Consider the following 115,343-nt stretch of genomic DNA (forward strand, 5'->3'; position numbering starts at 1 on the left):
CCAGTTTTATGCGCCAAGGCACTGGACAAACAACCGATGCGGGCAACTATGCACTTGAAGCCCTTTCCAAAGGACATGACATCGTACCCGGACGTTATTGGGTGCATGTTCAAGCCAATTCACAACCGCTTGAACAGCAACAGATCAATTTCCTACTAAGCGAGGATGGCGAAACACTCAAACCTTGCTTGCCTGCAGCATTATTGACGTCAATTGGCATTAAACCGGACAGTGTGCAAGACCCTGCCTCCTTGAAAGCTGCCTGTGTGGATCTTTGGGCACTGATACCGGGCGCTACAACAGATTTTGACAGTGCCAAAATGCTGTTGGACATTTCTATCCCGCAAATTGCATTGCGTCGTGATGTCGCGGGGCATGTTGAACCAAAACGTTGGGATACCGGCATCAATGCTGCATTCATTAACTATCAAGCATCTGCACAGCAAAGCTCCAACCGTTACAGAGGCCAGAGCAGCAGCCAGGATTTATTTCTCAACAGCGGGATAAACCTGGGTGAATGGCAATTTCGCACCAATCACGTACTCCGTCGGGATGACACCGATAACGATCAGTGGACGCGCTCATTTAGTTACCTGCGACGAGATGTGCCGGGCACTAACGCGAATTTGACGCTGGGTGAAACGTCAACAGAAGGAGATATTTTTCGCAGCGTGCCTATTCAGGGAGTCCTGCTTCGTTCGGATCCAGGGATGCTGCCAGACGTGCTGCAAAGTTACGCACCCATCATTCGAGGCGTGGCGCTGACCCGAGCCAAACTCGAGGTGCGGCAAAACGGGTACCCCATTTACTCAACCTATGTCAGCGCCGGTCCTTATGAAATCGACGACCTGAGCACTGCTGGTGGCAGTGGTGAACTGGAAATAGTACTCACCGAAGAAGACGGTCAGATAAGACGGTTTACTCAGCCCTACGCGACCCTGAGCAATCTATTGCGCGAAGGTGTCTGGCGCTACAGCGCTGCTGCGGGACGTTATAACGCGGCAGGCCACCTGAGCGAGCCGATATTATGGCAAGGCACTTTAGCGATGGGCACCGCCTGGAACTCAACCCTCTATGGTGGCCTCATGGGGAGCAACTTTTATCAGGCTGGCACATTTGGCATCTCTAAAGACCTAGGTACATTCGGCGCCCTGGCGCTTGACGCAACCCGTTCCAGCGCCCAGATCGATTGGAATGATGTGCAAAGTCTGCAGGGGATGAGCTACGCCGTTAAATACGGCAAATCTTTCAGCTCGGGCACCAATCTTCGTTTTGCCGGTTATCGCTACTCCACCTCAGGCTATCGAGACTTTGATGAAGCGCTGCGCCAACGCAGCCAGGACTCCACGTTCTTTGGAAGCCGCCGTAGCCGGATAGAAGCCTCTGTTTATCAAAATTTAACGACTCGCAGCTCCTTAAACTTATCGCTTTCGCACCAAGACTACTGGGGGACGAGCTACAAGCAGCGTCAATTCCAGTTCAGCTTCAACACTCAGTTTCAGGACGTCACGCTTAACCTGTTTGCCTCGCAATCGTTAAGCGATAAGTACGCCAGTGATAGACAAATAGGTCTGAGTATTTCAATGCCACTGGACTTTGCCCGTGCCAGCAATGTCACATTTGACCTGCAAAAAAATGCCGACTACTACAGTCAGCGCACCAGCGTGAGTGGCAGCGCCTATGGCAATCGTCTCAATTATCGGGGCTCATTCAGCCACACCGAGCAACAGCAAGAATCCGCTACGTTATCGGCCAACTATCAAACACCCTATGCCAGCCTGGGCAGCGGCATTACTGTAGGACGTGAATACCGCAGTATGTCGGTGAACACCACTGGCGCGATCATGCTCCACGATCAAGGCATCGAGTTAAGCCCTTATTTGGGGGAAACCATGGCCTTAATTCAGGTGCCCGACATTGCCGGGGTTGGTGTCGCCAATACGAGCGCCATACGCACCAATGAAAAAGGTTTTGTACTGGCTCCTTACCTGCGCCCTTATCGGGTCAACTACCTTGAGCTCAATACTGACGATCTGGGACCAAATATCGAGATCGATAACGCTACTGCTCAGGTAATACCTCGACGAGGCGCGGTTGTGAAAAGCGTGTTTCCTGCCCGAAAAGTGAACCGAATCCTAATAACCGGTACCACAATCGATGGCCAACCGCTGCCTTTTGCTGCACTGGTAACCACAGTTACAGGTGAACAAAAGGGAATCATCGGCCAAGCCGGGCAAGTGCTGTTATCGACAACGCTTCAGTCGCAAACTCTGAACGTGGGCTGGGGTCCGGAACCAGAGCAAAACTGCAAAATGCACACAAATCCGGACACGATGCAACAAATCAACGGGTTTCATTTGCAGGCTCTGGTTTGCCAATAAATCGCCCTCTATAAGGGTGGTATTCAATATACCCCCCGGCCAATCTGGAATGACTCAATGAACACGTTTTCTCAACGGCTAGTGTGCCTGATTGGACTTGCTCTGTGCTCTAAGATGTCTATCGCTTTCGGCGCAGATGATGTGAACACTTGCTACTGGGTCAGCGGCTCAGGCCCTGTAACTTTTACTCCCGATGTAGGCGCTGTTTATATCCCAAGAGATGCGCCCTTGGGCAGTGTGATTGGGATTGTAAATGATCTGTTTCCGCAGAATCCTGAGAGAGGCTACATTGGTTGCGCAAACGACGGCAAAACGGTACTGAGCTTTAACGCCATTGCATCTGCCCCTATTTTCATAGGCCCCCTGCCGCCGACGCCGGGCACAATACTGCATTCCAACATTCCCGGAGTGGGGGTCAGAATTGAACTGCAAAGACCCTTGGTTAAAGAGTTTTCAGAAGACAACTCATTCACAGCCCTCAATGGCCCTTACGTGCCAATGGACAGCCAACACACAGGCGCAATGGGCAGTGCCAACTTCGGTTTGGGGAACTTACGTCATCGACTCACGCTGATCAAAATAGGCAAAATCGCACCCGGCCTGCACACACTGAATGGCGCTCAGTTGTTCAGTGGTCATTTCAGCGGCATAGGCAAGGCGTTTTCTTACGGTGTCACTGGCACCGTAATACAAGCGCAATGCAGTTTGTCAGGCAACCCTGTGAGTGCAAATCCGGTAAATCTGGGTGATTGGGACAACTCGCACTTTACTAAACCGGGGGATGTAACAGATGCGGTGGATTTTCACATCAATCTGATCGACTGCGAAGCAGACCCTGCAGACGCGAATATCGCAACGGCAAATATTCGTCTCGAAGGGGCCAAGGGATCGACGGTATTTGATGCTGCTAAAGGGATATTTACTCTGACTTCAAGCGCCACGGCAAAGGGGGTGGGAATTCAAATGCTCAGCGCCGATGGCCTGACTCCAATAGCTTTGGGAGTGGAAGTACCCGTGATCGCCATTCAGCCGGGTAACACGGTGCTGGACTTCAAGGCACGCATGTATCAGACCCATCCAGCTGACCAAGTTGAGTCCGGGTCAGTGGAAGGAGCCTTAAACTTCACACTTACCTACAAATAAATGCTCCCCCCGCTTTCGCAATATAAAAAAGCGGGGAGACACATATTTAATTGGTCAGATTAGCTCGCAACGCCCTGAAGCCATACCAATAACCCTTATTATTAAAAGTCACCTGCCCTTCAAAATAAATATCGATGCCTACTTTGAATTTTAAAAATTGCTCTTTAGCGACTGTCACACTGACCTTCTTATCCGCTACTTCCTCGGCAGTCACTTTATGCTCAAAGAAAACCACCTCTAAGTTTTTACCATCCTGCCCCAAACCTACCAGCTTGAATTTGATATATTGATCGTCTGCCATAAAAGGCCACACACCAATACTCACCTCAGCTCCTGACCCAGGCACGCTGGAAAGGCTCAAAATATTCCCGTTCACGTGCGAACACTGCATGGTCGGATAGTTAGTTGCCAATATATCTGAGAGGGTCAAGCCATAGATACCCGACGTCGCAAGCACTTCAGAGCTACTACCGTCGAGCACCTCATAATAGACGGGAATATAGCGTGCTCCGTCGACCAAACTGCTGACCATGTGGGCCGCAATATTTTTTCTGGGTACATTAAATAGCAAGGGAGCATCAGGATCGGCGCTGCTCAGCGTAATTGCATTAAACGCCAGAGGGTCAGCCCATTGAAGAAGAACCTTCTCGCCCTCATAAATATCACTTTCTGGAGGGATATTCACAGTGATACCGTCTCCAGGGCCCTCCCCTACAGAATCGATATTCAGTTTCCCAAATTGAGATGAACCGCTGGCGCCTGTAACTTTTACGTAGCCGAGAGAACGTGGCGCCATGTCCACTTCAATGGGCACTGACTCACTCAACGGGCTGCTATTTCCTGCTTTATCGATAAGTTGGTACTCGGCATAACACTCACCGTTCAGCGCGGCCTCAATCTGCGCACGGGTATAGATTATTTCTCTATTGGTCGCCACCGGTGTCCGACCAATAAGTTGACTACCCGTACGGGTTCTCCAAAAATAAACGACTTCATCACCGTCTTGATAATCGGCATATTCTGGTATGACACAGACAAATTTATTGTCATGAGCCTCGAAGAAAGGAATAGTAATTTGCGTGGCGGGAAGGATCAGTGTGCTGGGTTTTAGATGCTTATACGGAGGCGTACGATCAATAACCAAGGGGACAATGTTTGATTCACTCTCTCCTCCCCCATTATGCCCAACGACCACGTATCTAAAGTCAAAAGGCCCTTCCTCGTAATCTAGCTTCCCCGCATCAATACTAAATGACATAGGAAAATCACTGTCAGCAAGCGGCCCTACAACGTCATAGGTTTGCATTGTATTAAATGCGTTGGAGGTATTCTGCCTGCGCCATTGAAATGAGAGTTTATCAATAGCGTTTTTTGGCGGGAGATTAACCCATGCTGCAACGTCAACGATTAACGGATCATCAAGCGCCGAAGCCGGTAGTAACCCTGCCGGGAGCCCCGGCAAAACGCCTACAATATCGGGCTCTTGCAACAAAAGGTGCAGGGACGCAAGCGCATTTATATTCGCCGGGCCTTCAGTGGGTTTTACATTTTTTCTGTCATCAAAATCGGCCATTACTATCACTCACTAAACTTCAATTTAATTGAAACTTAACCTGACGTGTACAGTGGACTCCCACTGTGCACGTAAAGCACGTCAAGTATATTTAGCACGCTTTTGATCGATCGGTTACTAGCAAAACTACTAGCACCCGACCTCTCAGCTTTAAACAGCCCTATTATTTTTCGTACACTTAAAACTTACCAACTATAATAAACCCCCACTGAGCCACCCAACGGCTGTTCAATACCGTCGCCTTTGCTGTACTCCACATCAGCATAGACTTTTATTTTTTGAGTCATGGTCATCGTCATACCGGCCCCCAACTTACCTCGCGAACCGGACAAGTCATTATTAAAGACATTGTCGTTAACTTTGACTTCATTGTTTTTCGAGAACTCATGCACGTAAGCGGCTCGCAGGTAGGGTTGTACGACCTGACCGCCCGCCAACTCAATATTACGCCCCACCGTAGAGCCAAGCTCACCCAATAATGAACGCGTGCGGTCACCTTTAGCACGTAACCCATTGTCCAGATCGTAATCCTTGCCTTGGATAATAACGCTTGACACTTGAGCATACGGCTCGACAAAGTAGCCCTCATCAAGCTTTATATGACGCCCAAACTCTGCAGAGGCACCAACACCATAATTGCTATAACTGCCTTTTGTGCTCGTGTTATCACTCAAATTCACATCTGATTTATTTTGAAAACGGTTAATCTTGACGACACCATCAAAGTAATAACCGGTTTGCGCATCAAGCCAGGTGGTATAAGCACCAGCATAATAACTGTCTACCGTGCCGGAAGTGCCACGATCGAGGTCAAGATCTGACTGGCTATAACCCGCCATCAAACCCGCCAGCCACTGACCATCACCGATCGGCAACGGTGCATCCGCACCGAATGTTAACCCCTGCTGGCTTTGCTTATAGCCCACTCCGGTAGAAGCAGACACTGTGTACTTATTGCCATAGGCCCTGACCCATGCGCCGGACTGCCCCGAACCGATACGCAACTCCCCCATACGTGTGCGCAACGTGGTCAACTCTCCATACCAGATAGTAGGTGCCGTATTAAACAATGCCATGGCCGACTGAGTGCCAGGGCTTATGGTTCTGTTCTCAGGGTTCAAGTACCAGTCGGTTGCGCCTCCATCTTCACTGTTTGCCAATTGATAGGAATAAGCACCAAGGTCAATTCGGTCATTCAGCAACGAAAACTTTGCATCCCCTGCGGCTGTGTGCACGAGGTAAAGCTTGTCTGCATTAATCGGATCAGCACCGGAACTGGCCACTACCAGTTGGTGACTGCCCGTAGCGGTGCCCGTTACGTCCAGTTTGTCGGTCTGACCGGTCGAAAAATCTGAAGCCATATAGAACGTACCGCCCGCTCCGCTCAAGTTACTGACCGACAACGTGTAGTAAGCGGTGGGTTCACCAAATTTGATCGAACCTCCATTCATGGATAAGTCGGACACTGTACCGTCTTCAACCATTACCCATTGTGCCTGGCTATTGATTGCCAGGCCCGAGAGGTTTTCAAGGCGCCCGGTCAAGGTGGCCTGAGTATCAAGGATCACATTGGCAGTAGCACCTGACGCAGCAATCACATCACCCTTAAGTTGGGTATTGCTGTCGCTGACTCGCAAGGTGGCTGTGGATGTGCCGTTAACCTCCAGTAAATTGCCATTACCACCGGTGAGTGTAGAGCCATTCATCACATTGATTTGTGTATGAGCGCTCCCGGAATCGTAGTTTTCTACAAGGATCGCCGCCCCAGTCCGCCCGGTCACGGTAGTACTGTCTAGATCAATAACTGAATCTTCGGGATTGATGTAATCAATAATCTGTATGCCATTCAGCCCCCCAACAATCGTGCCTCTCACGGCTGAGGCGTTGCCGTTGAACACCTCAAGGCCGATACCCTCAGCAGCGTTGGCCAACAAAGTAGTGTCGGTCATCTCCAGGCGGCTCAAATGAGACACTGTTGCGCCACGGTTCATACCCGTGATGGTACTACTCTGTACCTGTGCAACAGACCCTGTATTGGTATCAGCTGCGACTCTAAGAGCGATCCCATTACTGGTAAGTGTGCTGCCAGTAATGGTCGCATTACTGCCATATAAACTCACACCGGGTTCTGTACCGTTTCCATTTACAGTTGACCCGTTCAACACCAGATTTGACTTATTGACCTCAATATTTTGTGCGGTCGCTGCATTGGCCGTCAGCGTCCAACCATTGAAAACTCTATATTTATTCAGCGGATCACTCAAAGCACTAATAGACTCGTCACTAAATCTGACCAAAACTGTTTCGGCATTTACGCGTTCAGCGATGAACAAACTGGAGCCTACCGCAACAAGAAACATACAATGAGAAAGTGGCGAACGTTGATAGGGCATGGTCATTTACCTGTTAATCGGATACATTTTTATGCAAAGAATTACCTTAGGTCTCTCTAAGCATATTCATACAAAGCCGACGCATGCTACGCACATTGTATAAACCGCAATGTAGGAAAAACCCTACGCAATCGTAGGGCGCCTCCCAAATAATGTTGCATGCCCTGATAAATCTATGGACTTGGGGGGATATTGCACGTCCCTGCTGAGGTATACATACCTATGTCCACTGTCGCCTCTCCAGGTTCTTCTTTACCCTGAATAAGCAGTGTGTATTCAACTTTTCCACTGCCTATATTGTCACTGTCTGCACCATAGATGGGCAGAAAGTAGGTGTCATAAGGTCTAACCCACCAGATAAAACCTTGCTGTTCTTGCTCCTTACTCACCGTCAACTCGCCACTTTCAAGTGGGTCACCTGGAATCGGCGTTACGGTGCCTTCATCAATAAAACTAGTCCATTTAAGTTTTATTTTTGTACCCTCGACCAAGTATCTGGATACCGGAATATAAACACGAATCCCATAGGAACCATCATCAGTCAGTTCCAGAGAAGGGCAATTCAGCCAGTTCCAAGTCGTGTCAATAGTTGGAAATTCAGGGGGAGCCAAAACAATAGGAACTCCCGAAACCGCCACCGGTTTGGGCTTTGATTTTTCATCGTTGATAAAGTCGTCATGCGATACAGAAAACCAAACATCGATGTCGCCATTACCCGCTGCATCAATATTAACCCAATCAACAGTGAACTCTATATCATCAGGATCAGTGGGCTCTTCGGTGGTGACCGTATGAGTACCGAGTGATTTACCCCCCCAAAAGAACTCGATTTTTTGATCGGGGCCAATTCCCTCATAAGGTCTGAGTTTTATCGTTGCAGGTTCGTTTACATCACCAGCAACAATTTTATCAACTTCCCCCGTAAAACTGACTACGGTCACTACACCGAGTGCAGGGTTTACCGGGTTAGGCTCGTCAGGGTTTTCTGGCCCCACTTTGGATAAATCTACCTGAATCGTGACATCGGCTGAGCCCAAAGGCAGCGAACCCCGGTAATAGGTGTACTCGACAATGGTGGGCTGCGAGCCAGGCTTCGTGAAATCATAGGCAGCTTTCAGAGTTGCCCACGGCACTGGGACGCTAACCGGAAACTGACTGATGGGAAAAAGGACATCCAACGTCTTGCTTCCCCACTTGACCTCAATACGATCGCCAATTTTCCAGTTGGTAATTTCAGTTTTTATCTCAAGATAAACGCCCAAAAAAGCATCATCACGGTCAATTAACTCATCTGAGATCTCGTCGGCATGGCGTACCGTCGGTGCCGGAAATGGCGCCACAGGCAAAGGTCCAAGCGCTACAGGCATTTTCACAGACTTACCAATACGACTGTCATTACCGGCTTTATCGAGCAGGATATAACAGGCGTAAAAATCACCATCCCCCGCAGCAACAATTGTCGCTTCGGGAATTGCAAATTTCCGACCTGCTGGAATAGCTTGATACCCCCCAATAGGGGTCAAGCCGGATATATCATCCGGCACATCACCTTTTACCCAGAAAACACCAATTCTATCGCTGCTTTCTTCATCAGGATAAGCCGAAATTTCAGCCACTACTGCAGCACGATTGGCATCCGTAATAGGTCCCGCCGGGAGAATTAAATCAGCCGGATATGCAGAACCGTAGGGCGGGATAATGTCGAGCACTATAGGTGTTGTTTCTGACGGAGTAGCAACTCCGCCATCATTCCCACCCACTACGCGGTATCTAAATTCAAAAGCACCGTGAACATTTTTAAAAGCGTCGAGCGGTATTTCTTGAATCATGGGATCTGGGTACACCCCTTTTATTTCAATAGATGGAGGGTCCAGCAGGTCTATATAGGCCGCGTCATCGGTACTCCCTAGCGGTCGCCATTGCAGCCTTAATTCATCACCGGGCCTTGTTGGATTGGTCGGAAAATTCACCCAGTGCGGAATTTCAACTTTAAGAGGAACGGTCAAAAGCGCTTTAGGGATAAGCCCAAGCGGATCGCCTGGCAAAACACCTTGCACAGTAGGTTTGACATGTGCAGCTGCATGCCTTAACCCAACAGCGCGTTTAAAATAAGCCTTACGTGCATTTTTAGCAGCTAATTTCCTCTCAAGCATATTCATCCCGCAACCCTCAATTCACAGAAAAGTTTAGATATCGAACGTTCTTACGCCTTACAAAAACAGACCCACAAAAAACTTAGCACTTAGCCTATAAATTAAGTGTGCGAGCAGCACGCCACCGAACGAACTATGGCCGCCATAAATACCTTAATACTGTTGTGACTCTTAGAGTTATTGAACGCCTTTTTAAGGCAGTTGGATACTGTCAGAAATGACAGGTAAACCCACCGCATATAACCTTCTCAAATACGCTCTAACCCAGCAGGCCCTTGCCACTTTTGGGGCCTGACTCACTGTAGTTTCGGCCCATCGCTGCCTATTTATTGATCGAATTTAGTAGCACGGTTAATCGTCTGGCGCATGAGGTGGGGAATGGCATGCACTGCGTTTCCAAAGCGCATCCAGGCTCGTCAACTGCTACGTAATACCCAAAAACCCCACTAACGCCGCACGCTGGGCCAATGCATCCTTGCGCCCCAGTTCAATTAACTCGCTGCAATAGCCCGCCTCGAACAACAAATAACTCAGCACACCTGCACCGCTGGTTTTGGTTGCCCCCGGCCCGCGCAAAAACAGGCGCAGCGCGGCGGGCAGTTCGTGGCGGTGGCGGGCGGCTATTTCGTCAATGGGCTGGCTGGGGGCGATAACCAGCACATCAACCGGCGCTAAACCGAGGTTGTCGGGCTGCCCTGGCAGCAACCGGCTGAAGTGGTTCAGGCGCTCCAGCAGTTCGATATCGCTCTCAAGGCTGTCAATAAAAGTGCTGTTGAGCATGTGCCCGCCAATTTGCGCCAAGGTCGGTTGCTGCGCGTTGTACTGGCGCGCTTGCCCGCCCTGACGATCCGGCCCGCGCGGGTTGCCGCTGACCCCGACCACCAGCACGCGATTGGCGCCCAAATGCAGCGCCGGGCTGATGGGTGCAGACTGGCGCACGGCGCCATCGCCAAAATACTCTTCGCCAATTTTGACCGGGGCAAACAACAGCGGTATGGCCGAGCTGGCCAGCAAGTGCTCGACGGTCAACGCCGTCGGCAGGCCAATGCGCCGATGACGCAACCAGCCTTCGATCGCACCTTCACTTTGATAAAACGTTACGGCCTGGCCCGAGGAGTAGCCAAAAGCCGTGAGCGCCACAGCGCGCAAGTGCTGCGCAGCGATGGCCTGATCGATACCGGCAAAGTTGATTTTGTCGTTGAGCAATTCGCGTAACGGCGAACTGTTGAGCAGCGCCACCGGCACGTGGCTGCCAAGGCCCAACAAGCTGTGGCCCAGAAAGCGACTGGCCTGGTGAATCACCCCCGGCCAATCACTGCGCAACACACGATGGCTTTCAAAGTTTTGCCAGAAGGTCGTCAAGTGCTCGACGGCCTGGGTGAAGTTCATCGCGCCACTGGCCAGGCTGACTGCGTTGATCGCCCCGGCCGAGGTGCCGACAATCACCGGAAACGGGTTGGGCGCACCCGCAGGTAACAACTCGGCAATGGCCGCCAGCACCCCCACTTGATACGCCGCCCTGGCGCCGCCGCCCGACAGAATCAACCCGGTCACCGACGCTCTGCCGTTCATACCTCAGCGCCTTTGCAGCGCGGGTTACTTGCGGCGTTTGTCGTACAGCTTTGGCTCGCCCGGTGGCCGGGTTTTGAAGCGGCGGTGCGCCCACAAGTACTGCTCTGGGCATTCGCGTATCGCACGCTCGACCCATTGGTTGATGCGCAGGCAGTCGGCCTCATCGCTTTCTCCGGGAAAGTCGCTTAAAGGCGGATGAATCACCAACTTATAACCACTGCCATCCGCCAGTCGTTGTTGAGTAAAGGGTACAACCTGCGCTTTGCCCAGCTTGGCGAACTTGCTGGTGGCCGTCACTGTGGCGGCCTCGATGCCAAACAATGGCACAAAAATGCTTTGCTTGGCGCCGTAGTCCTGGTCGGGTGCGTACCAGATCGCCCGCCCGGCGCGCAGCAACTTGAGCATGCCGCGCACGTCATCGCGCTCCACTGCCAGCGAGTCCAGGTTGTGGCGCTCGCGGCCGCGGCGCTGGATAAAGTCGAACAACGGGTTTTTGTGTTCGCGGTACATGCCATCAATGGTGTGCTGCTGCCCGAGCAAGGCGGCGCCAATTTCCAGGGTGGTGAAGTGAAAGGCCATCAAGATGACGCCCTTGCCTTCACGCTGGGCCTGCTGCAGGTGCTCCAGCCCTTCGACATGCGCCAACTTGGCCAGGCGCGGCTTGGCCCACCACCAGCTCATGGCCATTTCAAAAAAGGCGATGCCGGTTGAGGCGAAGTTTTCCTTAAGCAGGCGCTCGCGCTCAGCGGCGTTTTTTTCGGGGAAGCACAGTTCAAGGTTGCGCGCAGCAATGCGCCGGCGCTCACCGGCCACCCGGAACATGCAAGCCCCCAGAAAACGACCAATGCGCAGTTGCACCTTATAAGGCAGTTGCACCACCAGCCACAGCACGCCCAGCCCTGACCACAGCAGCCAAAAACGCGGATGAAAAAAAGCAGCTCGAAAACGCGGGCGATCCATTAATGATTCCGGACAGACACAAGGGCCGGGCATTCTACATCGTTAGACCCGGCTTGCGGCTCGCGGGCGTTCTCGTTATAAGTCTCTGCACTTTAAGTGACAAGCCGCATTAAGCCGACCATGAGCCAAACCGAATCGCAAGACCAAGCCCCCGTGTTTCAGCTTAAGGGCAGTATGCTCGCCATTACGGTGCTGGAACTGGCCCAAAACAACCTTGAAGCCCTTGATCGCCAACTGGCCGCCAAAGTTGCCCAGGCGCCCAATTTTTTCAGTAACACCCCGCTGGTGCTGGCGCTCGACAAGCTGCCCGTCGGTGCCGGTGCCGTCGACTTGCCCGGGCTGATGCGCGTGTGTCGCCAACATGGCCTGCGCACCCTGGCCATTCGCGCCAGCCGCATCGAAGACATTGCCGCGGCCATCGCCATCGACCTGCCAGTCTTGCCGCCGTCCGGTGCACGTGAGCGGCCGATTGAGCCCCCGGTTGAAGTAATCATCGCGCCGAAAAAGCCCGAAAAACCGCCCGAGCCGGCCATCAAGCCGACCCGCATCATCACCACGCCAGTACGTGGTGGCCAAACGGTATACGCCGAGGGTTGCGACCTGGTGGTCATCGCCTCGGTCAGCCCCGGTGCGGAACTTATGGCCGATGGCAACATCCATGTGTACGGCCCTATGCGTGGCCGAGCGCTTGCCGGATACAAAGGCAACACCCGAGCGCGAATTTTTTGCCAGCAACTGAGCGCCGAACTGGTGTCCATTGCCGGAATGTACAAAGTGTCCGAAGACCTGCGACGCGATCCTTTGTGGGGCGCCGGGGTTCAAATCAGTCTGTCAAGTGACATGTTGAACATCACCCGTCTTTAACGGATACTCACGCCATTTTCCAACCATCTCAATTACGTAGAGAAAACAGACTAGTCTTTGTAGGAAGTCAGCAATCAGCCAGTGTTTACGTTGTGTAGGCCTGGCTTGGGGGATGTCCACCAAGACTGTTCACCTGTTGTCGTTTATTTAGAGATGTTATTCAGGGACTAAAAAGTCCTTTTTCCTTAGGGGTGAAGCACCTTGGCCAAGATTCTAGTGGTTACATCCGGCAAGGGTGGTGTGGGTAAGACCACCACCAGCGCCGCTATCGGTACGGGCCTGGCACTGCGCGGGCACAAAACCGTCATCGTCGACTTCGACGTTGGCCTGCGTAACCTCGACCTGATCATGGGGTGCGAGCGTCGCGTGGTGTATGACTTCGTTAACGTGGTTAACGGCGAAGCCAACCTGCAACAGGCGCTGATCAAAGACAAACGTCTGGAAAACCTGTACGTGCTGGCTGCCAGCCAGACCCGTGACAAAGACGCCCTGACCAAAGAAGGCGTCGAAAAAGTTCTGATGGAACTCAAAGAGACCTTCGAATACGTGGTCTGCGACTCTCCGGCGGGCATCGAAACTGGCGCCCACCTGGCCATGTACTTCGCGGATGAAGCGATTGTCGTGACCAACCCGGAAGTGTCTTCGGTGCGTGACTCGGACCGCATGTTGGGCCTGCTGGCTAGCAAATCGCGCCGCGCCGAACTGGGCGAAGACCCGATCAAGGAACACCTGCTGCTGACCCGCTACAACGCGGATCGCGTCAGCAAGGGTGAAATGCTCGGTGTTGAAGACGTCAAGGAAATCCTGGCGGTTACGCTGCTGGGTGTGATCCCGGAATCCCAGGCGGTGCTCAAGGCATCCAACCAGGGCGTGCCGGTGATCCTTGATGACCAAAGTGACGCCGGTCAGGCCTACAGCGATGCGGTTGATCGTTTGCTGGGCAAAACCGTGGAGCATCGGTTCCTCGATGTACAGAAGAAGGGATTCTTCGAGCGCCTGTTTGGAGGCAATTAAACAATGAACATTTTTGACTTCTTTCGTACCCGCAAAACGCCAACCACCGCGTCGGTCGCGAAAGAGCGTCTACAGATCATCGTGGCGCACGAACGCGGCCAACGCAGTACCCCGGACTACCTGCCAGCCCTGCAAAAAGAGCTGGTCGAGGTGATCCGCAAATACGTCAACATCGGCGATGATCAAGTACAGATCGCCCTTGAAAACGAGGGTAGCTGCTCGATTCTGGAACTCAACATCACCCTGCCAGATCGTTAATCGATCCGGCTGATACCACGGCGGCTTGGAGGTTTCTCTGCACAGGGGGATCTCCAAGCCGCCGTTGGCGTTTGTTAAGAGGCTGTTTTAATGCCGTTGTCGAATATTCACATCATCCATCAGGACGCAGGCGTTCTGGTGGTCAACAAGCCGACCTTGCTGCTGTCGGTGCCGGGCCGCGCCGAAGACAACAAAGACTGCCTGATCACCCGCCTGCAAGAAAACGGCTACCCCGAAGCCCGCATCGTGCACCGCCTGGACTGGGAAACCTCGGGGATCATTCTGCTGGCCCGCGATGCCGACACGCACCGCGAATTGTCGCGTCAGTTTCACGACCGGGAAACTGAAAAGGCCTACACCGCGCTGGCCTGGGGCCAACCGGAGCTGGACAGTGGCAGCATCGACCTGCCCCTGCGTTACGACCCGCCGACCAAGCCACGCCACGTGGTCGACCACGAGTTTGGCAAGAACGCGTTGACCTTCTGGAAAGTCCTGGAACGTTGCGGCGATTACTGCCGGGTTGAACTGACGCCGATTACCGGGCGTTCGCATCAGTTGCGCGTGCACATGTTGTCCATTGGCCACCCGCTGCTGGGCGATGGCCTGTACGCGCACCCGCAGGCATTGGCGGCCTACCCGCGCTTGTGCCTGCACGCCAGCATGCTCAGCTTCACCCACCCGCAGACCGGCGAACGCCTGCGCTTCGAGTGCCCCGCCCCGTTTTAACAGCTTCACGCCCTGTAGGAGCGAGCTTGCCTCGCGATCTTTTGATCTTTAAAAGATCGCGAGGCAAGCTCGCTCCTACAAAGGGTTTGCACGTTTTTGCTGGTCAAATTTTGTGATCAATGCGCTAAACTCGCGGCCTTGCTGTCTGGAGTAACTTATGCGCGAAGAGTTGAACCAAGGCCTGATCGACTTTCTCAAGGCCTCCCCTACCCCGTTCCATGCCACCGCCAGCCTTGTTCAACGCCTGGAAGCCGCCGGTTACCAGCGCCTCGACGAGCGCGAGACGTGGTACACCGAAGCCAACGGCCGCTATTACGTCACCCGTAATGACTCCTCCATCGTCGCTTTCAAGCTGGGCCGTCACTCGCCCCTGCAAGGTGGCATCCGCATGGTCGGCGCTCACACAGACAGCCCCTGCCTGCGGGTCAAGCCTCAGCCTGAGCTGCAACGCCAGGGTTTTTGGCAATTGGGCATGGAAGTCTACGGCGGCGCGTTGCTGGCCCCCTGGTTTGACCGCGACCTGTCGCTGGCCGGGCGCGTGACATTCCGCCGTGACGGCAAGGTCGAGAGCCAGTTGATCGACTTCCGCGCGCCGATTGCGACCATCCCCAATCTGGCGATTCACCTCAATCGCACGGCCAACGAAGGCTGGGCGATTAACCCGCAGACCGAACTGCCACCGATTCTGGCGCAGGTTGCAGGCGATGAGCGCGTAGATTTCCGCGCCCTGCTCACCGACCAGCTGGCCCGCGAACACGGCCTGAACGCCGACGTGGTGCTCGACTATGAGCTGAGCTTCTACGACACACAAAGCGCTGCGGTGATCGGCCTCAACGGTGATTTTATTGCCGGTGCGCGCCTGGACAACCTGCTGTCGTGCTACGCCGGCCTGCAAGCGCTGTTGAACACCGACACCGACGAAACCTGCCTGTTCGTGGCCAATGACCATGAAGAAGTCGGCTCGTGTTCAGCGTGCGGCGCGGACGGCCCGATGCTGGAGCAGATCCTCCAGCGCGTACTGCCTGAAGGCGACGAGTTTGTGCGCACCATACAAAAATCGCTGCTGGTCTCGGCCGACAACGCCCACGGCGTGCACCCCAACTACGCCGACAAGCACGACGCCAACCACGGCCCCAAACTCAATGCCGGGCCGGTGATCAAGGTCAACAGCAACCAGCGTTACGCCACCAACAGTGAAACGGCGGGTTTTTTCCGTCATCTGTGCATGGCGGTTGAAGTGCCGGTGCAAAGTTTTGTGGTGCGCAGCGACATGGGCTGTGGCTCAACCATCGGCCCGATCACCGCCAGCCACCTGGGTGTGCGCACGGTAGACATCGGCTTGCCGACCTTCGCCATGCACTCCATCCGTGAACTGGCCGGTAGCCACGACCTGGCGCACCTGGTCAAAGTATTGAGCGCGTTCTACGCCAGCAACGAACTCCCGTAAAACACCCGACCTGTGTAGGAGCGAGCTTGCCTCGCGATCTTTTGATCTTAAAAAAGATCGCGAGGCAAGCTCGCTCCTACACAGGTGAAGAGTGCCCGGGCGATTCATTTTTGATACACATCACCCCACTTCTGCGTAAAGCCACCTAGACTTGGGTGATTAACTTCTTCAGGTCCAGAACATGCTCGAAATATCCGCCTTTAATTCCATGTTGATCCCCATTGTGATTGGCATGTTGCTGCTCACCATTGGCTTCAACTTTCGCGACAGTAAACCCGGTGTACTGTCGATCTGGTTTGGCATGTTGCTGATCTTCGGCACCATCGTTTTTAAAATTCTCGCCAAACTGAATCAATAAATAGCACCGCATCCGCGATCACTTATTTTATGTATGACAAGAAATGAATGATCGCGGGGCCTAGCGTACACTCGTCCGATCCGTACTTTCCGAGGGTGATCGCCTAGTGTTTCTTCGTCTCTTTGCCCGGCCCTATTGGCTACTGATTTGTCTGCTGACCTTGCTGCCGCTCGCCTCGGCCCAGGCTGTGGGCATCACCAGCCTGCTTCCCAGTTCGGATAAAACCCAAACGCAACCCACCGAGCCTTTGGGCCAGTCGCTGGACGAGGTGATCAAAAATCTTGAGAACGACCAGCAACGCAGCAAGTTGCTGGCGGACCTTAAAAAGCTTCGCGATGCCACCAAAAAAGCCCAGCCCGAAGCTGAAATCGGTGTGCTGGGTTTGATCGGTAGCACTCTCGCCGACCTCGAAAAACAGTTCTCGGGCAACGACAGCCCCACCTCGCGCTGGAGCGAAGAAATCGGCCAGGCCAAAGATGAACTGGTGGCCTTGATGCTGCCCGCCAAGGAATGGGTGCCCATCATCTTTGCCTTTGCGCTGATCATCATGATCTGGAGCCTGCTGGCTTCACTGCTGATTTGGGTCAGCCACCGCGTGCGCTTGCGCTTTGGCCTGAGCGAAGAATTGCCGCAGCACCCAAAAGCCGTCGACATGCTGCGCTTTGCCTTGCGCAAGCTCGGCCCTTGGCTGGTGGCGCTGGTGATCACGGTGTACATGAGTTACGCCTTGCCATCATCGCTGGGCAAAGACCTGGCCATGGCGCTGGCCTACGCCCTGGTGATCGGCACCTGCTTCTCGGCCACCTGCGTGATTTTGTTTTCATTGCTCGATGGCCCGCACCGTCATCGCGCCCTGCATATTCTGCGGCATCAGGCGTTCCGCCCGCTGTGGTGGATCGGCAGCTTTGCCGCCTTTGGTGAGGCACTCAGCGACCCGCGCATGGTCGCCTCACTTGGCGTGCACCTGGCGCATACCGTGGCCACGTTTGCCAACGTGATGGCGGCACTGTCGACCGGGCTGTTTATCATCCGCTTCCGCCGCCCCATCGCTCACCTTATCCGTAACCAGCCGCTGTCACGCCGCCTCACCCGCCGCGCCCTGAGCGACAGCATCGAGACCCTCGGCACTTACTGGTACATCGCCGCGCTGATTCTGGTGGGCATCTCACTGTTCGCCACCTTCTTGTCGGCGGGCGATACCAGCACCGCGCTGCGCCAGTCGCTGATCTGCGCCGTGCTGGTGGTGCTGTGCATGGTGATCAACGGGCTGGTACGCCGTCATGCGCAAAAGCCACAACGCGGGCCCAAGCGCCACGCGCTGTATTCGGAACGGCTCAAGAGCTTTGTCTACACCCTGGCGCACTTGATTGTGTGGCTGGTGTTCATCGAGTTGGGGTTGCGCGTGTGGGGCCTCTCGCTGATCGGTTTCACCGAGGGTGAAGGCCATGAAATCAGCGTCAAACTGTTCGGCCTGGCGGGGACGTTACTGTTTGCCTGGCTGATCTGGATTCTCGCCGATACGGCCATCCACCACGCCCTGACCCGCTCGCGCAAAGGCCTGGCCAACGCCCGCGCGCAAACCATGATGCCGTTGATTCGCAACGTGCTGTTTGCGGCCATTTTCATCATCGCGCTGATCGTCGCACTGGCGAACATGGGCATGAACGTCACGCCACTGCTGGCCGGTGCCGGTGTGATCGGTCTGGCCATTGGTTTTGGTGCGCAGTCGCTGGTTGCCGACCTGATTACCGGCTTGTTCATCATCATTGAAGACTCGCTGGCCATCGATGATTACGTGGATGTCGGCGGCCACCTGGGCACGGTTGAAGGCCTGACGATTCGTACCGTGCGCCTGCGCGACATTGACGGCATCGTGCACACCATTCCGTTCAGTGAAATCAAAAGCATCAAAAACTATTCCCGCGAGTTCGGTTACGCGATCTTCCGCGTGGCGATCCCGTACAACATGGAAATCGACGACGCCATCAAGCTGATGCGCGAGGTGGGACAAAAGATGCGCACCGACCCGCTGCAGCGCCGCAACATCTGGTCGCCGCTGGAGATTCAAGGGGTCGAGAGTTTCGAGTCGGGCAGCGCAATTTTGCGCGCACGCTTCAAAACCGCGCCGATCAAGCAATGGGAAGTGTCACGGGCGTTCAACCTGTCGCTCAAGCGCCATCTGGATGAAGCCGGCCTTGACCTCGCGACACCGCGCCTGAGTGTGCAGGTAGTAACAGCAGGTAGCGGGAACTTACAAAAGGAATAACCCCTACCTCCCTGCAGGAGCGAGCTCGCCTCGCGATCTTTTGATCTTTAAAAGATCGCGAGGCAGGCTCAGACTCAGCGCTCCAGCACATCCACACCAACGTGGATCGCGTCATGTCGCCAATACTCAATGTCACAGTCGATCAGCCGCTCGTGCTGGTCATAGTTGATGCGCTCGATCCTCAGCCCCGGGCTGCCCGTCGACACTTTAAGCGTTGCCGCCGCCTCGGCGGGCAAGGCGGTCGGCACGATCTCAAAACGCACCCGCCCGTAATGCAAATCGTAGTGCCGCGCATACAGCTCGGTGATCGACTGCGTCAGGTCAAAGTCCAGAATCTGCGGGAAATATTGCGGGTTCAGGTAATGCTCGACATACAGCACCAAACGCCCATCAATGCGCCGCGCCCGGCAGATCTGGATCACGCTGGAAAACGCCGGTAACTGCAGACGTGCGCACACGGCGGCCGAGGCCGGCTGCAAGCGCGCCGAAATCACCTCGGTGGTCGGCACTCGTCCCTGGGCGCTGACCATCGCGTGAAAGTGGCTGCGCTGCATCAGGTTGTAGGCCAGGCGCGGCGGCGAAATAAACCAGCCGCGCCGCTCCTCGCGATACACCACGCCTTGCGCTTCCAGTTGCAACAACGCTTCACGCACCGTGATGCGGGTGGTCGCGAACAGTTCGCTGAGTTTTCTTTCAGCCGGCAATTGGCTGCCGCAGGTCAGCAAGCCATGTTCGATTTGCTCTTGCAGGGCCAAACCAATGGCTGTCACCGCTTTGGGTGCACCTTCACGCATCAACGTTACCTATCTGGACTAGTCCAGCACCAAATGTGGGCAGGCTCGGCCTGCAAAACACTTAACTCTTGAGGGTGCCAGCCTAGGCAGTGCAGATGACTGTTCGATGACACTGACACCTGTTTTAACCCTCAAGCCCACACCCGCCGGGGCCTTGACCATGGTCTACGCTTAGCTCACGACACTTGGCGGGCCTGTAAAAGTGCTTGCACAACCAATGCCGACATTAAAGTGTCATGCAGCGCCCTTAAATTGGCTCAGGTATTGCTGACCTAGACCAACCCACTGCAAAACTCTAAAAAAACCAGCGTGAACACCCCCACAGGAGCTTCAGATGAAACAGTTTTTTCTGGCATCACTGTTAGGCACCAGCATCGCCCTTTGCACCTCGGCCATGGCCGCCGATGTCGATTTAAAAGCCCTTGAAACTGCCGCCAAGGCAGAGGGCGCCGTGAACAGTGTCGGCATGCCCGATGACTGGGCCAACTGGAAAGGCACGTGGGAAGACCTGAACAAACTGTATGGCCTCAAGCATGTCGACACCGACATGAGTTCGGCTCAGGAAGTGGCCAAGTTTGCCGCCGAAAAAGACAACGCCAGTGCTGATATCGGTGACGTCGGTGCAGCCTTCGGCCCTATCGCGGTGGCCAAAGGCGTGACCCAGCCATACAAACCCACCACTTGGGAGCAGATCCCGGCCTGGGCCAAGGACAAAGACGGTAACTGGGCATTGGCCTACACCGGCACCATCGCGTTTATCGTCAATAAAAAGCTGTTGCACGGCTCTGAAGTACCAACCAAATGGTCTGACCTCAAATCTGGTAAATACAAGGTCTCGATCGGTGACGTGAGCACCGCCGCGCAAGCCTCCAACGGTGTTCTGGCTGCGGCCTTTGCCAACCACGGTGATGAAAAGAACATTCAGCCAGCCCTGTTGATGTTTGCTGATATCGCCAAGCAAGGCCGCCTGTCACTGGCCAACCCGACCATCGCCACCATGGAAAAAGGTGAAGTTGAAGTGGGCGTGGTCTGGGACTTCAATGGCCTGAGCTACAAAGCCAAAATGGCCAACCCGGATGACTACGTGGTGCTGATTCCGTCGGACGGCTCAGTGATTTCGGGTTACACCACCATCATCAACAAATACGCCAAGCACCCGAACGCCGCCAAACTGACCCGCGAATACATCTTCAGTGATGCCGGCCAAACCAATCTGGCGCGTGGCAACGCCCGCCCGATCCGCGCCGAACACCTGACCCTGCCAGACGACGTGAAGGCCAAGCTGCTGCCTAACGAGCAGTACAAGAACGTGACGCCGATCAAAGACGCCGACGCATGGGAAAAAACCGCGAAGGCCCTGCCTCAGAAATGGCAGGAAGAAGTCATTATCAACATGCAGTAAAGAGCTGTACCTACCCCTGTAGGAGCGAGCCCGTCTCGCGATCTTTTGAGCGTTTAAAAGATCGCGAGGCACGCTCGCCCCTGCACATTCTGTGCTTTACCTGCGGAGTCGCAGTACATGAAACACAAGGTCATTTTGGTGGTACTCGACGGACTCAATCATGACGTTGCCCGCCATGCCATGGGGCATTTGCAGGCCTATGTCAGCGCAGGACGCGCCACGCTGTACAAGCTCACCTGTGAACTCCCAGCGCTGTCACGCCCTCTGTATGAGTGCATCCTCACGGGTGTCCCGCCGATTGAAAGCGGCATTGTGCATAACAATGTCTCGCGCCTGTCTCATCAGCGCAGCGTGTTCCATTACGCCCGCGAGGCAGGTTTGAGCACCGCCGCCGCGGCTTACCACTGGGTCAGCGAACTGTATAACCGCTCGCCTTTTATCGCGGCCCGTGACCGCCACACCGAAGACAGCGATCTGCCCATCCAGCACGGGCATTTTTACTGGAACGATCACTATCCCGATTCCCACTTGCTTGCCGATGCCGAAAGCCTGCGCCTGCGCCATGCGCCGGACTTTTTGCTGGTGCACCCGATGAACATCGACGATGCCGGCCACAAGCACGGCCTCGACAGCTCGCAGTACCGCAACAGCGCGCGTTCTGCGGACATTGTGTTGGCCGACTACCTTCAAAGCTGGCTGGACGCGGGCTACCAGGTGCTGGTGACCGCCGACCACGGCATGAACAACGACCGCTCGCACAATGGCCTGTTGCCCGAAGAACGCGAAGTGCCGCTGTTTGTACTTGGCGACGCCTTTAGCCTGGACCCGCAGGCCACCCCCAAACAAACCGAACTGTGCGGCACGATTTGCCAATTGCTGGGCGTCGCCCATGACAAACCGCTGTGCCAGACCTTATTGAGACCCGCGCCATGACCCGTGGTAAATGGCTGGCATTGTTGTGCCTCGCGCCCTTTGCAATTGTCTTTATCGTGTTCCAGATCGCCCCGCTGGTGTGGGTGCTGGTACACAGCCTGCAATCAGAAGACACCGGCTGGGGCCTGGATAACTTCAGCAAGATCTTCGCCTCGAAGTTCTATTTACAGGCCATCCAGCACAGCCTGGAGATCAGTTTCTGGTCCAGCCTGTTCGGCATCGTAATTGCCGTGCTCGGCAGCTACTCGCTGCATAAAGTCGACTCAAGGCTGCGCAATTTCGTTAACGCCTTCGCCAACATGACCAGCAACTTCTCCGGGGTGCCGCTGGCCTTTGCCTTCATCATCCTGCTGGGGTTTAACGGCAGTATCACGATCATGCTGAAACAAGCGGGGATCATCGAGGACTTCAACCTCTACTCCAAAACCGGCCTGATTATTTTGTACACCTACTTCCAGATCCCGCTGGGCGTTCTGCTGCTGTACCCGGCCTTTGATGCCCTGCGTGAAGACTGGCGCGAGTCAGCGTCATTGCTGGGCGCCAATAGCTGGCAGTTCTGGCGCTTTATTGGCCTGCCTGTCCTCACACCGGCGCTGCTGGGCACCTTTGTGATCCTGCTGGCCAACGCCCTCGGCGCCTACGCCACGGTGTATGCGCTGACCACCGGCAACTTCAACGTATTGCCTATCCGCATTGCCGCGATGGTCTCGGGTGACATCAGCCTGGACCCGAACATGGCCAGTGCGCTGGCGGTGATTCTGGTGGGGTTGATGACCCTGGTGACGCTGGTGCATCAGTGGCTGTTAAAGAGGAGCTACCATGTCGCGCGCTGAAACCGGAACCGCCAGCGTTTATCACCGCACGGTGGTTTACCTGCTGTTTATTATTTTGTTGTTGCCGCTGCTGGGCACGTTTGTGTACTCGATTGCCAGCAGTTGGTCCGCCACCGTGTTGCCCAGCGGCTTTACCTTCAAGTGGTACCTGCAACTGTGGAGCGACCCGCGCTTTTTGACCGCATTCGGCCATTCGCTGTTGATCTGCTTCGGGTCTTTGCTGCTGTCGGTGGTGTTGATTCTGCCGCTTCTGTTTGTGGTGCATTACCACTTCCCCAAGCTCGACGCGCTGATGAACATCCTCATTTTGCTGCCGTTTGCAGTGCCGCCGGTGGTGTCATCGGTGGGCCTGCTGCAACTGTACGGCTCGGGGCCGATAGCCATGGTCGGTACGCCGTGGATCCTGATCGGCTGCTACTTCACCGTGGCCCTGCCTTTCATGTACCGGGCCATCACCAACAACCTGCAAGCCATCAACCTGCACGACTTGATGGACGCTGCCCAACTGCTCGGCGCCAGCACCTGGCAGGCGGCGTTTCTGGTGGTGTTGCCGAACTTGCGCAAAGGCTTGCTGGTGGCGTTGCTGCTGTCGTTTTCGTTCCTGTTTGGCGAGTTTGTGTTTGCCAACATCCTGGTCGGCACCCGCTACGAAACCTTGCAGGTGTTCCTCAATAACATGCGTAACAGCAGCGGCCATTTCACCAGTGCGCTGGTGATCTCGTACTTCCTATTTGTACTGGTGCTGACTTGGGTTGCCACCTTCCTGAACAAGGACAAAAGCCAATGAGTTTTGTCAGCGTCGAACACCTGCAAAAAACCTACTCCGGCACGCCGGTCTTCAGCGACATCAACTTCACCATCAGCAAGGGCGAGTTCGTCACCCTGCTCGGCCCGTCGGGCTGCGGCAAGTCAACGCTGCTGCGCTGCATCGCCGGGCTGACGCCGGTGGATGACGGCAAGATCCTCCTCGATGGCCAGGACATCGTGCCGCTCAATCCGCAAAAACGCGGGATTGGCATGGTGTTTCAAAGTTACGCGCTATTCCCCAACATGACTGTTGAGCAAAACGTCGCGTTTGGCCTGCGCATGCAAAAGGTCAATGCCAATGACAGCCAAAAACGCGTAGCTGAAGTGCTGCAACTGGTCGAGCTCAATGACTTTGCCAAGCGCTACCCGCACCAACTCTCGGGCGGCCAATGCCAGCGTGTGGCGCTGGCCCGCTCACTGGTGACGCGCCCGCGCCTGTTGCTGTTGGACGAGCCCCTGTCAGCGCTGGACGCCCGTATCCGCAAGCATTTGCGCGAGCAGATCCGGCAGATCCAGCGTGAGCTGGGGCTGACCACGATTTTCGTCACCCACGACCAGGAAGAAGCGCTGACCATGAGTGATCGCATCTTCCTGATGAACCAGGGCCGGATCGTCCAGAGCGGCAATGCCGAAAGCCTCTATGTCGCCCCGGTGGACGTGTTTGCCGCGAGTTTTATTGGCAACTACAACCTGCTGGACGCCGACACCGCCAGCCGTTTGTTGCAGCGCCCGGTCACCAGCCGCATCGCCATACGCCCGGAAACCCTGGGCTTGAGCCTGCACGGCGAGGCCGACACACTGATCCGCAACCACAGCCTGCTGGGCAACGTGATCCGCTATCGGGTCGAAGTCCGTGGCGTGGAGTTGATCGTGGACGTGCTCAACCGTTCTGCGGCCGACCTTTACGCGGATGGTCAGCGCGTGGCGTTGACCATCGATTCCAGCGCCTTATGTGAGGTAGCCTGATGCTTTTGAGCACCATGAAAAGGGAGTTGCACTGATGGCCCTGGCAATTTTTGACCTGGATGAAACGTTGATTCACGGCGACTGCGCCACCTTGTGGAGCGAGCAAATGGGCCGCCTCGGCTGGGTCGATCCGCAGGCGTTTTTAAAGCGCAATAACGAACTGATGCACGCCTACAGCCAAGGCAAGTTGAGGATGGAAGATTACATGGCCTTCAGCCTGGAGCCCTTGATCGGACGGACCCCTGAAGAAATCGAGCATTTGGTCGGCCCGTGGGTTGAAGACTTTATCGAGCCGATCATTTTCAGTGACGCGACCAAAACCGTGGCCGCTCACCGCAAGGCCGGCGATCGCATTTTGATTATTTCGGCGTCTGGTGTGCACTTGGTCAAACCGATTGCCGAGCGTCTGGGCATTGATGAAGTGCTGGGTATTGAACTGGAAGTTGCGCACGGTACGTACACCGGCAACACCGTGGGCACCCTGACCTACCGTGATGGCAAGATCACACGCCTGCTGGAATGGCTGGACGAACAAGAAGAAAACCTTGAGGGCGCGAGTTTTTATTCTGATTCACGCAACGACTTGCCGTTGCTGCTCAAAGTAGATCACCCGCATGCGGTCAACCCGGACCCGGTCTTGCGTGAGCACGCTGAAAAGGCGGGCTGGCCAATTCATCACTGGAAGTAAATAGGCTAACTGTAGGAGCGAGCTTGCCTCGCGATCTTTTGATCTTTTTAAAAGATCGCGAGGCAAGCTCGCTCCTACAGTTATGTGTCAACTACACCAGGCTCGCGTCGATCACCAGCACCAGCTTGCCCGACACCTGATTGCTGGCCAATTCGGCAAACGCCGCCTGGGCCTCTTCAATCGGGAAGGTTTTGGCCAACTGCGGGCTCAAGCGGCCTTCGGCAAACAACGGCCACACTTGCTGATTGAGATCACTCAACAAATCCGCCTTGAACTGGTCGCCGCGGCTGCGCAATGTCGAACCCAGCAACTGGATGCGCTTGCCCAACACCAAGGCCAGATCCAGCTCGGCCTTGCGTCCACCCATCAAGCCAATCAAAACCCAACGCCCGTCCAGTGCCAACAACTTGAGGTTGGACTCAACATAGTTGGCGCCCACCGGGTCGAGTACCACATCAAACGGCCCCAGCGCCTTGAGGCTGTCCAGCCCTTCGGTGCGCACTGCGCCGCCCTGGGCACCCAGGGCCTCGCAATAGGCCAGACGCTCGGCCGAACCGACCGTCACCCAGCACGGGCTGCCAAAGGCTTTGCACAGCTGAATAGCGGCTGAACCAACTCCACTTGCTCCGGCATGCAGCAACACTTTTTCGCCCGGCTTCAGGGCCGCCAATTGGAACAGATTAAGCCATGCAGTGCTGTACACCTCGGGCAGGGCGGCCGCCTCAATCAGCGACAACCCTTCGGGCACCGGCAAGGCATGGCGCCCATCAACGACAACCTCTTGCGCCATGCCACCGCCCGCCAACAGCGCGCACACGCGGTCTCCGACTTGCCAGGAAGACCCTGGCCCGACCTCGCTGACCACGCCCGAGCACTCCAGCCCCAGCATCTGGCTGGCGCCAGGCGGTGGCGGATACAACCCCTGGCTTTGCAAAAGATCGGCGCGATTAAGGCCCGCTGCCGCCACACGAATTCGAATTTGTCCTACATCACAACGTGGGCTTGGTTCTTCAACCCACTTCACTTGTCCCTCAACGCCTTGCAATGCTTTCACAGTGCCTCCATAGTGAGTCTGGACTGAGCCCGGTGCTGCTGCATCGGGCTTCTTGCATTATGCGGCCGGTTCTTAGGGAACCGGCGACTTCAAAGACGGCCTAATATGCGTTATCAATTGCCCCCGCGTCGACTCAGCATGAAGCATTTATTCCCTAGCACCGCTCTCGCACTCTTCATTGGCTTAGGCGTTTTGCCGTTTTCGGCCACTACGTTCGCCGCTAACAGTTGGGATAACCTTCAGCCCGATCGTGATGAGGTAATTGCCAGTCTTAACGTTGTTGAGCTGCTCAAACGCCATCATTACAGCAAGCCGCCACTGGATGACGCACGTTCCGCGATCATATATGACAGCTACCTGAAGCTGCTCGATCCTTCGCGCAGTTACTTTCTGGCCAGTGATATCGCCGAATTCGACAAATGGAAATTCCAGTTTGACGACTTCCTCAAGAGCGGCGATCTCAATCCCGGCTTCACCATCTACAAGCGCTACCTGGATCGCGTCAAGTCGCGTCTGGACTTCGCCCTTGGCGAACTGAACAAAGGCGTGGACTCGTTCGACTTCACCACCAAAGAGACCCTGCAGATCGACCGCAAGGACGCTCCGTGGCTCAAGACTGAAGCCGAACTCAATGATCTGTGGCGCAAACGTCTCAAGGACGAAGTCCTGCGCCTGAAAATCGCTGGCAAAGAGCCGTCGAAAATTCAGGAACTGCTGACCAAGCGCTACAAAAACCAGTTGAGCCGTCTTGACCAGACCCGCAGCGAAGACATCTTCCAGGCGTACATCAATACCTTCGCCATGTCTTACGACCCGCACACCAATTATCTGTCGCCAGATAACGCGGAAAACTTCGACATCAACATGAGCCTGTCGCTGGAAGGCATCGGTGCCGTGTTGCAGAGCGATAACGACCAGGTGAAGATCGTGCGCCTGGTGCCGGCGGGCCCCGCCGACAAGACCAAGCAAGTCGCTCCGGCAGACAAAATCATCGGCGTTGCCCAAGGCGACAAAGAGATGGTCGACGTGATCGGCTGGCGCCTGGACGAAGTGGTCAAGTTGATTCGTGGCCCTAAAGGCTCTGTGGTACGCCTGGAAGTGATTCCTGCGAGCAATGCCCCTAACGACCAGACCAGCAAGATTGTCTCCATCACCCGTGAAGCGGTGAAGCTTGAAGAGCAGGCGGCGAAAAAGTCGATCCTCAACCTCAAGCAGGATGGCAAAGATTACAAACTGGGCGTGATCGAAATCCCGGCGTTCTACCTGGACTTCAAGGCCTACCGTGCCGGTGACCCGAACTACAAGAGCACGACCCGCGACGTTAAAAAACTGCTGACCGAGTTGCAGAATGAAAAAGTCGATGGCGTGATTATCGACCTGCGCAACAACGGTGGTGGTTCGTTGCAGGAAGCGACCGAGCTGACCAGCCTGTTTATCGACAAGGGCCCAACGGTTCTGGTGCGTAACGCTGACGGTAAAGTCGACGTGCTTGAAGACGAAAATCCGGGCGCGTTCTACAAAGGCCCGATGGCGTTGCTGGTCAATCGCTTGTCGGCATCGGCGTCGGAGATTTTTGCCGGGGCCATGCAGGACTACCACCGCGCGCTGATTATCGGCGGCCAAACGTTCGGCAAGGGCACGGTGCAAACCATTCAGCCGCTGAACCACGGCGAACTGAAACTGACACTGGCCAAGTTCTACCGGGTTTCCGGGCAGAGCACCCAGCATCAGGGCGTACTGCCTGACGTCGCCTTCCCGTCGATTATCGACACCAAGGAAATCGGCGAAAGTGCACTGCCTGAGGCCATGCCGTGGGACACCATCCGCCCTGCGATCAAGCCGGCGGCTGACCCGTTCAAGCCGTTCATTGCGCAACTGAAAGCGGATCACGATGCGCGTGTGGCTAAAGATGCCGAGTTCATCTTTATCCGCGACAAGCTGGCCCTGGCCGACAAGCTGATGGCCGAGAAAACCGTGAGCCTGAACGAGGCCGACCGTCGCGCACAACACGCCGATATCGATGCCCAGCAGTTGGTGATGGAAAACGCCCGCCGCAAGGCCAAAGGCGAAGCACCGCTCAAGGAAATGAAGAAAGAAGACGAAGACGCCTTGCCGGTGGAGCCTGAAAAGACCAAGCCAGAAGACGACGCTTACCTGAGTGAAACCGGGCGCGTCCTGCTGGACTACCTCAAGCTCAACCCACAGGCAGCGAAGAAGTAACCTTCACGTGCCTCGCGATCTTTTGAACGTTTAAAAGATCGCGAGGCAAGCTCGCTCCTACGGGGTTTTGGTGTAAAAAAGGGCGAGCCGCATCATGCGGCCCGCCCTTTTTGTCTTTACGCTTCTTCGTGTTCGTAACTGTGTTCAAACACCCGAACCACTTCCGAGGCGTGCCAGGAGGCTGCCGCGACGCCATCCGGCGGCCCGGCAAAACGCCCAAGGCGCCCCACGCATTCAAAAAAACCGGTGCGGGGCAGACGGCTCGCCCCTTGGCTGATCACCAGCGAACTGCGTAGCGGCTGTTCGGCCTTCACGTCCATTGCCGCCAGATGCTCCAGCGCGGAGGTGAGGGTCAACATGGCCGGGCTGGGCAACTGCAAACGCTCCAGCAATGCCCGGTATGTCACTAAATGGCGCTGTCGACGCGCCTGATCAAGCTCAGCCAGTAACCCATCCCAGTGTTGACGACTGATGCGCACGTTCATGAGGCTTCCCTCCAGCCCGCAACGCCCAGCTCCCAGGCCAGGCTGCGGCGAATGGCAAGATCCGGCAGACGTTCACCGGTTTCGATCATTCCCAAGTACGACGGGCTAATGCCTACCGTGCGTGCCAGCACCTCCAGGGCCAAACCCTTGCCCTCGCGCAGACCACGCAGTTGATCGAGCCCTGGCAGCGCCTGTACAGGCTCAGGCGGCTGTCGTTCAGTATCAGGGATGAGTGTTGTCGCTACCGGAGCGTCGATACCCGCAGCCTTGAGTAGCGCCAGGTAGCTCTGCCACGAAAGAACCGCATATTCGGGTTCTCCATTGCGCTTGATGATTTGAAGATCCATTGCTAACCCCGTCAGATTTTTAGACAGATCAAGTCGGAATTTTCCTTAGAAGCTTAATCCTAACAGCCGCTGAGGTCTCTGGGGTTTTTGATCTTCTTACTCGTGTTCACCTTCGCCGCAGGAATAAGCCCGATAAACGCGAAATGTTATCCACACAAATTGTGGATAACCTTGTGAACAGAGCAGATTTTTCGCTCTGAAAGCCACGTTCTATAAGGGCTGCGCTTAGATCGGGCATTTTTTACACACATAAAAAAACACATAAATTCATTGACTTGCTGGTCAGCAACTACTAGCCACCAGAACAGATGCGACAAATAACCGCTGGTCGGGGGATAAACAGACGGGCCAGGCCCAGATACAACAACGCCCCGTCAGGACGGGGCGTTGTGTGAAAACAGAGGCTGCTTACTTGGCAGCATCGGCCTCTGGTTTTGCAGGGTCTTTGATGCCCAGCAGTTCCAGGTCGAATACCAGCACCGAGTTGGCCGGGATCGCCGGGCTTGGGCTTTGTGCGCCGTAAGCCAGTTCGCTAGGGATGTAGAGCTTGTACTTCTCACCCACGTGCATCAGTTGCAGGCCTTCAACCCAACCCGGGATCACGCCGCTGACTGGCAGGTCAATCGGGCTACCGCGCTCGATGGAGCTGTCGAAAACCTTGCCGTCAATCAGCTTGCCTTCGTAGTGAACGGTCACGACGTCAGTTGGCTTTGGCTGTGGGCCATCGGCCTTTTTGATGACTTCGTACTGCAGGCCAGAAGCAGTGGTGACAACACCTGCTTTCTTGCCGTTTTCTTCGAGGAATTTTTTACCGGCGGCAGAGGCTTCGTCGCTCATCTTGGCCAGGCGCTCTTCAGCGCGTTTTTGCAGGGCAGCGAACGCTTCGATCAGTTCGTCATCCTTAAGCTTTTGCTCTTTCTTGCCGACGGCATCTTCGATGCCCAAGGCTACGGCTTTGGAATCCAGATCATCCATGCCTTCTTGAGCCAGGCTTTTACCCATGTTCAGGCCAATGCCATAAGAGGCTTTTTGTGCCGGGGTTTTCAGCTCTACGCTGGTCTGCGAGTCGCAACCCGCCAGTACCAGGCTTACCAGAGCCACAGCTGCCGCCAACCGATGCTGTTTCATGCTATTTCCTTGTTCATGCGCCAAATGGGCAATCGAATAAAGCCGCGAGCTTATCAGGCGGCCGCAACCAATGGCTACCGGCATGAGAGAGGCAAATCGCGGATAAGTTCATGTCTAAATCACAATTCATAATTACCGCAACTTTTGCTAACACTTCAAGCACGCTGTCAAACCTGTCCCTCCCCTCCCCGATCAAACCGATAGCCACTTGATGCTAGCCGCTCGCTCAGGCATAAGACTGAAAAAATTCCTACAAGGAGCGTTATTTTGCGATTGTTTTACCGTGTGCTGTCAGGGCTTGGCGTGGCCTTGGTGTTAGGGCTGTGTGTGGTTGTCTACTTCATCGCCAACCCAAAACTGCCTGCTTACACCGCGCCGCAGCACGTGCACTACCAGGACCAATGGAGCGAGGCGGATCGGCAAGTTTATTACTACACGCCCCAGGGCACCCAAGTGAAAGGCCTGCATTACGACTGGTTCAGTGCCCTGGAGCTGCCCTTCTCGACGCAACACTTCGCTGCGCCTGAGTATTTGGCGCGGTTTGGCTTTTTGGTCGACCCGCAGCAACAAGCCAGCGCGGCCAACCCGGCCAACTTGCCCGTCGGCTTCACTCGCCATCAGAACCCCGGCAGCCCCGTTGAGTATCTGGACATCACCTGCGCGGCCTGCCACACCGGCGAGCTGCGTTACAAAGGCCAGGCCCTGCGCATTGACGGTGGCCCGGCGCAACACGTGCTGCCTTCCAGCGTACCGACCCTGCGCGGCGGCAGCTTTGGCCAGGCGCTGGTCGCAAGCCTGGCAGCCACGTATTACAACCCCTGGAAATTTGAGCGTTTTGCCCGCACGGTTCTGGGCGATAACTATGAAGCCGGGCACAAGCAACTGCGCAAGGACTTCAAGGCCTCGCTGGACACCTTTCTGGCCGTGGCCTGGAACGACACCCATCGCGGCCTTTACCCGACGCTCGAAGGCCCGGGGCGCACCGATGCCTTTGGCCGGATTGCCAATGCCAGCTTCGGCGACGCGATCTCGCCCGACAACTATCGAGTGGCCAATGCGCCGGTAGACTACCCGCACCTGTGGGACATGTGGACGTTCGACTGGGTGCAATGGAATGGCTCGGCCCAACAGCCCATGGCACGCAATATCGGTGAAGCCTTGGGCGTCGGCGCAACCCTGAACTTCTTCGACAGCCACGGTCAGCCGCTGCAAGGCGACCAGCGCTACCCGTCCAGCGTGCGGGTCAACGACTTGCACCTGATTGAAGAAACCCTGCAACGACTCAAACCTCCCGTTTGGCCCGAAGACCTGTTCGGCAAGATCGACCGCCCGCTGGCCGCCAAAGGCCGCCGTCTTTTTACCGAGAACTGCGCAGGTTGCCACGTGCCGCCCGTGGTTGAAGACAACGGCCGTCTGGTCAAGCAACTTAAGATGCTGCCGGTCGAGGTGATCGGTACCGATCCCAATACCGCCACTAACATCGCAGACAATCGCTACGACCTCAGCGCTCTGCAGTGGGACCCGGCCGAGCTGGCCAGCATGAACGTCAACCTCCTCCCCAAGAGCGAGCAGCCGCTGGACATGCATCAGCTGTCTGTCGCCAAGGGCCTGGCCTATGTCACCGCCTTTGTTGAAAAGCGCGCCTACAAGGACGCTGCCGTCAGCCCTGAAGAGCAAGCACGCCTCAACGGCTTTGGCCTGCCGATTGGCGTACTGGAGTTGCGCGCCTACAAGGCTCGCCCGCTGGATGGCATCTGGGCCACTGCGCCCTACCTGCACAACGGCTCTGTGCCGACGGTGTATCAACTGCTGTCGCCGCAGTCAGAACGTGCGCAAACCTTCTATCGCGGCAATTTTGAGTACGACCCGCGCCACTTGGGCTACCGCACAGACGCCTTTGATGGCGGCTTTGTGCTGGACACCCGCATCAGTGGCAACCACAACAGCGGCCATGAGTTCCGGGCCGGGCCACAGGGCAACGGCGTGATTGGTCGCCTGCTGCAACCTGAAGAGCGCTGGGCCTTGATCGAGTACCTGAAAGTGCTCGGCGGCCCGCTCGAACACCAGTTGCCCAACGAATAACGATTAAAAGGATGTTTGCATGCTGACCACTTTATGGCTTCGACTCGGCACCTGGCTGGGCAAGCTGTTACTCGCCCTGATCGTGCTGGGGCTGCTGGGCTGGGCGCTGACAACAGGCTGGTATGCCTGGAAGTACCGCGGTCCTGTTTCAGCACAGGAGCAGATCCCGGCCGGTGAAGCCGCGATGACTCAAGACACGATCCAGACGGCGATTAAAATCGTCGACCAACACCGCGAAAACACTCGCTACCTGCGCGATGCTCACGCCAAGGCGCATGGCTGCGTCAAAGCCGAGGTCAAAGTGCTCGATGACCTCGACCCGGCCTTGCGCCAAGGCGTGTTTGCAGCGCCGGGCAAAACCTGGCAAGCCGTGATGCGCCTGTCCAACGGTAATGCTTACCCGCAATTTGACAGCATCCGCGACGCCCGCGGCATGGCGATCAAGTTGCAGGACGTGCCGGGTACGCAGCTGTTGCCCAGCCAGCAAGGGCGCGGCGAACAGGATTTTGTGATGTTCAACCACCCCAACTTCTTTGTCAGCGATGTGGCGGAGTATCGTCAGAACATCGCGGCCCAGGCCGACGGCAAAAAAGTGCTGGCGTTTTTTCCGTCCTGGGACCCGCGCAGTTGGCAAGTGCGGCACCTGTTTATTGCCTTGGCCACCTTGGCACCCGCACCCGCCAGCCCGACACAAACCACCTACTATTCGGTGTCGCCTTACAAGTTCGGGACGGCCAATGCCAAATTCAGAGTGGCACCGGACGCTGACACCTGCCCGGCCTACAGCCTGCCCAAACAGAATCAGGACCTGCCGAACTTCTTGCGCAGTGCGTTGACTCAGCAACTCAGCACAGACCGCACGCCTGCCTGTTTTGTGTTGCAGATTCAGCGTCAGGATGCCAACCGCTACATGCCGATTGAAGACACCAGTGTTGAATGGAAGGCGTCTGATGCGCCATTCGAAACCGTGGCGCGCATCACCGTAGCGCCGCAAGACTTCGACACCCCGAGCCAGAACCTGGCGTGTGACAACCTGTCGTTCAGCCCATGGCACGGCATCGAAGAGCACCGGCCAATTGGCGGTATCAACCGCCTGCGCAAAGCCGTGTATGACTCGGTCAGCGAGTACCGCCACAGCCGTAACGCCGAGCAATAACGCGTCCCGCCACACACTGTAGGAGCGAGCTCGTCTCGCGATCTTTTGACCGTTAAAAGATCGCGAGGCAAGCTCGCTCCTACAGTGTTGGCGACACGGCAAACGGCGCCCAGTCGGGGCCAATCCTTCCCTCTTGCGTCCATACCTCGTCAGTCGTAATGACCTCCAGCTTGCCCGCTTCGGCTACACGGTGGACGTAGCTCTGTGCATTACGGTCGTAAGGGAAAAGTCTCGCTTCAATATCTGACACGGTCGTGTGAGTGCGGTTTATAAGGGTGACCAGCTCTGCTTCTGACTCTGTCGCGTCGCTCTGATAGCGCAGTAACCCGCCCTCCCGTGCACAAAAGAAGACGTCGCAGCCAGGCGTTGCGCGCACCAGCAACAAACTGGTCAGCAGCGCGCTGGGGGAAAAGAAATCACCAAACAACTCGTTGGTAGTGTCATGCAACAGCGCATCCGGTTCTTCACCTGACAAGTAAACCCCGACGATGCGGTAACCCTCGGGCACCACCGGCACTCCGCTGGGATCCTTGGGGAACACCACATCCCAGTCAAATTCAAAAAAAGGCGTTTCTAATGCACGGGTATAAACGTACACGTCAGCGTCCAGCTGCTTGAGCACAAACCCGGCAAATTGCGTGTGTTTGCGCAAGAGCATGGCCTGATGAACAGCCTTCACCGCGTCTACTACATCGCTGTACACACTGGAACACAGTGCGGGCTTGTCGACCGAGGTCCGCCCCTTCTGCTGATCGGCCTTCCAGTTCGCACCCAGCCGGGTGCGTCGATCCCAGTGAGCCCCCGCCAGCACAATGCTGAGTTCCCCCGCCAGGCAGATCAAACCAATCAAGTCAGAGGGCATCAACGACCCCAAGTCATAGGCTCTTTCAAACGTCCCGGGATACAGCGCACGCTTGCGTGAAAGTAAAGGCAACAAGGCTTTCTCAAGGTCTGAACCACTGGCGACGTAGCTCAATACGCACTTGTCGGGGCAGGACAAATAGAAGCGCGGGTAGTTGTGTTTATAGCGAATCGCTTGATTGAGGTCGTGAATCGAAAAAAAGTTGTCTTGCAACTCGCTTTCCTCGTGCACCTGCCAAGGCATCCGTTGAATGGAAGTATTGGAGTGGTACATCCCTTCAATGGTGTAGCCCTGGATCGGCAGGAATAAACCCTCATCAGACAATGACAGCACGTCGGCAGGGTCAAAGGACGTGCTGGAACCCGCATGTGGCAGGGTGGCGTAATAGCGGTTCTGCCTGGCGAGTATAAAGCCGCCGTAAACAATGCCATTCTTGATGGCCGCAATGAGCTCGTGGGCGTACACCGCCGCATCATCGGCACTGATGAAGGCGGGGCTTAACGACGGGATTAATACAGAAGCAGTTTGCGCGCTGGTACTCATGGAAAAGTCCTTGTCTTGGCGTGGGCCGGGCGCTGTTCGCCCAGCGTGAAATCACGCGTCAAGTTTCAAGGTATTCATGGCAGCACGTGCGTTACTGGGGTAGTGACGGTCATGGTTCGCACGCCACCACCGTCACGGGTTCAACTGGCCCATCCGTGGGCCCGTCAGCCCACTCAATGAACCGGCAGTTCAACCCCTTCAAACAGGTCTTCGAGTTCCTGCTTGTTATGGCAGGCAATGGCCTTGGCCATCACTTCGCGGGTCAGGTGCGGCGCGAATTTCTCAATGAAATCGCACATGAAACCGCGCAGGAAGGTACCGCGACGGAAACCAATCTTGGTGATGCTCGACTCGAACAATTCGCTGGCATCCAGAACTACAAGGTCTTTGTCCAGGTTGGTGTCCACGGCCATCTTGGCCACAATACCGACGCCCAGGCCCAAGCGTACGTAAGTCTTGATCACGTCAGCGTCAGCTGCGGTGAACACCACTTTGGGGGTAAGGCCGCGATGGCTGAAGGCTTCGTCCAGCTTGGAACGGCCGGTAAAACCAAAGACGTAAGTCACAATCGGGTATTCAGCCAAGGCCTCAAGGGTCAGCTTCGGCAGTTTGGTCAGCGGGTGGCCTTGAGGCACGACCACGCAACGGTTCCAGCGGTAGCACGGCATCATTACCAGGTCGCCGAACAGCTCCAGCGCTTCAGTGGCAATTGCAAAATCGACGGTGCCGTCAGCGGCCATTTCAGCAATTTGCATCGGCGAGCCCTGATGCATATGCAGGGCGACGTCCGGGTATTGCTTGATGAAGTTGCTGATAACCGGCGGCAAGGCATAGCGCGCCTGAGTGTGCGTGGTAGCAATCGACAACGTGCCTTTTTTCTCGTTGGAAAACTCTTGAGCGATCTGCTTGATGCTCTCAACCTTGCGCAGGATTTCACCGGCGGTGGTGATGATACGCTCGCCCGCCGGTGTGACACGGGTCAGGTGTTTGCCACTGCGCGCAAATACTTCAACGCCCAACTCGTCTTCCAGCAAACGGATCTGTTTACTGATCCCCGGCTGTGAGGTGTAGAGACTCTGAGCGGTAGCTGAAACGTTGAGGTCGTGGTGCGCCACTTCCCAGATGTAGCGCAGTTGTTGAAGCTTCATATGCATCCCTCAGAGCAAATAGGCGCCATGACTATCGGCGGCGATATATAACTATATGGAAGGTCAGAAGAATAAATCTAGAACTTTTTTATCGTTTTTAGCAGTTCGTCACCTTCATCCGTCGGTGCGCCGCCGACGTTGCACCAACGGCACCAGGTACACCGGCACCTGCGCCTGCTCTACGACGCGGCTTGCGTTGTGCCCCAAGTGGCTGTTTGCGCCAGTAGACTGGCCGTGACTGCCGAGGATCACCAGGTCAACCCCAAGCTTTCGCGACTCCTCCAGAATGACGTGGGCGGGCTCGCCCTGAACCACCTTGACCGAACGGATCAAGGCAAGTTCCTGCGCCCCTTCGCCCAGTTCATCTTGAAGACTCTCGAATACGCGCTGCTCAATATTGGACAGCATGGCGGTCATGCCCTGCTGCTGCAGTTCATGCAGCGCCTGCTCATCCAGATAACTTTGCAATACCGATTCGGCGAACAGCCCCATAGGCTCCACAACGTGAAGTACATACAAGTCTGCCTTGAAACTGCGGGCCAGCCCCAAAGCGTGCTGCATCACAACAGGAGCATAAATACCGAGGTCTGTGGCGAACAGTATCGAGCGAATCATGCGACCTCCTCGACAGGCGTTATGGCCGAGATGAATTCAGCTTAGCAGCGCCCGGACAAGTTCGATGACCCGCGCGATGACTTACACGCACAGTTGGGGTAGCACAAGGTTCAAGGCAGTTCGTCGGGCTCAAGCAGCAAGGCCAGTTTAAGGTGGTGGGCCAACTCCCCCTCACTCAAGCGCGACTTCAATTCACCGTAAAAAGCACCGTCACGCACGACAAACATTGCAGGAAGGTGGAAGATCTCGTAACGCTCGACCAGGCCACCGTTGTCACCGGCGTCAATCCAGCACAGCTGATCAATGGGCAACTGCATTTCGGGCAGCATTTTGCGCGCCGTGCGGCAGCTCGAACACCCGGTGCTGGTGAACACCAGCAAGGTCGTGCCGGGCAGCGTCAGCAGGCGCTGGTCCGCATCAAAGTCTGTCAGTTCCATTTCAGTCACTATACTCAGCTAACAAGATCAAAATACTGGCACTTTGGAGTCTGTGTACATGGGTCGTTTTTTGCCTCACCCAGATGATGTTCCTGTTCAGATCACCCCTCGCAAGCACCCTGCCCTTTCGCGCCAGAAGCTGAACACTATCAGCCTGGGGGGTGTTGCGTGCAACAGTGACAGAGGCTGGAGGCGCGGCACGGCGGTTGATATGTACATGCCCACCCTGGGCGACACCGCCCACTACCCGGGCTATATCGCCTGGTGTGAAAAACACGCCGACGGCTACCGCGTCGGTGTGGCCTTTACCGATGACCAGACCCTGTTTGGTGCGCGCATGGGTGAGCAGGTGTGTCAGATCGAACACTATTGCCGCCAGCGCAATCAACTCAACCTGCCCTTCGAAAACAAGGATGCGCTGGCCCTGGAATGGGTCAACCTGCACGCTCCAGAGTTTTCCCAGGAAACTCTGGAGCAGGCCCTGGCACAACCTGCGCTGGATTAAACCGCTGTGTGCCCATTGTCGAATAACCGCTTAACGCGTTAAGGTTCCGCTCCCCGATGCGCTCAATCAAGCTGTGCTCCGCCGCACGGGGATCGCTGGCGGCCGGCACCCGTGACCTGACGAGTAACACGATGGCTGATTTACCGATCGACGACCTTAACGTTGCCTCCAACGAAACCCTGATCACACCTGAACGCCTCAAGCGCGAGATCCCTCTCAGCGCTACAGCGCTGCAGACCGTGAACAAAGGGCGTGAGGTCATTCGCAACATCCTGGATGGCAAAGACCATCGCCTGTTCGTTGTCATCGGGCCTTGCTCGATCCACGACCTCAAGGCGGCTCATGAATACGCTGAGCGCCTGAAGGTACTTGCGGCTGAAGTCAGCGACACGCTGTATCTGGTCATGCGCGTTTATTTCGAAAAACCACGGACCACCGTGGGCTGGAAAGGCCTGATCAACGACCCGTACCTGGACGACTCGTTCAAAATCGAAGACGGTCTGCACATCGGCCGTAAATTGCTTCTGGACCTGGCCGAAATGGGCCTGCCAACCGCCACTGAAGCCCTTGACCCGATTTCTCCGCAGTACCTGCAAGACCTCATCAGCTGGTCTGCCATTGGTGCGCGTACCACCGAGTCGCAAACTCACCGCGAAATGGCCTCTGGCCTGTCTTCGGCAGTTGGCTTTAAAAACGGCACCGATGGCGGCCTGACCGTTGCGATCAACGCCTTGCAGTCAGTGTCCAGCCCGCACCGTTTCCTGGGTATCAACCAGGAAGGTGGCGTGTCCATCGTCACCACCAAAGGCAACGCCTACGGCCACGTGGTATTGCGCGGTGGCAATGGCAAGCCGAACTATGACTCGGTCAGCGTGGCGCTCTGCGAGCAAGCCCTGACCAAGGCTAAAATCACTCCGAACATCATGGTCGACTGCAGCCACGCCAACTCCAACAAAGACCCGGCGTTGCAACCGCTGGTGATGGAGAACGTGGCCAATCAGATCCTTGAAGGCAACCAGTCGATCATCGGCCTGATGGTTGAAAGCCACCTGAACTGGGGCTGCCAGGCGATCCCTAAAAACCTTGAAGACTTGCAGTATGGTGTCTCGATCACCGATGCCTGCATCGACTGGGCAAGCACAGAAAACACCTTGCGCAGCATGCATGCCAAGCTCAAGGATGTCTTGCCCAAGCGGGCTCGCGGCTGATTTTTCAGCGCACATAAAAAACGCCGGGCTAGCCCGGCGTTTTTTATGGAATGCTATTTCAGGTTTTAGCCTGAGTACGCTTGTGGCGCTCCATATAGCGTTCAACATAGGAACACGAAGGAATCACTTCGTAGCCCATTTTTTCGGCGTAATCGAGCGCCTGCTCGGTCAACGCGGCCGCAATGCCTCGCCCACGCAACGCGTTGGGCACAAAGGTGCGGTAAATATCCAGAGTCTGCTTACCCAAATCCATGTAGGTCAGGTAGGCACGGTGACCGTCGACAGTGGTCTCAAACTGGTGACCTGCCTGGTCATGGTGGATGGACAGCGCCTCGCTCATCATTACTCCTCGCGGGTCTTGGACTGTGACCTCTACCTTACTCATGTTTTTGTGCCGAGGGAACCCAGATACTGGCCCTGTGTCATTGCCGTTACACAGCAACCGGAACAGCCTCTGCAACAGGCACACAGACAACGGCAGGCACGCCGACAGGCAAAATTAAGAATAGTCGCTCTCGCAATTGATGCTCAGTGTGTGCTCGCACGCAAAAGACTTATCTATGACGCAGGCGCCCTCTTGAAGTCACTTCACGCGGTCTTTATATTTGCAAGCCGCTTGCTCAAGACGACCAAAGACGGGCAGTTTTCTCGGACACAATCTGTTAAATCTAGCCCATTGGCATTGATTGCCAAATATTTTTTTTGGTTCTTGCGCTAGGTCAGTTTACTTACTACAAGTAATGGGTAGTATGTACGCCGGCTGTTTCCTCATGTTGAAGGAGCAGCTTTAATTAGAAAGTCCTTGAAGGGGAACACGATGAACAACGTTCTGAAATTCTCTGCTCTGGCATTGGCCGCAGTTCTGGCTACCGGTTGCAGCAGCGTATCTAAAGAAACTGAAGCCCGTCTGACTGCAACTGAAGACGCAGCAGCTCGTTCCCAGGCTCGTGCTGACGAAGCCTACCGCAAAGCTGACGAAGCTCTGGCTGCTGCTCAAAAAGCACAACAGACTGCTGATGAAGCTAACGAACGTGCTCTGCGTATGCTTGAAAAAGCTAGCCGCAAGTAATAGTCCTTCGGGATTATTATCGAAGCCGACCCATTTTTATGGGTCGGCTTTTTTTATGCCTGCTACCAACTAAGCAGGCAATAAAAAACCGCCAGGGCGTTAACCGTGGCGGCTGTTTTAGTGCCTGGGTGCGTTACTGAACGTAGTCCAGCGACTGACCCTGTTGCACCGTGGTGTTGGCCACACCGATCTCCTGAGGTATGCCGGTTTCGGCACCGACCACAGGGAACGCTTTGTCTTTGTCGATCTGGATGACCTTTTCCAGGTCTTTATGCTTAAGCAGGAAGTTGATAAAGCCTGCGTACTTGTTCTGCAGATCTTCCTGAGTCAAATGCGACTTGTCACTTTTGGCTAGCAAAGAGCCATCTTTGACATTCAACGGCTCGTGCACTTCAAGGAATACCTTGCCGCCACTTACACCGAGTTTGTACGGTTCGTTGATGATGCGAACCGGCGTGCCCACCGGCACCATGCTGGCCATCTCGAGTACGTTTTTGTTAAGCATGCGGAAACAGCCGTGGCTGGTGCCTGTGCCGATACCGAACTTGGCGTTGGAACCATGAATCAGGTAACCCGGCATGCCCAGGGTGAACTTGAACGGCCCCAGCGGGTTGTCCGGCCCTGCCGGCACAACGTTAGGCAGCGGGTCACCATTGGCGGCGTGTTCGGCCTTGATCGAAGCAGGAGGCGTCCAGGTCGGGTTTGGCGTTTTGGCCGTGACCTTGGTCAGGCCCAAAGGCGAGCCCCAGCCTTCACGGCCGATCCCCAGCGGAAAGGTGTACACCTTGTTCTGGCCTTTGGGGAAATAATACAAGCGGTACTCGGCAAGGTTGATCACGATGCCTTCGCGCTTGCCCGGCGGCAGGATGAACTGGGTCGGCAAGACAATATCGGTGTCAACGATCGAGCCGTCGAGGTTCTTTTTGACAGGCAGCCAGGCATCCACACCTGGGTTGGCGGCAATCATTTCGGAGTAGCCCAGTTCGTACTGGTTGCCAAGGTCCGAGAAAGAATCTTCGTATTTGCCCTTGATGACTTGCACCTGCCCGACCACGTCTTCACCCGGTGGCGGCAGCGGAAATTCAAGCGCATGAACGGGACCCGCAACACACAGTGCGGCAACTGACAGATAACGGGTGACAGCAGGTAAGCGCGAGAACATCCGGAAGACCCTTCGCATAATCAACAGGGGACAAAAAAGAGAGTGTACACGCCACCTCGAAAAGCCGGGAGGCGGCGTATTGAGTCTTAAGGTTTCAGACAGGTTACATCACAATTCAAAGCGCAATTCGGGCCAGATCGGCTCAGTGCCACGGCGCTGAGACTCAATAATTGCACGGCACAGCGGGCAAAGCCGGTGATCCTGAAACACCTTGCGCGTGACATCCGACCAACGCGGCTGCGCGGGCAGCAATGAGCCACACAGGGTGCGGTCGATTGTGCCACCCAGCTCCAATTGGCGCGTGACCAAATGTACCCGTACCTCCTGGCAGGCGAACAAATCGAGCTGTTCATCGGGCTCGATCAGTTGATAAGCATATAAAGACCAGGCAGGACGCGACATCAGGGGCTCCAAATCGGGGGGGCGCCACATTAGCCGAAACCATGCCACTAGAAAAGCATCAAAGCAGTGGTTTTAGGGTTGGCCACACATTATCGAGCAAACGGCCCTGTGCATTGGCCTTCGGATGCAGGCCATCGGCCTGAATAAACTCGGGATGCCCGCCGACGCCTTCCAGGAAAAACGGCACCAGCGCGACCTTTTTCTCGCTGCCCAGATCGCTGTAGACCTTGGCAAAAGCGTCGGTATAGCGCCGACCATAATTGGGCGGCAACAACATGCCCAACAGCAGCACTTTGGCACCTGCTTTTTGCGAGTCGTCGACCATCGCGGCAAGATTTTGTTTCAATTGTGCTGGCGGCTGGCCGCGCAGCCCATCGTTGGCGCCCAGCTCAATAATCACCACCTGCGGTTTATGCTCCGCAAGCAGCGCCGGTAACCGCGCAAGCCCGCCGGCGCTGGTGTCGCCGCTGATCGAGGCATTGACTACCTGGTCGTCGTAGCCTTGCTCCTTAAGCCGTTGTTGCAGCAAAGAAGCCCATCCCAGACGGGTATCCAGGCCTAAAGCCGCGCTGATACTATCGCCGACGATCAAGATTGTTCCTGCAGCTGCATTCTGCGCTATACACATCAGGGCAAGAGCAGCACTTAAAAACCACGTACGCATTGGATTCTCCATGGGCGAAAGTATTCTCACCGCGCAGAACCTTAGCAAAGTGGTTCTCAGCGCGGAAGGCGAGTTAACCATCCTGCACCCCTTAAGCCTGGAACTGCGCAAAGGCGACAGCCTGGCCATCGTCGGCGCTTCCGGCTCGGGCAAATCCACCCTGCTCGGCTTGCTCGCAGGCCTGGACCTGCCCAGCCAGGGTGAAGTCATTCTGGCCGGGCATGCACTCAGCACCCTCGATGAAGATCAGCGTGCCCGCGTGCGCGCCGAACACGTTGGCTTCGTGTTCCAGTCATTCCAACTGCTCGACAGCCTCAACGCACTGGAAAACGTCATGTTGCCGCTGGAGCTCGATGGCCGCAAAGACGCCCGCGAACAGGCGCGGCATTTGCTTGAACGGGTCGGCCTGGGCCAGCGCCTGAGCCATTCACCGCGCCAGTTGTCTGGCGGCGAGCAGCAACGCGTTGCCATAGCACGGGCCTTTGCCGCCAACCCGGACGTGCTGTTTGCCGACGAACCGACAGGTAACCTCGACAGCCACACCGGCGAGCGCATTACCGAGCTGCTGTTTGAGCTGAACAAAGAACAGGGCACCACACTGGTACTGGTGACCCATGACGAACGTCTGGCCCATCGCTGCCGACGCCTGATCCGTCTTGACGCCGGCCATCTGGTTGGCCCTCTGGAGCCTTGATGGCACGTTTGCCGCTGGTCCGTCTGCTCAGCCTCGCCCTGCGCCAACTCCTGCGTGATGCACGCGCCGGTGAGTTGCGCGTGCTGTTTTTTGCCGTACTGGTGGCCGTCGCTGCCAGCACCGCCATCGGTTACTTCGGCGCTCGCCTCAACGGCGCGATGGTTTTGCGCGCCACCGAGTTCCTGGGGGCCGACCTGGTGCTCGAAGGCAGCTCACCGGCCCGCGAAGAGCAAATCCGCGTGGGCAACGAACTGGGGCTCAAACACGCGCAAATCGTCGAGTTTTCCAGCGTAATTGCCACAGACAACGGCATTCAGCTGTCCAGCATCAAAGCCGCCGATGACGCATACCCCCTGCGCGGCCAACTCAAAAGCGCCGCCCAGCCTTACGGCGAAGAACAGCCCGGCGGCGGGCCAAAGTCCGGACAGGCCTGGGTTGAGCCGCGACTGCTGACTGCATTGGATCTCAAGGTCGGTGACGACATTGATGTCGGCTCAAAAACCGTCAAGATCACCCGTGTTCTGACCTACGAACCCGACCGTGCCGGTAATTTTTACAGCCTGACCCCGCGGGTCCTGATCAATCTGGATGACCTGCAAGCGACCGGCATCGTACAACCCGGCAGCCGGGTCAGCTTTCGCGAGCTGTGGCGCGGCGAAGCACCGGCACTACAGTCCTACCGTGACGTCATCCAACCGGGCCTTGAAGCCAACCAGCGCTTGCTCGACGGGCGTGATGGCAACCAGCAAATCGGCGGCGCACTCGGCAAGGCCGAACGCTATCTGAACATGGCCAGCCTGGTAGCGGTGTTGCTCGCCGGGGTGGCGGTTGCCCTGTCTGCAACCCGTTTTGCCAATCGGCGCTTTGATGCCAGCGCGCTGCTGCGCTGCCTGGGCTTGTCCCGCCGCGAAACACTCTGGCTGTTCAGCCTGCAACTGGCGATGCTCGGGCTGCTGGCCAGCGTGACCGGAGCCCTGCTCGGCTGGCTGGCGCAACTGGGGTTGTTCGCCTTGCTGCACGACTTGCTCCCGACCGATGTACCGCCCGGCGGCGTAATGCCCGCACTGGCCGGCATGGGCACCGGGCTGGTCGCACTGGCCGGTTTCGCTCTGCCGCCGCTGGCCGCCCTGGGCCGTGTGCCGCCGCTGCGCGTTTTGCGCCGTGACATTCTGCCGATCCCGGCCAGCACCTGGACGGTGTACGGAGCCGCCTTGCTGGCGCTGGGCCTGATCATGTGGCGCATGAGCCTGGACCTGGTGCTGACCTTCGCCCTGCTCGGCGGCGGGGTGATTGCCGCACTGATACTCGGCGGCCTGTTACTGCTGGGCCTCAAGGGCCTTCGTCGTGGGCTGGCCCGCGCCTCCCTGCCTTGGCGTCTGGGCTTGGGCCAACTGCTGCGCCAGCCTCTGGCCGCAGCCGGACAGGCTCTGGCGTTTGGCTTGATCCTGCTGTCGATGGCGCTGATTGCCTTGTTGCGCGGCGAACTGCTCGACACCTGGCAAAACCAGTTGCCCAAAGATGCACCCAACTACTTTGCACTGAATATCTTGCCCACCGACAAGGACGCCTTTGGTGCCCGCCTGCACGAACTCCAGGCCCAGGCTGCGCCGATCTACCCGGTGGTGCCCGGACGCTTGATCAGCATCAATGGCGAGCCGGTGCAAGAGATCGTCACCAAAGACTCCAGCGGCGACAAAGCCGTACAGCGCGACCTGAGCCTGACTTGGGCCGCCGACCTGCCTGAAGGCAATGAACTGACCGCAGGTCAGTGGTGGTCAGCGCAACCGCCACAGGGTGTGCCTGGGGTGTCGGTTGAAGCCAAAGTGGCCGAAAGCCTGAAACTCAAGCTGGGCGACCATCTGGTGTTTACGGTTGCCGGGGTCAACCGTGAGGCGCAAGTCACCAGTTTGCGCAGCATTAACTGGGACAACTTCCAGCCCAACTTCTTCATGATCTTCCAGCCCGGCACCCTGCAGGACTTGCCGACCACCTACCTCACCAGTTTTTACCTGGCCCCGGGTCACGACACGCAAATCATTGAGCTGTCGCGCAGCTTCCCGGCGGTGACCATCCTGCCGATTGATGCCTTGCTCGAACAGCTGCGCAGCATTTTGGCGCAAGTCACAATTGCCATTGAGTACGTACTGTTGTTCGTTCTGGCGGCGGGGATGACAGTGCTGTTTTCCGGTCTGCAATCCACCCTCGACGAGCGCATCCGCCAAGGTGCCTTGCTGCGGGCATTGGGAGCCGAACGCCAACTGCTGATCAAGGCCCGGCGCATCGAGTTCGGCTTGCTCGGTGCCACCAGCGGCTTGCTCGCGGCGCTGGGCGCAGAACTGGTCAGCCTGGTGCTGTACCGCTATGCCTTTGACCTGCCCTGGCATCCGCACCCATGGCTGTTGCTGCTGCCGGTGCTCGGCGCCGTAATGGTTGGCGGCGCCGGGGTGTTTGGTACCCGCCGCGCACTCAATGCCAGCCCGCTGACAGTGCTGCGCGAGGGCTGATAGACTCGCGCCCTTCTCTGCCAACGGATTGACCATGAGCCGCTACCGTCCTCCCCGCCCTGCTGGCACCGCGCTGATCACCCCGGAAGGTGAAGCGCGGATGCGCGCCGAACTGCATGAGCTGTGGCATGTGCGCAGGCCACAGGTCACGCAATCGGTCAGTGAAGCAGCAGCACAAGGCGATCGCTCGGAAAACGCTGAATACACTTATGGCAAAAAGATGCTGCGCGAGATCGACAGCCGCGTGCGTTTTCTTACCAAACGCCTTGAAAGCCTGAAAGTGGTCAGCGAAAAACCTGGCGACCCGAACAAAGTGTATTTCGGCGCCTGGGTCACGATTGAAGATGAAGACGGCAAACAGTCGCGCTACCGCATCGTCGGCCCCGATGAGCTGGACCTTAAACAAGGCCTGATCAGCATCGACTCACCCCTGGCCCGCGCCTTGATAGGCAAAGCGCTGGGTGCCGAAGTTCGGGTACAAACCCCCACCGGCGAACAGTACGTGTATATCGTGGCTATTGAGTACCCCTGACTAACAACGCCACTGTTTATCCGGGGCGTTTCTTACAAACAGCGTGGCTGTTGTCTCATTGAGCGTTAAGCCCCCACCACTAAACTGAGGACTACAAACCACTTACATTATTTTAATGGAATAAATTAATGACACTTTTAACCCGCATTTTTGCAGCACTCTCATTGAGTGTGCTCGCCACTACCGCAGCAATAGCCCAAACGCCAGCGTCCGCAAGTGCAAACAGCTCCGACTGGACTGAGGCTGACGTAAAACGGCTACCTGGCAAGGGGCCACATCTCTACAGGGGCTGTATTACCAAGTTCAGTGGTTACCCGATTCCAGTACTACCGTTTCGTTCGACTTACTCGACGGCAGAAGAGCTAATGGCCAACACAACTTTTAAACAATGCGTTAAGTTTGGATGGTCGTCTTATCACCAGTTTGAAACATGATCCGTTTCAGCTTTGCCTGTTAAACAAAGCTGATGGGCGACCCTGTTCATTAACGCAAAGTAATCAAACCCTGGCGGGACACGCGGATAAGGTTGCGAATGACCAGCTCGGCATTTTCGGCTGAAGGCGACTGAATCACTGCCAGGTCAAAACTGTCGGCGGCAAAACGCGTCAGCTCGTCGTCGACCTCAACAAACTGAATCAAAAACGCTGAAGTTTGCCCTTTGCGACGCGGCCAGCCGTCCAGATAACGCAGCAGCGTTGGCTGATGTTTACCGCCCAGGAGGATTTTTGGGTTGCGCGAAGTCTGATTGGCCGTGATCGGCGCCAGACGAACGAAAGGACGTGGTTGAATCATGTATCGGTTCTCCGCCTCAAGGTTCTGCGTGGCAGGTGAGAGGCAACACCGAACCAGCGCTTTAGCGGTATTTCGAGCGTCTTTTGACACCCTGGCGCCCCGCAAGTAGCTGTTTAAATCGGCGCAAGAAACATCCTAGATAAAGCCGCTTACAACTGTCAAGAATCATATGCCACGAAAACCCTGCCCCAGACGCCCCCATGAATTCATGCACGCTTAGATGAAGAATGCGCCTGCACCTGGTTGAATTCGATTAATTGAAACCCCGCCGTCATAATCCCTTGTTACGCTGCCGCCGAAAATGTTTTGTAACAGTTAACAGGACCCCGTAATGAGCGACGAAAAAGACAAGGACACTCAACTCCCTGCCGATGCCAGCCGCCGTCGCTTCCTCGCCGGTGCAGCCGCGCTGGGCGTAGGTGCGGCGACCTTGAACGTGTATGCAAACACCCCGCACGACACCCCCGTCGCGGCTGAACCGCTAACCCCGACCGAACTGGACAAAAAGCTCCACGAGCAGGTGAAAACCATCGTGGTGATTTACGCCGAGAACCGCAGTTTCAATAACTTGTTCGCCAACTTCCCCGGTGTCGAAAAGCCCTTGTCGGCGCTCAAACCAGCTGACTATCAGCAGCGCGACCGCGATGGCAGCCTGCTCAACACCCTGCCACCGGCCTGGGGCGGCGTCTTGCAGGTAGGCCCGCAAACGGTTGACGGTGTCACGTATCCGCAAGGGGTGCAGTTCCAGGAAAACCTGCCCAACGCACCATTCGCCCTCAAAGGCCCGAACCAGGAAGACCTGCCGTTGAGCTTGGTGACCCGTGACCTGTGGCACGTGTTTTATCAAAACCAGATGCAAATCAACGACGGCAAAAATGACCAGTTTGTGGCCTGGGGCGACTCCGGTGGTTTGCCCATGGGCCACTACGCGCAGTCGCAATACTCCCTGCGTTTGTGGGATGTCGCCCGTGAGTTTGTGCTGTGTGACAACTTCTTCCAGGGCGCTTTTGGCGGCTCGTTCCTCAACCACCAGTACTTGATCAGCGCCGCCGTGCCGGTTTACCCGGACGCCGCCAACTCTGTAGCCAAAAGTCAGATCGCCACGCTGGAAGGTGACGACCCTAAAGGCACGCGCCTCAAGCCGCTGGAAAAATCGCCCCAAAGCGCCATGACCGGCGCCCCGCAATTTGGCCCCAGCGCGATCACACCTGACGGCTACGCGGTCAACACCATGGCCCCGCCCTACTGGCCGACCTGGATTCGTGACCCCGAGCGCCCGGACTACTCCAAGCCCGACCTGCCCAGCGTGCTGGTGCCGCAAAACCATGAACACATTGGCGACAAACTGAGTAAAAAGAACATCGACTGGGCCTGGTACGCCGGTGCCTGGCAAGCCACGCTCGACGAGTACAAAGACTCCGGCGGTATCCCCAAGATCCCGAACTTCCAGTACCATCACCAGCCATTCAACTACTTCACCCGCCAAGGCCCGGAACACCCGGCTGAACGCAGCAAGCGCCTGCGTGATGGCGGCCTGGGCGACGAAAGCAGCAGCAACCGCTTCCTCGCCGATGCCGAAGCCGGCAAGCTGCCAGCCGTTACGTTCTACAAACCTCAGGGCAACCTAAACCTGCACGCCGGTTATGCCGACGTGGCGGCGGGCGACCGGCACCTGGACCGCGTGCTCAAAGTGCTGCGCAACAGCCCGCAATGGGAAAACATGGTTATCGTGCTGACTGTGGACGAGAACGGCGGCTGGTGGGACCACGTTGCGCCGCCCAAGGGCGATCGCTGGGGCCCGGGTACACGCATCCCGGCGTTGGTGGTGTCACCGTTCGCGCGCAAAGGCACGGTCGACCACACGGTATATGACACGGCGTCGGTCCTGCGCTTGATCACCCGCGTGCACAAACTGGAAACCCTCGACGGCCTTAAACACCGTGACGATGCCATGAAAGTCCGCGGTCAAACGCCCATGGGCGATATGACCAACGCGCTAATGTTCTGAAACTGACCCGCCAGAAACAAAAAATCCGCAGCCCTTGCACCGGGCTGCGGATTTTTTATGGCCTGCGAGAAGCTCGCGATTAGCCCGCGATGGCCCGATCAGCCGAGAGTTTGCCAGCACCTTCAATCAACACTGCCAGCGTGCCGCCGAGCAAGGCCAGGGCAAACTCATAGCCGTTGTTGGCCATAAACAGCCCGTTGTGAATATGCACCGAGAAAATGGCCACCAGCAAAGTGAACGACAAGCCCAAGGCCGCCGGGCGTGCCAGCAAACCGATAATCAAGGCCAGCCCGCCAAAGAACTCAGTCCCGCCCGACAACAGTGCCATCAAGATGCCCGGTGCCAGACCGATGCTTTCCATCCATTGTGCGGTGCCCGCCAGGCCGCCCCCACCAAACCAGCCAAAGAGTTTTTGCGAGCCGTGGGCCGCAAAGATGATGCCGACAAACACCCTCAAGACGGTCAAACCGTAGCCGGCACGGGTAGCGAGAACAGTCTGGATCAATTTGCTCATGGTGCGTTCCTTCAAATCAGGTGGGGAATGGACGCCATATTAATCAGTTTTTATCATGTTAAAAGTCGAATAAACCCCGCATTACAATCGAATTATTCGATTACTTGCGAGAGGCTACCCGCCCTGCTGCCGGCTCCAAAGAGTCGCGCTCGCGGTCGAATGCCAAATAGTATTTATTCACGCTATTAACATAGCTGACGGCGCTCATGCCCATCTGTTCCATGGCAATACGTTCTACCTGAAAAAACCATTGATTTGGGTTCAAGCCCCGTCGCTTGGCCTCCGCCCGCATGGCCTGCACCCGCTCAGGGCCCATGTTGTAAGCCGCCAGCACAAAGGCCATGCGCTCACGTTCATTGAGTTTGGGGCTAGAAAAAAATTTACGGCGGATCATCGATAAGTACTTGGCACCGGCCTGCACATTGTTATCGACATTTTTGATGTCATTGACCCCAACCCGCTGTGCCGCCGAAGGGGTAATTTGCAGCAGCCCCGTCGCGCCACCCGAACCGCGTGCACCGGGGTCCAGGGCCGACTCTTTAAAAGCCAGCGCGGCCAGGTTCAGCCAGTCCATGCCCTGTTGCCGTGCATGTTTTTGCAGCACCGGTCGCAGTTTTTCGAGTTTTTGCCGGTCCGTTTTGGCCAACGGGTAATGCACCCGGTACAAACCACGGTAAACCTTCTCAAACGCCAGATCCTGATTGGACGGGGCTTTATAACTGGCCAGGAATTTATCGACACTGGCGTGCAACATGGCGGCATCGCGGCGTACAAACCAGCGCATCGCAGCCGGCTCGCTGATCAGCACCTGGCGGTCAAAGCGCAGCTTGGGCATCAGCGTGGCCCAACGCTCGGCAATCGGCTTTTCGACAATGGTCAGATGAAAGATCCCGGCCTGCACCATCTCCAGCACATCCTCCACCGCCAGGCTCGGGTCGACCCACTCCACCTTCACCGGGGGCAATTTGCGCAGCGCGAGCTTTTGATTGATCAGGCTGATGGACTCACCGGCCGCGCTGCCTGTGGTCAATGCCACTGTGCGCCCGGACAGTTGCTCAAACCGGGTAAAACGCCGCTCGCCCTTCTTCCCCACCAGCAACAACGGCACCCGATCGACCACAGGATCACTCGGGCTCACCGCATGGCTGGGCTTGACGTCCAGCAACTCCCCCGGCGCCATCAAGTCGCCTTCGCCACGCATGAGCGCACCGAGTAACTGATCTTTGGCCTTGGGAATGATCTTGAGGGTAATTTCGTGCCCGTCGCGGGCGCTGGCATTCAGGTATTGCTCGAAAGCGCGCAGGCGATGGTATTCAACACCGATATCCTGGCCCTGCACTTCGCCGGAGCTGTTGCGGCTTTGATTCACCAACACGCGCAACACCTGACTGCTGCGAATCTGCGCCAGATCGCGGACCTGGCTTGACTGCCCGACTTGCAGTGGCCCAGCCAATCGCGCCACTGCCGGGAGCGGCAACAGCAACAGGCACAGCGCAATCAATAACGTAGGTCTCGTCATCCGTTCTCCGGAAAGAATACAGTCCCGCGCCGCATCGGATTACCCGACAATCGGTCACCCCATTGGGGGAATTTCAGCGCTGGAAACAGAGCGCAATACAGCCAATGCACCCTGAAATGAAAAAGGCATTGCGTTGTTGCGGCATTCAAAGACAACCATAACCGTCTGTAGTTCTTGGTTTTTCTTATAAAACTACAGCTCTGATATGCTTCACGGCCTGTGGCCTGAGGTAGAACCATGCAACTCATCGATATCGGCGTCAACCTGACCAACTCCAGTTTCGACGGTAAGCACCAAGCCGTGCTGGACCGTGCGTACGCTGCTGGCGTCGCCCAACTGGTCCTCACCGGCACCAGCGTTGAAGGCAGCGAACAGGCCTTGCAACTGTGCCGCGAGCTGGACGAAAACGGCCAACGGCTGTTCGCCACCGCGGGTATTCACCCGCATTCGGCCAGCGACTGGAACGGCGACAGCGCCCAGCGTCTGCGGGCCTTGCTCAAGGAGGTCAACGTGCGGGCTGTGGGCGAATGCGGGCTGGACTTCAACCGCGACTTCTCGCCGCGTGCACAACAAGAGAAAGTGCTGGAAGAGCACTTGGCGCTGGCCGTGGAGCTGCAACTGCCGGTCTTCCTGCACGAGCGCGACGCCAACCAGCGTCTGCTGGAAATCCTGCGCAACTACCGCGACCACCTGCCGGCAGCGGTTGTGCACTGTTTTACCGGCGAGCAGCGGGCATTGTTCAGCTATCTCGACCTGGACCTGCATATCGGCATTACCGGCTGGATTTGTGACGAGCGCCGCGGTACTCACCTGCATCCGCTGGTCCGCGACATCCCGCGTGGCCGCTTGATGCTTGAGAGCGATGCGCCGTACCTGCTGCCGCGCACCTTGCGCCCCAAGCCCAAAAGTGGCCGCAACGAACCGGCCTACCTGCCTGAAGTGCTGCGCGAAGTGGCCGTGCACCGCGCCGAGTCCGAACACGACCTCGCCGCCCACACCACCGCCTGCGCCCGGGCGTTCTTCGGGTTGCCGGTGCTGGACGCATAACCGCAATCTGTAGGAGCGAGCTTGCCTCGCGATCTTTTGATCTTGCTAATCCGGGTCCGCCTTATGCCAGACGGCTTGACCCACATCAACATTGTCTTCATAAAGTAGCGGCACAATGATGGCACCTTGCCAATACTGTGTTCGCCACATCAGAGAAGACCTTCCATGGGTGCTTGGCTTAGCAACATCTCGCTTAAATACAAATTCTGGGCTGTGAATGCGGTGGCTTTTGTCACCACGTTGCTGCTGGTGCTGTACGCCGTGCAACTCGAACAGCAATCACGCAGCAACGCCGCCCACGCCAATGCCAAGGCTCAGGCGCACCTGCTCAGCGTGTGGCCGGCCAATCAGCCACTCCCCGAAGCCCAAGCCCTGCTGCCACTGGCGCCCAACGCCGTGCCGACCGTCAACGGTCTGCCGTTGCCGCAATTGAGCGACGCCAACGGCTGGGTATCGCTCAATCACATGCCTTTGTTCGGGCAAAACCCGCTGTCCGGGGCCGAGGTGGTCAGCCGCGAGAATGGTCAGAAGGTCGCCGTGCTGGCCTACGCGCCCAGCCTGGCCCAAGTGTTCGTCGAGCGTTTGCCCAATTATGCGGCGGCCGTTCTGGTGCTGATGCTGGCCATGCTCTGCGCTTCTCAATTGTTGATTCGTTTTCTGCTCAGCCAGCTCAACACCCTCAAAGATGTGATGCTGCATGTCGAAAAAACCGGCGATTTGTCTGCCCGTGTGCCGTTGGCCTGCAACGATGAGGTCGGCCAGATGGCCAGCGCCTTCAATGCCATGCAGGCCGGTTATCAGCGGGTGGTCAACACCGTGGCAGACACCGCCGCGCAACTGGATGCCGGGGCCGCGCGCCTGGCCAGCAGCATGAACGAAGTGCAACACGGCATGCTCGGCCAGCAAAGCGAGACGGACCAGGCCGCCACAGCCATCAATGAAATGACTGCCACGGTCCATCACATCGCCCAGCACGCGGGCGCCACCCGTGATTTGTCGCAAACCGCCGACGACCTGGCCGGCAGCGGGCAACAAGTGGTCAGCCGCGTGCAAACCTCCATTGCCAACCTCTCCGATGGCGTGCAAAAAACCGCCGAGATGATTCAGCAACTGGCCCAGGACAGCCAGCAGATCAATAGCGTGGTCAGCGTGATCCACAGCATCGCTGAACAAACCAACCTACTGGCGCTCAACGCCGCCATCGAAGCCGCCCGTGCGGGCGACATGGGCCGTGGCTTTGCCGTGGTGGCCGACGAAGTGCGGCACTTGGCCAAGCGCGTGCAAACCTCCACTGACGAAATCACCACGATGGTTTCAGCCTTGCAGGCCGGCACCCGGGATGCCGTGGACTTTATGCAAGAGAGCTCGTTCAAGGCCGACGATTGCGTACAGCAGGCTCAGGAGGCAGGCGCAGCCTTGGCCGAGATCACCCACGCGGTGGCGCAAATGCGCGAAAGCAATACGCAAATCGCGGTCGCGGCCGAGCAGCAAAGCCAAGTGGCCGAAGAGATGAACCGCGCCGTGGTCAGCATCCGCGATGTCACTGAAGACACCGTGCAACAAACCGTCGATTCGGCCACCACCAGCAATCAGTTGGCGACCCTGGCCGGTGAGCTGAACCGGGCCATTGGTCAGTTAAAGCTATAAGGCCTATAGCCAGAGTTGATTCGCCGTTCGCCCGGCTCGCCCCTATTCTTGGCTCATCCGGTTCAGACAAGACTGAACCCTTGAACCAAGGAGAGAAATCATGGGCAAACGTCATCCTGATCTACCCGCCTGGCAATGGCGCTCTAACCCACAAAGCACCCACAGTGCCAGCCATCAGGCGCTGAGCCTGCTGGCTGTGGCGATGATGGTGTTGGCGTTCCTGCTGTTGGCTACCGGCGTGTTCAGCAACAACGCCTCAAGCGCGGTGATTGGCCTGGTGGCGCTGTTTGCCGGCATGGCCATTCAGCGCCAGAGCCGCCAGCTGGATGCCAAGGCTCAGCAAGCACAGCGCAGCAAAACGTTTTAACCGAAGATGGCGACGGTCTGGCGACTGATTGCAATCAGCTCGCCATTGGGCGCCCACAGATTGGCTGCCACATGGCCGTAGCCGTCACGGGCGTGTTCGATCACTGCCAGGTATTTGCACCAGTCCAGGGTGTTGGCGTCGGGCAGCGGCTGCACAAACTCCACCGTCCAGGTCAGCGTGCTGCCCGCCGTGGGTTTGTTGAGCAACGGCAACAACGCCGGAGGCCAGGTGTCGATCAACGCCAGCAGGTGGGTTTCTGTGAGCGGCTGCTCTGCCACCTCACCGGCAAAACGCACCCAACCGCCCATTTCACGTGTGCCACGCCCTGTGAACGGAATGGCGCCCACGGCAAACGCCATCGACAAGTGCCGCATGAACTCCGGGGTCACCCCTTTGATATAGGGCAATAACGGGCATTGCTCGGGGGATTTCATGTCAGGGGCAGGCAAGCTGTCTACCTTCACCGCAGACTCGCGGGCACCACCAAAACTGCCTTGCACCAGTGTCACCACCTGGCCGTTTTGCACGGCCCGGCCCAGCACCTGGCTCACTGCCTTGCCTTCGCGCAGCACCTCGACTTCGAAACTCACCGGCACACCCGGTTCGGCGGGCCCGACAAACGTCACCGCCAATGAGCGCAACGCCCGCTCGCTGGACACTTGAGCGCGCATGGCTTCGTACTGCAACGCCACCATCAGCCCACCAAAACTGGCCCGCCCCTGCCCCCAATCTTCAGTGATGGTCACATCCAGGGGGTTTTTACGTACAGCGTCGACCAATTCAGAAAACTGCATACACACCTCAACGCTGAACAATAGGCCGTGATACTACTGACCCGCCCGCCTCGGCACAGCGCCTATATGCGCCAAATCATCTGCTGAAAGAGCACTTTCCCCCTGTAGGAGCGAGCTTGCCTCGCGATCTTTTGATCTTTAAAAGATCAGGCCGTGATACTACTGACCCGCCCGCCTCGGCACAGCGCCTATATGCGCCAAATCATCTGCTGAAAGAGCACTTTCCCCCTGTAGGAGCGAGCTTGCCTCGCGATCTTTTGATCTTTAAAAGATCGCGAGGCAAGCTCGCTCCTACAGAGGTATGTGAACGCCTTAGCGCAATTTGGCCAACACCCGGTCCGCGCGTTTCTCGCCTCGGGCCAAGGTGGCGCGCCATTGCTCAACGCACGGTTGCAGATCGGGCTGTTGCTCAGCCTGAGCGAGCCACTGCCAGGCGTCATGCCATTCACCCAAGGCCTTTTGCGCCTCTTTGAGGTGTTTCATTACGGCTTTGGGCACGCGGTCCAGCTCGGGGTAGGCTTCAGCGCCATAACGCACGCGCTTGATCAACAACCGGACCTTATGCCGGTCGTGAGCAGGATCTTTCAAGGCTTTGTGCAGCGCCTGCCATTGCTTGGCCAATATCGCCTCAATGCGCTGGCGTAACCCGCGCAATAAGCCCTCACGCTGGCTGGCGCGCAAAAAGCGCGGGAACGCCTCAAGGATCATCAGCAATTGCGACAGCTCGGTACTGGCCGCCACCCGCGGGTAGCTGCCGGCCAATTGTGTTAGCCGGCGCTTGGCCAGGGTCGGGTGGCCCTGTTGTTCCAGGTGCGCCGCCAACACTTCAAGGTCTCGCAGCGGGGTTGTCAAAACACCGACCTGCGAGGCCGACATTTCAAGCTGGACCACGCCCGGCAACCCCCGCAACGGGCGTAACAGGCTGCGTAAACGACGGACCGTCGTGCGCAGGTCATGCAGTGCTTCAGGATCGGTTTGGGCCGCTAAACGCGCCTGGCAGGCCAACAACTTGACCTCCAGACGTAAGCAGTTAGCCACGATCCGATTAACCAAATCAGACATCCTTACTCTCCCTCGTCAGGTTGGCGCCTCAACGCCCGGCGCGGGACTCCTGGATATAAAAGCGCGCCTTCTCGGCCTTGGCCGTGCAGCCTTCAAAGGCCTCGAATTGTTGCTGAGTTTTCGCCGCCGTCAGCAAAGACAGGGCTTTGGAATAGCTGACCGTACCGGCAAACCCTTCAGCCTTGGCCAGGTCCAGTTCGTGCCAGGCCGCGTCCAACTGCGTGCCGCAACTGTCACGATAAACCTTCTTGCCCGCGCAACCGACCAAAGCAATCGCCATTAATGGCACACAGATCCAAGCTTTCATGGGGCAAATCCTCAAATAATTGTTCAGTGCTAAGACGGGCAACCGGCCTAAAAGTGCCGTAACGCAAAACGTCGTGGAGCAAGACTAGCTCGCCAAACCGCTTTGAGCTGTCACTGACTCACACAAAAAGGCATTGTAAGCACTTGTCTTGCAAAGGACCGGCTCATGAAAAAACGTATTGCACTGGTATTAGGCTCCGGAGGCGCACGGGGCTATGCCCACATTGGGGTGATTGAAGAGCTCGAAAGCCGGGGTTACGAGATTGCCTGCATTGCCGGCTGTTCGATGGGCGCCGTGGTGGGCGGGATTTATGCCGCCGGCAAGCTTGATCAATACCGCGACTGGATTCAAAGCCTGGATTACCTGGATGTACTGCGCCTGGTGGACGTGAGTTTTCGCCTCGGGGCCATTCGTGGCGAGCGAGTCTTCGGGCAAATTCGCAACATTGTCGGCGAGATCAATATTGAAGACCTGCGCATCCCTTATACCGCCGTCGCCACCGACCTGACCCACCAGCAGGAAATCTGGTTTCAAGAAGGCTGCCTGCACCAGGCCATGCGCGCTTCGGCGGCCATACCCAGCCTGTTTACCCCGGTGATGCAGGGCAATCGCATGCTGGTCGATGGCGGTTTGCTGAACCCGTTGCCCATCGTCCCGGTGGTGTCCAGCCACTGCGACCTGATTGTCGCCGTCAACCTCAACTCCACCACGCAAAACCATTACCAGCTCCCCGTGATCCCGCGCCCGGCGGCCTTTAAAGGCCGGTTTAACAACCTGATGAATTCGCTGGGCTCTCACATTCCGTTTCGCACCCGCCAGGCGGAGCACCTGCTCGACCTTGAACAGGAGATGCTCAAGCCTGCCGCCGAGCCAGAAGCTGAAGTGCCCTTCAACCCCTGGATCGACTCAGCGCCCCCCAAGCCTGCGCCCAGCCTTGCGGCCAACACGCAAGGCGCGCCCAAGTCCGCCACCGGTTCGGTCATCATCGACAACGTCGGCCCCGCCTCGCTGCTGGATCTGATCAACCAGAGCTTCGAGGTGATGCAGACCTCTTTGGCGCAGTACAAAATTGCCGGATACCCGCCAGATATTTTGATCAACGTGCCAAAACGGGTGTGCCGCTTCTTTGAGTTTTACAAGGCCGCCGAACTGATCGCCCTGGGCCGGGAAATTGCCAAAGACACACTGGACCGCTATGAAGCTGACCAGCGCTCGCAACCCTGACGAGGCCTCAGCTCAACAGCCGGTAGCCCACACCGGCCTCGGTGGCGATAAAACGCGGCGAGGTCGGATCATCGGCCAGTTTTTGCCGCAAATGCCCGACCACAATCCGCAGGTAGTGGCTGTTCTCGACATGGCTCGGACCCCAGATGTCCTTGAGCAATTGCTGCTGGGTAATCACCCGCCCCGGATGGCTCGCCAGTTGCGCCAGCACCGCGTATTCCTTGCGGGTCAGGCCCACTTCTACGCCGTCGAGCAGCACCCGGCGAAACGCCAGATCAATGATTAGCGGGCCCAGCTCAACTGCCGCTTGCCGGGTTTCTCCGCTAGGGGCCTGACGCAACAAGGCGCGGATGCGCGCCAAAAACTCCTGAATGCCAAACGGCTTGGTCACGTAGTCATTGGCGCCACCGTCCAGCGCCTGAACTTTTTGCGCTTCGCTGGCACGCACTGACAACACCAGCACCGGCGCCGTCGACCACTCGCGAAACTCGCATAACACCTGTTGGCCGTCCATGTCCGGCAGGCCCAGATCGAGGACCATGACGTCCGGCTTGTTCAACGCCGCCTGGCTTAAGCCTTCGGCCCCGGTCGCCGCCTCAAGCACGGTGTAGCCCTGGGACGCCAAACTGATGCGCAAAAACTTGCGGATCTGAGGTTCGTCATCAATGACCAAAATCGTCGCTGGCTGGCTCATGGCAATTCATCGCAACAAAAGTAGGGCCAAAGAGTATCAGTCTTCACGCTCCGCCTCTTCCTGATCCATGGCCGGTTGATCGCGCAAGGGCAGAAACAAGGTGATGCAAGTGCCTTGCCCGTCGATGCCTTCAGCCACGGTGATGCGTCCGCCATGGGCGCCGACCATGCCCAAGCAAATGGCCAGGCCAAGCCCGGTGCCCTGCCCGCCTCGGTCGCCACGGGCAGCGGTGTAAAACATGTCAAAAATCTTGGCGCGGTCTTCTTCGGGAATGCCCGGCCCTTGATCACTCACCGCAAACCACAACTCCCCTTCATGCGCCCCGGCACTCAGGCGCAGTTGCCCATGGGGCGGTGAAAAGCGTGCAGCGTTCTCCAGCACATTGACCAAGGCCTGTTCGATCAACGCCGCATGCACATGCAACAGCGGCAGTTGCGGCGGCACATCCACTTGCACCTGCAACGGCGCCAGTACAGTGCGCAGCCGGTTCAAGGCACTGCCCACGATGTCGGCGGGTGACACCCAGTCACGGGCCAGTTTTAAGGCGCCGTGGCCCAGGCGGGTCATGTCCAGCAGGTTCTGGATGTAGCGATCCAGACGCTCAGCCTCATCGCGGGTGCCTTCGAGCAATTCACGCCGGTCTTCCAGTGCGATAGCCTCGCCCAGCGCCAGCAGCGTATCGATGCTGCCGCGCATGGTAGTCAGCGGGGTGCGCAAGTCATGGGACACCGAGGCCAGCAAAGCACTGCGCAGTTGTTCGGTTTCGCCATGCAGGCGCGCAGCTTCGAGGTCTTGCGCCAACCGCGCACGGGCCAGCGCCTGGGCCAGCGGCTGACTCAAGGCCATCAACAGGCGCCGACGTTGGCCACTGAGGGTTTGGCCGTCTTTGGGGCTCACGCCGAGCAAGGCCAGTGGCCCTTCTTCAGCGCTGATCGGCCACCACCACCAATTGCCCATGGGCAACGTGCCCGTGCCTTTGCCTGCCGGTTGAAGGTGTGACCAGGCCCAGTCCGCAGCGGCGCGCTCGGCTTCGTTGAAATGCAAAGGGCCGCCGGTTTCGATGGTCCAGTCGCCGTTGTCATCGCGCTTGAGCAGGCACATGTTGAGCTCTTTCCAGCCACTCAAATGCTGGGCGGCGGCATTGATGACTGCCTGACGGTCCGTGGCAGCGGTGAGCTTGCGCGACAAGTCGAGCAACTGCGTGGTTTCTTCCTGGGTGTCGCGCAAGGCTTGCAGTTGTCGGCGTTGGCGCGCGGCCAGGTTACCGGTAAGAGCCGCCATCAACAGAAAGAACAACAGCGTGAGTACGTCTTCTTCGCGCTGGATGCTGAACGAGAAATTGGGCGGGATAAACAGAAAGTCGTAAGCCAAAAATGACATCGCCGCACAGGCCAGCGCTGGCCCAAGGCTGCTGCGCACCGCCACCAGCAACACCGCCGCAAGAAACACCAGCGAGATGTTGGGCAGCGCCAGCACACTGGAAACCCCCCAGGCCAAGGCGCTGGCCAGCACCGTGGCCACCAGCGCCAGACCATAGTCAAACCACACCAGCGTGTGCTTGCCACGGGTAACCACCGGCGCGGGCGATTGCTCGTGGTCGAGCACGTTGATTTCCAGGCCATGGGCATCGCGCAGCAAGCGCGCAGCCAGCCCGCCACCAAACATCCGACGGCGCCAGGTTAGCCGCGACTGCCCCACCAACAGCAGACTGGCCCGACGCTCGCTGGCGTGCTGGATCAAGGTTTTGGCCACCTCGCCCGCACGCAGCAACACCACTTCGCCGCCCAGGCGCTCGGCCAATTGCTGGGCACTCTGCAAGCGCAAGCGCGATTGCTCGTCACGCACGGTGCCGTTATCCACATGCACCAGGCTCCAGGGCAAATGCCGCCGCTCTGCGACCCGGCTGGCATGGCGAACCAAACGCTCGGCATGCACATCACCGTCCACGCCCACCAACAGCCGCCCACGCAGCGCCGGGGCCGATTGCCCTTGCTGGCGATAGCCTTTGTCCAGCTCATCGTCGACGTACACGGCGGCGGTCTGCATCGCCAGTTCACGCAGGGCGTTGAGGTTGGTCTGGGAGAAAAACGCATCGATGGCCGCACGAGCCTGCTCAGGCACATAGACTTTGCCTTCGCGCAGCCGCTCCAGCAGCTCACGCGGCGGCAAGTCGATCAGCAACAGCTCATAGGCTTCCTGGACGATCCAGTCGGGCACGGTTTCACGCACTTGCACCCCGGTGATACCGCGCACCTGGTCGTTGAGGCTTTCGAGGTGTTGAACGTTGACCGTGGTGTAGACGTCAATGCCCGCTGCCAGCAACTCTTGCACGTCCTGCCAGCGCTTGGCATGGCGGCTGCCGGGGGCATTGCTGTGGGCCAGTTCATCGACCAGCACCAGCTTGGGCTTGGCCGCGAGCAGGCCATCGAGTTCCATTTCTTCAAGCTGCACGCCGCGATACTCCGAGCGCAGCATGGCCAGTTGGGGCAAACCGTTGAGCAACACTTCGGTTTCAGCGCGACCATGGGTTTCGACCACCCCGGCCAACAGCGTGACCCCTTGGCGCAATTGGGTGTGCGCGGCCTGCAGCATGGCGTACGTCTTGCCAACGCCGGGGGCCGCGCCCAGAAACACTTTGAGCCGGCCACGGCCGGCGCGTGGCAAGTCAGCTAACAACGCATCGGCGCGACCGGAATGGCTCATGGGTTTGTCCTGATGAATACATAAACTGTAGGAGCGAGCTTGTCTCGCGAGTTTTAAAGATCGCGAGGCGAGCTCGCTCCTACAGGAGATTTACTGCAACTGCGCCAACGCCTGGTTCAGCAACAGCACATTGACCACCGGCGGGCCTATCAACGGTTGTTCGATGTGTTGTTCAAGCAACTGTTCAACCGTTTGTACCGGCAAGTGCCGAGCCGCTGCAACCCGTACCAGTTGATAGCGAATTGCCTCCGGTGGCAAGTGCGGGTCCAGACCGCTGCCCGACGTGGTCAGCATGGCCATTGGCACCGGGCCTTGATCCGGCACGGCAAGCTGCGCCGCACTTTCCTTGACCCGTGTGGCCAGGGCCGGGTTGCTCGGCGCCAGGTTGCTCGCCGAACTCGACACCGTGGCAAACGCGCCCGCCGAAGGCCGTGGGTGGAACCAGTCATCACCGGTAAAGTCTTGCGCAATCAATGCCGAGCCCTTGACCTGCCCGGCGCTGTCACGCACCAGGCTGCCGTTGGCTTGCTGCGGGAACGCCACTTGGGCGATCCCGGTCACGACCAGCGGGTAAGCCACGCCGGTAATAGCGGTCATCAACAGCATCAGGCTCAAGGCCGGACGTAATACATTTGCCATGATCAATCCCTCCGAAAACGCTTAAACCAAGTGCAGCGCAGTGAGCAGCATGTCGATCAGCTTGATGCCGATAAACGGCACCACCAGCCCGCCCACGCCATAGATCAGCAGGTTGCGACGCAGCAAGTGTGCAGCGCTGGCCGCCTGTACCCGCACCCCGCGCAGAGCCAAGGGAATCAACACCACGATGATCAAGGCGTTGAACACGATGGCCGAGAGAATCGCGCTCTGCGGGCTGGCCAAATGCATGATGTTGAGCACGCCCAACTGCGGGTAGATCGAGGCAAACAGCGCCGGCAAGATCGCGAAGTACTTGGCCACGTCATTGGCAATCGAAAAGGTCGTCAGCGCGCCTCGCGTCACCAGCAGTTCCTTGCCGATTTGCACTACGTCCAGCAGCTTGGTCGGATCGCTATCGAGGTCAACCATGTTGGCCGCTTCACGCGCCGCCTGGGTGCCGTCGTTCATCGCCATGCCCACGTCAGCCTGAGCCAGCGCCGGGGCGTCGTTGGCGCCGTCGCCGCACATCGCTACCAGGCGGCCGTCGTTCTGCTCATGGCGAATGCGCGCCAGTTTTTTCTCGGGTGTGGCTTCGGCCAGCACATCATCCACCCCGGCTTCGGCTGCGATTGCGGCGGCGGTCAACGGGTTGTCGCCGGTCACCATCACGGTCCGAATGCCCAGCTTGCGCAGTTCGGCAAAGCGCTCGCGAATGCCGGGCTTGACCACGTCTTTGAGGTGGATCGCGCCAAGCAAACGGCCCTGGCCACAGACCAGCAACGGGGTACCGCCACTTTGTGCGATTTTGTCGATTTCACGGGACAACGCAGGCAGCACTTCGTGACGTTTCATACCAACAAACGCCAGCACCGAATCCACCGCGCCTTTGCGGTATACCCGGCCGTGGTAGTCGATACCCGACAAGCGTGTTTCGGCGGTAAACGGCACCGCTGTGAATTCATCGGCCGCAGGCTCAGTGAAGCTGTGCAAGCCGCGAATGAATTCGACAATGGATTTGCCTTCCGCTGTGTCATCCGCCAACGACGCACGCAGCGCCCCTTCAGCCAGCTCTTTGGCGGTCACACCAGGTGAAGCATACAGAGCGGCGCAACGGCGGTTACCAAAGGTGATGGTGCCGGTCTTGTCGAGCATCAGTACATGCACGTCACCCGCCGCTTCAACCGCACGGCCCGATTTGGCGATCACGTTGAGGCGCACCAGACGGTCCATACCGGCGATACCGATGGCGGACAGCAAGCCACCAATGGTGGTCGGGATCAGCGTAACCAGCAGCGCCACCAGAAACACCAGCGGCAGGCTGCCACCGGCATAGAAGGCAAACGGTTGCAGGGTCACCACCACGATCAGGAAGATCAGGGTCAGGCCGATCAGCAGAATATCCAGGGCGATTTCGTTCGGGGTTTTCTGTCGCTTGGCGCCTTCGACCAGGGCAATCATGCGGTCCAGGGTCGACTCGCCGGGGTTGGTGCTGATGCGCACCAGCAGCCAGTCCGACACCAACCAGGTGTTGCCGGTGACCGCCGAGCGATCCCCGCCCGATTCACGAATCACCGGCGCAGACTCGCCGGTAATCGCAGCCTCGTTGACGGCGGCAATCCCTTCGATCACCTCGCCGTCACCGGGGATCATCTCCCCAGCCTCAACGCGCACCACATCGCCTTTGCGCAGGCGGGTGGCCGGCACGATTTCAAAGCTCCCCGTGGTGGTCCGGCGGCGAGCACTCAAGCCCTCACTGCCGGCCTTGAGGCTGTCGGCACGGGCTTTACCGCGACCTTCGGCCAAGGCTTCGGCAAAGTTGGCAAACAACACGGTGAACCACAGCCAGATGGCGATTTGCACGGCCACCGCGGTGGGCACCGACGCTTCCGGCATAAAGCACAACACCGAGGTAAAAATGGCGGTCAGCTCAACCACCAGCATCACCGGCGAGCGTTTCAGCTGGCGCGGGTCGAGTTTGACAAAGGCTTGCAACAACGCCGGGCGCCAGAGGTCGGCAAACGCCGTTTTAGGGGTTTGCGGCGCCTGGGTTTCAGGCGTAGGCGTCAATTTTGAAACAGGAGCAGGCATAGTCATGATCGTCTCCTTAGAAGCCCATAGTCAGTTGTTCAGCGATGGGACCCAGTGCCAGCGTCGGCAAGAAGGTCAGGCCGCCTACCAGCAAAATGGTCACGGTCAGCAGTGCCACAAACAACGGGCCGTGGGTCGGGAAGGTGTTTTGGCCAACCGGTGCGGTTTTCTTCATCGCCAGACTGCCCGCCAGGGCCAGTACCGGGAGGATGTAACCGAAGCGTCCGAGCAACATGCCCAGGCTCAGCATCAGGTTGTAAAACGGCGTGTTGCCACTGAGCCCGCCAAACGCCGAGCCGTTGTTGGCACTGGCCGAGGTAAAGGCGTACAAGATCTGGCTGAAACCGTGTGGGCCGGGGTTACTCACCGCCGCCACTGCACTGGGCAATACCGCCGCAATAGCGGCCAGCACCAGCACACCCACCGGCATCACCAGCAGGGTCACCACCAGCAATTGCACTTCTTTGGCTTGCAGCTTTTTACCGAGGTACTCCGGGGTGCGGCCGATCATCAGGCCGGCAAGGAACACCGCGATCAGCACGTTGAGCAACATGCCGTAGAGCCCGGCGCCGACACCGCCGAAGATCACTTCGCCGACCATCATGTTGACCATCGCCACCATCCCGCTCATGGGGTTGAGGCTGTCGTGCATGGCGTTCACCGAACCGTTGGAAGCGGCGGTAGTGGTCTCGGCCCACAGCACTGTGGCGGTGGTGCCGAAGCGGACTTCCTTGCCTTCCTGTGGCGCAGTGTGCTCAACCAGCGGGCTGTTCAGCGTCGGGTTGGGCTGGTACTCGGCATACAGTGCGGTGCCGCCACCGATCAGGAACAACGCCAGCATGCAGGCCATAATGGCCCGGCTTTGGCGCAGGTCTTTGACGTAATGGCCAAAGGTGAACACCAGCGCCACCGGGATCAGGATGATCGAGGCCAGTTCAAACAGGTTGCTCCAGGCTGTCGGGTTCTCGAAAGGGTGCGCCGAGTTGGCACCGAAGAAACCACCACCATTGGTACCCAGTTGCTTGATCGCAATCTGGCTGGCAGCCGGGCCCAGCGGGATCACCTGATCGACACCTTGCATCGTCACAGCGTTGACATAGTGCGCAAAGGTTTGCGGCACGCCCTGCCACACCAGAAACACCGCCAGCACCAGGCACAACGGTAACAGGCCATACAGCGTGGCGCGGGTCATGTCAGCCCAGAAGTTACCCAAGGTTTTAGTTGAGCGGCGGCTGATACCGCGACACAGCGCGACCAGTACCGCAAGGCCGGTGGCGGCACTGACAAAGTTCTGCACGGTCAGGCCGACCATTTGGCTGAGGTAGCTGAGCGACGCTTCACCGCTGTAACTCTGCCAGTTGGTGTTGGTGACAAAGCTCACCGCCGTGTTGAACGCCAGCGTCCACTCTTGCCCCGGCAAGTGTTGCGGGTTGAGCGGCAGGTACTGCTGAAACAGCAGAATCGCGAACAGGATGACAAACCCCGCGAGGTTAAAGGCCAGCAGCGCCAGCATGTATTTAACCCAGCTTTGCTCGCTGTTCGGATCAACCCCGGCAATGCGATAGCACACGTTTTCGACGGGCCCCAGTACCGGAGTCATCCAGGTACGCTGACCTTCCATCACTTTGTAATAAAAGCGCCCCAGCCACGGTGCTGGCAGTAATACCAGAACGAAGAAGGCCAGAATCAGCGCATAGTCATAACTGTGCATATCCGCTCCTAGTTCTGATCTGCGCGCAACAGCGCAACCAACAGATAAACGAACAGCCCCACTGCCAGCAGCAGGGACACCCCATCCAGAACGCCCATGACAACTCTCCCAAAGCGGCACCTGCCGCGTGTAGGAAGAGTGTGTGCAATGTGGGCGTAAAGGATCGAGATCGAGAGGCGTACGGGGGCGTAAAGAAGGTGTAAAAAATGAATGACAGGAAGCAATTATCTCTGCGCAGGCTACCTTCTGCTCCGCAAGTTATAACGTGGTCCTGTTAGAGCAGCCGATCATACAAGCCGCCGCCAGACTGGCGGCGACCACCATTTAAGCCTGTATTTTTTGTTAAGCCTTTACTCAGGACCAAGAGCCAAATCGTTCCCAAACGGTTCCGTACCTATAGCCTCCAAAGTCGGCCCCCTGCACGACTGCTACATACACCCCGCCTTCAACCATGGGAAACATAGCACCCGCCGCGTTCTTAGAAACTAATTTTTGATATACCGCAGGACTGTTATCTATACCTTCCTTCTGCAAGCGAAAAACTGTTATCTCCACTTGAGGGAAGTCGTAAAAGCTATTTATATCCAACATTATGAAAGCGACCCTATTGGAACCAGTACCTTCAATACGTATATTTTTTATCTTAGAATCCCCAGAACTGTTTGGGTCACTAAACGCAACAATAGGAGCGGGAGCAGTTGTATTAACGCTTAACATTTTAGACTCTGAAATTTTCCCCCTGGCATCCAACGCACGAACAGTCAAGTTGAACATCTGATTCCTCGCGACGGGGATTTCAATATTATGACAACCATTAGATAATGTGTGCGGATACGCCATAAAGCCCCTTCCAAGAAAGTCAATCTGGTATTGCACCGCCCTCAAAACAGGATTAATAATCAAATGAAATTTTTCCGAAACATAGTTATACCCACTTTGCTCAAGTTCAGGAGCATAAAACGGCGCAGCATCGAGATTGTAATTTATACACTTTTCAATCAAACCATGATCAAGCTCAGAACAGACGCTCGGCTGACCAGCACTCATAGCAGGAGAACTGGTATTCGCCACAACGAGTGTTGAAATACATTCTGTGACGGCATTACAAATTAAACGCAGCGGCAACGTGGCTTTGTGTTCTTTTCCCGCAGGCACATCAGTCTTGACCCAGCCCTGCCAGCGATAAGGCCAGATTAAATCATCATCCACACATCTATCCCAACTGAGAACAATGTTTTTCCCTGGATAATCTTGGTGTATCTGCATCAAATTCAAAAGGGCCGCACGGCGCGGTATCAAGCTCGTTGATCGCAAGCCATTAACAAAAAGATCTCTCAACTGACTGTCGTTAAATTGATCCATGGGCGAGAAACAACCATGAATATGTAAAACAATAATCTCATTGTTAATGATCGGCTCTGGCGCACTGTAGTAAGTATTACACCAATCGATCAGGCTCTGTACGGAGTGCAAGGAAGGCAAGTTATTGTAGTGAAAAACCCAATGCCCTTCCTCATGTTGGTAAATTCGTAAATCCAACGCCCTGATACCGGCCTCAATCTGGAATCCCCAGGGCGACCCGGTGGAATCGGACCCGTTGCTTTCATCCTGCTGACCGTCGCATTCAATCAACCCTGAGAGCTGGGTTGAAGGGATTTTTAGCTCATGCAACTTTAAAGTGCCCAGCAAGGGATGAAGGGAGGTCATCCAATGTTTTACGTCGCCATCAGTCGCGATTGTTTTTCCCGATTGCCTGTCCATTGTGCAGCCTACCTATAATATTGCGCACACACCGTAAGGCATAAAATCTTAAATAAATGCCAGCACCAGCACAACTAGCAGATCTGATAGGTATTCGTTATCCATACGTTATCAACAGCGAACCTTCAGGTACGCTTCAGTCCGTATGTTTATCGAATCGAACGGTATGAAAGCACCCTTTGTTTGCGACAGCCTTGATTACCAAGTTCTCAGGTAGAATTTGAGCTATTTATCGGCATTATCGTTGCTGCCATAAAAGACGGCAGTGTGCTCCAATCAAACCAGCATTATCTCTGGCTACGCAGAGCAACGCCGGTCTTAAAAGCCTTTGCATCATGAGGTCCCGCAGACAGAAAGCCGAAAAAGTTGAAGCTCGCGCCCACGAGTCTTTCTGGTCCAGACGTATTAATTAACCAATATGCAGCCGCGCTTGCATGTGCGCCTGCGTTGGAGGTATGTCCCCTCTCCACGTTCGTCAAGAGGGCGCCGTAGTGGTTACCTGCAACCTGATCCAAGGGGACGCCATTAGTGTTCAAATTATGATTGACCGTAACCAACGCACGAGAAAAAGGCTGGCTCAGCGAGCCTTGTGAGGCCACGTGATTAATATGCTGTCTTCCAGGTGAGTCGAACGTTCGCGTCCCAGGGACGGATACCAATGCTCTATAAGTCAAGTCAAACACCTCTTGTGCTTGCTCAAGCACTCCAGGTGCAGTAGATCCGGTAACTGCAACTGCCGGAGGCACCCTGCGTAGCATTTTTAACCACTGGGTAAAAAATCTACCCGTTGGGTCCTGTTTGTTAACAGGATCGCCCGAACAATATGCGTAGGCATTAATACCGCCTTTTGAAAAGGGGCTCAGCGAGTCAGGGCTGTTAAATCGCATCAGTACCGGGTTATACGCTCGATGACCATTGCCCAATAAATAGTGACCGGTAATAGCTTCAGGCAATTCGCCGTTAAACCCCACCAACGCACTCGCACTGTCGAGAGACCGGGAATAACCATAAGGGCTATAGACAACGTTATTAACCGGATGCAGTGGCTTGACAAGGCTTATGGCAGAACCGGGCAAGTCGGTTGCAAATAAGGTGGCCCCTGTAGAGTCACGTTGTGCAAGCGCTTGATGATTATTGCGCAACAGCGAAGTGGCCACGTTGCCCTGAATGGCCGTTACCCACTGATCTCTCTGATAGAAGCGCAACCCGACAGGCTCATCCGAACGCGTAAACGCTATATAGCGATCAAGGGGATCATAGTTAAAGCTGATGATTGAAACCGTCATGGTTTGACACTCCAGTAAATGAAACTGAAGTGTCTACCATGTGCCGATTTGGAGCACCTGACAATAGGGCCAGGTTGTATGCCCAAATATGTAAATCAATATCAGTGCGATGCGCAGATTAGCGCAGCAATGGGCTGTCCAACACACTGGAGCTCCCGTCCAGCACACTTTCGCTGAGCTGGATGAAAGACGCCGTGTTCACCTTGTCCATGCGCATCAGCGCCCGGCTCACGTCATCCAGCGAACGCTTGTTGTGTGTTTGCAAGCGTATTTCGCGGTCCAGTGCCTGCAACACCGTTACCGCACGGGCCTGCATCGCCTGGTTAACGGTCGCTGCGCGCAAATGAGTGACGCCTTTACCGGCCGCATTGAGCCGATGCTGCAGGGTCTGATAACGCTCGTCGCTCATGCCGCCCGCACGGCGCAGCAGTTCAATGGCGTAGTACTCACTGAGACCGTCAACGATCCACTCATGGCCTGGCTCGGCATTAATGCCGGCAAACACTTGCACCACTTCTCGCAGTAACGGGCTGCTGCCGCTTTCGCTGACCAGCGGCAGGACGCTTGAGAGATAAATTGAGTTGTGGTCAGCCGTACTGCCTTTCCACATCGGGCTGGCCGCCCCCACGATCAACAGTTTAGGTGGGTTACGCGGGAACACGGCTTGCACTTGCGGCCACACAAACGTCAGCAAGGTGATGACATCCATGCGGTGCATGCCCTGCCCTTTTGGCGCCGACACGGTCACTTCGGTTTCACCCAAGGTGGTACGCCGGGTGCCTAGCGTGCCAGCGAGCATCCAGCCCGTAGGCCGGTCAAACACCCGGGAAGCATCATCGATACGAAAGCGGTTCTTACCGATACGCGGCCACGCGGTTTCAACACTTTTCCAGCCCTTGGGCAGTTCGAACTCAAGCCGCGAGACCAACTCGGTGCCGTCTTGTTGATCGAGGCTTGCAGGCGGGACCAACTGTTCACCGCGAAACAAGGCCCACGTCGGGGTCATGAGGGTGTCGTAGCTGCCATTTTTAAGCGGGTGATTCAACTGCACTCGGTAAGTGAGGCTGGCCTTGCCCGGCCCCGGATGCCACAGGACACGGCTGTGCTCGGGGTCCGGGGTCAATTGCCACTGCCCGTCCGCCTTGAAATCGCTGTAACTGTCGGGCACCCCCAGGTCGAAGTCCAGGCTACGCACCGCAGAGCCTTCAGCCAGGGTCACGCGCACCTGCGCCTGATTACTCTGCGGCATCAGTTGCACGTGGTAATCCAGGTCGACTTTTTTGCCCGCCCACAGCGGGCCGCTGGCGATAATCAGCAATACGCCCAAAGGCCATTTAAAACACAGCGGCATACACACTCCTTTGCACCGCTCCGGCACTTAACCGGCGCGGAAAATCAGGTGATCTTCCCAGTCGTCTTCCGGCACGCTGCCCTCGGCCAGCATGCGCCCGGATTGCGAAATGCGCTCATGATGCACGGCCTCAGGGTCCCCGCAGACCAGGTGGTGCCAGAGCGGCAAGTCCTTGCGCTCGCTGACCAGCCGGTAACCGCAGGTGGGCGGCAACCACTTGAACTCTTCAGCCTTGCCGGGTGACAACTGGATGCAATCGGGCACGCTGTCACGACGGTTGGCATAGTCGCTGCACTGACAGGTTTTCATGTCGAGCAATTTGCAGGCGATGCGGGTGTAGTAGACGCTGTTGTCCTCTTCATCCTCGAGTTTTTGCAGGCAGCACAGGCCACAGCCGTCGCACAACGACTCCCACTCCTCTTGATCGAGTTGATCGAGGGTTTTGCGGATCCAGAAGGGTTTTACGATTGCGGCCATGGCTCAAACATCAACATCAGGGAGTGGAAAAGGCCGCCAGTCTAGTGCCCAAGCTGTCGTGGGCCAAGCGCTTGTGACTGACGGCGTAACAGGACTTGTCAGCTTGCAGACATGACAGTAGTTTTGCGGCTGGTTAAATCCACTCAGGAAACTCGAATGCCAACCTCCAACCGCGTTGCCGAACACCCGATTCACGAGCAATTCACCCAGCGCTGGTCACCGCGCGCCTTTACCGACGCAACCCTGGACAAGCCAACCCTGCTGAGCTTTTTCGAAGCGGCCCGCTGGGCCCCGTCGGCATACAACGCACAGCCTTGGCGCTTTTTGTTCGCCCTGCGCGGCACCCCTGAGTTTGAGCGTTACTTGAGCCTGCTGGTTGAGTTCAACCAGGGTTGGGCCAAGCACGCCGCGGCATTGGTGGTAATCGTGTCGAAAACCACCTTCGCCGCACCGGGCAGCACAGAAGAAAAACCTGCACCCACCCACGCCTTTGATACAGGCGCCGCCTGGGGCCAACTGGCCTTACAAGCGCACTTGAGCGGCTGGCACACCCATGGCATGAGCGGTCTGGATTTTGAACGGGCTCGCACCGAGCTGAAGATCCCTGAGGGTTACGCGGTTCAAGCCATGGTTGCCATTGGCAAACTGGGCGACAAAGCGAGCCTGGTGGACTACCTGCAAGCCAAGGAAGTCCCAAGCCAGCGCGAGCCGTTGAGCAAGCTGGTGGCTGAAGGTGATTTCAGCCTGTAAGGGGTTTGAGGACACTGCAGCCTGTAGGAGCGAGCTTGCCTCGCGATCTTTAAAGATCAAAAGATCGCGAGGCAAGCTCGCTCCTACAGTATGAATGGAGCCTTTAATACCCGCGTTCGAAGTCCACTTCTCCACGCAGCGGCTCGCCCGCCTGGTATGCGCGCAGGTTGTCGATGAACAGTTGCACCATCATCGGCGGTGAGGTGGGTGCCGAACTGTGGCCGGTCAGCAGTAGACCCCAGGCTGTCCAGAACGGGTGTTTGGCCGGCAATGGTTCTTGGCGGCAGACGTCAATGATGGCGCCGGCCAAGTGCCCCAGACGCAGCGCTTCAACCAAGTCAGCATCCACCACCGCCACACCCCGCCCGGCATTGATGAAAACGGCGTTGGGGTTGAACAGGGCAAACAGTTCGGCATCGTACAGGTCGTGGGTTTCAGGGGTGTTGGGCAACAGGTTGATCACGTAATCCATCTGGCTGACCAAACGCGGCAGATCACCCAAGGTCGCAACCTCGATGAACGGCGCCTGTTCCCGCGCGCTGCTGGCAATGGCGTACAACTCAACCCCGAACGGTTGCAGGAACTGCGCCACGGTCTGGCCGATGTCACCTGCACCGACGATCAAGACCTTGCGCCCGACCAGGCTCTGGCCCGTGCGATTGTCCCATTTGCGCTCGACCTGGCTGACCAGCCGCGCCATCACTTCACGTTCGTGACCGAGCATGTAGGTCAGTACGTATTCGGCCATGACCTGACCAAAAATACCGACCGCACGGCTCAGCCGGTAATCGCGCCCCAACCCTTCAGCCAGTAACGGGGTGATCCCGGCCCAGGTCGATTGCAGCCATTGCGGCGTGTGCCCTTGGCGCAACAGGGTAGCCATCAGGTCCGGCTGGCCCAGCCACACCGGGCAGTCGGCAGCCAACTGCGCCAGTTGCGCCGAGTCGCCACTGGTGTGCACTTGCAGTTCAGGGGCCGCTTGTTGCAAGAGTTGGGCGTACAGCGAGTAATCTTGCTCGGCAATCAGGACACGCATGCTTCTAACCTTATTAAAACATTGCCAGCCGCCGCGCCCGGGTTTGCTCCATTGCGTTCAGCCACCGGCAATCAAAGTGAGTCTGTTCTGCACCAGAGCCTTTACACAGGGTCGTTACGACGCAACAGCTCTTCAGGCAAGTGCTCGATGTATTCGTCTTCGGCCGGCGGCATTTGCAGGTGGTAGCCCTGTTCTTTGAGGTTTTCCAGGACTTTACCGATGTCTTCACGGGCCAGTGTGCGCTCCGGGGTCAGCACCAGATCGAAGGCGTGCTGCGGTTTGCCAAAACCACTCAACAGGGTTTCTGGCACACGCTCCAGTGCTTCGGCTTTTAACACGTACAGGTACATGCCGTTGCGTTTTGGGCTGCGGTAGATCGAGCAAATATGTTTCAAGACGGTTCTCCAGCGTCGGCCAGGCAATCAAGCAGCGCCTGGCCCATCAACTCACGACGCCAACCGCGCAGTGAATCGGGCAATTGATAAGGCCCCTCGGGGTAGCCGCTTTTGAGCAGGGCTTCGAGGGTTTTCTTGCGCAGCATCAGCTCAGGCGCAATGTTCAGACGCTCAGCCTCGGCCTGACCGATGGCACGCAGGCGCTTGACCAGCGCAGCAGCCTCGACCGGCAACGGCTCAGGCACGGCCGGGGGCCATTGGTCCGGGCCCAGGCTGCTTGCCCGCTTGATCAGATCCAGCAGGAACTCGCCATCCTGACGCACCGTGCGCGGGTGCATGTCTTCAATGCGCGCCAGGGTCACTAGGTTATCTGGCTGGGTTTTGGCCAATGGCCACAGCGCATGCTCACGCACCACACGGTTGCGTGGCAGGTCCCGGGCGCGGGCTTGCAGCTCACGCCAGGCGCACACTTCGCGCAACACCGCGAGTTGCTGACGCGAGAGTTTCCAGGCCAGCTTGGCCTCTCGGTACACCTCGTAAGGGTCGACCTCACGGCGCAGGTTGGCCACCAGTTCGGCGCCGTCCTCCAGCACCCAGTTGTACTTGTCATCCGACAGGCGCGGACGCAACTGCACATACACCTCAGCCAGATGCTGGGCATCTTCAGCGGCGTAGCTGATCTGCGTTTCCGACAACGGGCGTTGCAACCAGTCAGAACGGGTTTCGCCTTTAGGCAGGTCGAGGTCGAGCACCTCTTTGACCAGCCTCGAATAACCCATCGAGAAGCCCAGGTTCAGATAGGCCGCTGCCAGTTGGGTGTCGAACAACGGCGCAGGCAAGCTGCCCGTCAGGCGCAACAGCACTTCCAGGTCTTCACTGCACGCATGCAGCACTTTAACCACCGCCGGGTTTTCCAGCAGTGCAGCCAGCGGCTGCCAGTTGTCGATGGTCAAGGGGTCAATCAGAAAAGCCCGTTCGCCGTCGCCAATTTGAATCAGCCCGGCAATCGGGTAAAAGGTGTCGACCCGCATAAATTCGGTGTCGAGGGCTATGAATGGCAAGTGTTGCCATTCGGCACAATGTTGGCCGAGGCTATCGTTGTCGCGAATCCAGTGAATATCGATGGCCACACGGCTCTCCCTTGAAGAATGGCGCGCAGTATATATCGCTACCAGGGTATTCCGAGCATCGACTCGCAATCTTGGCGACGAAAAAACCTACGCATTAAAAGGCTATGACCTTCAATACTTCGTTATTTTTTGTCAGTAACTTTATCTCCGCCCATGACTTGACGCGTTTCAGCCTCTAAAATATCGCGCTTGATTTACCCCGATGGCGTCGTTACGAAATATGACGTGACAAGGTAATGAGTGAATCTGGCGTTGTGCCAGGCGCTATACCCACTAATAAAATCGAGACTGCCCTGTATGCGCATTACCCGAACACTCTCCACTGCAGCCTGCGCCCTTGCGCTGAGCACCCTTGCCAGCGTTGCCCATGCCGAGCCCTTTGCCCCCGACATTGAAGACAGCGTGCAAAAAGCCGCGAAAGCGCTGATGCAGCAGTACGAAGTGCCTGGCCTGGTCATTGCCATCAGCGACAAGGGCAAACAGCAGTTCTACAGCTTCGGCCTGGCCTCCAAAGAAACCGATGCCAGAACAACCCCCGACACGCTGTTTGAAGTCGGTTCGATCAGCAAACTGTTTACCGCCACCCTGGCGTCCTACGCGCAAGTCGAAGGCAAGCTGTCTTTCACCGAGCCGGTCAGCCATTACCTGCCGCAGTTGCAAGGCAGTGCGTTCGGCAAAGTGCCGCTGTTGCATCTGGCAACGCACACGGCCGGGGGTTTTCCCTTGCAAGTGCCAGACAACGTAAAAAACGATGAGCAACTGCAGGATTACCTCAAACACTGGCAGCCGACTTATCAAGCCGGTACCCACCGAACGTACGCCAACCCCAGCATTGGCATGCTCGGCGTGATCGCCGCCAAGAGCTTGCAGATGCCGTTCAAAGCGGCCATGCAAAACATGCTCTACCCCGCTTTGGGCCTGAGCAGCACCTATCTGAGCGTGCCGGAGGACAAAATGCCGCTGTATGCCCAAGGGTATGACAAGCAGAACCAGCCGCGCAGGCTCACCCCGGACGTGCTGGCCGACGAAGCCTATGGCGTGCGGACCAGCGCTCGCGACCTGATTCATTTCGCGCAACTGAACCTGAACACGGGCAAGCCCGCATCGGCGATCGAACGTGCAGTGCAGAACACCCACACCGGCTACTTCCAGATCGGCCCCATGACCCAGGACCTGATTTGGGAGCAATACCCTTACCCGGCCACACAGGCAGACTTGCTGGAAGGCAACTCAAACACCATGGCCTATGAGACCAACAAGGCTGTGGCGTTGAACCCGCCGCTGGCGCCACAAAAAGCCGTATGGCTTAACAAAACCGGCTCCACCTCGGGGTTTGGCGGTTACATCGCGGTCCTGCCCGACAAACAACAGGCCGTGGTCATCCTGGCCAACAAAAACTACCCCAACAGTGCCCGCGTAGAACTGGCCTACGCGATTTTCAAGGCATTGAACTAAGCGCCTTTGCGCAACACATAAATGCTGCCCTGCGCAAAGCCGGGCAGCACATCGTAATGCTTGAGGATGCTGAAGCCCGCCAGGGCGAACTGCGTTTCAAGCTCATGCTTACCGATGACCACCCGCTGGCTGTCATGCTGGCGGGTTGTATGCCCAACCGACACCGACACAATCAACGTGTCGCGGCTAACCCGAGAGAGCTCACGCAAAATGGCCAGGCGGTGCTCGCTGTCACTGACGTGATGAAACAGCTCCATGCAAAAGATGCTGTCCACGGCGTTTTCAGACAAATCGATGGAAAACACCGAGCTTTTAAACAGCGTGATGCGTTTTAGCAGGCTGGCTGGATGATGGGTTTGCGCATGATCGAGCATGCTTTGCGAAGCGTCCGACGCCAGAATGACCCGGTTGCCGTGCTCGGCCAGCACCGGCCAGAAACGCCCGACGCCGCAAGCCACATCCAACACCAGCCCCGGCTCCCCCGCCACTTTAAGTGCACGGCGAACCAGTCGCTGCTCACGCCACCCGGCCAGACGCCGGACGAGCCCTGATGGCCGCACGGCCAGGCAGACCTGCGCATGTTCGCGGTCGTAACGCTCGGCGAACTCAAGCTCAATGGTGGAAGGTAGCTGCGATGACATGGGCCCGCGAACTCTTGTGTTTAGGGATATTCAACACAAAGGTTAAGGGGCAACCAGTGAAAAAAATGTTAGGAAAGTATGAAAAGCAGCGTGATTAAACACGCAATTCTGTAGGAGCGAGCTTGCCTCGCGATCTTTTAAACGATCAAAAGATCGCGAGGCAAGCTCGCTCCTACAAATTAATCAGCAACGCTGATTACGCCTGCTGCAAATACCAGCGCCAGTCCTGCTCGCCCACTTCGCCCATGAACTGGCGGTACTCGCCGTTTTTCACGGCCAGATACACCTTCAGGAACTCCGGGCCAAACGCCTCTTTGGCCCACTCCGAGGCTTGCAGCGCGCGCAAGGTGGTCAGCCAGTCGGTTGGCAGCAATTCGCTGGCCTGGGCGTAGCCATTGCCTTCAATCGGCGCACCCGGATCACGCTGCTCACGGATCCCGCGATGAATACCGGCCAGAATGGCCGCAGCGGCCAAGTACGGGTTGGCGTCTGCGCCACAGATTCGGTGCTCAATGTGCCGCGAATACGCCGGGCCGCCCGGAACACGCAAACTCACGGTGCGGTTGTCCACCCCCCAGGTCGCAGCCAGCGGCGCGTAGCTGTTGCTCTGGAACCGGCGATACGAGTTGGCATTCGGGCAAAACATCAGCAACGAGTCGAGCAAAGTGCTGAGCATGCCGCCCACCGCGTGTTTGAGCAGCGGCGTTCCGGCTGGTGCTTCGCTGGCGAACAGGTTATTGCCGTCCTTGTCGGCCAGGCTCACGTGCATGTGCAGACCGGTGCCGGCCAGGTCATCAAACGGCTTGGCCATAAAACACGCGACCATCCCGTGCTTGTGCGCCACGCCCTTGACCAGGCGTTTGTAGCGCACCGCTTCGTCCATGGCCTGCAAGGCATCAGCGCGGTGTTCAAGGGTGATTTCGACCTGCCCCGGCGCGTATTCAGAAATCGCCGTGCGCGCCGGAATCCCTTGCAGTTTGCAGGCGCTGTACAAGTCCGCGAGGAACGGTTCGATCTGCTCCAGCTCACGCAGCCCGTACACCTGGGTTGCCCGGGGCCGCTGACCGTCGGCATCACGGGCCGGTTGCGGGCGCCCGTTGCTGTCGCGCTGCTGATCGAGCAGGTAAAACTCCATCTCGGCCGCCATCACCGGGTAATAACCGTCAGCTTTCAGGCCATCAATAACCTTGGCCAGCAAATGCCGCGGGTCGGCCACCGTGGCTGGCATACCTTGGGTCGGGTGCATGCTGACTTGCACCGCGGCGGTGGGGATCAAGCGCCACGGCATGCGTTGCAAACTGCCGCTGATCGGGTAGGCCCGGCAGTCAATATCGCCCACGTCCCACACCAGCCCGGTGTTTTCGACGTCATCGCCGTTGATGCTCAGGCCCAGAATCGTGCTCGGCAGCGGCCGCCCGCTTTCATACACCGCCAGCAACTCATCGCGGTGCAGCAACTTGCCGCGCGGCACGCCGTTGTTGTCGATGATAAACAGCTCGAACATCTCGATATCCGGGTTCAGTTCCAGAAAATCGAGGGCTTCATTCAGCGGGGCAAACGGGGTCGTAGCAGTCATGGTCATGCTCATCATTTCGTATCAGACAGGCGCACGGGCGCGCCGAGGCAACTGCGCCTTTTCAAGGCAGCAGGCAGTCAGGACTTAATGCGAAACACGAGTATCCGGCGGGCGGGCATGCCGGCAGTGGAACAGGGCCCAAAAGGCCAATTTGGAAGGGAGTGCACAACGGCTGGAGGGGCAAGGAGCAAAGTAACGGGACCGAACGCCACGCAATAGCGGTGTCTGCGACACACTGCATCGTTCATGCGCTCCTCGCAAACCACCCATACCTTCGACCTTGGTCAACACTGAAGCCGTAGCCTCACACGACTGGGTGACCCGATGCAACACAGAGTTTCAGATATTCAGTTGCAGGCTGACTAAACATTAATCGCCCAGCCGCGCGCTAGAGAGCGGCACGGTTGTGGCACATGAACAGATTTTCATCGAACGTTTTAAAAACCGGCAAGGTCGGATGCAGTGTCTATCCTGCTTGGGCAAAGGCAACCCAAGCCATCTTTTATCTGACTTTGAGAGGCGTCCTCCGTGTCCAGAACAGTAGCCGATTTCATCACCGAGACTTTTCAGCAAGCCGGCGTTAAACGTGTGTATGGCGTGGTCGGCGATTCTTTGAACGGCTTTACCGACTCACTGCGCCGCCAGGAGCAAATCAAGTGGATTCACATGCGCAACGAAGAAGCCGCAGCCTTTGCCGCAGGCGCTGAAGCGCATCTGACCGGCGAACTGGCGGTGTGTGCCGGCAGTTGCGGGCCCGGCAACCTGCACTTGATCAACGGCCTGTTCGACGCCCATCGCAGCGGTGTGCCGGTGTTGGCGCTGGCCGCGCACATTCCGGGCAGCGAAATCGGCATTGACTACTTTCAGGCCACGCACCCCGAGAGCCTGTTCAAGGAATGCAGCCACTACGTGGAACTGGTCTCGCGCCCCGAACAACTGCCGCAAATTCTGGAGCGTGCCATGCGCATCGCCATCGCCAAACGCGGCGTGGCGGTGGTGGTGATTCCGGGGGATGTGGCGCTGCAGCAAACTGAAGCGAAAGTACCGAACTGGCTCACCCCGACTCAGCCGCTGGTTCGCCCCAGCGACAGCGATATCGATGAGTTGGCGGCGTTTTTGAATGACGGCAAAAAAGTCACCCTGCTGTGCGGCGCCGGTTGCGTCGATGCCCACACCGAGATCCTCGCCCTGGCCGAACGTCTGAACGCACCCATCGTGCATGCGTTGCGCGGCAAGGAGCATGTCGAGTACGACAACCCGTATGACGTCGGCATGACCGGGCTGATCGGTTTTGCCTCGGGTTATCTGGCCATGAAAAACTGCGACACGCTGCTGATGCTCGGCACCAACTTCCCCTATCGGCAGTTCTACCCGGAGCACGGTCACATCGCGCAGATCGATCTGCGACCCGAAGCGCTGGGCAATCGCTGCGGCCTGGAGTTGGGGCTTCTTGGCGATGTGAAGCTGACGTTGCAGGCCGTGCTGCCCAAGCTGGCGCAAAACCCGGATCGCGATCACCTTGAGTCAGCCCTCAAAGATTATAAAAAAGCGCGTCAGGACCTCGACGCCCTGGCTGAAAGCGGCCCCAACAGCGACATCATCCACCCGCAATACTTGAACCGTCTGGTCAGCGAGCTGGCGGCAGAAGATGCGATTTTCACCTGTGATGTCGGCACCCCGACCGCATGGGCCGCCCGTTACCTGAAAATGAACGGCCAGCGCCGCCTGGTTGGCTCGTTCAACCACGGCTCGATGGCCAACGCCATGTTGCAAGCCATCGGCGCGCAGGCGACCTTCCCTTACCGCCAAGTGATTTCAATGTCGGGCGATGGCGGTTTCACCATGATGATGGGCGATTTCTTGACCCTCAATCAGGTGGGTTTGCCGGTCAAAGTCATTGTGCTGAACAACGGCACCCTGGGCTTTGTTGAAATGGAAATGAAGGCGGCCGGTTTCCCGGACGTGGGCTGCGACCTGGACAACCCCAACTTTGCCGCGATGGCCGAAGCCATGGGCGTCAAAGGGATTCGCGTCGAGCATCCGTCGCAGCTGGAAGCCGCGCTGCGTGAAGCCTTCAGCCATGACGGCCCGGTGCTGGTGGACGTGGTCAGCGCCCGTCAGGAACTGGTGATGCCGCCGACCAAAACCTTCGAACAAGCCAAGGGCTTTAGCCTGTTCATGCTTAAAACCGTGATGGATGGCCGCGCCAAGGAGTTGATTGATCTGGCCAAGGTCAATCTATTGCGCTGAACGGAACAGCGGCGCCTGAGGGCGCCGCTGCTCAGGCTTAAAAAATACGCCGGTAAATCGCTTCAACCTCCTGCTCGTTCATGTCGCACGGGTTGCTGTCGATCAAGCGACGAATGCCCACCACCACCTCGCTGGCCATGACCGCCAGCGACGGCTCATCCACTTTCAACTCAGACAAACGCAGCTCCAGGCCGCTGTCCTCGACCAGGCTTTCAATGGCTCGCACAAAGGCTTCTGCGGCGCTGGCTTCGTCGGCAAAATGCTCGCCCGGCAACAGGTGCGCCGCCAGTTCGGCGTATTGGCGCTGAGCCGCTGCCAGGTTAAAGCGGAGCACCGGGGCCATGACCAAAGCGTTGGCGTGGCCGTGGGGGATGTGAAAGCGCGCACCCAGCGGATACGCCAGGGCGTGAATCGCCGCCACCGACGCATTGACGAACGCCATGCCCGCCATCAACGACCCTTGCAGCATGGCCGTACGCGCTGGCAGGTCCGTGCCGTCAGCCAGCACTTTGCGCAGGTTGCTGCCCAACAAGTTCAATGCGGCCGTGGCCAGACCATCGGAAATCGGGTTTTTCCGGGTGCGGCTGGTGTAGGCCTCAATCGCATGCACCATGGCGTCCAGCCCCGTGGCCGCCGTCACTTTGGGCGGCAGGCCCAAGGTCAGCAGCGGGTCGAGAATGGCCACGTCCGGCAGCAGTTGCGGCGAATAGACCGCCTGTTTTTTATTCTGCGGATCGGTGATTACCGACACCCATGTCACCTCCGAACCGGTGCCCGAGGTGGTCGGCATCAGCACCAGCGGCACCCGTTTGCCACGGGCTTTGTCGGTGCCGTAGAGGTTTTCCAGCGGCTGGTCGCTATTGGTCAGCAAGGCGACCAGCTTGGCGGCGTCCAGTGAACTGCCACCGCCCAGGCCCAGCACGCCATCGGCCTGGAAAGCTTTGGCCTGAAGGGCGGCTTGCTCAACCACGGCTGAAGACGGGTCCGGCGTGACGTGATCAAACACCGCCACCGCGCACCCGGCGGCTTCGAGTACCGCTTGTGCGCGGCCGGCAAAGCCGAGGCTGACAATCCCCGGATCGCACACCAGCAGCACCCGCTGCGCCCCCAAGCCACGGAACACAGTGCCAAGTTCTTGCAGTGCCCCGGCTTCGCAAATGATGCGCGGCACGCTTCTGAATTCATGGTTCATCGCTGACTCCTGTTAACTGATGAATGCGCCTCTTCGCGATCTTTTGATCGTTTAAAAGATCGCGAGGCGAGCTCGCTCCTTCAGGGCCCGGTGTTTACAACACCGAGGTGTAGAGGGCGTGGATGTCGTCGCGGTCAAGCGGGCGGGGGTTGTTGATCAGCAGGCGCTCGATTTTCAAGGCGTCATCGGTTAGTTGATTGATGTCTGATTCGGTGACACCCACTTCGCTCAGGCGCTGGGCAAACGGCATGCGCGCCACCAGTCGGGTCATAAAGTCGATAAAGCCGTCGCACGCCTCTCGGGGGCTGGCGAAGCGCTGCCCCGGTAACACCGCACTGGCCAATTGCGCGTACAAGGCTTCGGCGGCCGGGCGGTTGAAGTTCAACACCGGCAACAGCACCAAGGCATTGCTCAAGCCGTGGGGCACATGGAAATGCCCGCCCAGCGGATACGCCAGCGCATGCACTGCTGCCACCGGCGCGTTGGCGAAGGCCATGCCCGCCAGCATCGAGCCCAGCAACATGTTCGAACGCGCCTGCAAATCACCGGGCTCGGCCAGCACGCGGTCCATGTTGGCCGCCAGCAAGGTCAATGCCTGCACCGCCAGACCATCCGACAGCACGTTTTTTTTGTGCGCGCTGGTGTAGGACTCGATCGCATGGACCATGGCATCCACACCGGTCATGGCGCTGACAGCGGCAGGCAGGCCGACCGTCAGCCGCGCATCGAGCAACGCGATGTCGGGGTACAGCAGCGGGCTAACCACGCCCTTTTTCTCGTGGCCCGGGGTGGTGACGATGGCTACCGCTGTGACTTCCGAGCCTGTGCCTGCGGTGGTCGGAACCTGGATCAGCGGCAAGCGCGGGCCTTTGGCCAGGCCGATGCCGTAGATGTCCTCCAGCCGTTGTTCGTGGCCGCAGAGCAAGGCCACCAATTTGGCGATGTCCAGCGAGCTGCCGCCGCCCAGGCCGATGACCGCCTGCGCACGGCATTCGCGCGCCACCGCCACGGCGTCTTCAACGCAGGCCACCGGCGGGTCGGCCTGCACGTCACTGTACAACGTGACCTGCAAACCGCTGTCGCGCATGGCGTTGATCGGCGCGTCGAGCAAGCCTGCGCGTAGCAAACCGGGGTCGCTGACCAGCAACACCCGCTCGGCATTCAGTTCTCGGCACAAGGCACCCAGACGCAGTGCGCCGTCGATTTCGCAGATCACCCGTGGTGTGGTTTCAAAGGTAAATTTTGACATGGCGGTCCCTACCCTGCGGTCACGCTGCCGCGCTCGATGCGAAAGAGCGCATCGACCAGATCGGCAGAATGAGTGTCATCGGATTCAGATATCAGCACGCACAGCCCTTCACGGCCGAGCTTGGCGATCACTTCGCTCAGGCGCCGGGACAACACCGGCGCCACCCCTTCAAACGGCTCGTCGAGCAACAGCAACGTGTGCCCCGGCATCAACGCCCGCGCCAGCGCCACCAGCTTTTGTTGCCCGCCGGACAGTTGCATGGCCTTGCGCTCACGGAACTGGGCGATCTCCGGAATCAGGCTGTAGACCCACTCCAGACGGCGCTGGCTGTCAGGCAATTTGTTGGCCCAGACCGGCAGCAAGATGTTCTCTTCGACAGTCAGCGCCGGGATCAATCGGCGGTCTTCGGGCAGGTAGCTGATGCCCGCTGCGGCGCGGGTAAAACCCGGTCGGTTGCGCAGGTCCTGGCCGGCAAACGTGATCGACCCCGAGTCAGCCTCGAGCAGGCCCATGATGGTGCGGATCAAAGTGGTTTTACCGGCGCCGTTATGGCCGATCAAACCGACCATTTGCCCGGCGCCCACGTGCAACGACACGTCATGCAAAATCGGCACGCCTTCGATCGAGACGTGCAGGTTGCGAATATCCAGACTCATTGCGCTGCCCTCTTGTGAGCGTTTGGCCCGCCGGTGACGAACTCTTGCACGCGGGGGTTGGCCAGCACCGCTTCAGGCGCCCCGTCGGCCAGCACTTCACCGCTGTAGAACGCCAGAATTCGCGACACGTAGCGGCGTACCACGTCCATGTCATGTTCCACAAACAGCACCGTCACCTGATGTTGTGCGACCACGCGCATCACGGTGTCCATAAGGGCGGTTTTCTCTTCGGCACTGACGCCGCTGGTGGGCTCATCGAGCAGCAGCATTTGCGGGTCACCGATCAATGCCATGGCAATGTCGATCAATTTGCGCACGCCTTGCGGTACCGCCGTGACCAACGTGTCGCGCCAGCGGCTGATGTCGAACTCGGCCAGAATCGCATCCGCCTGAGCAATGCGTGACGCATTGCGCATCGGCGCCAGCAGCGACGGGAACGGGCTTTGCGCGGCCGAAACGGCAATCAGCAGGTTGTCCAGCACGCTCAGCTGCGGGAACAACTGCGCGACCTGAAACGAACGCGCCATGCCCGCCCGGGTGATGGCCCTGGGTGTGCGGCCAAGGATCGACTGGCCGTTGAACAGGATCTCGCCACGGCTGGGTTTCAGGTAGCCGGTGACCATGTTGATAAACGTAGTTTTACCGGCGCCATTGGAGCCAATCACCCCGACGACTTCGCCTTTGTGGATGCGCACGTTGACGTCTTTGGCCGCCGTTACGGCGCCAAATTCCTTGCACAGCCCTTGGGTTTCAAGAATGCAGTTCATGCCTTTGCCCTCCGCGCCTGCCCGGTGAACAGGCTCCACAAGCCTTTAGGCAGGAACACAATGATCGCCAACAGGGTGAAACCCAGAATCATCTGCCAACTGTGCGGCACCAGCTCGATGGCGTAGGTGCGCACCACGGCAAACAGAATGGCCGCAATAAATGGCGCGGCGACGTGGGCAGTACCGCCCAGCAAGGCGATGAAGACGAATTCGCCGGAGGTGATCCAGTAGGCCATTTCCGGGTCGATGTGCCCGGCCGACAACGCCATGAAACCACCGCCCAACGCCGACACGGCAGCGGCCGCGACATAGTTCATGTACAGCACCCAGCGCGGTGACTGGCCGAGGTATTCGACGCGCACTTCGTTTTCACGGATGGCCTCGCACATCATCCCGGCGCTGCTGCGGCTGTAGCGGTGCAGCAACACCGCCAGCAACCCCGAGCAGGCAACGATAATGATGAACAGCGCCAGCGGCGCCTGCCCGGCAGCGGGTGTCCAGCCAAACAGGGTCCAGGCCTTAACGTTGAAGCCGTCAGTGCTGCCCAGCGCCGAGCTTTTGACCAGCACGCCGTACAAAATCATCGAGAACGCCAGCGACAGCATGGCGAAGAAAATCTCCCGGTAGCGGGTCATCAGCAGCCCCAGCAGCATGGCCAGCAACACTGCCGCCCCCACCCCGATCACCAGCAGCAGGGCCAGGTCGGTGATGTCCAGGAAGTGCCCGCTCATGCCCACCGCGTAACCGCCGATGCAGAAGAACAAGCCTTGGCCAAAGGTCACCAGCCCGGCGCGCATTTGCATGACCACGCCTTGCACCACCATGGCCTTGGCCAGCGCCATGGTCAGCAAAAACACCAGCCATTGCGGGGCGATTACGCCGCCTGCAGCCAGCAGCACGGCAACGCCGAGCAGAATCAATTCGGTTTTACTCAGGCGCATTTAGATTTTCCTCGCCAGTACACGGCCGAACAGCCCTTGAGGACGCACGGCCAACACCAGCGCCATCACCCCGTAGATCACAAAAAGCTCGAACTCCGGCGCGTAATGCACGGCAGCGGCGCGGCTCAAGCCCACCAGCAAGGCGCCCACTGCGGCGCCTTCGATGCTGCCCATGCCGCCGATTACTACCACGGCAAATGCCAGCACGATGACTTCAACGCCCATGCCCGGCACCACCGAGATCGCCGGTGCGGTCAAGGCGCCCGCCAGCGTGCCGAGCATGGTGCCGAGCACAAACACCAGGGTGAACATGCGCCGCACGTTGACGCCCATGGCCATGGCCACTTCACGGTCGTGGATCACTGCGCGCAGCACCTTGCCCTGGTGCGTACGCTCCAGCCATAACCACAGGCCCAGGCCCAGTACCAGCGAGATGCCCACCAGCATCAGGTCGTAATTCGACACCTTGAGCCCGGCCAGCGCGCTGCGCCCCATCTCGGCATAGGGCTGATAGGCGAAATACGGGTTTACGCCCCAGATCATCTTCATGGTGTCTTCGAGGATCAGCAGCAGCGCGTAGGTGATGATCACCATCAGCACTTCGTCGCGGCCGTACATAAAACGCAGCAGGCCGCGCTCGATGATCAGCCCGACGATCAGCCCGGCCACCAGTGCGCAACCGAGCATCAGCAGATACCCGACCCAGACCGGGCCAATGCCGTTATTGAAATACCAGCCCACCAGAGACGCAGCGGTGTAGGCGCCAATGGCATAAAAACTGCCGTGGGCCATGTTCAGGATGCGCATCACCCCGTAGATCACCGTGAGCCCGGCCGCGACCAGAAACAGCCACGAGGCATAAATGGTGCCGTCTATCAGCACCGCGAAAAGACTCATCATTGAGGTCCTACCTTGGCAAGAAGGTGGCAATACCTGTAGGAGCGAGCTTGTCTCGCGATCTTTTGATCGTTTAAAAGATCGCGAGGCAAGCTCGCTCCTACAGTGGCCGTTAACGGATCAGTTGCACTGCGCGCCGGGGAAGCCGGCCTTGATCCAGTCCAGCGCGGTGGTGCCATCCGGCGGGGTCACGCATTCGCCCGAGAAGGCGATGACGTTTTGCACGCCGCCTTTTTTGGTCGTCGGATCGTATTGGTATTCGCCGTAGGCAATCCCTTGCATGGCTTGATGGCCATCAGCGCGGGCCATTTGCACGGTGCCGGACACCGACTCAAAAGTCGCACCCTTGAACGCCTGGGCGATTTGCAGCGGGGTCGGGATTTTGCCCGGCTCAACCTTGGCGTTTTCCGCCGCGTGCTTGAGGCCCAATATGGCCTGGGCCATTTTGCTGGCCGGATACGTCGGCGCGGTTTTGTAGGCGGCCTGGTACTGGCCTTTAAACCAGCCGTTGAGGGTGTTATCCGGCGCAAAAGCACCGAACGGACCACGGCCACCAATGATCATGCCGTTAGGCGCCTGATCTTTATAACGGTCGATGGCCGACTCGCCGCAGGTCAGCACAGCGGTAGCGTCTTCGAGCAAGCCACGGGCGTTGGCTTGCAACACCAGAGCCTCCATGTCGCCGCCCCAGAAGCTGGAGTGGATGATGTCCGGGCGCTTGACCGAGATCGCGGAAATTTCAGCGCCGTACTGGCCCTGGAACACTTTGGGCATTTGCGACTCCACCACTTTGGCCTTGGGCATCAGTTGCTCCATGGAGTGGGTGAAGTCGTTCCAGCTGTCCTGGCCCCAGGCGTAGTTCTGCTGAATACCGGCGACTTTCTGTGCGTCCGGGCGCACCTTGGCCAGGTAACGGGCGGCGCCAATGTTGTCCACCGCCGCATCGAGGCTGGTGCGGAACACGTACTGCGGGGTTTTGTCTTCTTTGAACAACTGCGAGGTGCCGCAGTCGTAGAACACCGTCATGGCGCCCAGCTCTTCGGCAACCGGCGCAATGGCCAGGCAGTCTCCGGAAGAGATATAGCCCACCACCGCATCGACCTTCTGGCGCTGCACCAGGTTACGGAATTCCTCGACCTGTTTGGCCGCCCCACCCGCTTCGTCAATCATGACCATTTCAATTTCGGCACCGTTGATGCCGATCTTGTCGTAGGGCGCAGGCAACTGGCCTTTGTTTAAGCCTTCGACCAGCACCTTGGCGGCATTCGCTGACGGCTCGCCAAATGGGCCAGCGGCCGGCCCCGACAGAAAGGTCACCACGCCAATGCGGAACTTGCCGTTTTCAGCAGCCTGTACCCCGACGCTTAATGACAACGCCAGCCCGGCAGCCGTGATGGCAAAGGCCAAAGGGTGTTTCAACATGCTTTTCTTGGAATTATTCATGCTTGCTTCTCGGTCAAAGGTCGAGCCGCTAGGGCTCGGCGACGGGTTTACGCGCGGCCAGACGCCGCTTCAGGGTGGCGCTGTCGAGCTGTAGCTCTTGCGCCGAATACACCGACCAGTCACCCAGCATCAGTTGGGCAGGCGGGTAATCGGTATTGCTGACCGGCGTGCCAATGGCCTGGCTCTGCTGGATTTGATGGGTCACCGGGTCGATGCGTGAAAAGCTGCCGGGCGGGTCTTCGGGCAAGGCGATGTCCAGGCCTTCGAGGGCACGGATCAGGGCCTGGGTGTCGGTCACCCCGCCGGTTTTCTCAAAAGCTTTGGCCATCACCATCACCACGCTGTAGGCGCCTTGCGCGGCGTAGGTCGGATAGCGCCCGCTCAACTGATGAAAGCGCTCGACAAACGAGCGGTTGCGCGGGGTGTCGGGCCAGTTGTTGTGGTGGCGCGCCGAAAGAATCAGCCCGGCAGGTGCCTTGTTGCCCAGCGACACCAGAAAATCGTAATTGGCCCCGGTGTCGAAGTTCGCCAGCCGCGAGGTTTCCAGCAAGCGGCTACCGGCGGCCTGTTTGACGAAGGCATGGAAGTCGCCGCCCCAGATCGCCGAGACGATGATGTCGGGCCTGGCCTGTTCCAACGCGGTGATGTACGGCGAGTAATCCGGCTCGTACAGACGCGGCCACAACTCGATGACGTCATCGAACTTAACCCCCAACTGGTTCAGGGCTTCGTGCAAGTCATCGCGGGACACATGGCCGTATTCGTAGTCAGGGCCAATAAATGCCAGGCGCTTCCAGCCGGTCTTTTTCTGCAAGGCTTGCAGGTACCGCGCACCTGCCGCCATGGAGGTCCAAGTGTCATTGGTCACACGAAAATAGTACGGGTGGCCGTTTTCCAGGGTCATGCGCGACGAGGCGTGATCGGAGCCGATCATCAGCACTTTTTCCTGGCGGGCCAGTTGGCTGACGGCCAGCGCCACACCGGACGAAACCATGCCGCACAGCACTTGCACGCCGTCCTTGTGAATAAAGCTCTTGGCCAGGCTGACGCCGTAGGAGGCTTTGGACTGGTCGTCATCGACAATTACCCGCAGGCGCGGCACGGGCTCACCGGCCACGCGGCGGGTTTGCAATTCATTGAGTGCGACTTGAATGCCGAGGATGCTGTCGTGGCCATAAATGGCGGCGCGCTCGGTCATCGGGTACAGGCAGCCCAGGGTCAGGTCGGCGTCAGCGGCCGGCACGCCTAATTCCAGACGGCCGACGTCGGCGCTGGACAAGGGGCTGGCAAGCAGAGTGCTCAGGGTCAGGAGGCCACAGGCCCATTGACGCAACAGGGACATAAATTCCTTTGGGCGTTGAAAACGCCTCTTGTTGGAGTGCGGGAAGGGACAGAGCAAGGGCTATGCCAAGGTGAACAACGTGTAGGAGCGAGCTTGCCTCGCGATCTTTTAAAGGGTCAAAAGATCGCGAGGCAAGCTCGCTCCTACAGGATTTGCGGGTGTGTTGAGCGGTTTGCGCTCAACACGCGCGCGGGTGTGAGCGCTTAGCGCTCAATGCCCAGCCGTTGCAGGCGGCGTTTGAGCGCGTGGCGCGAAATGCCGAGCAATTGCGCGGCCAGACCTTTGTGGCCCGCCGAGCGGCTGAGCGCATCGGTCACCAGCTCGCGCTCGGCACGTTCAAGCTGGTCGCCCAGCACATGGGATGCCTCTACCTCTTGCCCTTGCAAGGGCGCAGGCAGCATCGCCGCGCTGATGCCTTGGCCCGGCAACAGAATGGTCAGGCGCTCAACCAGATTCTTCAGTTCGCGCACGTTGCCGGGCCAGCGATGACGGCGCAGCGCCGCCACGCAATCTGGCAAAAACTGGATCGGGCTCACGCCCTCTTCAACCGCCTGGCGCTGGGCAAAATACTGCGCCAGCAACAGCAGGTCTTCGCCGCGTTCACGCAAGGCCGGGATGTCTACCGTGATGACGTTCAAACGGTAAAACAGGTCTTCACGAAACCGCCCCAAACGCACATCGTCGGCCAGGTCCCGGTTAGTTGCTGCCACCACGCGCACGTCGGCACTGCTGGCCTGGCTGGCGCCCACCGCGCGATAGCTGCCGTTTTCCAGAAAGTGCAGCAACTTGGCTTGCAGGCTCAGCGGCAACTCGCCGATTTCGTCAAGAAACAGCGTGCCGCCGTTGGCCTGGCTGACCAGCCCGGCGCGCTTTTGATGGGCGCCGGTGTAGGCGCCTTTCTCCGAGCCGAACAGCTCGGCCTCAATCAACTGCTCGGGCAAGGCGGCGCAGTTCACTTCGATAAACGCGCTGGCAGCCCGGGAGCTGTGCGCGTGCAACGCTTGGGCGACCAAGGTCTTGCCGGTACCGGACTCACCCAACAGCAGGATCCGCGTGGCCGAGCTGCGGGCAATCCGTTGCACCGCCGCGTGCAGCGTGCTCATCGCCGGGCTTTGCCCTTGCAGGCCGGGCACCGGTGACTCAGGCGTGTCGAGGGCCAAGGTGCTGCTGATGGTGGCGAGCAGGTCATCCAGCTCAAAGGGTTTGGTCAGGTAATCGGTGGCGCCGCTTTTGACCGCCTGCACCGCCGCCCGGGTATCGCCATGGGCAGAGATCATGATCACCGGCAGGTGCGGGCTGCGCTGGCGCAAGCCATCCAGCGTGGCCATGCCGTCGATGCCCGGCAGGCCGAGGTCCAGCAAGACGATGTCGATGTCATCCAGCACCTGTTGCAGCGCCGCTTCGCCACTGCTGGCCGTGCTGATACGCATGCCCTCCCCGCGCAATGCATAGCTGAGCGAGCGCACCAGCGCTTCTTCATCGTCGACGATTAACACGTGAACATCAGGCATCTGTGTCTCACTTTTACGTATTCAAAATGATCGGTAGCCGCTGACGAGGCACGCAGGCGGCTACAAAAACCGGGTGAACGCAGGGAAATCGAGCGCCACCTGGGTGCCCTCACCCACGCGGCTGACGATGTGCATGCGCGCGTCGTTGGCCTCCAGCAGTTGCTGGCTGATGCTCAATCCCAAGCCGGTGCCCTGGGGTTTAAGGGTGAAAAATGGCTGGCGAATCTGTTCCAGGTGTTCGGGCGAAATGCCGCAACCCTGATCGATGATCAACACCCGCACCCGCCCTTGGCCCGTCTCGGCGCACAAGCGCACCACGCCGCCCTCCGGGCTGGCTTGCACAGCGTTCAAACACAGGTTGAGCAGCACTTGGCGGGCTTGATCCGGGTCGACGAACAGCTGCAAATCCCCTGCCGACTCGCACAGCAGTTCGATATTGCGCGCTTGCAAGTGGGGGCCGACCATCGCCGCCGTGTGCTCGAACAGGTGCGCCACCGAGACCACCCGCGGTTTGGCCGGGTGCGGGCGGCCGTATTCGAGCAAGTCATTGGTGACCCGTGACAAGCGGTCGATTTCCTTGACCAGATCACTCAGCAGGTGCCGCCGCTCAGGTTCTTGCTCGCGGCGCAGCAAGGCTTGCACCGTGGTTTTCATGGTCGCCAGCGGGTTGCGCACTTCATGGGCCACGCCCGTGGCGAAGGTGCCCAGCACGGCGAGGTTTTCGCTGCGTACGGTCTGGTCCATGACCTGCGCCAGACGCTCGGCCATCACGTTAAAGGCGCGGGCCACATGGCTGATTTCATCGTCTTTGGGCTGTAGCGCAAGGCGATAGCTCAAGTCGCCCATGGACAGTTGATGGGCACCTTGCAGCAAGGTGCTGACCCGCGCGCGCAACTGCCGCGAGAGGGTAAAAAAAACGATGAGGATAAACCCGATAAACCCCGCCGCCACCCAGTACAGCCACCAGCGTGCATCGTTCAGGGGCTTGAGGATGGCCCCCGGCTCGACACTGAACACCAGTTGCCAGCCGGGCAAAATCATCGGCCCTTCGTGCCATTGCCCCGGCGCTTTGACGGGCCGCCCGGTGGGGTCGATAAACGCGCCGCCAGGCACGCGCAACAACGGCGCAACCACGCCGCCCATGCCCGCACTGACCAGCAACTCGCTCAAGGAGGCCAGGCGTAAATGCAGGGCTATGCGCACCTTCTGATTGGTACGCCCGATGCGGACGCTCTTGCGGATCAGAAAGCTGCCCGAGCCGCCCGCCTTGGGCAGCAGCGGCCCTATCACTTCGACGTCACCGACCCATTGCACCGGCAAACCGGCGATGGACCAGTGTTCATTGCCCCAATACGGCTCCCCCGAGGCAGACTGGCCCGGCAGTACTTTGATCAAGCGGTCCTGCTCATCAAAAAACAGCACGCCGTACATAAAGGGCAAGTCCCCTTCCAGCTTGAGCAGCGAGTCGACGTCGCTGATCAGCCGAGATTGATCGACTATGAATTCAGGCATGTTGGGGTGATTGGACAGCGCCGAGAGCTGGTAGAAGCGATCATCCAGAAAGGAGGACAGGCGGTTGGCCGTCGACAATGCCTGGGCATCCAGCCGCTCGCCGGTAAGACGGTTGAGCAAGTCCTTGGCCAGTTGCTCATAAAAAATCGCCAGGGTAATCAGCGCCACGCTCATGACCACAACGGACAGCAACGTATAGCGCGCCACCAGGCTACGGTGCGGCCGGGCAAGCCACTGCAACAACACATGGAGGGAAGAGTCGGGGTTCATGGCGTTCTTGATTGTTTTTGTAATGGCCCCAGCATAGGGATCGACCCTTGGGCCTGTCCATGACTGCGTGTTGCAGATTTCGTGGCTCATCGCCTAATATACGTTTCGCTTACATTCCATATATATTTCATCTTGGGTCATTTGATGGGCATCGTAAAAATCTCGGACGCCATGCACGAAAATCTGCGCATCGCCAGCAACGCGCTCAGTCGCTCGATCAATGCTCAGGCAGAGCACTGGATGCGCATTGGCATGCTCACAGAGCTGTACCCGGATCTGGATCACAACCAGATCAGTCGTTTACTGATTCGCGCCGAGCTTGAGGGCGGTCTCGATTTAAAACAGCTGTGCCAATTGGCTGATTCGGCACAGGCTGCAGCAGGAGCCCGCCCATGAGAGCGCACGTGGTTATCAACACACCGGCCCAAATCGCCCAGTCCAAAGTCGCCGGCATGCTCGCGGCTGAAGTACTGGCGATGATCACCCCGCACGTCAAAGCAGGGGTGACCACCGACCAGCTCGACAAGATTTGCCATGACTACATCGTCAATGTGCAAAAGGCCATTCCCGGCAACGTCGGCTACCACGGCTTCCCGAAAACCGTGTGCACCTCGGTCAATGAAGTGGTGTGCCACGGCATCCCGTCGGGCCGAGTGCTGCACGATGGCGACATCGTCAACATCGACATCGCCGTGGTAAAGGATGGCTGGTACGGCGACACCAGCCGCATGTACTACGTGGGCGAGCCGAGCCCGCAAGCGCGGCATCTGGTCAAAACCACGTATGAGGCCATGTGCGCCGGTATTCGCCAGGTTAGCCCCGGAGCAACCCTGGGCGACATTGGCCACGCGATCCAGACCGTTGCCGAAAAAGAAGGCTTCAGCGTGGTGCGCGAGTACTGCGGCCACGGCATCGGCAAGGTCTATCACGACGAACCGCAGATCCTCCATTACGGTTATCCCGGCCAGGGCATGAAGCTTAAAACCGGCATGATTTTCACCGTCGAGCCGATGCTCAACGCGGGCAAACGCCACGTCAAAACCCTGGCTGACCAGTGGACCGTAGTCACCAAGGATTGGTCGCTGTCGGCCCAATGGGAACACATGGTGGCAGTGACCGATAACGGCTTTGAAGTGCTGAGCCCTTGGCCGGATGCGGTTGAGGAGTTCGCGCCGATTACCTGAGTTGCAAGCACAATGGCGCCTTCTGCAAGCCACTTGGCGCCTTGCTGCTAGTGTTTAGAGGCGGCCAGCCGAGCATTATTTGTTCAGGCGCTGAGGCAAGTGTTTCAGCGGTTTCTAACGAAGAGGTGTTCGAATGTCCAAGATCTGGTTTATCACTGGCAGTTCCCGTGGCCTCGGTCGCTCCATCACTCTGGCTGCCCTGCGCGCCGGGGACCGTGTTGTCGCCACCGCCCGCAAGCCTCAGCAACTCGATGACCTGGTGGCCGAGTTTGGCGATGCGATTTACCCACTGGCGCTGGACGTGACCAACAACGAGCAGGTGGAACAGGCGGTTGACGCCGCCGTGAAGCATTTTGGCCGCCTCGATGTGGTGGTCAACAACGCCGGTTATGGCGATCTGGCTGCGGTCGAAGACGTCACCCTGGAAGACTTCCGCGCCCAAATCGACACCAACTTCTACGGCGTGGTGTATGTGAGCAAGGCGGTTGTGCCGGTCCTGCGTCACCAGGGCAGCGGGCACATTTTCCAGGTCTCGTCGCTGGGTGGGCGCATCGGCATGGCTGGCCTGGGCGCGTACCAGAGCGCGAAGTGGGCCGTCGGCGGCTTCTCCACCGTGCTGGCACAGGAAGTCACCCCGCTGGGCATCAAAGTGACCGTGCTTGAGCCGGGCGGCATGCAGACCGATTGGGCCGGCCCGTCGATGACCATCCCGCCTATCAGCGAACCCTACAAACAATCGGTCGGCGCACTGGCCGAGCTGCTCAACTCCCCGGGCATTTTGCCGACCCGTCCGGACCGCGTGGCTGAAATTGTGCTGGAACTGGCCCTCAAGGATGACGCGCCACTGCGTCTGCTGATCGGTAGCGACGCGGTGCAGTACGCTGCCAAGGCCGCGCAAGACCTGGCCGAATCGGATAAAAAGTGGCACGACCTGAGCGTGTCAGCCTCTAACTGAGCCACCCCTGACTGACCTGACATAAAGGAGCCCCCATGTCTGACGCAAGCCGCCCCATCGCCTCTCGTTTCAATGTGCCGGATGCCTTTTGGCAAGGCCTGAAACTGATCGGGCTGGAGCCTTCAGTGGTCCTGCGTCAGGCACGGCTCCCCGTCACGCTGTGCATACGTGAACTGCGTGACCGGCGACAGGTGAGCACCGAAGAATTCTTTCGTTTGTGGGCCGCCGTGCAGGCCCTCAACCCGGACCCGGCCGCCGCTGTGTTGCTGGTGACCCGGCTTGATTTTGCGACCTTGCCGCCGTCCAGCTTTGCAGCCTTTATTGCCCGTGATTATCGCGATGGCTTGCACCGTATGGCCCGTTTCAAACAACTGTGCACGCCGGAACGGCTGCTGGTTAATGAAGACGGCCAGACCTGCACCGTCACCATTGACTGGCTGCACACCCCCGAGCTGCCGCCCAACCTGCTGGTGGACGCAGCCTTTGCCACCTTCGTAGAACTGGGTCGTCAGGGCACCCGCGTGCACATTACCCCGCGCAAGGTCGAACTGGCTCGTAAAGACGATGGCAGCCCTGCGCTCAGCGAGTTCTACGGATGCCCCGTGCAGTATGGCGCCGAGCGCAATGCCTTGGTGCTGGACGTGGCGGATCTGGATCGGCCGTTTCCGGGCCATAACCCGGAGCTGCTGGACATGCTCAACCCGGCGCTGATAGCTGCATTGGCCGAGGCCACGGCGTCGGCCAGCATCAGCCTGCAAGTCAAGGCAGCACTCAAGCGCATCCTCGCCAGCGGTCGCCCGGAACTGGCCGACGTGGCGCGGGAACTGGGCATGAGCGAGCGCACCTTGCAGCGGCGAATTACCGAAGACGGCACGAACTTTCGGCAACTGATGCTGGAGACCCGCCAAGAGGTGGTGCGCCATCTGCTCAGCGAACCTTCAATCGAGATTGAAGAAATTGCCTGCCTGCTAGGCTACGAGGACACCAACTCGTTTTATCGGGCGTTTCGGTCATGGGAAGGCACGACGCCAGCGCGTTGGCGCGCCTCGCAAGCCCAGCAACCCATGTCGTCCTCCACTCATTAACGCTAACGGACTACTGAGATGAAAATTGTGATGTTTGGCGCCACCGGGATGGTGGGCCAAGGGGTGTTGCGTGAGGCTCTGGCCGCACAGGATGTGACCCATGTCCTGAGCATTGGCCGCTCTGAAAGCGAAACAAGCCACCCCAAACTGCGCACCCTGGTGCATGCCGACCTGCTCGACTACTCGGCCATTGAAGACCTGCTGACGGGCTTTGACGCCTGCTTTTTTTGCCTCGGCGCCTCGGCGGTGGGCATGGACGAAGCCGGGTATTCGCGCATCAACCACGACATCCCGCTGGCGGCCGGCCAAGTGCTGTCGGGCCTCAACCCGCAACTGACCTTTACCTATGTGTCGGGCGCAGGCACCGGCAGCCAGTCGGCCATGTGGGCTCGGGTTAAACGGCGCACCGAAACCGACCTGCTGGCGTTGCCGTTCAAGGCGGCTTACATGTTTCGCCCTGGGGTGATCCAGCCGTTGCACGGCGCGCGTTCGAAGACGCCGATGTACAACGCGTTCTATGTGCTGACCTCGCCCTTGCTGTCGATTGCCCGCAAGTTACTGCCCAAGTACGTGTTGTCGACCGAAGAAATCGGCTTGGCCATGCTCGAAGTAGCGCGCCATGGTGCGCCGAAAAGCATTCTGGAGACGGTGGATATTCGGGGATTGGTGAAGGGCTGAATCAATCAAATACGTGTAGGAGCGAGCTTGCCTCGCGATCTTTTTGATCTTTTAAAAGATCACGAGGCAAGCTCGCTCCTACAGTCCCGTAAGCGTCCGGGCATCCCGTCTGGCGCAGCTTTTATGCGAGACATAACGCTTAAGAGGGATGGTTATGATTCGTGACGCATTACCCGAGGATGCGAAACGCATCGCTCACGTTCATGTCAGTAGTTGGCAACACGCTTATCTTGATCTGATGCCCACTGACTATTTAGCCTCCCTTAGTGCGACATTGCCTCAAAGAGAGACCTATTGGGCCCGCACAATTGAAGGCAAAGACGCTGACGTTTTAGTCGCCGAAGTGGAGGGAAACGTTATTGGTTGGCTTTCACTGGGGCCTTGTCGTGATGAAAAAACGCCCGAATCAGCATCGGGAGAAGTCATGGCGATCTACGTTTTGGCTGAATACTGGAGTAAGGGTATTGGCGCCCAATTGTGGCAGGCGGGTTTTAAGCGTTTGCTTGATCAAGGTTATAAACGCATCACCTTATGGGTTTTATCTGGCAACGAAAGGGCCATTCGTTTCTATAAGGGCCTTGGTGGAACAGAAGAGCCTGGCAGTTGCCGCACGCTCGTGCGTGGTGGCGTGACGCTGGATGAGGTGAGGTATGTTTGGAGCAATTGATTTTCTCTTACGAGCGTGTTCCGGAATCGATTCGCCAAATTTCGAGGGTTTCCTGGATTTTGCGTAACCTGACCTTTATCTATGCACCGGCAGCCAGTCAGCTTGGCCATGCTCGAAGTAGCGCGCCATGGTGCGCCGAAAAGCATTCTGGAGACGGTGGATATTCGGGGATTGGTGAAGGGCTGAGTCAATCAAATACGTGTAGGAGCGAGCTTGCCTCGCGATCTTTTGATCTTTTAAAAGATCGCGAGGCAAGCTCGCTCCTACAGTTGGTTGGGGCGCTGGGTTAGACCTTCCACTCGTTGATATCGAAATCACGACGGATCAGGCGTTGTTCGAGCAGGAAATGTTTGGAACCACTCAACAATTCAAGGCCTACCGGGGATAGTGGCTCCAACTGAAACTCATTCCCGGTGTAGGTGGCTTCAATCGCCGCCTGGGAGTATTTGGACGCCTGGGCATGGAAGCTGAAGTAAGCCGGCCAGTCGGCCGTGATCTGCGCCACCGACTCGCGGCGCGCAGCCAACCAGGCCTCACTGAAGTGGGGCACTTGTTTCAATAACTTCTCACTGGCGACGGTCACGGTGCAGCCGCGCAAGTGCGGGTGGTCAGTGGCCTGGTCGATCAGCGGGTAACCGTTGCTCAACAGCGTAGGCCCCAATTCGCTTTGCGCTGCGTAAGCGGCAATGTCGCCCCGCGCCAATGCGGCTTCCGAATCGCGGGCAGGCAAGGCCACGATTTTGGTGTCTTTGAGAATGCCTGCCTCGTGCAAGGTGCCGATCAGGTAGCGGTGCATGTACGACCCCAGCGGCGTGGCGACCACCTTGCCTTTGAGTTCGGCCACAGAGCTCACGCCGTTCTTGGGAGTGACGAGCCAGGCGTTCATGCCCACGGCATCGATGCTGAGCAAACGGCTGGCCTGGCTCATGGCGTAACACACCATGGCCGGGGTATCGCCGTAGGTGCCGACATCCAGCGCACCCGACAGCAAGGCTTCATTCAGTTCCGGGCCGTTCACAAACACGTAAGTGCTGATGTTGTCGAAGCCCAGTGGCTCCAGATGTTTTTGCGTTAACCCTTGGTGCAAGGCCCAACCGGAGGGCCCGGTAGGCACTGTGGTCGAACCCACATAGCCCACACGCAAAGTACGCTTTGGGTCGCTGGCGGCGAGCAAACGCCCGGGCAATCCTAACAAGGCCGCAGCACCGAGCCCGGCCCCCAAAAACTGCCGTCGATTGAATCCCTTCATGGTTAATACTTTCCTAGCAAATGGTAACTCTGGTCATCGCTGGCGGTAGACGCCCGCCCCTTGCCCCACCCCACCGCGCTGCGGTAGCTGCCCAGCCACTGCCGGGTCTGGTCAGCGATCTCGACAGGCGTAGCCAGGCGGTCTGCGTACGGCGCCACAAACAAGGCATCTTCGGGGCAGTAGACTTCGCACATAAAGCAGGTTTGGCAATCGTTCTGCCGGGCAATCAAGGGCGCTTGCCCCGGTACTGGCGCGAACACGTTAGTGGGGCAAGCCAGCACGCAAATGTTGCAGCCGGTGCAACGCTGCGGATCAATCAGTTCAATCATGCCGCCTGCCCTCTCAGCAACTGCTCCATCACCGGCCCGAGGCGTTCATGCCCGGTCCAGACGTCATCCAGCCCGCCACTGATAACCCGGTGGTGTTGCGTCACGTCGGTGCCTGCATAGTCGCTGCGCCGGTGCATGCCACGGGATTCGGTGCGTTCCAGCGCACTTCGGTACATCCAGCGGGACACCGCCAGCATCGCCGTGGCTTCGCGCAGGCGCAGGGTTTGTTCGTGGTCCGCCGCCGGGGCCGCGTGGCGCGTCTGCTGCCACAGCGTGTCGAGCCGGCCGAGCGAGGCCTGCAAGTCTTCGCCATGGCGGAACCAGTTGCGCTGATACGGGAATACTTCATCCTGCACGGCTTTGATCAGCGCGCCGCTGTCCATGCGCTGACCTCGAGCATCGAGCAAGCCCGCCCTGCCCTGGGCGCGTAAATGGGTGCTGGCCGCCAGTCGGTTGGCCTGAGCGAACTGCGCCGCGCCAGCGCCTGCCCAAAAGCCGGACGACAACGCCCACGCCGCGTTATGACTGCCACCCCCGGTGAACGCCCCGCAGATCAGCTCGCGAGTCGCCGCATCACCGGCCGCGTACAAGCCCGGCACACTGGTCGCACACTGTTCATCGACAATGCGCAGGCCACCGGTGCCACGCACCGTGCCCTCCAGGCGCAAGGTCACCGGGAACAACTGCTGAAAAGGATCAATGCCGAGACGATCGAAAGACAGAAAAAAGTTCGGCTGCGCCAGGCGCATCTGCGCCTGAACCGTGGCATCGGCCTTGTCCAGCCGCGCATACACCGTCTCGGTTTGCAGCGCCTTGGCAATCACGCCACGGCCCTGAGCCGAACCTGCGCCTTCCATCACGCGACCGTCAGCATGATAAAAAACCGCCCACTTATAGAGCGCTGATTTGGTCACCGACGAAAAAGCCGGGCACAAGCCATACGCATTGGAAAACTCCATACCGGAAAAATCGGCGCCGACTTCGGCCGCCATCAAATGCCCGTCACCCGTCAATACATTGCAACCCAGCGCCCGACTTAGAAACGCGCAGCCACCCGTCGCGATGACCACGGCAGCGGCTTCGACCTTCCATTCATGATTTTTCTGCCGCGAGAAACCGGACGCACCGCTGACGCGCCCTTCACTGTCTGTGAGCAGTTGCAGCGCCGGGCTGTGATCGAGAATCCGCACACCGGCCTGCTTCACCCGCTTGCGCATCAAACGCATGTATTCCGGGCCCTGCAAAGAAATACGCTGCTGCTGGCCGTCGCTGTCGAGCGGGAACGGATAACCCCAGTCAGCGAGGGTTTGCATGTTGCTCCAGGTTTGTTCAAGGACGCGGTCCATCCAGTGGTTTTCCGCCAGAAAACCACCACGCGCATAGCGGCTGGCTTTGGCGTCTTCACGCTTTTGCGCGTCAGGTTCGACGTACCAGACGGCCGTGCCCGAAGGCGCCGTAGCCCCGGACGCCCCGCAGTAGCCTTTGTCCGCCAGCACCACACGTGCGCCCTGGGCCGCCGCACTGATCGCCGCCCAAGTGCCCGCGGGTCCACCCCCGATCACCAACACATCGGCGCGCCACTCACGCCCGCCCACGCGCTCCTCCAGACCTGACATAGTGAATTCCTTGTTGAAACAGAAGAATTTTAGGTATGACGGGCCCGACTTCAGTCAGGTGGTTGATGGCATTGCTGATTATAAAAATAAAAGGAAAAAGTCTAAAAACGAAAGACCTGCTTGTTATTTGGTTATAACGAGTTTAGGGGGGCTGGATGAGTCTGTGGCAAGTGACAGGTTTGCAGCTGGTTTGGGCTTAAGAGCAAGAAATGACATTTAAATGCAGTAACAACTGATCAGATGTTAAGGAGTACGGCCCAGCTTAGAATTGCCCAACAGTAAGCCACTGGCGTACATTAGCAATGATCTTCATTGAAACCCCGATTTTTACCCGCAGAGCTAAAGAGTTAATGAATGAGGATGCTTATATCGCTTTGCAAAGGGTGCTCGTACTGAATCCTTCTGCAGGTGACGTAATGGAAGACACGGGTGGTATCAGAAAAATCCGGATCGCGGCCAAAGGCCATGGAAAACGGGGCGGTGCACGCGTGATTTACTATCACTTCGTCTCGGCCTCGCAAATCGCACTACTGATGATCTACCCGAAAAATGAACAACAAGATCTGACAGCCGATGAGCGCAGAGCACTCAAAGCCGTCATTGAACACTGGAGATAACCATGAGCAAATTTTTTGATGAGCTAATGGAGAGCGTGCAGCAAATGGACGAAATTGTCCGAGGCGAACGTCGTCCGTCCCGTGAGTTTCACGTTGACGCACTGCAAGTAAAAGAGATCCGTAAAGCAACAGGTCTGACGCAAGCCAAATTTGCAGCGCTGATTGACGTTCAACTCGGCACCTTACGTAACTGGGAACAAGGCCGTAGAGAGCCCACCGGCCCCGCCAAAGCCCTGTTAAAAGCCATCCATAATGACCCGGTGCACGTACTCAATGCGCTGGCTGGCTGATCAACACAACCTCTGACGACCTTCCCCAGTGCTGCGCCAACAGCAGCACAGCAGAAGCGCTGCTTGCAGCCAGACACCTTCAGAGAAGGTAATGCCCGACAAGCCTGGTAAACATTAATGGCGTGTTTTTTGCTGGACGTTTGCTCAACTTCAACCCTTCAGGCGCCCCCTCCACAGGAGTTTGTAGATGAGTGACACGACCTCACCCCGGCCTCAGAACGTGTACGACGATCCGGTATTTTTTGAAGGCTACAAGAACCTGCGCCAGAAGGATTCGGGGCTGAACGGTGTGCTTGAGATACCGGCATTTCATGCGCTGTTACCCAAATTGCAGGGGCTTAAGGTGCTGGATTTGGGTGCGGGGTTTGGTGACTTCGCACGCTATGCCCGCAGCCAAGGCGCCCAGGCGGTCACTGCTGTCGATATTTCACAAAAGATGTTGTCTGAGGCCCGGCACCTCACCCATGACGACAAGATTGTGTATGTCCATCACCCGATTGAAAGTTTCACACCCCAGGCTCAAGCTTTTGATCTGGTGGTGTCATCGCTGGCGCTGCACTACGTCGATGATTATGCAGCGGTGGTCAAACGCGTGTACGCAAGCCTTGTCCCCGGTGGCCAATTCGTTTTTTCAGTCGAACACCCGCTGTGTACGGCGCAGCCCAGCGGCTGGGTCCTCAGCTCTGAGGGCGAACGCCTGCATTGGCCACTGGACAATTACCACTATGAAACAGAACGCCAAAGCCGTTGGTTTGTAGAGAACGTGACCAAGTTTCACCGAACTCTGCAAACTTACGTCAACACACTGATAGCCGCGGGTTTTCGCCTGGATCATCTGGGCGAACCCACGCCTTTGCCGCATGCACTAAAAGAGCGCTCATCATTAACAGATGCACTTAGACGCCCGCCTTTTTTATTATTGGCAGTGAGCAAGCCCGACGTAAGTTGAATGAACACCGATATAATTCGTCTGCCTTTTCGCCATGCTTCTATGAAAAAATCGAGACATTAAAAGGCTATGGATGGCCTCCCATTTCGCGTTTCTGATTGTCACCGACACGTCTGGAACACCCCTGCCAAAGCCATAACGCAAAACATTTTTTTGAAAAATATATCGATTACTAACTGTCATCCACGCTTAGAGCGATGATCATTTCAAAGCTGCTAAATAGCTGACAGGAAAAGCAAAATCACGCACACCCATAAATCGCCAAAAACAAAATATGTATTTTTTATGACAATAAATAAATAGAAATAAAAGCTAAAAACTAAATTCCTGGGTATCACCACTAAAGATTCAAGACAAATCCCTGTAGTTCTGAGGCGTCATCCCAAACCACCTCAAAGAGGCTTTATAGAAACTACTCTGATCACTAAAGCCCAATGTAGCAGAAATATACTTAATACTGTATACCGAGTGCCGCAAGTAATCATGCGCCAAGGCTTGCCTGACATCGTTGTACACCATGGAAAAGCTGAGCCCCTCATTCCTTAAAGAGTACTGCAGGGTTCTTTTGCTAACTTTGAGTGCGTCCGCAATTGAATCCAATGTCGGGGTAACCCCCAGCGCTAAACTTTGTGCAACGGCTCTTCTTATCTTCGACGATGCGAAACCGGTGGGCGATGATTCCAGTTGAACTCTAAGAAAATCAGCGTGTAGACGGTCTAACTTTGGCGATGCTGTAATCAGCGGGTAATTGCAAATTTCTCTGGGAAAAACCAATACATTATGACCTGCTGAAAACTTTAAATTCCGCCCAAACACCTCTTCCAGCCCCGCTCTTTCGCCGGGAGGGGCATAGACTAATTCAACCCCCAACGGCACCACATAATAATGTGGAACCAGCCACCTGATCAGTGCCAGTAAAATTGAGAAGCCAGCGTCTATAAAGACGCGGGGCACTTTTTTGGTCACTTCAATACTGACAATTTTTACGATATGGTCATGTAATTCCAGCTTTAACAATGAACCACTGCTGATCAAGGGATAGTAATTTACCAGGCGTTCAAGAGCTCCCCCCAATGTCGCACATGACATGACTGCATACCCCAACGCCCCCAGCATGGCGGGGTGCATGTTCCTGTAGGCCCTTAGCCCCAGATCCGGATCGCAAGAAGTTACAGCAAGATTGGCCAACCACTCATACACCGACTGGATTTCAACAAATTCCGTGTCATCGACATAATCATGAAATGTTTCACTGGACTTATAGACAGTCCCCAACGCTCGACAGAGCAAGTAAACATATGATTTTCGAATTCTATACATTCATTCATCCACGGAACAAACAAGAGCACGAACGAGTGCCTTCTAATTTCAGACATAAAATAACGTGCACAACAGACCCTATAGAATTAATCCTGCCACAGGACTGAGTCAATGCTGTTGCGCTTCAGGACATACTATTAGCCTCAGGGGACACTTATGATTAAACCATGCGCATGGGAGAATGAAATCACACAGCAAGTCTCTAAAAAACCCAAGAAGTATCAACCCCATGGACAATCATAGAAAAAAACGCGGATGGTGGTGGGCTTATAAAAAAATACGCTCATTGCACTGTTCCCGAAGTACCGCCGCATTAAGAGCCACGCGCTTTTTACTCACGGGGGACACGGGTGCTTTCAGAGACAAACATAGTCACTACAAAATAAGAATAAAATTATAACCCGGCAAGTTTACACTTGCGCAACTCGCTAAGGACGGCGTTATCTTCATGAAAAAAAAACATTCGGTTCAGGTCATTGCCATTACCGGCGGCAAAGGAGGCACCGGCAAAAGCACACTGGCCATCAATCTATCCATTGCCCTGGCCACCTTAGGGCAGAGGGTCGCATTACTGGACGGCAATCTGGAACTGCCCTGCATCGATACACTGCTGAATATCAGGCCGCAGAGAACACTTTCAAACTTGATTGAAGGCAACTGCACATTAACCGAAATATTGCACACTGGCCCCCGAGGCATCAACTTGATACTCGGCACCCCCTACTCAAAAACGACGCGCGGTCTTCTAACCGCTCATCACGTCGGGATTATAAACGCGTTCAACGAGATCCAGACTGAAGTGGATGTACTGGTTGTAGACACTGCCTCCGGGGCCAATGATTCTGTCCTGAACTTCACACGTGCCGCTCACGAAGTATTGGTGGTCATCTGTAATGAGCCCGCCTCGATCCTGAATGCACACGCGCTTATCTATACGCTAAATAACCAATACAAAATCAGAAAATTCAGAGTTATCAGTAATAGAACGTATAGCCCTATGGAAGGCCGCGATGCATTTAGCAAACTGCTTGCCCTCACCTCCTGCAACGTTGACTTGTCACTTATGTATGTTGGCAATTTACCCGAAGATCTCGCCGTACGGTACGCGACCCACAAACGACGAGCCGTCTATGAAATTTCACCCCGCTCGAAATTTTCTCGAGAGCTCGAAACGATTGCAAAAAAAATCAGCAAATGGCCACTCCATACAACACCGAGAGGGCACATCGAGTTTTTCATGGACAGCTTGATCATGGCGCCACCGGGTCATGGCACAAAGACACCCGGATAATAGCTCTCATTCCCTAATGTGCAAACTGCATTTACTGTTCATGTTCAGAAAAATGACAGTCAAAAAGATTTCGTCAAGCGATTGACGCATCAACCCTGAGAGATTTGTCACACTTGCAAACATCCGTCGCTCTGTAAGCCACTGTTCTACCTCGCGAAAGCAACCGGGTCATCGCATTAATTACACTGATGATCACTATCGAAACGACCGCCTGCCCGCTTGCCGAAATGGCTTCTTATAATCGCCTCCCAATTCCCCTCCTCGCCTCCTTCAGGCGATATCCCTCCTGGAACCCCACTCCATGCCAAGCGCAAGCCAGGCCTCCAGCGGCCTACCCGAACATAATCAGCAAAGCGTCAAACAGCAGTGGATGGCGATTCTGTCGGTTTCCGTAGGCGCCTTTGCCTTAGTGACCAGCGAATTTCTCCCGGTGGGCGTGCTCAACGACGTCGCCACCGACCTTGGCATCAGCGCAGGCCACGCAGGGCTGATGGTAACCTTACCCGGCATCATGGCGGCGCTCGCCGCCCCTTTACTGTCTGTCGGTATCGGCGCCATGGACCGCCGCTATCTGTTAATCGGCTTGACCCTGTTGATGATCGTCGCCAACTCGGTAGTAGCCGTCGCCAGCGACTTTAATGTGCTGCTGTTAGGCCGTGCATTGCTGGGTATCAGCATCGGCGGCTTCTGGGCGACCGCAATCGGCCTCAGCGGCAGGCTGGCCCCCAAAGGCGTGAGCGTCGCCCAGGCAACCTCAATCATCATGTTCGGGGTGACGCTGGCCACCGTGCTGGGTGTGCCCGTGGGCACTTGGCTGAGCGGCCTGATGGGTTGGCGCATGACGTTCCTGATCACCGCGCTGCTGGGCTTGCCGGTACTTCTGGCGCAGATTTTTCTGTTGCCGCGTCTCAATCCGGAAAAAGCCATTTTGGTCAGCGACCTGCCTGCCTTGTTTATCAACCCGAAATCCCGGGTTGGCCTGATCGCCGTATTGCTCATCGGCCTGGCCCACTTTGCGGCATACACCTACGTTGCGCCGTTCTTTAAAAACAGCTCGGGCTTCGATGGACCGACCATTGGTTCCCTGTTGTTGCTCTACGGCGCGGCCGGGGTTCTGGGTAACTTTTTTGCCGGCTTCGCGGCCAACCGCAGCGTGCGCTACACCCTGCTACTGGTGGCACTGATGATCGGCGCCAGCACCGCCCTGTTCCCCCTTTTCGCCACCCACATGACCGGTGCCCTCATACTCATCGCACTCTGGGGCTTTGCCTTCGGCGCCTTCCCGACGTGCGCCAGCATCTGGATGTTCGTCGTCGCCCCCAAAGACGTCGAACGCGGCATGCCGCTGTTCATCGCCTTGTTCCAGGTAATTATCGCCCTGGGCTCATTCTTCGGCGGCCAGATCGTCGACCAAATGGGCAGCGCAATGCTATTCAGCCTCGCCACCGCACTGGTCGGCTGTGGCTTTGTCACCGTGCTGGTGCTGGGGCGCAATGTGAGCAATAACCTGGTGGCAGAGCCGGCAGGTATGCAGGTAGAGGCTGAAAGGGGTTAAGGGCAGCGTGTCGAATCTGCTGATCCGTCGGGTGATAGAGCCGGATCAGCAGAACAATACGCAGCCAAAAAAATCAAAAAACATTGACGAATGCAGAGTTGACGTCATTAACCTATTTGCCAAATAAAACCAAGTAGGTTAGTTTCAGCCCTGGCGAAAAAGACCCGCACTGCAAGCTGCACACCGTCAAAGCCTCGATTGAAGCAGGAAAGGTTCGCTCTACCCAGTCAGCACTGATTGGCGGTTCAGCCCTGGGCTTTGACTTTGACGGCATCGTCAGTGTGGTTCTGGCATTAGCCCCCACTGATTTCTATAAAAGCATGACCACGCATGCCGATCACAAAATCTGGCAAGACGTATACCGGCGTAAAACTCACGCTGGCGAGGCCTATCTGAAACTCACGATCATTGATGATGTACTCATCGTGTCTTTCAAGGAGTTATGAACATGAAATGTCCATCTTGCGGTGCGGCAGAACTGGTGCATGACACCCGAGATCTGCCTTATACCTACAAGAGCGAAACCACACTGATCCCGCAAGTGACTGGCGAGTTCTGCCCGGCTTGCGGTGAAGCAGTGCTGGATGCCAGCCAATCGAGTCGTGTCAGCGGCGCAATGCTGGCCTTCAACAAGCAAGTCAATGCCTCGATTGTTGATCCAGCCTTTATTACCACTGTGCGTAAAAAGCTGGACCTCGATCAACGCGAAGCCGCCGAGATTTTCGGAGGCGGTGTAAACGCATTTTCCCGCTATGAAAACGGTAAAACCAAACCGCCTCTGGCCTTGGTCAAGCTGTTGAAGCTGCTTGATCACCACCCTGAGTTATTAAACGAAGTGCGCCACGGCTAATCACAGAGCGTTCGTAAGCGCTCCATAAACCCCACATTCGTGCTGACGGTTCAAGAACTCAACTGGTTATTGGACGGTTTTGATTTGTGGCGCAACCGTCCGCATCAAGTTTTAACGCCTCGATTCGTCGCCTGATTCGGTATAATCCAGGGCATGATTTCCATGCCCAAAGACCTTCCTGACGACCCTGTTTTGCTCAAGCAACTGCTTGAGCAAATGCTCAGTGAGCGCGAGTCGGATAATGGCAAGATCGTTCATCTTGAAGAGGATAACGCGCTGTTGGTTGCGTCAGCGTCTTTTCGGGCGAAAGTCAGAGCAGACCGCCGATCCCACGACTCCGCAAATGGCCTTGTTCAACGAAGCTGAAAGCGTGGCCGAATCTGTCGACGAAACGGTTGAAGATGAGGTCGTCGCTCCGACCAAGCGACGGGGCAAACGCAAGCCTCTGCCCGCCGATCTTCCGCGCATCGAAGTCATTCACGAACTGCCCGATCACGAACTGACCTGCGCCTGCGGTTGCCGTAAACACAGCATTGGCGAGGAAATCAGTGAGCAGCTCGAGATCGTGCCGATGCAAATCCGCGTGATCAGACATGTGCGCAAGGTCTACGCCTGCCGTGGATGTGAAACCGCGGTGGTCACGGCCGACAAGCCAGCGCAGCTGATCGAAAAGAGCATGGCCAGCCCCAGCGTTTTGGCGATGTTGCTGACGACCAAATACGTCGATGGCCTGCCACTGCATCGCTTCGAAAAAGTACTCGGTCGCCACGGCGTCAATATTCCACGGCAAACCTTGGCGCGCTGGGTTATCCAGTGCGGCGAACACCTGCAACCCTTGCTCAACTTGATGCGGGATCGACTGCTGGAAAGTCGCGTCATCCACTGCGACGAAACGCGTGTGCAAGTGCTGAAAGAACCTGATCGAGAACCGAGCAGCCAATCCTGGATGTGGGTGCAAACCGGCGGGCCGCCGAATCAGCCTGTGATCCTTTTTGACTACTCGACCAGCCGGGCGCAGGAAGTTCCGTCGCGCCTGCTCGAAGGTTATCGCGGCTACCTGATGACCGATGATTACGCTGGTTATAACGCCTTGGGCGCGCAATCCGGTGTCGAACGTTTAGGCTGTTGGGCTCATGCGCGACGCAAGTTTGTCGAGGCGCAAAAGGTGCAGCCGAAAGGCAAAACCGGGCGTGCCGATGTCGCCCTGAATCTGATTAACAAGCTGTACGGTATCGAGCGAGATTTAAAAGAAGTCGGCGATGAACATCGTCACGAATGCCGACAGCAAAACAGCCTGCCGGTGTTGGCGCAGTTGCAAACATGGCTGGAGAAAACCCAGCCACAAGTGACGGCGCAAAATGCACTGGGCAAAGCCATCAGCTACTTGGCTAGCAACTGGATCAAGCTGATGCGCTACACCGAAGCCGGTTACTTGCCGATCGACAACAATGCGGCAGAGCGTGCGATCAGGCCCTTCGTTATCGGACGTAAGAACTGGCTGTTCAGCGACACACCCAAAGGCGCGATGGCCAGCGCTCAGCTTTACAGTTTGGTCGAGACGGCTAAAGCCAACGGCCAAGGTGAGCGGTCAGGCATCCCGTCTTGCGTAACTAAGCCGGTTGCCATCGATGCGGCAACAACTCCCCAATCTCACTCGCCCGCTGCGTCGGCAGGCGAGTAAGAACGTCTTTTAGATAAGCATACGTATCGTGGCCGTTGAGTTTGGCTGACTGGATCAAACTCATTAGCGCGGCAGCGCGTTGGCCACTGCGTAGTGAACCGGCGAACAGCCAGTTTTTTCTTCCAAGAGCCCAAGGTCGAATTTGCTGTTCGATATGGTTGTTGTCTATCGGCACCGTGCCGTCGTTCAGATAACGGCTCAACGCAGCCCATCGTTTTAGGCTGTAATTCAGCGCCTTGGTAATCCCCAAACCTTCATGCACAAGCTCGCGCTGGGCGATCATCCAGGCATGAAACGCGTCCATCAGGGGCGCTGCTTTTTCCTGACGTATTCGTCGCCGGACATCCGGTTCCAAATCGCGAACTTCGCGTTCAACTTCATATAAAGCCGCGATGTACCGCAACGCCTGCTCAGCCAGCACGCTTTTATTGGTGACGTGCAGGTCGTAAAACTTGCGGCGAGCGTGGGTCATGCAGCCGATTTCGGTGACGCCAAGTGCAAAACTGGCTTTGTAACCGCTGTAGTCGTCACAGACCAACTTGCCTTTCCAGTCGCCAAGAAAGTTACGGGCATATTCGCCCGAGCGACCGGGGCTGAAGTCGTACACCACTGCACTGATCCCTGCGAACGCCGTCGTGGCATAGCCCCAAACATAAGCTCGATGAGTTTTCTTCTCGCCCGGCGCGAGCATCTGCACCGGCGTTTCATCGACATGCACCACGTTGTGCTCAAGCACGACCTCGCGCAGGGCATCGACCAGTGGCTGCAATTGCACGCCGCAAACGCCGACCCAACTGGCCAGCGTTGAACGAGGAATCGCGAGACCGGCCCGTCCGAAGATTTGCTCCTGGCGGAACAACGGCAAATGATCGGCGTATTTCGCGATCATCACTTGGGCCAACAGCCCGGCCGTCGGGATGCATTTGTCGATGACCTGCGCCGGCACCGGCTCTTGAATCAAGGTTTCGCAGTTGTCACAGACCCATTTGCCACGAATATGCCGTTCAACGCTGAACACGCCTGGCGTGTAGTCGAGCTTTTCGCTGACGTCTTCGCCGATGCGCTTGAGGGCGCAGCCGCATTGGCACTGGGTGTTTTCAGGTTCGTGATGAATCAGCGTGCGCGGAAACTCGGCAGGCAACGCAGTGCGCTTGGGTTGCTGGCGGGCTACTAATTGCGCAGGTTTTGGTGCCAGGATTTCAAGCTCTGCTTCGATGGCGGCCAGGTCGGTCTCAATCAGGTCGTCGAGCAAGCTGGCCTGATCCGGATTAAACGACTCGGAGCGTTTGGCGAAGCGGTGGCGTTTGAGCTGGGCTATTTCGTGAATGAGTTGCTGGTTACGGGTCTTCTGATGAAGAACCTCTTTGTCGAGGCTCGCCAGCTGCGTATCTAGATGCTCAACGCGTGTGAGCAACTGCGCAGCGAGGCTGCGCAGTTGTTCAGTGTCGAGCTGATCGAGACGAGGAGTAGGAATCATGGCGATGACTCTGCCCGATCTGCTGATCGATGTATGTCATCCATTTCTCTTAATGGTTACGGATGGCTCCGTCAGACCCAAGCCATTGCCAGGGAAGGCCGACCACCAGAGCCTGTAACTGCTCGGGACTTAACTCCATTTGATCGCCATGCCGATTACTCGGCCAGGAGAATTTTCCTTGGTGTAGACGGCGTGCCGCCAGCCAAACGCCCAGGCCGTCATGCACTAACACCTTCATGCGATTGCCTCGGCGATTGGCAAAGAGATAAGCACAGTGCGGCTGCGCCGCACCGAAGACAGACACGACTCGTGCGAGGGCTTTCTCCGTGCCGGAGCGCATATCCATCGGCTCGGTGGCCAGCCAGATTGCGTCGATGCGGATCACGAAGCAAGTCCACGGACAAAACGGACACATCCTTCGGGATCGGAAGACGGCCATTTCACCGTGATGATTTGCTCACCAAATGGCAGCTCGATGATTACCGATGACTCGGCCTGTCTTTTCGGGGCGACCTTTACCGGAACAAACGCCGGCAGGGTTGTGGGTGGTTGATCTCGAAAAAGTGGCAGCCACTTACGGATCACGTTGGCATTGATGCCGTGACTGATGGCCACGCTGGAAATGGAGGCGCCGGGTTGCAGGCATTCCTGGACAACCTGGGCTTTAAACGACTTGGGGTAAGAGCTTCGTTGGCGCATTTAAGGGCTATCGCGTCCGCTTAAAAATAGACGGACACCATCGCCCTTAATTTGGGAGGTCGGTAGGTGTGTTCACCGCTCCCTTACCGGCCAAGAGCCCTATGCGTGGCTGCGCCACGCACTTGAGCGCCTGCCACATGCCTCGAGCGTAGAAGACTTCGAGGCCTTGCTGCCGTGGAACTGCACGCTGCAAACTCCACGATAGCCATAGATTCCCACCTTTAAAATGTGGGGTTCATGGAGCGCTTACCAAAGAACGCTCCAGGGTCAGAGTCGTCGAGTTGATAGACCCTGCGCTCGAACTGATGCGGGAGATTTTTGCCGCGGCCAAGGAAGCGATAGCCGAAGAGATTACGGTTATCCAGCGCGACAACATCACGTCAAAGAAGATGAAAGTCCGGCTCCTATTCCGCAGCTCCAACAGTGGCTTGCTCTGGAGTGGTAAGACGTTAAGCAACTGGTTTACCGCCCATCTGAAAAAAGCAGAGGTTCGACACCGAGGCGCCAACCAATGTCGCCACACCTTTGCCAGCCAGATGCTGTCGAGCTATGTCCCTGTGGAATGGGTGGCCAGGCAACTCGGTCACGCGGACACAACGAAGGTGCGAAAGCATTACGGGAGGTGGATACCGAAGGATACCAAGAGCGATGATTAATTTTCGCAGCATAATTCAAAAAAAATAAAGAAACTATAAATCATCGAATCCGTACATCATTACCGCTTCCTTCGCATTGAAATGGTCTTGAAGGGCTGCTTTTTTAATCCAGTACTCAGCTTCTACTGGATTTTCAGGCACGCCCTCACCATCCATATACAAGCATCCCAACATATACTGAGCCTCTGCACTTCCCTCCTTTGCTAAGCGAAGATATGTTGAGAACACCAAATCTAGCCAAAAATCCGCTTTCAGCTTATCTTGCTCGACCCCTGCCCCCTTGTTATACATCCTAGCCAACCTTAGCTGAGTCTCTACATCCCCAAGTTCAGCAGCTCTTAGACGCCATGCTGCGGCCTTGGACAAATCCTTAGGCACTACATGCCCGACCTCATACAAATGGCCGAGACTAATCATTGCATCAACACTGCCTAATTCAGCGGCCTTACAGTACCAAATTAGAGACTCAGCATCTCGTTTGCGAGAGAATAAATTACCCAATCGGCAATGTGCCCCTACATGCCCTTTCTCAGCGGCATTTAGTAGCCACTTCAAAGCATTCTTAAGATCTGACTTATCTAAATAAATAGAGCCCAATCTAAATTGTGCTTCCACGTGCCCAAGCTCAGCAGCCTTGCGATATAGAAGGATCGCATTAAAATTAGAATCATGACGGAGATCGTCAGCATCATAAATATTTTCTGCAGATGTGAAATGAGCAGCAGCGTCGACCGGTTCGTCTCGAAAGATAAAACTAGTTCTAATAGCCTGCGCTGGTGCAGCGCCTATTTCCATAGCATCAACGTACTGTGAAATCATCGGCAAATTAACAGATTTAAAACATCCCAAGCCAGGGTTGTTTGTCATCAAAGCCTCGATAGCCCGATAAGACACTCCATGAACATTTTCTTTTACATTATATTTTAACTCTTCACCTGCTGCCGTCACCGGACTGCTATATACCTCACCGCCTTTTGTACCCCACTTCGCTAGCCCTTCAAAAAACAAACGGGCTTCCGAGGGATTACCAGCTATATAGTTTTTAATATGCCGACCGCATCGCTCAGCTTCCACATGAGTTATCGTGTGCCCTTGCAAATATGGGACATCTAAAGTCTTAAAAAAAACGGCGTACTCTTGTCGAAAAACAGCTTCAATACTCGCGAGATCCTTTTCCGGAATATTTGCCTTAGTAGTTTTTCTTCCGAATAAGAAATAGCACACCACCCAACAGAGTAGAGACAAGCCAAAAGTAGGCCACGCAAGCACTAGGGCAACAATAAATAATATCGGCACCGCCACCTCCCGTCATTCGACTTAATACTGCAAATTTGGCCATCGAACGATACGCATAAGCCCGCACCAAACTTCTCGACCCTGGAAGCACAATCATATCAAGTCGCCATCGAGGAAGGTGCGCTTGCGCAATTGAACACGAGCACAAAGCCGCCTGAAGCGGCCCTAGAAAGACATTTCCTGCCCTAAAAATGCCCTAAACAAAATCCCAGAAACGAAAAAGCCCCTGAAATGTTCAACCATTTCAGGGGCTTAGTCGTATTCAATAATGGCGGAGAGATAGGGATTCGAACCCTAGGTACTGTCGCCAGTACAACGGATTTCGAATCCGTCCCATTCGGCCACTCTGGCATCTCTCCAACGGCGCGCATCATAACAACGCTTTTGATTTCAGGCAAAGCCTTTTTTCAAAAAAATCGCGTGCTATCAGTTGCTTGCGCGCTTTTACAGCTTAAAGCGGGACGCCGAGACGGTTTGCAACTTCTTCGTAGGCTTCGATAACGTCGCCCAGGCCCTGACGGAAACGGTCTTTGTCCATTTTCTTGCCAGTGGCTTTGTCCCACAGACGGCAACCGTCCGGGCTGAATTCGTCGCCCAGGACGATGGTGCCGTCGTGGAATACGCCGAATTCAAGTTTGAAGTCGACCAGCAGCAAGCCAGCGTCGTCGAACAGTTTGTTCAGCACGTCGTTAACTTTGAGCGACAGTTCTTTCATGCGAACCAGTTGCTCGGCTGTGCCCCAACCGAATGCCACTACGTGGGATTCGTTGATGAACGGGTCGCCCTTGGCGTCGTCCTTGAGGAACAGTTCGAAGGTGTAAGGGTTGAGCTTCATGCCCTCTTCAACACCCAGACGCTTGACCAGGCTGCCTGCGGCGTAGTTACGCACAACGCATTCAACCGGGATCATGTCGAGCTTTTTAACCAGGCATTCGTTGTCGCCCAGCAGTTTGTCGAATTGCGTCGGCACGCCGGCGGCTTCGAGTTTCTGCATGATGAAGGCGTTGAACTTGTTGTTCACCATGCCTTTACGATCGAGCTGCTCGATACGCTTGCCATCAAATGCTGAGGTGTCGTTGCGAAACAACAGGATCAAGCGGTTTTCGTCGTCAGTCTTGTAAACCGATTTCGCTTTACCGCGATAGAGTTCTTCACGTTTTTCCATGATGGGCTCCGCATGCTAAGTAGGTGGGCTAGGCGATTGTGCGCCAGTCGAGCCCTGAATCTTGATCCGCCAGTTGCAGCCAGTCCGGGTCGCACCCAAGGGTGTCGACGAAACATTGTCGGGCCAGCTGCGGCAGGTTGTTCTTGCTGCTGAGGTGGGCCAGCACCAGGTGTTGCAGGTCTTTCCAGCCCAACTCGGCCACCAGGTTTGCGGCCTGATGGTTGTTCAAATGTCCTTCCTGACCACCCACTCGCTGCTTGAGAAAGTAGGGGTAGTGACCACGGGCCAGCAGATCGCGGCAATGGTTAGCCTCGATCATCAGTGCATCCAGATCGCGGTAGCTGTGCAGCACGCCCGCGCAATAGGAACCCAGGTCGGTCAACAAGCCAAAACGCCGCTGACCATCACTGAAAACATATTGGGTGGGCTCCTGAGCATCATGTGCCACACGGGTCACACTGATGGTCAGAGCGCCGATCTGCAGCGTCTCACCGTCTGCCACGAAACCGGCCGGCTCCAGTGGTTTGCGCATCCCGCGCTGAGTGCCACGGCTCATATACACCGGCAAATTGTAGCGCCGAGACAGCAAACCCACGCCATGCACGTGATCGGCATGTTCGTGGGTTACCAAAATCGCGCTGAGTTGGTGTGGGCTGACGCCTAACCGAACCAGGCGGCGCTCGGTTTCTCGCAACGAGAAACCGCAATCGACCAATACATAGGTGCTGTCGCTGGCTATCAGCGTGCCATTCCCTTGGCTACCACTGCCGAGAACGGCAAAACGCATAAAATTAGCCCAGGTTGTCTTGAATCTCGCTCAACACTTTGCGCGCCACTTCTGGCGATGCGCTCTTGTTGATGTTCTCTTCAACCGTCACTTGTACGCTGTCACCGACCTTGCTCAGGCGAACCTGATAACGCTGGGCACGGGCTTCAACTTCTTCCTTGCTCGGCTTGCCACCAAAGAGACCGGAGAAGAAACCAGGTTTCTCGTCCTTCTTCTCGGCTTTTTCCGCCAGGTTGATGTAGTACAGGCCCAATGTGCGGTTGATGTCTTCAACGCGCCAATCACCCTGCTCAAGTGCACGACCGACGCTGGACCAGGCACGGTCGAGGTCTTCGGTGAGGCTCAGAACAGGGTTGCCGCTGCCGTCTTCGCTCAGGGTGACACGCGCCGGAGTATCGAAGTCACGGGCTGCCAGCAACGATACCGAACCGCCCTTCTCGGCGCTGCGGCTCATGCTGATCAGCATTTCGTCAACCAGGCCCGCATCCAGACCGGTGTTCACCGAGTTCTGTGTGAAATCAACATTGGCGGTGCTGCCCGCCGGGCGGTTGGCGCTGACCACGTAGATTTCGCTGGTGTTGCGCTGCACGCCTGGCTCGATGCGCACCCGCAGACGGGTTTCGCTGTCGGCAGCCAAGCCGCTGCTGGTCACGTGACGGGCAATCGGTGAGGACAATTCGCCAGCCTGCTGCCAAGCGGTGGTGAACTCGCCGGTTTGTGGGTGCTGCTCGTCGATACGGAAGCCGTTGTCCTGGAAGAATTGCATCGCAACCGACCACACCTCGGACGGCACGTGCTGCGCCAACACCCAACGGCTGTCGCCGGTTTTTTGCAGGCTGTAGTCGCCGGAGCTGGTAATCGCCGCCAAAGGTTGTGGACGTGGCACGACAAACTCGCCCTTGACGTTGTCATCCGGCACGTTGGCCGGAATCGGCAACAACGGCACCAGGCGCTTGTCAGTGACAACGCCCGGCGGCAGTTTCATCGGTGCAGTTTCTTGAGCTTGCAAATAGTCGCTGCCACGGTCCCGGAAGTACCCATCTGGGCCCCACAGCCAACCGCAGCCGCTGGTGCTTGAAATAATCACGGCTAGTGCGGAAAGTCCGGCCAATCGCTTCATGCGTAATGCTTCCTCAATTAAACCAGGACGCCGGACTGGCGCATGGCCTGCCGCAGCGGTTCGTGACAGGCTTCGCTGAGCCAGGTGAGCGGCAGACGGATACCGTCCGGCATCAAGCCCATCTCATGCAGCGCCCACTTCACGGGGATCGGGTTGGATTCGATAAACAGGGTTTTATTGAGCGGCATCAGTTTTTCGTGAATCTTGCGGGCCGTTTCAGCATCGCCACGCATCGCAGCAGCGCACAGGTCGCTCATGTCACGTGGGGCAACGTTGGCGGTCACCGAGATGTTGCCTTTGCCGCCGAGCAGCATCAGCTCTACAGCCGTGGCGTCATCACCGGAGTACACCAGGAAATCGCTGCTTACATGGTCCAGGATGGCGCGCACGCGGGTCAGGTCGCCGGTGGCTTCCTTGATGCCGATGATGTTATTCACTGTCGACAGGCGCACCACGGTTTCTGGCAGCATGTCGC

At 57.3% G+C, this 115,343-nt stretch carries 106 protein-coding genes, 1 tRNA gene and 3 pseudogenes (2 of these 110 running past the window's edge); 48 read left to right on the forward strand and 62 right to left on the reverse strand.

Annotated elements, in window-relative coordinates; all coding sequences use genetic code 11:
• Together TU84_RS08420 and TU84_RS08425 are read left to right on the forward strand one after the other, a co-directional pair.
• On the forward strand, positions 1–2,381 hold the 3' portion of the coding sequence (locus TU84_RS08420) for a fimbria/pilus outer membrane usher protein (protein WP_048368595.1). It extends 130 nt beyond the left edge of the window; the window shows 2,381 of its 2,511 coding nt (coding positions 131–2,511); its start codon lies off the left edge, out of view; it ends in the stop codon at positions 2,379–2,381.
• A 57-nt stretch (positions 2,382–2,438) separates the two neighbouring features.
• Positions 2,439–3,524: a fimbrial protein gene (locus TU84_RS08425; protein ID WP_053225203.1), complete on the forward strand. Its 1,086-nt coding sequence runs from the start codon at positions 2,439–2,441 to the stop codon at positions 3,522–3,524.
• 46 nt (positions 3,525–3,570) lie between these two features.
• Here the strand turns inward: TU84_RS08425 and TU84_RS08430 are convergent, their stop codons facing one another.
• The 5 genes from TU84_RS08430 to TU84_RS08450 form a co-directional block, all read right to left on the reverse strand.
• Complete coding sequence (locus TU84_RS08430; RefSeq protein WP_048368596.1) at positions 3,571–5,097, reverse strand: hypothetical protein; 1,527 nt, start codon at positions 5,095–5,097, stop codon at positions 3,571–3,573.
• Between the two features lie 185 nt (positions 5,098–5,282).
• Positions 5,283–7,490: an autotransporter outer membrane beta-barrel domain-containing protein gene (locus TU84_RS08435; RefSeq protein WP_048368597.1), complete on the reverse strand. Its 2,208-nt coding sequence runs from the start codon at positions 7,488–7,490 to the stop codon at positions 5,283–5,285.
• Between the two features lie 173 nt (positions 7,491–7,663).
• Complete coding sequence (locus tag TU84_RS08440; RefSeq protein ID WP_048368598.1) at positions 7,664–9,649, reverse strand: hypothetical protein; 1,986 nt, start codon at positions 9,647–9,649, stop codon at positions 7,664–7,666.
• Positions 9,650–10,066: 417 nt separating this feature from the next.
• Positions 10,067–11,215 carry a patatin-like phospholipase family protein gene (locus TU84_RS08445; RefSeq protein ID WP_048368599.1) on the reverse strand — a complete coding sequence of 383 codons (1,149 nt, stop codon included), beginning with the start codon at positions 11,213–11,215 and terminating at the stop codon, positions 10,067–10,069.
• A 24-nt stretch (positions 11,216–11,239) separates the two neighbouring features.
• Entirely contained in the window at positions 11,240–12,175 is a 936-nt protein-coding gene (locus TU84_RS08450) for a lipid A biosynthesis lauroyl acyltransferase (protein WP_048368600.1), read from the reverse strand.
• A gap of 120 nt (positions 12,176–12,295) precedes the next feature.
• Between TU84_RS08450 and minC the strand changes: the two genes are divergently transcribed.
• From minC to TU84_RS08480, 7 genes are all read left to right on the forward strand, one after another.
• On the forward strand, positions 12,296–13,039 hold the full coding sequence (gene minC, locus TU84_RS08455; RefSeq protein WP_048368601.1) for a septum site-determining protein MinC: 744 nt from the start codon (positions 12,296–12,298) through the stop codon (positions 13,037–13,039).
• Between the two features lie 201 nt (positions 13,040–13,240).
• Positions 13,241–14,053: a septum site-determining protein MinD gene (gene minD / locus TU84_RS08460; RefSeq protein WP_048368602.1), complete on the forward strand. Its 813-nt coding sequence runs from the start codon at positions 13,241–13,243 to the stop codon at positions 14,051–14,053.
• 3 nt (positions 14,054–14,056) lie between these two features.
• The gene (minE, locus tag TU84_RS08465) at positions 14,057–14,311 is read left to right on the forward strand and encodes a cell division topological specificity factor MinE (RefSeq protein WP_019410761.1); all 255 of its coding nucleotides are present in this window, start codon (positions 14,057–14,059) and stop codon (positions 14,309–14,311) included.
• Between the two features lie 90 nt (positions 14,312–14,401).
• Positions 14,402–15,037 carry an RluA family pseudouridine synthase gene (locus TU84_RS08470; RefSeq protein ID WP_048368603.1) on the forward strand — a complete coding sequence of 212 codons (636 nt, stop codon included), beginning with the start codon at positions 14,402–14,404 and terminating at the stop codon, positions 15,035–15,037.
• Positions 15,038–15,194: 157 nt separating this feature from the next.
• Positions 15,195–16,484, forward strand: coding sequence for a M18 family aminopeptidase (locus TU84_RS08475; protein WP_048368604.1), 1,290 nt, complete (start codon positions 15,195–15,197; stop codon positions 16,482–16,484).
• A 181-nt stretch (positions 16,485–16,665) separates the two neighbouring features.
• Complete coding sequence (locus TU84_RS26265; protein ID WP_164488139.1) at positions 16,666–16,842, forward strand: hypothetical protein; 177 nt, start codon at positions 16,666–16,668, stop codon at positions 16,840–16,842.
• Between the two features lie 106 nt (positions 16,843–16,948).
• Entirely contained in the window at positions 16,949–19,108 is a 2,160-nt protein-coding gene (locus tag TU84_RS08480) for a mechanosensitive ion channel family protein (protein ID WP_048368605.1), read from the forward strand.
• 74 nt (positions 19,109–19,182) lie between these two features.
• On the opposite strand, the gene phnR is transcribed toward TU84_RS08480, so the two are convergent.
• Entirely contained in the window at positions 19,183–19,902 is a 720-nt protein-coding gene (phnR, locus tag TU84_RS08485; RefSeq protein ID WP_048368606.1) for a phosphonate utilization transcriptional regulator PhnR, read from the reverse strand.
• 334 nt (positions 19,903–20,236) lie between these two features.
• On the opposite strand from phnR, the gene TU84_RS08490 reads away from it, so the two are divergent.
• The 6 genes from TU84_RS08490 to TU84_RS08515 all read left to right on the forward strand — a co-directional run bounded on the left by TU84_RS08490 (position 20,237) and on the right by TU84_RS08515 (position 25,531).
• Complete coding sequence (locus tag TU84_RS08490; protein ID WP_048368607.1) at positions 20,237–21,304, forward strand: ABC transporter substrate-binding protein; 1,068 nt, start codon at positions 20,237–20,239, stop codon at positions 21,302–21,304.
• 117 nt (positions 21,305–21,421) lie between these two features.
• Complete coding sequence (locus TU84_RS08495) at positions 21,422–22,237, forward strand: alkaline phosphatase family protein (RefSeq protein WP_048368608.1); 816 nt, start codon at positions 21,422–21,424, stop codon at positions 22,235–22,237.
• Positions 22,234–23,070 (forward strand): ABC transporter permease, encoded by an 837-nt coding sequence (locus tag TU84_RS08500; protein WP_048368609.1) that lies wholly within the window; start codon positions 22,234–22,236, stop codon positions 23,068–23,070. Before TU84_RS08495 ends, TU84_RS08500 begins: the two co-directional genes overlap by 4 nt.
• Entirely contained in the window at positions 23,057–23,857 is an 801-nt protein-coding gene (locus TU84_RS08505; protein WP_048368610.1) for an ABC transporter permease, read from the forward strand. Before TU84_RS08500 ends, TU84_RS08505 begins: the two co-directional genes overlap by 14 nt.
• Positions 23,854–24,843 carry an ABC transporter ATP-binding protein gene (locus TU84_RS08510; RefSeq protein ID WP_048368611.1) on the forward strand — a complete coding sequence of 330 codons (990 nt, stop codon included), beginning with the start codon at positions 23,854–23,856 and terminating at the stop codon, positions 24,841–24,843. Before TU84_RS08505 ends, TU84_RS08510 begins: the two co-directional genes overlap by 4 nt.
• Before the next feature lie 34 nt (positions 24,844–24,877).
• Positions 24,878–25,531 carry an HAD family hydrolase gene (locus TU84_RS08515; RefSeq protein WP_048368612.1) on the forward strand — a complete coding sequence of 218 codons (654 nt, stop codon included), beginning with the start codon at positions 24,878–24,880 and terminating at the stop codon, positions 25,529–25,531.
• Between the two features lie 91 nt (positions 25,532–25,622).
• On the opposite strand, the gene TU84_RS08520 is transcribed toward TU84_RS08515, so the two are convergent.
• A complete protein-coding gene (locus tag TU84_RS08520) occupies positions 25,623–26,585 on the reverse strand; it encodes a zinc-binding dehydrogenase (RefSeq protein WP_048368613.1) in 963 nt (320 codons plus the stop codon).
• A gap of 138 nt (positions 26,586–26,723) precedes the next feature.
• Between TU84_RS08520 and TU84_RS08525 the strand changes: the two genes are divergently transcribed.
• A complete protein-coding gene (locus TU84_RS08525; protein ID WP_174479320.1) occupies positions 26,724–28,805 on the forward strand; it encodes a carboxy terminal-processing peptidase in 2,082 nt (693 codons plus the stop codon).
• Between the two features lie 116 nt (positions 28,806–28,921).
• Here the strand turns inward: TU84_RS08525 and TU84_RS08530 are convergent, their stop codons facing one another.
• The 3 genes from TU84_RS08530 to TU84_RS08540 all read right to left on the reverse strand — a co-directional run bounded on the left by TU84_RS08530 (position 28,922) and on the right by TU84_RS08540 (position 30,765).
• Positions 28,922–29,290: a hypothetical protein gene (locus TU84_RS08530; RefSeq protein WP_048368615.1), complete on the reverse strand. Its 369-nt coding sequence runs from the start codon at positions 29,288–29,290 to the stop codon at positions 28,922–28,924.
• Positions 29,287–29,637 (reverse strand): helix-turn-helix domain-containing protein, encoded by a 351-nt coding sequence (locus TU84_RS08535; protein ID WP_048368616.1) that lies wholly within the window; start codon positions 29,635–29,637, stop codon positions 29,287–29,289. Before TU84_RS08535 ends, TU84_RS08530 begins: the two co-directional genes overlap by 4 nt.
• 408 nt (positions 29,638–30,045) lie before the next feature.
• On the reverse strand, positions 30,046–30,765 hold the full coding sequence (locus TU84_RS08540) for an FKBP-type peptidyl-prolyl cis-trans isomerase (RefSeq protein ID WP_048368617.1): 720 nt from the start codon (positions 30,763–30,765) through the stop codon (positions 30,046–30,048).
• A gap of 267 nt (positions 30,766–31,032) precedes the next feature.
• On the opposite strand from TU84_RS08540, the gene TU84_RS08545 reads away from it, so the two are divergent.
• Both TU84_RS08545 and TU84_RS08550 read left to right on the forward strand, forming a co-directional pair.
• Positions 31,033–32,847, forward strand: a complete 1,815-nt coding sequence (locus TU84_RS08545) for a di-heme-cytochrome C peroxidase (RefSeq protein WP_048368618.1) — start codon at positions 31,033–31,035, stop codon at positions 32,845–32,847.
• 19 nt (positions 32,848–32,866) lie between these two features.
• Positions 32,867–34,003: a catalase family protein gene (locus tag TU84_RS08550; protein WP_048368619.1), complete on the forward strand. Its 1,137-nt coding sequence runs from the start codon at positions 32,867–32,869 to the stop codon at positions 34,001–34,003.
• Between the two features lie 79 nt (positions 34,004–34,082).
• Here the strand turns inward: TU84_RS08550 and TU84_RS08555 are convergent, their stop codons facing one another.
• The 4 genes from TU84_RS08555 to TU84_RS08570 all read right to left on the reverse strand — a co-directional run bounded on the left by TU84_RS08555 (position 34,083) and on the right by TU84_RS08570 (position 37,608).
• Entirely contained in the window at positions 34,083–35,408 is a 1,326-nt protein-coding gene (locus TU84_RS08555) for a DUF4329 domain-containing protein (RefSeq protein WP_048368620.1), read from the reverse strand.
• 173 nt (positions 35,409–35,581) lie between these two features.
• Positions 35,582–36,556, reverse strand: coding sequence for an HTH-type transcriptional regulator CysB (cysB, locus tag TU84_RS08560; RefSeq protein WP_048368621.1), 975 nt, complete (start codon positions 36,554–36,556; stop codon positions 35,582–35,584).
• Between the two features lie 114 nt (positions 36,557–36,670).
• Positions 36,671–37,171 carry a universal stress protein gene (locus TU84_RS08565; protein WP_048368622.1) on the reverse strand — a complete coding sequence of 167 codons (501 nt, stop codon included), beginning with the start codon at positions 37,169–37,171 and terminating at the stop codon, positions 36,671–36,673.
• A 110-nt stretch (positions 37,172–37,281) separates the two neighbouring features.
• A complete protein-coding gene (locus TU84_RS08570) occupies positions 37,282–37,608 on the reverse strand; it encodes a thioredoxin domain-containing protein (protein ID WP_048368623.1) in 327 nt (108 codons plus the stop codon).
• Positions 37,609–37,666: 58 nt separating this feature from the next.
• Here TU84_RS08570 and TU84_RS08575 point away from each other — a divergent pair, with 58 nt between their 5' ends.
• Positions 37,667–38,113: a PilZ domain-containing protein gene (locus TU84_RS08575; RefSeq protein WP_048368624.1), complete on the forward strand. Its 447-nt coding sequence runs from the start codon at positions 37,667–37,669 to the stop codon at positions 38,111–38,113.
• 131 nt (positions 38,114–38,244) lie between these two features.
• Positions 38,245–39,321: a 3-deoxy-7-phosphoheptulonate synthase gene (locus TU84_RS08580; protein ID WP_048368800.1), complete on the forward strand. Its 1,077-nt coding sequence runs from the start codon at positions 38,245–38,247 to the stop codon at positions 39,319–39,321.
• 58 nt (positions 39,322–39,379) lie between these two features.
• Here the strand turns inward: TU84_RS08580 and TU84_RS08585 are convergent, their stop codons facing one another.
• Positions 39,380–39,661, reverse strand: a complete 282-nt coding sequence (locus TU84_RS08585; RefSeq protein ID WP_048368625.1) for a GNAT family N-acetyltransferase — start codon at positions 39,659–39,661, stop codon at positions 39,380–39,382.
• 477 nt (positions 39,662–40,138) lie between these two features.
• On the opposite strand from TU84_RS08585, the gene oprI reads away from it, so the two are divergent.
• The gene (gene oprI, locus TU84_RS08590) at positions 40,139–40,390 is read left to right on the forward strand and encodes an outer membrane lipoprotei OprI (RefSeq protein WP_003172710.1); all 252 of its coding nucleotides are present in this window, start codon (positions 40,139–40,141) and stop codon (positions 40,388–40,390) included.
• A gap of 133 nt (positions 40,391–40,523) precedes the next feature.
• Here oprI and TU84_RS08595 read toward each other — a convergent pair whose 3' ends face one another.
• The 3 genes from TU84_RS08595 to TU84_RS08605 all read right to left on the reverse strand — a co-directional run bounded on the left by TU84_RS08595 (position 40,524) and on the right by TU84_RS08605 (position 42,618).
• On the reverse strand, positions 40,524–41,552 hold the full coding sequence (locus TU84_RS08595; RefSeq protein WP_048368626.1) for a L,D-transpeptidase family protein: 1,029 nt from the start codon (positions 41,550–41,552) through the stop codon (positions 40,524–40,526).
• A 108-nt stretch (positions 41,553–41,660) separates the two neighbouring features.
• Positions 41,661–41,954, reverse strand: coding sequence for a hypothetical protein (locus tag TU84_RS08600; RefSeq protein WP_003446817.1), 294 nt, complete (start codon positions 41,952–41,954; stop codon positions 41,661–41,663).
• 58 nt (positions 41,955–42,012) lie between these two features.
• A complete protein-coding gene (locus TU84_RS08605; protein ID WP_048368627.1) occupies positions 42,013–42,618 on the reverse strand; it encodes an arylesterase in 606 nt (201 codons plus the stop codon).
• Between the two features lie 10 nt (positions 42,619–42,628).
• On the opposite strand from TU84_RS08605, the gene TU84_RS08610 reads away from it, so the two are divergent.
• Genes TU84_RS08610 through greB form a run of 3 tightly spaced genes read left to right on the forward strand, consistent with a single transcriptional unit; the run spans position 42,629 to position 46,348 of the window.
• Entirely contained in the window at positions 42,629–43,312 is a 684-nt protein-coding gene (locus tag TU84_RS08610; RefSeq protein ID WP_048368628.1) for an ABC transporter ATP-binding protein, read from the forward strand.
• Entirely contained in the window at positions 43,312–45,816 is a 2,505-nt protein-coding gene (locus TU84_RS08615; RefSeq protein ID WP_048368629.1) for an ABC transporter permease, read from the forward strand. Before TU84_RS08610 ends, TU84_RS08615 begins: the two co-directional genes overlap by 1 nt.
• Before the next feature lie 34 nt (positions 45,817–45,850).
• Complete coding sequence (gene greB, locus TU84_RS08620) at positions 45,851–46,348, forward strand: transcription elongation factor GreB (RefSeq protein ID WP_048368630.1); 498 nt, start codon at positions 45,851–45,853, stop codon at positions 46,346–46,348.
• A gap of 483 nt (positions 46,349–46,831) precedes the next feature.
• Here the strand turns inward: greB and TU84_RS08625 are convergent, their stop codons facing one another.
• Positions 46,832–47,140 carry a hypothetical protein gene (locus TU84_RS08625; protein ID WP_048368631.1) on the reverse strand — a complete coding sequence of 103 codons (309 nt, stop codon included), beginning with the start codon at positions 47,138–47,140 and terminating at the stop codon, positions 46,832–46,834.
• A 331-nt stretch (positions 47,141–47,471) separates the two neighbouring features.
• On the opposite strand from TU84_RS08625, the gene TU84_RS08630 reads away from it, so the two are divergent.
• Positions 47,472–49,148 (forward strand): acid phosphatase, encoded by a 1,677-nt coding sequence (locus TU84_RS08630; RefSeq protein ID WP_048368632.1) that lies wholly within the window; start codon positions 47,472–47,474, stop codon positions 49,146–49,148.
• Positions 49,149–49,227: 79 nt separating this feature from the next.
• Here the strand turns inward: TU84_RS08630 and TU84_RS08635 are convergent, their stop codons facing one another.
• Both TU84_RS08635 and TU84_RS08640 read right to left on the reverse strand, forming a co-directional pair.
• Positions 49,228–49,662 (reverse strand): DoxX family protein, encoded by a 435-nt coding sequence (locus TU84_RS08635; RefSeq protein ID WP_048368633.1) that lies wholly within the window; start codon positions 49,660–49,662, stop codon positions 49,228–49,230.
• Between the two features lie 100 nt (positions 49,663–49,762).
• Positions 49,763–51,181, reverse strand: coding sequence for an MltF family protein (locus TU84_RS08640; RefSeq protein ID WP_048368634.1), 1,419 nt, complete (start codon positions 51,179–51,181; stop codon positions 49,763–49,765).
• Positions 51,182–51,418: 237 nt separating this feature from the next.
• Between TU84_RS08640 and TU84_RS08645 the strand changes: the two genes are divergently transcribed.
• The 3 genes from TU84_RS08645 (at position 51,419) to TU84_RS08655 (ending at position 54,242) form a co-directional block, all read left to right on the forward strand.
• The gene (locus tag TU84_RS08645; RefSeq protein WP_048368635.1) at positions 51,419–52,228 is read left to right on the forward strand and encodes a TatD family hydrolase; all 810 of its coding nucleotides are present in this window, start codon (positions 51,419–51,421) and stop codon (positions 52,226–52,228) included.
• Positions 52,229–52,393: 165 nt separating this feature from the next.
• Positions 52,394–53,875 carry a methyl-accepting chemotaxis protein gene (locus TU84_RS08650; protein WP_048368636.1) on the forward strand — a complete coding sequence of 494 codons (1,482 nt, stop codon included), beginning with the start codon at positions 52,394–52,396 and terminating at the stop codon, positions 53,873–53,875.
• Positions 53,876–53,975: 100 nt separating this feature from the next.
• Entirely contained in the window at positions 53,976–54,242 is a 267-nt protein-coding gene (locus TU84_RS08655; RefSeq protein ID WP_048368801.1) for a DUF3040 domain-containing protein, read from the forward strand.
• Here the strand turns inward: TU84_RS08655 and TU84_RS08660 are convergent.
• The 3 genes from TU84_RS08660 to TU84_RS08670 form a co-directional block, all read right to left on the reverse strand.
• Positions 54,239–55,036 (reverse strand): acyl-CoA thioesterase, encoded by a 798-nt coding sequence (locus tag TU84_RS08660; protein ID WP_048368637.1) that lies wholly within the window; start codon positions 55,034–55,036, stop codon positions 54,239–54,241. The two genes, TU84_RS08655 and TU84_RS08660, sit on opposite strands and share 4 nt — an antisense overlap.
• A 312-nt stretch (positions 55,037–55,348) precedes the next feature.
• On the reverse strand, positions 55,349–56,098 hold the full coding sequence (locus TU84_RS08665) for a CHAD domain-containing protein (protein WP_048368638.1): 750 nt from the start codon (positions 56,096–56,098) through the stop codon (positions 55,349–55,351).
• Positions 56,099–56,126: 28 nt separating this feature from the next.
• Complete coding sequence (locus TU84_RS08670; RefSeq protein WP_048368639.1) at positions 56,127–56,405, reverse strand: hypothetical protein; 279 nt, start codon at positions 56,403–56,405, stop codon at positions 56,127–56,129.
• Between the two features lie 165 nt (positions 56,406–56,570).
• On the opposite strand from TU84_RS08670, the gene TU84_RS08675 reads away from it, so the two are divergent.
• On the forward strand, positions 56,571–57,629 hold the full coding sequence (locus tag TU84_RS08675) for a patatin-like phospholipase family protein (protein WP_048368640.1): 1,059 nt from the start codon (positions 56,571–56,573) through the stop codon (positions 57,627–57,629).
• Positions 57,630–57,636: 7 nt separating this feature from the next.
• Here the strand turns inward: TU84_RS08675 and TU84_RS08680 are convergent, their stop codons facing one another.
• The 10 genes from TU84_RS08680 to TU84_RS08725 all read right to left on the reverse strand — a co-directional run bounded on the left by TU84_RS08680 (position 57,637) and on the right by TU84_RS08725 (position 70,339).
• Positions 57,637–58,323 (reverse strand): response regulator, encoded by a 687-nt coding sequence (locus tag TU84_RS08680; protein ID WP_048368641.1) that lies wholly within the window; start codon positions 58,321–58,323, stop codon positions 57,637–57,639.
• Between the two features lie 36 nt (positions 58,324–58,359).
• Complete coding sequence (locus TU84_RS08685) at positions 58,360–61,026, reverse strand: sensor histidine kinase (RefSeq protein ID WP_048368642.1); 2,667 nt, start codon at positions 61,024–61,026, stop codon at positions 58,360–58,362.
• 90 nt (positions 61,027–61,116) lie between these two features.
• On the reverse strand, positions 61,117–61,665 hold the full coding sequence (kdpC, locus tag TU84_RS08690; RefSeq protein ID WP_048368643.1) for a potassium-transporting ATPase subunit KdpC: 549 nt from the start codon (positions 61,663–61,665) through the stop codon (positions 61,117–61,119).
• A gap of 21 nt (positions 61,666–61,686) precedes the next feature.
• A complete protein-coding gene (gene kdpB / locus TU84_RS08695) occupies positions 61,687–63,759 on the reverse strand; it encodes a potassium-transporting ATPase subunit KdpB (RefSeq protein ID WP_048368644.1) in 2,073 nt (690 codons plus the stop codon).
• A gap of 10 nt (positions 63,760–63,769) precedes the next feature.
• A complete protein-coding gene (gene kdpA / locus TU84_RS08700; protein WP_048368645.1) occupies positions 63,770–65,464 on the reverse strand; it encodes a potassium-transporting ATPase subunit KdpA in 1,695 nt (564 codons plus the stop codon).
• Positions 65,465–65,472: 8 nt separating this feature from the next.
• On the reverse strand, positions 65,473–65,562 hold the full coding sequence (gene kdpF, locus TU84_RS08705; protein WP_048368646.1) for a K(+)-transporting ATPase subunit F: 90 nt from the start codon (positions 65,560–65,562) through the stop codon (positions 65,473–65,475).
• Between the two features lie 256 nt (positions 65,563–65,818).
• A complete protein-coding gene (locus TU84_RS08710; protein ID WP_048368647.1) occupies positions 65,819–67,225 on the reverse strand; it encodes a PI-PLC domain-containing protein in 1,407 nt (468 codons plus the stop codon).
• Between the two features lie 287 nt (positions 67,226–67,512).
• Positions 67,513–68,511, reverse strand: coding sequence for an RHS repeat-associated core domain-containing protein (locus TU84_RS25220; RefSeq protein WP_053225204.1), 999 nt, complete (start codon positions 68,509–68,511; stop codon positions 67,513–67,515).
• Between the two features lie 118 nt (positions 68,512–68,629).
• Entirely contained in the window at positions 68,630–69,862 is a 1,233-nt protein-coding gene (locus TU84_RS08720; RefSeq protein ID WP_048368648.1) for a hypothetical protein, read from the reverse strand.
• Positions 69,863–69,889: 27 nt separating this feature from the next.
• The gene (locus TU84_RS08725; protein WP_048368649.1) at positions 69,890–70,339 is read right to left on the reverse strand and encodes a YcgN family cysteine cluster protein; all 450 of its coding nucleotides are present in this window, start codon (positions 70,337–70,339) and stop codon (positions 69,890–69,892) included.
• A gap of 156 nt (positions 70,340–70,495) precedes the next feature.
• On the opposite strand from TU84_RS08725, the gene TU84_RS08730 reads away from it, so the two are divergent.
• A complete protein-coding gene (locus tag TU84_RS08730) occupies positions 70,496–71,089 on the forward strand; it encodes a nitroreductase family protein (RefSeq protein WP_048368650.1) in 594 nt (197 codons plus the stop codon).
• Positions 71,090–71,192: 103 nt separating this feature from the next.
• Here the strand turns inward: TU84_RS08730 and TU84_RS08735 are convergent, their stop codons facing one another.
• The 3 genes from TU84_RS08735 to rnd form a co-directional block, all read right to left on the reverse strand.
• Positions 71,193–72,125: a D-2-hydroxyacid dehydrogenase gene (locus tag TU84_RS08735; protein ID WP_048368651.1), complete on the reverse strand. Its 933-nt coding sequence runs from the start codon at positions 72,123–72,125 to the stop codon at positions 71,193–71,195.
• Between the two features lie 101 nt (positions 72,126–72,226).
• Complete coding sequence (locus TU84_RS08740; protein ID WP_048368652.1) at positions 72,227–72,520, reverse strand: YcgL domain-containing protein; 294 nt, start codon at positions 72,518–72,520, stop codon at positions 72,227–72,229.
• Positions 72,517–73,650 carry a ribonuclease D gene (rnd, locus tag TU84_RS08745; RefSeq protein WP_048368653.1) on the reverse strand — a complete coding sequence of 378 codons (1,134 nt, stop codon included), beginning with the start codon at positions 73,648–73,650 and terminating at the stop codon, positions 72,517–72,519. The genes TU84_RS08740 and rnd overlap by 4 nt, the downstream gene beginning before the upstream one ends.
• Before the next feature lie 303 nt (positions 73,651–73,953).
• On the opposite strand from rnd, the gene ampC reads away from it, so the two are divergent.
• A complete protein-coding gene (gene ampC / locus TU84_RS08750) occupies positions 73,954–75,105 on the forward strand; it encodes a class C beta-lactamase (RefSeq protein ID WP_409348686.1) in 1,152 nt (383 codons plus the stop codon).
• Here ampC and TU84_RS08755 read toward each other — a convergent pair.
• Together TU84_RS08755 and TU84_RS08760 are read right to left on the reverse strand one after the other, a co-directional pair.
• Entirely contained in the window at positions 75,102–75,746 is a 645-nt protein-coding gene (locus tag TU84_RS08755) for a class I SAM-dependent methyltransferase (RefSeq protein WP_048368655.1), read from the reverse strand. The genes ampC and TU84_RS08755 overlap by 4 nt on opposite strands.
• 196 nt (positions 75,747–75,942) lie before the next feature.
• Entirely contained in the window at positions 75,943–77,322 is a 1,380-nt protein-coding gene (locus TU84_RS08760; RefSeq protein WP_048368803.1) for a glutamine synthetase family protein, read from the reverse strand.
• A 528-nt stretch (positions 77,323–77,850) separates the two neighbouring features.
• On the opposite strand from TU84_RS08760, the gene poxB reads away from it, so the two are divergent.
• Positions 77,851–79,572, forward strand: a complete 1,722-nt coding sequence (gene poxB / locus TU84_RS08765; protein ID WP_048368656.1) for a ubiquinone-dependent pyruvate dehydrogenase — start codon at positions 77,851–77,853, stop codon at positions 79,570–79,572.
• A gap of 37 nt (positions 79,573–79,609) precedes the next feature.
• Here poxB and TU84_RS08770 read toward each other — a convergent pair whose 3' ends face one another.
• The 10 genes from TU84_RS08770 to TU84_RS08815 all read right to left on the reverse strand — a co-directional run bounded on the left by TU84_RS08770 (position 79,610) and on the right by TU84_RS08815 (position 91,352).
• The gene (locus tag TU84_RS08770) at positions 79,610–80,764 is read right to left on the reverse strand and encodes an iron-containing alcohol dehydrogenase (protein ID WP_048368657.1); all 1,155 of its coding nucleotides are present in this window, start codon (positions 80,762–80,764) and stop codon (positions 79,610–79,612) included.
• A gap of 94 nt (positions 80,765–80,858) precedes the next feature.
• Positions 80,859–82,013 carry an iron-containing alcohol dehydrogenase gene (locus TU84_RS08775; RefSeq protein WP_048368658.1) on the reverse strand — a complete coding sequence of 385 codons (1,155 nt, stop codon included), beginning with the start codon at positions 82,011–82,013 and terminating at the stop codon, positions 80,859–80,861.
• Between the two features lie 8 nt (positions 82,014–82,021).
• Positions 82,022–82,669: an ATP-binding cassette domain-containing protein gene (locus TU84_RS08780; RefSeq protein WP_048368659.1), complete on the reverse strand. Its 648-nt coding sequence runs from the start codon at positions 82,667–82,669 to the stop codon at positions 82,022–82,024.
• On the reverse strand, positions 82,666–83,436 hold the full coding sequence (locus TU84_RS08785) for an ABC transporter ATP-binding protein (RefSeq protein WP_048368660.1): 771 nt from the start codon (positions 83,434–83,436) through the stop codon (positions 82,666–82,668). Before TU84_RS08785 ends, TU84_RS08780 begins: the two co-directional genes overlap by 4 nt.
• Positions 83,433–84,377 carry a branched-chain amino acid ABC transporter permease gene (locus TU84_RS08790; protein ID WP_048368661.1) on the reverse strand — a complete coding sequence of 315 codons (945 nt, stop codon included), beginning with the start codon at positions 84,375–84,377 and terminating at the stop codon, positions 83,433–83,435. Before TU84_RS08790 ends, TU84_RS08785 begins: the two co-directional genes overlap by 4 nt.
• On the reverse strand, positions 84,378–85,277 hold the full coding sequence (locus TU84_RS08795) for a branched-chain amino acid ABC transporter permease (RefSeq protein WP_048368662.1): 900 nt from the start codon (positions 85,275–85,277) through the stop codon (positions 84,378–84,380).
• Between the two features lie 117 nt (positions 85,278–85,394).
• Positions 85,395–86,717 carry an ABC transporter substrate-binding protein gene (locus TU84_RS08800; RefSeq protein ID WP_048368663.1) on the reverse strand — a complete coding sequence of 441 codons (1,323 nt, stop codon included), beginning with the start codon at positions 86,715–86,717 and terminating at the stop codon, positions 85,395–85,397.
• 28 nt (positions 86,718–86,745) lie between these two features.
• Complete coding sequence (locus tag TU84_RS08805) at positions 86,746–88,059, reverse strand: ABC transporter substrate-binding protein (protein ID WP_048368664.1); 1,314 nt, start codon at positions 88,057–88,059, stop codon at positions 86,746–86,748.
• A gap of 203 nt (positions 88,060–88,262) precedes the next feature.
• Positions 88,263–89,570 carry a sigma-54-dependent transcriptional regulator gene (locus TU84_RS08810; RefSeq protein WP_048368665.1) on the reverse strand — a complete coding sequence of 436 codons (1,308 nt, stop codon included), beginning with the start codon at positions 89,568–89,570 and terminating at the stop codon, positions 88,263–88,265.
• Positions 89,571–89,630: 60 nt separating this feature from the next.
• Positions 89,631–91,352: a sensor histidine kinase gene (locus tag TU84_RS08815; RefSeq protein ID WP_048368666.1), complete on the reverse strand. Its 1,722-nt coding sequence runs from the start codon at positions 91,350–91,352 to the stop codon at positions 89,631–89,633.
• Positions 91,353–91,496: 144 nt separating this feature from the next.
• On the opposite strand from TU84_RS08815, the gene TU84_RS08820 reads away from it, so the two are divergent.
• From TU84_RS08820 to TU84_RS08845, 6 genes are all read left to right on the forward strand, one after another.
• A complete protein-coding gene (locus TU84_RS08820; protein WP_048368667.1) occupies positions 91,497–91,748 on the forward strand; it encodes a ParD-like family protein in 252 nt (83 codons plus the stop codon).
• Positions 91,745–92,536, forward strand: a complete 792-nt coding sequence (gene map / locus TU84_RS08825) for a type I methionyl aminopeptidase (RefSeq protein ID WP_048368668.1) — start codon at positions 91,745–91,747, stop codon at positions 92,534–92,536. Before TU84_RS08820 ends, map begins: the two co-directional genes overlap by 4 nt.
• A gap of 133 nt (positions 92,537–92,669) precedes the next feature.
• A complete protein-coding gene (locus TU84_RS08830; protein ID WP_048368669.1) occupies positions 92,670–93,491 on the forward strand; it encodes an SDR family NAD(P)-dependent oxidoreductase in 822 nt (273 codons plus the stop codon).
• Positions 93,492–93,526: 35 nt separating this feature from the next.
• Positions 93,527–94,576, forward strand: a complete 1,050-nt coding sequence (locus TU84_RS08835) for an AraC family transcriptional regulator (protein WP_048368670.1) — start codon at positions 93,527–93,529, stop codon at positions 94,574–94,576.
• Positions 94,577–94,594: 18 nt separating this feature from the next.
• Entirely contained in the window at positions 94,595–95,254 is a 660-nt protein-coding gene (locus TU84_RS08840) for an NAD(P)H-binding protein (protein WP_048368671.1), read from the forward strand.
• Between the two features lie 154 nt (positions 95,255–95,408).
• Positions 95,409–95,921, forward strand: a complete 513-nt coding sequence (locus TU84_RS08845; RefSeq protein WP_048368672.1) for a GNAT family N-acetyltransferase — start codon at positions 95,409–95,411, stop codon at positions 95,919–95,921.
• 286 nt (positions 95,922–96,207) lie between these two features.
• Here TU84_RS08845 and TU84_RS08850 read toward each other — a convergent pair whose 3' ends face one another.
• From TU84_RS08850 to TU84_RS08860, 3 genes are read right to left on the reverse strand one after another with little or no spacing between them, the layout of a single operon-like run.
• Positions 96,208–97,170, reverse strand: a complete 963-nt coding sequence (locus TU84_RS08850; RefSeq protein ID WP_048368673.1) for an ABC transporter substrate-binding protein — start codon at positions 97,168–97,170, stop codon at positions 96,208–96,210.
• 2 nt (positions 97,171–97,172) lie between these two features.
• On the reverse strand, positions 97,173–97,499 hold the full coding sequence (locus TU84_RS08855; protein WP_048368674.1) for a 4Fe-4S dicluster domain-containing protein: 327 nt from the start codon (positions 97,497–97,499) through the stop codon (positions 97,173–97,175).
• Complete coding sequence (locus tag TU84_RS08860; RefSeq protein ID WP_048368675.1) at positions 97,496–99,115, reverse strand: FAD-dependent oxidoreductase; 1,620 nt, start codon at positions 99,113–99,115, stop codon at positions 97,496–97,498. The genes TU84_RS08855 and TU84_RS08860 overlap by 4 nt, the downstream gene beginning before the upstream one ends.
• A gap of 302 nt (positions 99,116–99,417) precedes the next feature.
• Between TU84_RS08860 and TU84_RS08865 the strand changes: the two genes are divergently transcribed.
• From TU84_RS08865 to TU84_RS08875, 3 genes are all read left to right on the forward strand, one after another.
• Positions 99,418–99,732, forward strand: coding sequence for a type II toxin-antitoxin system RelE/ParE family toxin (locus TU84_RS08865; RefSeq protein WP_048368676.1), 315 nt, complete (start codon positions 99,418–99,420; stop codon positions 99,730–99,732).
• A gap of 2 nt (positions 99,733–99,734) precedes the next feature.
• The gene (nadS, locus tag TU84_RS08870; protein ID WP_046031301.1) at positions 99,735–100,022 is read left to right on the forward strand and encodes a NadS family protein; all 288 of its coding nucleotides are present in this window, start codon (positions 99,735–99,737) and stop codon (positions 100,020–100,022) included.
• Between the two features lie 220 nt (positions 100,023–100,242).
• Complete coding sequence (locus TU84_RS08875) at positions 100,243–100,971, forward strand: class I SAM-dependent methyltransferase (protein ID WP_206541191.1); 729 nt, start codon at positions 100,243–100,245, stop codon at positions 100,969–100,971.
• A gap of 348 nt (positions 100,972–101,319) precedes the next feature.
• Here the strand turns inward: TU84_RS08875 and TU84_RS08880 are convergent, their stop codons facing one another.
• Positions 101,320–102,291, reverse strand: a complete 972-nt coding sequence (locus TU84_RS08880) for an AraC family transcriptional regulator (protein WP_053225205.1) — start codon at positions 102,289–102,291, stop codon at positions 101,320–101,322.
• A gap of 448 nt (positions 102,292–102,739) precedes the next feature.
• On the opposite strand from TU84_RS08880, the gene TU84_RS08885 reads away from it, so the two are divergent.
• The 5 genes and pseudogenes from TU84_RS08885 to tnpC (TU84_RS08905) all read left to right on the forward strand — a co-directional run.
• A complete protein-coding gene (locus tag TU84_RS08885) occupies positions 102,740–103,582 on the forward strand; it encodes a MinD/ParA family ATP-binding protein (RefSeq protein ID WP_048368678.1) in 843 nt (280 codons plus the stop codon).
• A gap of 301 nt (positions 103,583–103,883) precedes the next feature.
• Entirely contained in the window at positions 103,884–105,137 is a 1,254-nt protein-coding gene (locus TU84_RS08890) for an MFS transporter (protein ID WP_048368679.1), read from the forward strand.
• A 176-nt stretch (positions 105,138–105,313) separates the two neighbouring features.
• The gene (locus TU84_RS08895) at positions 105,314–105,583 is read left to right on the forward strand and encodes a type II toxin-antitoxin system MqsR family toxin (RefSeq protein ID WP_048368680.1); all 270 of its coding nucleotides are present in this window, start codon (positions 105,314–105,316) and stop codon (positions 105,581–105,583) included.
• Between the two features lie 2 nt (positions 105,584–105,585).
• Positions 105,586–105,987, forward strand: a complete 402-nt coding sequence (locus TU84_RS08900; protein WP_048368681.1) for a type II toxin-antitoxin system MqsA family antitoxin — start codon at positions 105,586–105,588, stop codon at positions 105,985–105,987.
• Between the two features lie 153 nt (positions 105,988–106,140).
• Positions 106,141–107,566: pseudogene (gene tnpC, locus TU84_RS08905) on the forward strand (IS66 family transposase); the annotation flags it as partial.
• Between the two features lie 31 nt (positions 107,567–107,597).
• Here tnpC (TU84_RS08905) and tnpC (TU84_RS08910) read toward each other — a convergent pair.
• Genes tnpC (TU84_RS08910) through tnpA form a run of 3 tightly spaced genes read right to left on the reverse strand, consistent with a single transcriptional unit; the run spans position 107,598 to position 109,844 of the window.
• A complete protein-coding gene (gene tnpC / locus TU84_RS08910; RefSeq protein ID WP_048368682.1) occupies positions 107,598–109,145 on the reverse strand; it encodes an IS66 family transposase in 1,548 nt (515 codons plus the stop codon).
• 49 nt (positions 109,146–109,194) lie between these two features.
• Positions 109,195–109,530: an IS66 family insertion sequence element accessory protein TnpB gene (tnpB, locus tag TU84_RS08915; protein ID WP_048368683.1), complete on the reverse strand. Its 336-nt coding sequence runs from the start codon at positions 109,528–109,530 to the stop codon at positions 109,195–109,197.
• Positions 109,527–109,844, reverse strand: a complete 318-nt coding sequence (tnpA, locus tag TU84_RS08920) for an IS66-like element accessory protein TnpA (protein WP_048368684.1) — start codon at positions 109,842–109,844, stop codon at positions 109,527–109,529. The genes tnpB and tnpA overlap by 4 nt, the downstream gene beginning before the upstream one ends.
• 82 nt (positions 109,845–109,926) lie before the next feature.
• On the opposite strand from tnpA, the pseudogene TU84_RS26580 reads away from it, so the two are divergent.
• Together TU84_RS26580 and TU84_RS08925 are read left to right on the forward strand one after the other, a co-directional pair.
• Positions 109,927–110,049: pseudogene (locus TU84_RS26580) on the forward strand (transposase domain-containing protein); the annotation flags it as partial.
• 73 nt (positions 110,050–110,122) lie between these two features.
• Positions 110,123–110,500: pseudogene (locus tag TU84_RS08925) on the forward strand (tyrosine-type recombinase/integrase); the annotation flags it as partial.
• Positions 110,501–110,533: 33 nt separating this feature from the next.
• Here TU84_RS08925 and TU84_RS25225 read toward each other — a convergent pair.
• The 6 genes from TU84_RS25225 to dapA all read right to left on the reverse strand — a co-directional run.
• On the reverse strand, positions 110,534–111,796 hold the full coding sequence (locus TU84_RS25225) for a tetratricopeptide repeat protein (protein ID WP_053225206.1): 1,263 nt from the start codon (positions 111,794–111,796) through the stop codon (positions 110,534–110,536).
• A gap of 269 nt (positions 111,797–112,065) precedes the next feature.
• A tRNA-Ser gene (locus tag TU84_RS08935) sits at positions 112,066–112,155 on the reverse strand.
• A gap of 92 nt (positions 112,156–112,247) precedes the next feature.
• The gene (gene purC, locus TU84_RS08940; RefSeq protein WP_048368685.1) at positions 112,248–112,961 is read right to left on the reverse strand and encodes a phosphoribosylaminoimidazolesuccinocarboxamide synthase; all 714 of its coding nucleotides are present in this window, start codon (positions 112,959–112,961) and stop codon (positions 112,248–112,250) included.
• Positions 112,962–112,989: 28 nt separating this feature from the next.
• Positions 112,990–113,748 carry an MBL fold metallo-hydrolase gene (locus TU84_RS08945; protein WP_048368686.1) on the reverse strand — a complete coding sequence of 253 codons (759 nt, stop codon included), beginning with the start codon at positions 113,746–113,748 and terminating at the stop codon, positions 112,990–112,992.
• Positions 113,749–113,752: 4 nt separating this feature from the next.
• Positions 113,753–114,868, reverse strand: a complete 1,116-nt coding sequence (bamC, locus tag TU84_RS08950; RefSeq protein WP_048368687.1) for an outer membrane protein assembly factor BamC — start codon at positions 114,866–114,868, stop codon at positions 113,753–113,755.
• A gap of 17 nt (positions 114,869–114,885) precedes the next feature.
• A protein-coding gene (gene dapA, locus TU84_RS08955; RefSeq protein WP_048368688.1) for a 4-hydroxy-tetrahydrodipicolinate synthase crosses the window boundary here: on the reverse strand, positions 114,886–115,343 show its 3' portion. The gene runs 421 nt beyond the window's last position; only the last 458 of its 879 coding nucleotides appear in the window; its start codon lies beyond the right edge, outside the window; its stop codon occupies positions 114,886–114,888.

The organism is Pseudomonas helleri, assembly GCF_001043025.1.
GTDB classification, from domain to species: domain Bacteria; phylum Pseudomonadota; class Gammaproteobacteria; order Pseudomonadales; family Pseudomonadaceae; genus Aquipseudomonas; species Aquipseudomonas helleri.

Coding starts and splice junctions, on each gene's coding strand:
- TU84_RS08425 (WP_053225203.1), top strand. CDS start 2,439: ATGAACACGTTTTCTCAACGGCTAGTGTGCCTGATTGGACTTGCTCTG.
- TU84_RS08430 (WP_048368596.1), bottom strand. CDS start 5,097: ATGGCCGATTTTGATGACAGAAAAAATGTAAAACCCACTGAAGGCCCG.
- TU84_RS08435 (WP_048368597.1), bottom strand. CDS start 7,490: ATGCCCTATCAACGTTCGCCACTTTCTCATTGTATGTTTCTTGTTGCG.
- TU84_RS08440 (WP_048368598.1), bottom strand. CDS start 9,649: ATGAATATGCTTGAGAGGAAATTAGCTGCTAAAAATGCACGTAAGGCT.
- TU84_RS08445 (WP_048368599.1), bottom strand. CDS start 11,215: ATGAACGGCAGAGCGTCGGTGACCGGGTTGATTCTGTCGGGCGGCGGC.
- TU84_RS08450 (WP_048368600.1), bottom strand. CDS start 12,175: ATGGATCGCCCGCGTTTTCGAGCTGCTTTTTTTCATCCGCGTTTTTGG.
- minC (WP_048368601.1), top strand. CDS start 12,296: ATGAGCCAAACCGAATCGCAAGACCAAGCCCCCGTGTTTCAGCTTAAG.
- minE (WP_019410761.1), top strand. CDS start 14,057: ATGAACATTTTTGACTTCTTTCGTACCCGCAAAACGCCAACCACCGCG.
- TU84_RS08470 (WP_048368603.1), top strand. CDS start 14,402: ATGCCGTTGTCGAATATTCACATCATCCATCAGGACGCAGGCGTTCTG.
- TU84_RS08475 (WP_048368604.1), top strand. CDS start 15,195: ATGCGCGAAGAGTTGAACCAAGGCCTGATCGACTTTCTCAAGGCCTCC.
- TU84_RS26265 (WP_164488139.1), top strand. CDS start 16,666: ATGCTCGAAATATCCGCCTTTAATTCCATGTTGATCCCCATTGTGATT.
- phnR (WP_048368606.1), bottom strand. CDS start 19,902: ATGCGTGAAGGTGCACCCAAAGCGGTGACAGCCATTGGTTTGGCCCTG.
- TU84_RS08490 (WP_048368607.1), top strand. CDS start 20,237: ATGAAACAGTTTTTTCTGGCATCACTGTTAGGCACCAGCATCGCCCTT.
- TU84_RS08495 (WP_048368608.1), top strand. CDS start 21,422: ATGAAACACAAGGTCATTTTGGTGGTACTCGACGGACTCAATCATGAC.
- TU84_RS08500 (WP_048368609.1), top strand. CDS start 22,234: ATGACCCGTGGTAAATGGCTGGCATTGTTGTGCCTCGCGCCCTTTGCA.
- TU84_RS08505 (WP_048368610.1), top strand. CDS start 23,057: ATGTCGCGCGCTGAAACCGGAACCGCCAGCGTTTATCACCGCACGGTG.
- TU84_RS08510 (WP_048368611.1), top strand. CDS start 23,854: ATGAGTTTTGTCAGCGTCGAACACCTGCAAAAAACCTACTCCGGCACG.
- TU84_RS08515 (WP_048368612.1), top strand. CDS start 24,878: ATGGCCCTGGCAATTTTTGACCTGGATGAAACGTTGATTCACGGCGAC.
- TU84_RS08525 (WP_174479320.1), top strand. CDS start 26,724: ATGAAGCATTTATTCCCTAGCACCGCTCTCGCACTCTTCATTGGCTTA.
- TU84_RS08530 (WP_048368615.1), bottom strand. CDS start 29,290: ATGAACGTGCGCATCAGTCGTCAACACTGGGATGGGTTACTGGCTGAG.
- TU84_RS08535 (WP_048368616.1), bottom strand. CDS start 29,637: ATGGATCTTCAAATCATCAAGCGCAATGGAGAACCCGAATATGCGGTT.
- TU84_RS08540 (WP_048368617.1), bottom strand. CDS start 30,765: ATGAAACAGCATCGGTTGGCGGCAGCTGTGGCTCTGGTAAGCCTGGTA.
- TU84_RS08550 (WP_048368619.1), top strand. CDS start 32,867: ATGCTGACCACTTTATGGCTTCGACTCGGCACCTGGCTGGGCAAGCTG.
- TU84_RS08555 (WP_048368620.1), bottom strand. CDS start 35,408: ATGAGTACCAGCGCGCAAACTGCTTCTGTATTAATCCCGTCGTTAAGC.
- cysB (WP_048368621.1), bottom strand. CDS start 36,556: ATGAAGCTTCAACAACTGCGCTACATCTGGGAAGTGGCGCACCACGAC.
- TU84_RS08565 (WP_048368622.1), bottom strand. CDS start 37,171: ATGATTCGCTCGATACTGTTCGCCACAGACCTCGGTATTTATGCTCCT.
- TU84_RS08570 (WP_048368623.1), bottom strand. CDS start 37,608: ATGGAACTGACAGACTTTGATGCGGACCAGCGCCTGCTGACGCTGCCC.
- TU84_RS08575 (WP_048368624.1), top strand. CDS start 37,667: ATGGGTCGTTTTTTGCCTCACCCAGATGATGTTCCTGTTCAGATCACC.
- TU84_RS08580 (WP_048368800.1), top strand. CDS start 38,245: ATGGCTGATTTACCGATCGACGACCTTAACGTTGCCTCCAACGAAACC.
- TU84_RS08585 (WP_048368625.1), bottom strand. CDS start 39,661: ATGAGCGAGGCGCTGTCCATCCACCATGACCAGGCAGGTCACCAGTTT.
- oprI (WP_003172710.1), top strand. CDS start 40,139: ATGAACAACGTTCTGAAATTCTCTGCTCTGGCATTGGCCGCAGTTCTG.
- TU84_RS08595 (WP_048368626.1), bottom strand. CDS start 41,552: ATGTTCTCGCGCTTACCTGCTGTCACCCGTTATCTGTCAGTTGCCGCA.
- TU84_RS08600 (WP_003446817.1), bottom strand. CDS start 41,954: ATGTCGCGTCCTGCCTGGTCTTTATATGCTTATCAACTGATCGAGCCC.
- TU84_RS08605 (WP_048368627.1), bottom strand. CDS start 42,618: ATGCGTACGTGGTTTTTAAGTGCTGCTCTTGCCCTGATGTGTATAGCG.
- TU84_RS08610 (WP_048368628.1), top strand. CDS start 42,629: ATGGGCGAAAGTATTCTCACCGCGCAGAACCTTAGCAAAGTGGTTCTC.
- TU84_RS08615 (WP_048368629.1), top strand. CDS start 43,312: ATGGCACGTTTGCCGCTGGTCCGTCTGCTCAGCCTCGCCCTGCGCCAA.
- greB (WP_048368630.1), top strand. CDS start 45,851: ATGAGCCGCTACCGTCCTCCCCGCCCTGCTGGCACCGCGCTGATCACC.
- TU84_RS08625 (WP_048368631.1), bottom strand. CDS start 47,140: ATGATTCAACCACGTCCTTTCGTTCGTCTGGCGCCGATCACGGCCAAT.
- TU84_RS08630 (WP_048368632.1), top strand. CDS start 47,472: ATGAGCGACGAAAAAGACAAGGACACTCAACTCCCTGCCGATGCCAGC.
- TU84_RS08635 (WP_048368633.1), bottom strand. CDS start 49,662: ATGAGCAAATTGATCCAGACTGTTCTCGCTACCCGTGCCGGCTACGGT.
- TU84_RS08640 (WP_048368634.1), bottom strand. CDS start 51,181: ATGACGAGACCTACGTTATTGATTGCGCTGTGCCTGTTGCTGTTGCCG.
- TU84_RS08645 (WP_048368635.1), top strand. CDS start 51,419: ATGCAACTCATCGATATCGGCGTCAACCTGACCAACTCCAGTTTCGAC.
- TU84_RS08650 (WP_048368636.1), top strand. CDS start 52,394: ATGGGTGCTTGGCTTAGCAACATCTCGCTTAAATACAAATTCTGGGCT.
- TU84_RS08655 (WP_048368801.1), top strand. CDS start 53,976: ATGGGCAAACGTCATCCTGATCTACCCGCCTGGCAATGGCGCTCTAAC.
- TU84_RS08660 (WP_048368637.1), bottom strand. CDS start 55,036: ATGCAGTTTTCTGAATTGGTCGACGCTGTACGTAAAAACCCCCTGGAT.
- TU84_RS08665 (WP_048368638.1), bottom strand. CDS start 56,098: ATGTCTGATTTGGTTAATCGGATCGTGGCTAACTGCTTACGTCTGGAG.
- TU84_RS08670 (WP_048368639.1), bottom strand. CDS start 56,405: ATGAAAGCTTGGATCTGTGTGCCATTAATGGCGATTGCTTTGGTCGGT.
- TU84_RS08675 (WP_048368640.1), top strand. CDS start 56,571: ATGAAAAAACGTATTGCACTGGTATTAGGCTCCGGAGGCGCACGGGGC.
- TU84_RS08680 (WP_048368641.1), bottom strand. CDS start 58,323: ATGAGCCAGCCAGCGACGATTTTGGTCATTGATGACGAACCTCAGATC.
- TU84_RS08685 (WP_048368642.1), bottom strand. CDS start 61,026: ATGAGCCATTCCGGTCGCGCCGATGCGTTGTTAGCTGACTTGCCACGC.
- kdpC (WP_048368643.1), bottom strand. CDS start 61,665: ATGGCAAATGTATTACGTCCGGCCTTGAGCCTGATGCTGTTGATGACC.
- kdpB (WP_048368644.1), bottom strand. CDS start 63,759: ATGACTATGCCTGCTCCTGTTTCAAAATTGACGCCTACGCCTGAAACC.
- kdpA (WP_048368645.1), bottom strand. CDS start 65,464: ATGCACAGTTATGACTATGCGCTGATTCTGGCCTTCTTCGTTCTGGTA.
- kdpF (WP_048368646.1), bottom strand. CDS start 65,562: ATGGGCGTTCTGGATGGGGTGTCCCTGCTGCTGGCAGTGGGGCTGTTC.
- TU84_RS08710 (WP_048368647.1), bottom strand. CDS start 67,225: ATGGACAGGCAATCGGGAAAAACAATCGCGACTGATGGCGACGTAAAA.
- TU84_RS25220 (WP_053225204.1), bottom strand. CDS start 68,511: ATGACGGTTTCAATCATCAGCTTTAACTATGATCCCCTTGATCGCTAT.
- TU84_RS08720 (WP_048368648.1), bottom strand. CDS start 69,862: ATGCCGCTGTGTTTTAAATGGCCTTTGGGCGTATTGCTGATTATCGCC.
- TU84_RS08725 (WP_048368649.1), bottom strand. CDS start 70,339: ATGGCCGCAATCGTAAAACCCTTCTGGATCCGCAAAACCCTCGATCAA.
- TU84_RS08730 (WP_048368650.1), top strand. CDS start 70,496: ATGCCAACCTCCAACCGCGTTGCCGAACACCCGATTCACGAGCAATTC.
- TU84_RS08735 (WP_048368651.1), bottom strand. CDS start 72,125: ATGCGTGTCCTGATTGCCGAGCAAGATTACTCGCTGTACGCCCAACTC.
- TU84_RS08755 (WP_048368655.1), bottom strand. CDS start 75,746: ATGTCATCGCAGCTACCTTCCACCATTGAGCTTGAGTTCGCCGAGCGT.
- TU84_RS08760 (WP_048368803.1), bottom strand. CDS start 77,322: ATGACTGCTACGACCCCGTTTGCCCCGCTGAATGAAGCCCTCGATTTT.
- TU84_RS08770 (WP_048368657.1), bottom strand. CDS start 80,764: ATGAACCATGAATTCAGAAGCGTGCCGCGCATCATTTGCGAAGCCGGG.
- TU84_RS08775 (WP_048368658.1), bottom strand. CDS start 82,013: ATGTCAAAATTTACCTTTGAAACCACACCACGGGTGATCTGCGAAATC.
- TU84_RS08780 (WP_048368659.1), bottom strand. CDS start 82,669: ATGAGTCTGGATATTCGCAACCTGCACGTCTCGATCGAAGGCGTGCCG.
- TU84_RS08785 (WP_048368660.1), bottom strand. CDS start 83,436: ATGAACTGCATTCTTGAAACCCAAGGGCTGTGCAAGGAATTTGGCGCC.
- TU84_RS08790 (WP_048368661.1), bottom strand. CDS start 84,377: ATGCGCCTGAGTAAAACCGAATTGATTCTGCTCGGCGTTGCCGTGCTG.
- TU84_RS08795 (WP_048368662.1), bottom strand. CDS start 85,277: ATGATGAGTCTTTTCGCGGTGCTGATAGACGGCACCATTTATGCCTCG.
- TU84_RS08800 (WP_048368663.1), bottom strand. CDS start 86,717: ATGAATAATTCCAAGAAAAGCATGTTGAAACACCCTTTGGCCTTTGCC.
- TU84_RS08805 (WP_048368664.1), bottom strand. CDS start 88,059: ATGTCCCTGTTGCGTCAATGGGCCTGTGGCCTCCTGACCCTGAGCACT.
- TU84_RS08810 (WP_048368665.1), bottom strand. CDS start 89,570: ATGCCTGATGTTCACGTGTTAATCGTCGACGATGAAGAAGCGCTGGTG.
- TU84_RS08815 (WP_048368666.1), bottom strand. CDS start 91,352: ATGAACCCCGACTCTTCCCTCCATGTGTTGTTGCAGTGGCTTGCCCGG.
- TU84_RS08820 (WP_048368667.1), top strand. CDS start 91,497: ATGGGCATCGTAAAAATCTCGGACGCCATGCACGAAAATCTGCGCATC.
- map (WP_048368668.1), top strand. CDS start 91,745: ATGAGAGCGCACGTGGTTATCAACACACCGGCCCAAATCGCCCAGTCC.
- TU84_RS08830 (WP_048368669.1), top strand. CDS start 92,670: ATGTCCAAGATCTGGTTTATCACTGGCAGTTCCCGTGGCCTCGGTCGC.
- TU84_RS08835 (WP_048368670.1), top strand. CDS start 93,527: ATGTCTGACGCAAGCCGCCCCATCGCCTCTCGTTTCAATGTGCCGGAT.
- TU84_RS08840 (WP_048368671.1), top strand. CDS start 94,595: ATGAAAATTGTGATGTTTGGCGCCACCGGGATGGTGGGCCAAGGGGTG.
- TU84_RS08845 (WP_048368672.1), top strand. CDS start 95,409: ATGATTCGTGACGCATTACCCGAGGATGCGAAACGCATCGCTCACGTT.
- TU84_RS08850 (WP_048368673.1), bottom strand. CDS start 97,170: ATGAAGGGATTCAATCGACGGCAGTTTTTGGGGGCCGGGCTCGGTGCT.
- TU84_RS08855 (WP_048368674.1), bottom strand. CDS start 97,499: ATGATTGAACTGATTGATCCGCAGCGTTGCACCGGCTGCAACATTTGC.
- TU84_RS08860 (WP_048368675.1), bottom strand. CDS start 99,115: ATGTCAGGTCTGGAGGAGCGCGTGGGCGGGCGTGAGTGGCGCGCCGAT.
- TU84_RS08865 (WP_048368676.1), top strand. CDS start 99,418: ATGATCTTCATTGAAACCCCGATTTTTACCCGCAGAGCTAAAGAGTTA.
- nadS (WP_046031301.1), top strand. CDS start 99,735: ATGAGCAAATTTTTTGATGAGCTAATGGAGAGCGTGCAGCAAATGGAC.
- TU84_RS08880 (WP_053225205.1), bottom strand. CDS start 102,291: ATGTATAGAATTCGAAAATCATATGTTTACTTGCTCTGTCGAGCGTTG.
- TU84_RS08885 (WP_048368678.1), top strand. CDS start 102,740: ATGAAAAAAAAACATTCGGTTCAGGTCATTGCCATTACCGGCGGCAAA.
- TU84_RS08890 (WP_048368679.1), top strand. CDS start 103,884: ATGCCAAGCGCAAGCCAGGCCTCCAGCGGCCTACCCGAACATAATCAG.
- TU84_RS08900 (WP_048368681.1), top strand. CDS start 105,586: ATGAAATGTCCATCTTGCGGTGCGGCAGAACTGGTGCATGACACCCGA.
- tnpC (WP_048368682.1), bottom strand. CDS start 109,145: ATGATTCCTACTCCTCGTCTCGATCAGCTCGACACTGAACAACTGCGC.
- tnpA (WP_048368684.1), bottom strand. CDS start 109,844: ATGCGCCAACGAAGCTCTTACCCCAAGTCGTTTAAAGCCCAGGTTGTC.
- purC (WP_048368685.1), bottom strand. CDS start 112,961: ATGGAAAAACGTGAAGAACTCTATCGCGGTAAAGCGAAATCGGTTTAC.
- TU84_RS08945 (WP_048368686.1), bottom strand. CDS start 113,748: ATGCGTTTTGCCGTTCTCGGCAGTGGTAGCCAAGGGAATGGCACGCTG.
- bamC (WP_048368687.1), bottom strand. CDS start 114,868: ATGAAGCGATTGGCCGGACTTTCCGCACTAGCCGTGATTATTTCAAGC.